We start from the raw sequence: 115343 nt of genomic DNA, 5'->3' as shown, positions 1-115343 counted from the left end.
CGACGAAGAAGAAAACGAAGTACTGCTTACGATTACTGAAGGTAAGTATCACCAAGTAAAACGGATGTTTGCTGCGCTGGGTAACAAGGTTGAACATCTTCACCGTGAGCGTATTGGCGATATCGAGCTTTGTGAATCACTAGAACCAGGTGAATACCGTTACTTAACAGAAGAAGAAGTTGCTTCTATTTGGAAATAATACCTCTCGTAGGAATTAGTTTATTTCCAACTAGGAACTAGTCTTTTAGGCAGATTTGATTGAGGATAGATCGGATCAATAACACCTAAAAAGTGTTTTATTTTCTGTTTGGTTGCAGCACGGAAGCTGCATCTGATACGCAACCGAGTAGGAGAGTTATGTCTGAAAGAATGGTAGAGAATACCAACGCCCCCCAAATCAGTTTCTTATTATTTTTAGTCTTGGGGGCAATCGGTGCCTTAACACCGCTAGCCATTGATATGTATTTGCCAGCAATGCCGACCATCGCCCGAGATTTAGGCGTGGCCGAAGGTGCTGTTCAAATAACACTAACCGCATACACAGCAGGCTTCGCCATTGGTCAGTTGATTCATGGTCCGCTAGCGGATAGCTACGGTCGACGCCCTGTATTGATTCTTGGCGTGCTATTTTTCTGTTTGGCGTCTGTTGTGAGTGCAACGACGACGGGAATTGAAGCGCTAACGTGGGTTCGAACTGCTCAAGGTTTTGCTGGCGCAGCCGCTGCGGTAATCATTCAAGCTGTTGTGCGCGATATGTTTGATCGTGAAGATTTTGCGCGTGCAATGTCATTCGTGACCCTCGTTATGACCATCGCACCATTGATCGCTCCAATGATTGGCGGATATGTTGCAGTATGGTTTGGTTGGCGTGCGATTTTCTGGATTTTAGCGGTGTTTGCTTTAGTCGTAATAGCACTTGTGCTGTGGAAGATTCCTGAAACACTCAGCGAAGAGAACAAGCAGCCACTGCGGATTAGAACAACACTACAAAACTATATGCGTCTGTTTAAAAATCCAGTCGCGATGGGACTGATTTTCTCTGGAGCTTTCTCATTCGGAGGGATGTTTGCATTCCTAACCGCAGGCTCGTTTGTCTATATTGATATTTATGGCGTAAGGCCTGACCAATTTGGTTACTTATTTGCCTTAAACATCGTCGCAATGATCATCATGACCAGTATCAATGGCCGCTTGGTGAAGAAAGTCGGTTCACACGCGATGTTGCGTTTTGGTCTTCTCGTTCAGTTGATTGCTGGTATTGGTCTCTCGGTTACCTGGTTACTTGATGCAGGGCTGTGGGGCACAGTCGTCTTTGTTGTGATGTTTATTGGTACATTGTCGACCATTGGTAGTAACACAATGGGTCTGCTATTAAGCAGTTATCCATCAATGGCGGGTACGGCTTCATCATTGGCAGGCACGCTCCGTTTTGGTACGGGGTCGATTATAGGTGCTGTTGTGGCATTCATGCCGAGCGGCGTAACATGGCCGATGATTTCGGTTATGAGCATCTGTTCGATTGTTTCGGCAGCATGTTATTGGATATTTGGAAGAAAGGCATAATGTCTGAATACACGATAGAAATACAAAAACTGGTTAATAAAGCGTTAGATGAGATTGCTAAAGAGCACGCTTCGGGTAAGTTAACGAATGGCCCGACGGCGAATAACCTTTACTTGGTGCGTTGGATTACAAAAGCGATCAAGTCTCAGCAGTTTCCTCGCATTGTTGCGGACGATTTAATTCGTTGGCAGAAAACGGGGCGCTCAAAAGGGAACAATGCGGGGCTTATGCAGATATTCCAACGCATTTCTAAGTTTTACAGTCAGTTTTTCCCTGAAGGTGCACCAGAGCGTGTGATCAAAGACCATGAAATCAATGCCTTTATTGATATGATGGAAGAGCATAACTGGGAAGTGACAACGTCAGAAGAATTGGTTAATTGCGGTAAAGTGCAGCTCTTCACTGAAGGGCCAAACTCATTGGCTATGTGCACAGAACAATGTGAAAGCTGCTTTGATGGCGAAGATATGATCAAGCCGATGAGCTGGTTTGTACGTGGACATCACGCAGACTTCGTTGAAAAAGCATCTGCCGCTGGATTTATGGTGCACAAAGTGACGGACTATAAATCAAACGTTAAATATCATGGTGAATACATTGTGTTCCCTGCAAACCGTGGTAATCAGTTGGCGGAAATTCCACTTAGTTTGACTGTCTAATTGAACGTTAAAAGAGCTTCCACTACGGAAGCTCTTTTGCTTTTCGAACAATAGCTTTAACCATTCCTTTGAATATAAACAAATGCGCAGGCATCATGGCGAACCAATAAAGCAGGCCTCTAAAGCCTTGTGGGTGCCACCAAGCTGTAACAGTTAGACGCCGTTCGCCCCCTAAATCCTCAATGGCGAATTCTAAACGGCCAAGCCCCGGACCTTTCATCCCAAATAATAATGAGATAAAGCGATTTTCTTCGCAGCGAATGACCTTCCAGGAATCAATAAAGTCACCGACTTGTAATTCTGGCCCCGGTGGTGAGCGACGAATGGGCTTACTCCCACCGAAGAAAATGTCTAGCCATTCTCGCGTACGCCATAAACTGTTGGCAAAGAAATAGCCTTGTTCACGACTTCCTATCTTGCGAACCAGTTTCCATAATTGGCTCGCTTCAAGCGTAGTTGTAATAGAAGCGCCAGTTTGTTTTGGATAATAACCATAGCCAGGTTGCCAACGGGAAAGCGCTGCAGGGTCAAAACCCCACACGTTGCTGCGCACGAAAGTACCTTCACGCTCAATACTCTCAGTCACCATCTGAACAAAGGAGATCATGGCTTGAGGGTATTTCTGTTTAATTTGCTCAGAATCTGCAACAAAGTCGTGCTCGAGACCAGAAAGTAGCGCACTGCCAATACTAGAAGGAACAGAGGTAACAACACCCAGCCACTGCGAAGCCATCTTAGGTGTTAAAAAGCGGGTCGGGAAAATCTTTATCGGCTTGTTTACCGCGCGAGCTATGACATGAAATTGCTCGCGATAGGTTAGAGTTTCTGGGCCGCCAACCTCAAATATATCGTGGTGAGTCGGGGTCTCTTTAGCCACAGAAAGTAAGTAATGATTGAGGTTTTCTAGCGCAATTGGGTTTGCCTTAGAATCTACCCACTTTGGTGTGATCAGCACGGGCATGTTGTAGACAAAGTCGCGCATGATTTCAAACGCGGCAGAGCCTGGACCAATAATGACACCTGCGCGAAGCTCAGTAATCGGTATACCCGATTTTCGAATAATGTCCCCAGTCATACGGCGCGCTTTTAAGTGATTTGAATCACCGGTTTGAGGCTGTATCGCACTTAAGTAAATGACGTGTTTTACCGAGCTACCTGTTAATGCCTGCTTAAAGTGTTCAGCCAAAGAGACTTCGTATTCAAGGAAGTCATGCCCATGAGCCATACCATGCACAAGAAAATAGATCAGTTCGAATTGAGGGATCAGCTCTAACGTCGCTTGCTTATCGGCTAAGTCGAGATAGCACATGGTCAGGTTAGGATGAGGCTCTACTCGGGCGGAAAGATAGTCGAGATGTCTTGATGCAGCGGTGACTTGATAGCCTTGTTCGCACAGCTTATGCAGCAGCTGCGAACCTACGTATCCTGATGCACCTAAAACCAGAACCTTTTTCATCCCGAACCCCTATGGTTTTTATGGTTTCATATTCTGACTGATCATATAATACACAATCTATTTTTTCTCTTATATCATATTGTTGCGGTCAGAGGTGCGTCGTCTCCATGCTTTCTCAAGTTTTACTTCATACTCGAGGTGATTTCATCCGTCGCCTGATCGCGATTGCGATGCCCATTACGCTGCAGAGCATTATGTTCTCTAGCCGAAGTCTAGTCGATGTCCTGATGCTGGGTCAGCTAGGGGAAGCTGAAATTGCGGCTGTCGGTGTTGCTGCTAGAGCCACCTTTGTTACCACGATTATGCTGGTGGGCGTGACCACTGGCGGCTCACTACTTACAGCGCAATATTGGGGGGCAAATAACCGCAAAGGGGTGCGTGAAAGTACTGCTTTAACATGGTTAGTCTGTACTGCTTTTGCCGCGCTAACTGCATTGCTGTTTATTTTATTTCCGAGCCAGATCATGGGGCTCGCGACGAGTGATCCTGAGGTTAACCAGCTAGGTAGTGAATATTTGGTTATCACGTCGGTCACCATGTTTGCGGTTTCTTGCGTTGCCAGTATGTCTGTCGGCTTACGTGCAATGCATAAGCCTGGCTTGAGTACTTTCTTTAGTGGTATTGGGATACTGTCGAACGTCTTCCTCAATTGGGTATTTATCTTTGGTAAGTTTGGTGTTCCACCAATGGGAATCAAAGGTGCGGCGATTGCGACAGTACTCAGTGGGGCAATTGAAGTTGCGACTCTATTTAGTTACCTCTATGCGCGTAAGCACTTATTAGCCTTTGGCATTGAAGATATTCGTCAAGTGATTGAGTGGCAACGTGTCGCTAAGTTTCTTCGATTATCTTTACCGACGACATTTAACTTCCTTGCATGGGCTGGGGGACTCTTTGCCTATCACGCTATTATGGGCCAGTCGGGTGTGCAGGGCTTAGCCGCACTGTCTGTAATGACGCCAGTAGAATCGATTGCACTTGCTCTCTTGATCGGTATGTCAAATGCGGCCGCTGTGCTAGTCGGAAACCAGATTGGTGCCAAGAAATATGAAGCGGTTTACTATCAAGCGATAGGGGTGACTTTGCTGAGTTTACTTGTTGGTATTGTCGTGGCTGGTTTGCTCTATTTTGTGCAAGGCGCTGTATTAGATGCCTTTAGCGCATTGACGAATGAAACCCGATTGCTCGCTGAAAAATTCATGGTGGTCTTGAGTGTCGGGATTGTTCTGCGTTCTATCCCAATGATGGCGATTGTTGGCGTTTTAAGAGCGGGTGGGGATGTGAAATTCTGTCTTTACCAAGATTTGGTCGCGCAGTGGCTGATTGGTATTCCACTAGCTGCGTTTGCTGCCATTGGCTTAGGTTGGTCACCTGAATGGATCTATTTACTCTTTCTAACTGAAGAGTTTATCAAATGGTTTGGCTCTCTCTATCGAATGAGTACACGCAAATGGATCAGGAATTTGATCGAAAATTAGACATTGACCGTCCATGGAGTGCGTTTTGATGCATATCTTGTGATCTAGAATCCAAATAACTTCCTTGAAAGCGTGATTTAGTGTAGATTCACACTCCTATTTTAAAGGTTAACGAGAGAATCGATGTTACAGCTGACAGACCTATGTAAAGGCTATGTAGATGGCGGTGAGTTTCACCCAGTTTTACAAGGTGCTGAGCTAACATTGAAGCAGGGCGAGCAAGTTGCTCTTATGGGCGAAAGTGGTTCAGGTAAGAGTACCTTACTAAACCTTATCGCTGGCCTAGATACTGTTGATTCAGGGGAAGTATTGTTCCCAAACTTTTCGATGCACGACATCGCTGAGACTAAACGAACTGCTTACCGTCGTAATAATATCGGTCTTATTTTTCAACAGTTTAACCTTCTTCCTACGCTAAACGTCGCTGATAACATCCGCTTTTGTCGCCAACTTAAAGGATTGCCTGAAGATCAGGGGCTGTGGCGTCAAATCCTTTCTGCACTCGATCTTATGCCTTTATTAGGGCGTTACCCTGAAGAGGTTTCCGGTGGCCAGCAGCAACGTGCTGCGATTGCGCGAGCGTTATACATGGAGCCGAAAATTCTTTTAGCGGACGAACCAACAGGTAGTCTTGATGAGAGAAATGCCGAAGCGGTGATGCGTCTATTGACGACATTGACCAAGCAACTTGAATGTACCTTATTATTGGTGACTCACAGTGAGCGAGTCGCCGACCATATGGAAGGGAAGGTGAGACTTCAAGGAGGACAACTTCATGTTATGGCCCGTAGTTAAAGCGCTACTTGGCCACTACAGACGTTATCCTTTTCAAATAATTTTAGTCTGGCTGGGCCTAACCTTAGGTGTTTCTCTTCTTGTTGGTGTGACTTCCATCAACACTCATGCTCGTCAAAGTTATGAGCATGGTGAAAAGTTATTCTCGAATCCTCTTCCGTACCGCATTCGTCCTAAACATGTAACGAACAAAATTCCGCAGGGCTTCTATGTCCAATTACGCAGAGACGGGTTCAATCAATGTGCACCGTTTGAAAGCTTGCGCGTGGATACCGCTGACGGAGCAGACTTGATGCTTGTCGGTATTGACCCTGCTGCACTGATTCGTTTTCAGCCGGGAACATTGCTTCAAAACATCTCAACTTTGGCGTTGATGCAGCCACCATACCCAATTTTAGTCAGCGCTGATTTAGCAAAGCATATGAAATGGTCCAATGGGGACTCAATCACACTAGCGGACGGCAGTAAGTTAGGCCCTGTCATTATTGAAGATAAAGGCCAGCTTAACGGCACCAGAATCATCGCTGATATGTCACTACTTCGCATGCTAGAGCGCAGTGCGGGGATTTCAACGATCGCTTGTAGCGAGATGCCACCAGAAAAACTGGCGAAGCTCAAAGCGATGTTACCGAATGGAATGGAACTAAAGCGCAGCTCTCGAGCAGAACTTGAATCATTGACTCAAGCATTCCATATGAACTTGAGTGCAATGGGGATGCTTGCCTTCTTAGTCGGCCTGTTTATCTTCTATCAAGCGATGTCACTATCATTGACTCAACGTCAGCGTTTAGTCGGTATTTTGCGTCAAACCGGTGTTTCGGGTTGGCAGTTGGCCCAAGCGTTGTTGCTTGAGTTAATCGCATTAGTGGTTGTTAGTTGGGTATGTGGTAATGCATTTGGTATGTTACTGGCCAACCAATTGATCCCAACGGTATCAGCAAGCCTTGGTGATCTTTATGATGCCAATGTTGGTTTAGCGATAGAGTGGACATGGCAAAGTAGTCTATACAGTCTGTATCTTTCCGCTGTCGGCGCGATTGTCGCTTGTGCTTGGCCATTAGTTCGTTTACTTCGCTCTCAACCCGTTCGTTTAACGACTCGATTATCTCTTATTCGTTTCACTGGTACAGAGTTTACTATTCAAGCTTTGATTGCCTGTGCGCTTTGTGTTGCTGCTGTCGCTATTTACCAAGCGCCGCAAACCCAAGAGTCAGGTTTTGTCATCATCGCGCTTATGCTCTTGAGTGTGGCACTGTTTACGCCTTATATCGTATGGAAGGTATTCGAAAGCTTCTCCTATACGCTTCGTTGGGTCAAAGTGCGTTGGTTCTTTGCCGATGCCGCAGCAAGCATGAGCTATCGCGGCGTCGCGACAATGGCATTTATGTTGGCGATGTCCGCCAATATTGGTGTAGAAACTATGGTTGGCAGTTTCCGTGACACTACGGATAAATGGCTAAGCCAGCGTTTAGCCGCTGACTTATATATCTACCCGAATAACAGTTCTGCTGCGCGAATGAGCTCTTGGCTATCTAAGCAACCTGAAGTGGATTCAGTCTGGTGGCGTTGGGAGAAAGAAATTTCTACCGCAAGAGGCGCTTTACAAGTCGTCAGTACTGGCCCATCTGAAGGCGAGTTAGATGCGCTGACGGTCAAATTAGGTGTCCCGAACTATTGGTATCACTTGCACCACTCTAAAGGGGTTATGGTGAGTGAGTCGATGGCACTTAAGCTCGGAATTAGACCCGGTGATTATGTCGACTTGTCAGGTAAGTTAGGTCAAGGCTGGCAAGTCGTTGGGGTTTACTATGACTATGGTAATCCGTACAACCAAGTACTGCTTTCTCATCGCAATTGGCTATATGCCTTTGCAGGGAGCGGAAGTGTTGCGTTAGGCACTGTATTAAAAGAGGGCGTCAATCCGGTAGGGTTAAAGCGCCGTCTCGAAGCGGTATTTAGGATTGATTCTGAACGCGTCTTCGATAATAGCCATATTCATAATCAAGCGATGAAAGTGTTCGACCGGACATTTTCCATTGCAGATACGCTTGGCAACATCACCTTGGTGATTGCTGTATTCGGGATCTTTTTCTCTACCGTTGGTGGTGAAGTCTCGCGGCAAAAGCACATTGCGTTGCTCCGGTGCCTCGGGATGTCAGGTAGAGAGTTGGTGCTAATGGGAAGCTTGCAGCTATTTGTGTTCGGCGCCATTTCTTTGCTTATTGCGATGCCACTCGGGCTCGCGTTGGCGCGATTAGTTGTCGACATCATTATTAAGCAATCATTTGGCTGGACGCTCGAACTACAGTTTATTCCTGGTGAATACATGCAAACGGCCACATTGGCGATGCTATCGCTGATGATCGCAGGGGCAATACCTGTAATTAGGATTATTAAAAGTACGCCAATGAAGGCATTAAGGGATTCGCTATAAATGAAGGTTAAGATAAAGAGAACAACCAAGATCTTTCTTGTTGTAGTAATGACAGTTGTTACGCTTGTTGCTCTTTATCTGAACAACTCACCTCAGTCTTTCGTCTCTGGGGAAGAGGATGAGCTCTCTTATGCGCTGCGTGCTCCAAGAGATCAAATCTTTGAGCCCGTACTTCCAGATAGCCCGGTCATTCTGCCGAGAGACTTTGCTTTTCATAATAAATTCCAACATGGTTGGTGGCATTTCTTCGCCAACGTGAAAGATCAAAAGGGCAACGAATACGGTGTCCAGTGGAGCTACTTCCGTGTCGCTAGCAACGATAGTGGTATGTCAGGCTGGCTGAGCCCACAGCTATTTATTTCCCATATCGTTATTTCTAGTAAAGATCAGGTTTGGCGAGAACAGCGCGTTGCACGTGGTGGGATCGGCCAAGCAGGCATGACGGTTAAGCCGTTTAAGCTGTGGATCGACAACTGGTATTGGCGCTCTTTGGGCAAAACGCCATTTCCAGGTTTACTTGACGTGAAGACGGATAACTTTGCTATCAGCCTTAAAACACTCACTAAAGGTCCATTTGTGATTCCGGGTGATCGCGGTTATGTTCCTAAGCATGATTTATTGCCGATTGCTTCTCACAACATTACTTCTCCTTTCCTTGAAGTCAGGGGCGAATTGAAGCTTGCCAACAATAAAGTTGTGTCTGTCTCTGGCCAAGGGTGGATGAGTAAAGAGTGGGGCAGTGGTCTACTCGCTGAAAGTCAGAAAGGTTGGGACTGGTTTGTTGTCCACTTAGATAACGATATGACTATCTCGGTCAGTCGTTCGCGTCATGAAAAGCAGCTGTCATACTCCTTTGGTACGTTGTCATCGAACGACGGCAAAGTAGAGCGCTTGGACGACAGCGATATCACGATTACACCGCTAGATGAGACCGTGTTAAGAAATGGAAAACGTGTACCTTTACAGTGGTCTATCAAGGTGCCTAAGCATGGTATCGATGTAAATACACAGGCACTAAATAATGATATCTGGCTGCCATTTATCATCCCTTATGGTGAAGGGCCGATTAAAACCACGGGTACTCACCAAGCGTTCGGCTTTATGCAGCTTACGGGTTACTAGAACCATAAGTTAGATAAACCTTCTGTTATCTAAGCCACTTCTCAGATGATGAGAAGTGGCTTTTTGGAGTTTGTATGGAAATCTGTGGATATTGCCTATAATTAATTAAGGAAAATAAATGGCAATTTGATGGTTTTATTCGGAAAAATCGAAATGAAAACACTAAACAAGCGATTATTCCTAAGGTATTGAACTCTATAAACTCATTTGTATTCTTTGTTAATCGCTTATTAACATAATAAATATAAGGGCAATTTCATGAGTGATATTATTCGCGATTTTTTCAAAATGGAGTCTGCGGGCGGCATTTTGCTAGTGATTGCAGCTGCAATCGCAATGACAATCGCTAATACAGATCTAAACGATGCATACCAAGGCTTTCTTCATACATATATATTAGGTATGTCAGTTTCTCACTGGATCAACGATGGCCTAATGGCAGTTTTCTTCCTACTTATTGGTTTAGAAGTTAAGCGTGAGCTGCTCGAAGGCGCACTGAAATCTAAAGAAACGGCTATTTTCCCAGCTATCGCAGCTGTCGGGGGGATGCTGGCTCCTGCATTGGTTTATGTCGCATTCAACGCTGGCGATGCTCAAGCCATTCAAGGTTGGGCAATTCCGGCAGCAACAGACATCGCATTTGCCTTAGGTATCATGGCGCTACTGGGTAAGCGTGTGCCAGTGAGCTTAAAGGTGTTCCTACTTGCTCTAGCAATCATTGATGACCTCGGTGTTGTTGTTATTATCGCACTGTTCTACACAGGTGACCTATCAACGACAGCGTTAGCGGTCGGGTTTGCGATGACAGCGGCTCTATTTATGTTGAACGCCAAGAAGGTAACTAAACTGACGCCGTATATGATCGTTGGTGCCATTTTGTGGTTCGCAGTACTTAAGTCTGGTGTCCACGCAACGCTAGCAGGTGTTGTGATTGGTTTTGCTATCCCGCTTAAAGGTAAGAAAGGTGAGCATTCCCCACTTAAACATATGGAGCATGCACTACACCCATATGTAGCATTTGGTATTCTTCCTCTCTTTGCTTTTGCAAACGCAGGTATTTCATTAGAAGGGGTTTCATTATCAAGCTTAGGCTCTGCACTACCTTTGGGTATTGCACTTGGCCTACTAATAGGGAAACCTCTAGGTATATTTACATTCAGTTGGGTCGCGGTGAAGTCGGGTGTTGCCAAACTTCCTAAAGGCGTTAACTTTATGCATATATTTGCCGTGTCCGTGCTGTGTGGTATTGGCTTTACGATGTCAATCTTCATCTCGTCATTGGCGTTTGGAACGGTGAATGTAGAGTTTGATACTTATGCTCGTTTAGGTATTTTGATGGGCTCTACCACAGCGGCTCTGTTAGGCTACTTCCTACTTCACATATCATTGCCAAAGAAGGCTGCAGCAGTAGAGAGTAACGAAGAGCTAAACTCTCATCACTAATCTAACTCTTGTTGAGGATTAGAAAGTAGTCAAATTTAAAGGCCTTGCGAATGAGCAAGGCCTTTTTTATGTTTGGCGAATATCGGTTTATTTCTCAATGATAGTAAAGATGGTCCATTCATCGATAACTTTTTCGGTTAAACCTACCACGGTAGCGGTTACTCGACGATTGAGTGCATGCGATGTTTCATCGTCCCCTTCAGCCTCCAAACGAGACTCACCATAACCGACAATAGTCACGCGTTTAGGATCGACTTCGAAGTAGAGCAGTTCATCTTCTACAGCATGAGCCCGCTTTTTGGATAGTTCCAAATTGTATTCTGGGTCACCGACTTTACTTGCGTAACCCTGGATCTGAATCGAAGCACTTTGATATTTTTCTAAGAATTGAGCCATGGTTTGGATTTGGTCAGAGAAGATAGGGTTGATTTCATAAGAGTCGTTTGCAAACAGGATTCTCAGCTGACGCTGTTCCTCTTCGACAATCGCTGCACCACAACCATCATTATCCACTTGCGCGCCAATCGGGGTCCCGGGGCAGATATCACGCGCATTGACCACGCCATCTTTATCATCATCGGTTAGATCGGAGACCTGATTAGCCACCGGTGGTTCGACATATTCGTATTCGTCTTCTGCCATAGCAACGGTGTTATGAATGGCTACCACAGCTAAAATAGGAATTAAGTATCGGATATTCATATTAGTACTCCACACGCTCAGTCCATTCTTGAGGGGTATCAACTAGCAGTGCATCTAACAGGTTCCCTGTGGCGTTCATGACGCGGTATTTTGCATATTGCTCTGCGTAGTGTGCATCAAGGTAATCTTTTCTCGCTTCAAACAGCTCATTTTCTGTATTGAGAAGGTCGAGTAAGGTTCGTTGACCTATTCGGTATTGCTTCTCATAGGCAATAACCGTTTCCGATGCTGAATCTACGTGGTCGGCGAGGAAGTTCTTTTGCTGAAGCGTAAGATCGAGCGCGCTCCAAGACAGGCGTAACCCTTCTTCTACTTGGCGATATGCGCCATCACGAAGGTCTTTTGCTTGATTGAGTTGATAGGCGGCTCTTTCTGATAGATCACTGTCTGAACCACCATTATAGATGTTGTATCGCATACGGAGCATAGCAAGAGTTTCTTCACCGCGACCTTCATCTCCCCCTGCGTCATCGCGCCATGTTTGGCTTGCTTCGATAGAAAGGGTTGGGAAGTAGGTGCCTTTTGACTGCTTGTATTGGAAACGAGCGGAATCGACATCAACTAATGAGACTTTAATGACGGGGTGCTCATCAAATGCTTGGTCGAGAGCGTCCGACAACGATAGAGGCAACTTTGTCTCATCCGCCCTTGGATAGATCAACCCGAGCGGATCTTGACCGACTAAGCGGCGAAACTGCGTATGTGTGTCGACTAGGTTGTTTTGTGCAGCTAACAAATTACCATGAGCTTTTGCTATACGAGCTTCAACCTGAGAAACGTCGGCTGTTGAACCGATTCCCGAATCGGCGCGACGTTGAATGTCACGGTAGATCTTTTTATGTACAGCTAAGTTACTCTCTGAAAGAGCGAGCACTTCGGTGGCTTTGACTGCATTTAGGTAAATCTGAGTGACTTCTAGCGCTAAGTCAGAAGCATTGGCCAACAATTGCCATCTTAATGATTCAGCTTCGGCAGAAGTACGGTCAATATCGTTAAGAGTTGCATTCCCGTCCCATAGTAGTTGGGTCAGGCTCACCGTCGCTTCTTTTCTCGTAAGGTTAGTATCTGGCCTACCGGTTGACTCAGCAGGGTCGAGGCCTTCATAACCAATACCAGCATCAAGATCTAGGCTTGGTAGGTATGCACCGACAGATGCGTCATTCTGTTTAACCGCACTTTGGAATTCGTGATAGGAACTCTTGAGGTCGGGATTAGTAGCAAGAGTGATTGCTACAGCCTGTTCGAGAGTCTGCCCCTGGACAGAAAAGCTACATACTGTAATGCAGACTGCTAAAAATGACTTTTTCAACTTCAAGGTAACCTCCTCAATTACAGAACAATTAAGGCTTGGATGAATCGGATATCTATTTACCTGATCTAGATCAGCGGTAAATTACAATTAGCTTAGTAGACGATTTCCATAAATGAGACAGTTAGCTTTAAAAAGATTTTCTCTTGTCAAATTATTTAGACTTTCGTTAGCACTTTCTTGCTATTGACTGGTTTATAAATAGCGTGGCGACTAGATTTTAAGTAGTGCAGTGCGTGCGTTGTATCGATTCCTGTTTTTGGGGAAGGGGAGTTGTGCACCGCTAAAAGGGAGATCTGCTTATGAATGCTAAGAGTTTAGCGCCGTTAATGCTAAGTAATACAACCGTAGTAATCGACATCAATGGGGAGATTAGGCAGCTCCTACCCGGGGAAGTTCCAGGACCCGGTGAAGTCATAGTGGTTGTCGGTCAAGGTGCGACAGCGGCGACGGAAGAAGCTCCTGCTGATTTTGGATTCGAAGCACAGCTAGTTGGAGACGGAGGAGATAATTTTTCTCTCGATCTAGACAACGAAATTGCATCAATCATTGAGCAAATTGAAGAAGGTGTCGACCCGACCCAAAATGAAGACTTTGCAACCGCCGCCGGTGGACAGGACGGTTCAAGCCTTACGGGCTCGGGTGATATTGAGCGTACAGGTGCGGAAACTCTAGCAGAAACTGAATTTGATACAGCAGGCCTAGAGTCTCAGGGGCTGTCTGAAACACAAAGTCTCGCCTTGCTTGAGGTAATTGCACAGACCATTTTTGTTGGAGATGACGATCTTCAAGCCTTCGAGACGGACATTCCTCTCATCCTCAATGGCTCTGTAGAAGCGGTTGATACAGATACACCGACATTTGTCGTACAAGATAATGTTGCTGGTGACTATGGCACGTTCTTTCTAAATTCCGACGGTAGCTGGACATATGTAGCTGATAGCGCATATAACGAATTAAATGTTGGCGATTCTTTAGTCGATGTTTTCCCGATCGAATCTGCTGATGGAACGGTGGGTAGTGTCACCGTTACGATAAATGGTACCAATGACTTGCCTCAATTTGTGGCGACAGATGAGTTTGCACAGGGTGATGGAGAGGTATCTAGCTTTGCCTTTGAAGATGGGGTGTACAGCTTTGATTTTGAAGAAAATAGTGCTGCTGGAACAATAGTCGGGCAGGTTGAAGCGACAGACCCAGATAATCAAGTGCTTGTTTTTTCAATCTCCAGCAATGTTGAGAACGAAGGCGGTGAAGCGTTATTTGCTATTGACTCGGAGACAGGTGAAATCTCACTGACGGCTGCGGGAGCAGAGTCGTTTGCCAATGACTTTGAGGCGCTAAGCAATGTTCATAATTTGGTGGTGACTGTCACAGAGGGCGATGGAATAGGAGAACCACAATCGGTTGATGTAGATGTGGTGTTAACAGAGATAAATGTCAATGAACCACCAGTCTTTGAGCCACCAGTAGGCGGTGGTGATGATTATGTCTTTGCCTATCCAGAAAATAGTGAAGTGGGTGCGGTGGTAGGTTCTGTTAGTGCATCAGACCCCGAAGATACCATCGTTAGCTACAGCTTAGACTTTACCAGTGACCCAACATTAGATGGTTTGTTCTCTATTGATTCTGAAGGCACGATTCGTTTGACCGAAGCAGGTGCAGCGACCTTCACCAATGACTTTGAATGGGGGGACGATAATACGCATGGTATTACGGTCATTGCGACAGATGCGACGGGGTTGAGCACTGAAATTGATGTGGTACTTAATGAAGGGGATGTCAACGAAGCGCCTACGTCCAATGAGCCAGACGGCGGCTATGTGTTTGAGTACGCAGAAAACAGCGATACTGGAACCTTGCTGGGCACAGTGTCAGCATCCGATGTGGATGATGGTGATACGCTTACTTACAGCATTACTACCAATGTGGAAGTGGACGGCTTACCACTCTACCGGATTGATGAAAACTCTGGCGAAATCTATCTGACAGACAAAGGGGTCGATGTCTTTACTAACGATTTTGAAACCGATCCTAATTTGCACAACATCGTGGTGACCGCAACGGACAGTGGAGGTTTACCCGCAACCATCAATGTGACGCTACAAGAAACCGACGTCAACGAAGCGCCTACGTCCAATGAGCCAGATGGCGGCTATGTGTTTGAGTACGCAGAAAACAGCGATACTGGAACCTTACTAGGCACAGTGTCAGCATCCGATGTCGATGAAGGTGATACACTTACTTACACGATTACTACCAATGTGGAAGTGGACGGCTTACCACTCTATCGGATTGATGAAAACTCTGGCGAAATCTATCTGACCGACAAAGGGGTTGATGTCTTTACTAATAACTTTGAAGCCGATCCTAATTTGCACAACATCGTGGTGACCGCAACGGACAGTGGAGGTTTACCCGCAACCATCAATGTGACGCTACAAGAAACCGACGTCAACGAAGCGCCTACGTCCAATGAGCCAGATGGCGGCTATGTGTTTGAGTACGCAGAAAACAGCGATACTGGAACCTTACTAGGCACAGTGTCAGCATCCGATGTCGATGAAGGTGATACACTTACTTACACGATTACTACCAATGTGGAAGTGGACGGCTTACCACTCTATCGGATTGATGAAAACTCTGGCGAAATCTATCTGACCGACAAAGGGGTTGATGTCTTTACTAATAACTTTGAAGCCGATCCTAATTTGCACAACATCGTGGTGACCGCAACGGACAGTGGTGGTTTACCCGCAACCATCAATGTGACGCTACAAGAAACCGACGTCAACGAAGCGCCTACGTCCAATGAGCCAGATGGCGGCTATGTGTTTGAGTACGCAGAAAACAGCGATACTGGAACCTTACTAGGCACAGTGTCAGCATCCGATGTCGATGAAGGTGATACACTTACTTACACGATTACTACCAATGTGGAAGTGGACGGCTTACCACTCTATCGGATTGATGAAAACTCTGGCGAAATCTATCTGACCGACAAAGGGGTTGATGTCTTTACTAATAACTTTGAAGCCGATCCTAATTTGCACAACATCGTGGTGACCGCAACGGACAGTGGTGGTTTACCCGCAACCATCAATGTGACGCTACAAGAAACCGACGTCAATGAAGCGCCAACCTCAAATGAGCCTGATGGCGGCTATGTGTTTGAGTACGCGGAAAACAGCGATACTGGAACCTTGCTGGGCACAGTGTCAGCATCTGATGTGGATGATGGCGATACACTTACTTACAGCATTACTACCAATGTGGAAGTGGACGGTTTGCCACTCTATCGAATAGATGAAACCTCTGGTGAAATCTATCTGACAGACAAGGGCGTCGATGTCTTTACTAACGACTTCGAAACTGATCCGAATTTGCACAACATCGTGGTGACCGCAACGGACAGTGGTGGTTTACCCGCAACCATCAATGTGACGCTACAAGAAACCGACGTCAATGAAGTACCAGTGTTTAATGAGCCAGATGGTGGTTATGAATTTAGTTACAACGAGAACTCAACTGACGCACACGTGATTGGAACTGTGAGTGCAACAGATGAAGACGTTGGCGATGTGGTCACGTACAGTATCAGTACAAATATTGCATTTGGAGGGGAAGATTTATTTGAAATAGACAGTGAAAGCGGTGCTATTTCACTCACAACGGCGGGTGTTTCTGCGTTTACCAACAATTTCGAATCTCTTCCTAATGAGCATATCATCACGGTCGCAGCAACAGATGGTGAACTGACCACGTATGTGGACGTGGACCTATCAGAATTGGATGTGAATGAGCTACCCGTTACCGAAGACTTTAATGTTGATGCGGGTGACGCGATTATTGTTCCAATCATCTTCGACTCTGATGATGAATCTTTAGACCATATTTCAGATGAAGATGACGACTTTAATGGCATTGAACTCAACATCATGATTACCTCTTTACCTCAATATGGCACCTTGCTGTATACCGATGACTTTGGGGAAACACGTGTTGTTACTGAAGCTGACTTGCATGTCCTTGGGGAAGAAATCGATCCAAGCAAACTGTTTGATCCTGATAACTTTACCTATGTTCCTGGTGTCGGCGATGAATTTGAAATGGGTCATAGTGGGGATCCTGCCGATATCGTTCTTGGAGAAGATGGGTTCTACAACTGGGGTGAGTACGTCAGTGATACTGAAAGAGTCATTACGTTAGAAAACGGAAATACCATTGGTGTCAGTATTACGGATAACAATGACAAGCCACTTAAACAATACACAGGCGGTCCCGCCCACGTTGGTTGGGGTATTGGTGATACCGACGGTAATGGTATGAACAAGCAAGAGACGTTGCATATCAATCTTAGCAATAACCCGCTTGGTGTGGTTGTGTTTGGCTTAGATGGTATGGGTGGGGCGTTTAATACCAATAGTAACGTCTATGTCGAGGTCACCTATACCTTAGCGGATGGTACAACACATGTTGAGCAGTACCAGAAAGATGAAGGTGATACTGGTAACGATCAGATTCTCTACGAGTTCAGTTATTCATCACCCGACAACCCAATTGTATCGATGGAGCTAACTGGCAGTGGTGGTAACTGGGAGCTGCGCTACCTATCAGGTACCGAAGATATAACTGAGGATGTTACATTTGACTATGTCGCGGTCGATTCAGAATTAGCTATCAGTAACGAGTCAACAGTGACAATCGATGTTGACGAGTCACCTGAATATGAAGTGCTTTCGGCTGAACTAGGTGATTCGCTTGACGCAGATTTGGGCAACCAAATGATGCTAGGCGATGAAAATGCCAATATCTTCACTTGGTTGGACTCTACATTGGATAACGGTACTGATGTGGTTGACAACTTCGAGTTAGGGAACGATCTCATCGACGTACGAGGAATTCTTGAAGAAGATGATAACGTCATTGTTGGTGATTTGATTGATTCAATCTCAGCGGTCGTTGATGGCGACAATGTTGTGATGACGGTAACGGATGAAGGTAGGGAGCAAACGATAATTCTTGAAGGTGTAACTAGTGCATTTGAGGACGCAGGTTTAATTGCTGATAACACCATTACCAACGAGTTAGAGATGTTGACTCAGATACTTAAAACCGACGCCGCATAACATCAACAAGTCGAATATTAGGCCAACCAAACGGTTGGCCTTTTTGATAGTTAAATCACTATTTTCATGGGATTGATGAAAAAATATTGCCAGATGATTTCAAATTATGATAATTTTCGCGGCAATCTCGGAGGAGAGTCGAAGAATCGATATTCTGGGGGATACGCGTAATAAATATTCGGGCTGAGTATTTTTACGTAGGGTAGGTATCAGCAACCTCTTGTTGTTGATAGACGGGATACTAATGTCACTTAGTGACATGTGAATGGGAAACCCAACATTGAACTCATTAAACAAACACACATTAATCAGCTTAGTTCTTCCTCAATGCCCTGTTTTACAAGACAGTTGCATTACTGAACCTTGATTCAATTATTTGATTTGTAATCCATTCTCGTAATGGATCGATTCTGCACACCTGTAATCTGACAATTGTCAGCGATTGGGTGCGGAGTGTATTGCTGTACCTCTCATTTGATAACGAGAGGATATATTACATTTCAAGGGATTAAATCATGAGCACAGCCTTTGAAGTCGATAATTCAGTCGTGATGACTGATATCGCAACTCCATTTTTAACTCAGATTCCGCTAGTGGAAGGTTTGTATGATCTGACTCCGGATCAGATCTTAATCGATCAAGAGCTACATGAATCTGAGGTTCGTTCATATCCACGCCGTTTGCCTATTGCCATCAAACAAGCATATGGTGCTTTGGTTGAAGATACTCGTGGTCAGCTTTTTCTAGACTGTCTTGCTGGTGCAGGAACGCTTGCACTGGGTTATAACCATCCAGAAATCAATCAAGCGTTAAAAACGCAATTGGACTCGGGCCTTCCTTATCAAACACTTGATATACCAACAGAAGCAAAAACAACGTTTATCAAGTCAGTGAAGAACTTTTTACCACAAGAGCTTGCTGCAAATAGTGTTATTCAGTTTTGTGGTCCTTCGGGTGCTGATGCAGTTGAAGCGGCGATTAAGCTGGCAAAACAAACGACAGGGCGCAATACCATGTTTGCCTTCCGTGGTGCTTATCATGGCATGACCAACGGTACTATGGGCATGATGGGTAACCTAGGCACCAAAGCGCGCCGAACGGGCTTGATGTCGGATGTCCACTTTATGCCGTTCCCTTATGATTTGCGTTGCCCGTTTGGCCTAGGTGGCGATGAAGGTGCAAAAGCGGGCATCCGCTATATCGAGCGCTTACTCAATGATGACGAAGCCGGCATCATGAAACCAGCCGCGATGATCGTTGAGCCAGTACAAGGAGAGGGTGGTGTTGTACCGGCTCCTGCTTTTTGGCTACGCGAATTACGTCGTATCTGTGATGAACACGGTATTCTTCTCATTTTTGATGAAATCCAATGTGGCGTTGGTAAATCAGGTTATAACTTTGCATTCGAAGAAGCCGGTATTGTTCCTGATATCTTGTGCCTATCGAAAGCAATTGGCGGTGGCTTGCCGATGTCTCTGTTGGTTATTAATAGAGAGCACGATACATGGAAGCCTGGCGAGCACACGGGGACCTTCCGCGGCAACCAATTAGCAATGATTTCAGGTGCGAAAGCGTTAGAGATCATTGAGCGTGACGACTTGGTTGGTCATGCGAATGTTGCAGGGCAGTACTTACGCCATGGCTTGGAAGCGATTCAAAAGCGCGTCAATTGCATTGCTGATGTACGTGGCAAAGGTTTAATGCTAGGTGTTGAGATCCGTAAACCAGGCAATGAATTAAATAAGTTTGGTGAGCCATTAGCCGATGGGGAGCTAACCCTTAAAATTCAGCGCGCTGCACTAGAGCGTGGGTTGATGGTCGAGAAAGGCGGCCGTGACGGCTCAGTCATTCGTTTCCTACCGCCTCTTATTATCTCATTGGAGCAGATTGACTTTGCACTCCGAGTAATTGAAGAAGCGATTCTTGCGGCCGGCGGTCAGCGAGTAACCCAAGAAGAGTCGAACGAATCTTGGAAGAAACACTTTATTCAAACAGGAGAAGCAGGCAGTGATGAGTTCACGAAAGTGATGAATCACGCCACCGCTGCAATGAAGTCGGTGTTTGAACAAATTGATGCGCCATATTCTGGTTTTGAGCCTAAAGTGCTCGAACAAGCGATTAATTCCGTCGATCTAGATAACAAAAATGCTCCACTTGTGGACGTGATTGGTGATACTGCCGAGCTTGTGGCTAAGAACTCGATCATTGTTCAGCACCCTGATTGTATTGCTCATCTACATACCCCGCCATTGCTACCATCGGTGGTTGCAGAGTCAATGATTGCCGCGTTGAACCAGTCTATGGACTCGTGGGATCAAGCTTCTGCGGCGACGTACGTAGAGCAGAAGGTCATTGATTGGATGTGTGATAAGTACGAGCTTGGATCGCAAGCTGATGGCATCTTTACTAGCGGTGGTACTCAAAGTAACTTGATGGGCTTGCTGTTAGCGCGTGATTGGATAGCTGACAAGTTGGATGCCCATTCAATTCAAAAGCTTGGCCTACCTGAGTACGCGAAAAAACTACGTATCCTATGTTCTGACAAATCTCACTTTACGGTGCAAAAGTCGGCTTCGTTGTTAGGGCTAGGCGAGTCTGCTGTCCGATGTGTTGAGGCTAATGGCAATGGCACAATCAAAGTCGATGCACTGAAATCTGAAATCGATACTCTTAAAGCAGATGGTTTGATTCCATTCTGCGTAGTTGGCACTGCGGGTACGACTGACCATGGTGCAATTGATGATTTAGAGAGCATTGCTGATCTCGCGTCTAGCAACGAATTATGGTTCCACGTAGACAGTGCTTACGGCGGCGCGCTAATTCTAAGTAGTCATAAAGATCGCTTGAAAGGGATTGAACGTGCTGACTCTGTCAGTGTTGATTTTCATAAGCTGTTCTATCAAACAATTAGCTGCGGTGCGGTACTACTCAAAGACAAAGCAAACTTTAAGTATTTGCTTCATCATGCAGACTACCTAAATCGCGAACACGATGAACTGCCGAATTTGGTTGATAAATCAATCGCGACTACCAAGCGTTTTGATGCTCTAAAAGTCTTTATGACGATGCAAAGTGTTGGTCCAAATACACTAGGCGAAATGTACGATCACTTGCTTGAACAAACTCAGCATGTCGCATCTTTAGTCAAGAACCACCAAGGTTTTGAGCTTCTCGCACAGCCCTCACTGTCCACAGTATTGTTCCGTGCAATAAATACTAATGATCTATTAGAAAAGAGCGTCACGGACTTAGACGAACTCAATAAAACTCTAAGACTAGAGGCGTTGACACGCGGCGTTGCTGTACTTGGAGAAACGGTTGTAGACGGTAAGTCTGCACTTAAATTTACTATTTTGAATCCGTGTTTAAAGATTTCAGACTTCGAATCTTTGCTAACTAAAATCCATACACTAGCGGCTGAGCTAGCAAAATAAAGGGAACGAAAACGATGGCAATTCTACAGATTGGTGCAGGCGGCGTTGGTTGGGTAGTTGCACATAAAGCAGCGCAAAACAATGACGTACTAGGTGATATCACAATCGCATCACGTACAGTGAGTAAATGTGAAAAAATCATCGAATCTATTCAGAAGAAAAATAACCTGAAAGATGCATCTAAGAAACTAGAAGCTCGTGCAGTCAATGCAGACGACGTAGAGGCATTGGTTGCGCTTATTAAAGAAGTTCAGCCAGATCTAGTGATCAACGCGGGTCCTCCGTGGGTAAACATGACGATTATGGAAGCATGTTACCAAGCGAAAGTCTCTTACCTAGACACATCAGTAGCGGTAGACCTATGTTCTGAAGGTCAGCAAGTACCACAAGCATACGATTGGCAGTGGGGTTACCGTGAGAAGTTCGCTGAAGCGGGTATCACAGGTATTCTTGGTGCGGGTTTCGATCCTGGCGTAGTATCAGTATTCGCGGCTTACGCAGTTAAGCACCTGTTTGATGAGATCGATACGATTGACGTGATGGACGTTAACGCTGGCGACCACGGTAAGAAGTTTGCAACTAACTTTGACCCAGAAACCAACATGTTGGAGATCCAAGGTGACTCTTTCTACTGGGAAAACGAAGAGTGGAAGCAAGTACCTTGTCACTCACGTATGCTTGAGTTTGATTTCCCGAACTGCGGGTCTCATAAAGTTTACTCTATGGCGCACGATGAAGTCCGCTCAATGAAAGAGTTCATTCCTGCAAAACGTATCGAGTTTTGGATGGGCTTCGGTGACAAGTACTTAAACTACTTCAACTGTATGCGTGATATTGGTTTGCTTAGTCCAGATCCGCTGACACTACATGACGGTACGGTTGTTCAGCCACTTCACGTTCTGAAAGCGCTTCTTCCTGATCCAACGTCACTAGCTCCGGGCTACACTGGCCTTACGTGTATTGGTACTTGGGTTCAAGGTAAGAAAGACGGTAAAGAGCGTAGCGTATTCATTTACAACAACGCTGACCACGAAGTGGCTTACGAAGATGTTGAGCACCAAGCGATCTCTTACACAACGGGTGTACCAGCGATCACGGCAGCGCTTCAGTTCTTCCGTGGCGAGTGGGCGGATAAAGGCGTGTTCAACATGGAGCAGTTAAATCCAGACCCATTCCTAGAAACGATGCCTAGTATTGGTCTAGATTGGCATGTGCAGGAGCTTGAAGCCGGTCAAGGTCTACCGCTGATCCACGAGCTGAATAAATAATCTCTACAATACGCATGAGATTCCCAACTACGGTCCTTCGTCCCTATCGGGAATGACGGGTTAGAGTCGTCATTCCGTACAGTGAGGTACGAGCGTGATACGGAATCTCTAAAAGCGCTTTGAGATTTTTAGTTTATCTACGTTTATCAAGCCGATGTAATAGCGTCGGCTTTGTTCCACTTTATGGTGAATAGATAATGCAAAAGAGCGAACTTAAAACCCCATACTTCATGATCAACGAAGATAAGTTGATTGAGAACCTAGAGAAAGCGAAGCAGCTAAAAGAGATTTCTGGCGTTAAGTTAGTGCTGGCTTTGAAATGTTTCTCGACTTGGGGTGTTTTCGACATCATCAAGCCTTACCTAGATGGCACAACAAGCTCTGGCCCGTTTGAAGTAAAACTAGGTCACGAAACCTTTGGTGGTGAAACTCATGCATACAGTGTGGGTTACAGTGAAGATGACGTACGAGAAGTGGCAGATATCTGTGACAAGATGATCTTTAACTCGCAGTCTCAGTTAGCAGCGTACCGTCACATTGTCGAAGGTAAAGCGTCAATTGGCTTACGCTTAAACCCAGGTGTTAGCTATGCGGGTCAAGACTTAGCGAATCCAGCACGCCAGTTTTCTCGTTTAGGCGTTCAAGCTAATCACATCAAACCAGAAGTATTTGAAGATATAGATGGTGTGATGTTCCACATGAATTGTGAAAACAAAGATGTGGATGCATTTATCGGCTTGCTAGATTCAATTTCAGAGCAGTTTGGTCAATACCTAGATAAATTAGACTGGATCAGCATGGGCGGCGGTGTATTTTTCACGTGGCCGGGTTATGACATTGAAAAGCTAGGTCTCGCGCTTAAAGCATTCTCTGAGAAACACGGTGTTCAAATGTACTTAGAGCCGGGTGAAGCGATCATCACTAAGACGACTGATCTTGTGGTCACTGTAGTGGATATTGTTGAGAACGGTAAGAAAACAGCAATTGTTGACTCAGCAACAGAAGCACACCGACTCGATACGCTTATCTATGATGAGCCAGCCTCTATTCTGGAAGCATCAGACAATGGTGAGCACGAGTACGTAATTGGCTCTTGTTCTTGTCTTGCCGGTGACCAATTCTGCGAAGCAAGCTTTGAACAACCGTTAGAGATCGGACAACGTCTACATATTATGGATAGTGCAGGCTATACCATGGTTAAACTGAACTGGTTTAATGGTTTGCGCATGCCGTCCGTGTACTGCGAACGCTCAAGCGGAGAAATCCAAAAACTGAACGAGTTTGATTATTCAGATTTTAAACGTTCACTGTCACAGTGGTCAGTTGAGTAAGTAATTAACAATGAATAAGAACCTCGCCAAGTGCGAGGTTTTTTATTATTGGTGTTGCTATAGCAAATTTGCGATGTCTTCTTTAGTACTTGTTGTCAAACTATGAACTGAGTCCCTACCGCGACAAAAGCGTGGTCACTCGCCTGTTTATCGCGATCATAGATTGGATTAATCAGGTGCTGATCTTGAACAAGATAGCGGCTCACTTCTGCAATAGAACGCTGTGAGTCAGGCTGAAACTCTTGAGAAAGGATAACGTAATCTAGTACGTTTCCTTTTGAAAAATGGTAATGAGTGGCAGCGCGCGCAGGGGAAATGGCTGCATGTTTATAAACAAGCCAGCTATCTGTTAGAACTAAAGCTTCGCCTTCCTCATCTGCCCGTTGTGTCAGTAACCCTGTGATGTCACTAGTAAGGGGTTGATTCATGTCACCTAACAATGCGGTAGGCCTTGGTGATTTTTGATACTGCTTGTCCATGTAGAGTCGAAGCATCATCGACTCCCAGCCTCTTAGTTGACTTGATAGCCACTGACCAAGGAGCTGACTTTCCTCTCCCTTAAGCGTGGGCTCCGTTGCGCGTTGAGATTTCAAATGACAGACATATACCGCAACTTCGCCAACAGTTGGCACCTTGATAACTGCATGAATAGGTTTGCGACTAAATTCGGGTAATTCAATTTGATACGCCTTAACTGGCTCTTTCAAAGGCTTGACGGCCTCGGCGTGAAGAATAGGATATTTTGATGCTAGGGCAACGACGGGTCGAGAATAAATATAATCACTTTCTGATTTTGGCTTATCTACAGTAACGAAGTAAGGGAAGCCGCATTCGGCGAGAAGCTGTTGTACGGCCTCTATACTAAACACTTCCTGTAGGCCGATGATGTCTGCATCTAGTTTATTGATTTGTGATTTTGTCCATTGGCACTTAGCTTGCCACTCTTCTTGACCATAGATATTAGAGAATTCATAAAAAGCGTCGGGCGGCTTAAGAAAGTTGAACAAGTTGGCTGTGGCGAAGGTGAGTGTTTTGGTTGTGTTCAATACGGCTGCCTTGCAAAGGTTGACTGACGAATAAGAGAGTAGCAACTGTTAAGCTGTAATTGAATAGATAAGAGTAGACAGCCATCAATAGGTTTATCGATGGCTGTTTTTTTGTTTAAGCTTCAACCATAACGCGAGTATCTTCGCTCAATGCTTCTAACTCTTTTGCAACGTCGTCGATGAGCACTTCAGTCGGAAGACGCATGGCGATATTGGCCGTAAATAGACTCGAACTCACACCACCTCCACCCGCGATGAAAACGCGTTGGCAATCCATATCTAAGATACTAATACCTTGACCATCAAGCACGTGCGTAATTTCATTGACGATACCCGCACGGTCATTGGAATCGAGTCGTAGCTGGTAAATCGTGTCCGCACTGTGGCTATACAAATCTGATTCTGTAATCTGTACCAGTAAATCGGGGTGAGAAGAAAACGCATCTTTTACTAATTGAGCGTTATCAGAAGGTAATTCGATTTTAATAACGGCTGCAACCTGATCTTCGATGAAGTTGACTTTGCTTATTAGCCATTTCCCATCATTTTCGTGTGTGATGGCTGCAAGTTGTTTAATGGTTGCTGGGGTTGCTTTACCGACAAAGTTTACAATGAATGTGCTGTTCATATAGGGCCTCCTAGCGCTGAGTAAGGCATGACTATTCAATCTCTACAGCGATGAAAGACGAATCGGTGCCTAAAATCAGTTTAGGAAGCGCAGAGGATTTAGGTTTGAGCTAGGTCAACTTTTAGCCCTAATCTATTGTTGGTATTACGGTTATTTTAACGAGAGCACAAAAAAAGCGACGTATGAACGTCGCTTTTTCAAAAACAGAATTGGCTAGAAGCTTATCTTCATCTCGACGCCGTAGAAGACGTTGTCGTAGCTTGCGCCTGCATCCATAGCAAATTGTGCAGCGTCCTGGTTACCAAACCACGGAGTGCTACTGTATTGGAATTCTGCACTGCCACCCCATGCATCACTTACCCAACCATGAATGTGGCCTACAGGGTTAAGGAAGAACAGAGTGACGTCCCCGACGGTTTCTGAGCCCATCACTTCACCGCCTGATGCGACGATGTCTTGCTCTGCTTCGAACATCATTTCACCTACAACAGCACCGAAGAACGGAGTGATAAAGATATCTTGCCAAGATGGTACTTCAGCAAATGCTTCTACGCCGTATTCCCAGAAGAATGTCGACATAGTGGCAGAGTAAAGGAATGACTCAAACTCATTGAAACCAGCGTGACGCGCTGCGGTATAGTAAACACCACCAAAGTATGGGTGCATGATGTAGTTTAAGAAGTGTTCATCACGGTCCCAAACCGGACCTGAAGTGACGTTGTCCTTCCATTTTGAACCTAAACCACTTAAGTTACGATCTTCCTCATCCCACTTAGTGATTGACTCAGGTAACAAAGTCATTAGACCTACGGTCGCGACACTTAAACCAAGAATGGTGTAAGTCTGACCCATTAAGTAGTCCCAATCTTTTTCACTAGAAGCTGTAAGGTATTTTGGTAAACCTGGGTCTTCTAACTTTAAGTTGTCTTCAGTAAGACTTAATGAATACGGGTCTTGAGAGGTGTACTGATAAGAGTTGTAAGAGAGCGTGTCGAACTCAGCTTGGTCTACAGTGTACGAAAATTCAATATGCTGATTTGAGTCATAGATATTGGCGTTGGCACATGCAGATGCTGACATCAATAAAGCGGCGATGCTTTTTTTAAACACGGAAAACTCCACAGTTATTATTTTTTAATGATCGGGTTCACAATTATCTATTAAAGTCAGAGTAATGGGAACCAGTATTTGTTCTAAATTAGAAACTTAGACGTTTTTTACCGGATTGCCATAGGAATTAACGGTAAACTCATCAAATGTGTGACATTTCCCACTAAGGATAAACGATGTTGAAAATTGCAATGCTAAGCACTGGGGAAGAGGTCCTCCACGGAGATATTGTTGATACGAATGCCGCTTGGCTGTCTCAATGTTTCTTTGAGCAAGGTTACAGTGTGACTAAGCGTTCGACGGTAGGCGATGAGATGTCTTCGCTGGTCGAAGAACTGATGATGCTGAGCTTTAATTGTGATGTCGTTGTCGTCAACGGTGGCTTAGGACCAACGGCAGACGACCTGAGCTCTGAAGCCGCTGCAGTTGCTGCAGAAACGGAACTGACTCTATACCCTGAATGGCAGACTCGTTTGGAGCAATTTTTTGCTGCAAGGGGAATCACTATGCCAGAGAGCAATATTAAACAAGCAATGCTGCCTAAAGGGTCACAATTGCTCGACAACCCAATTGGTACAGCTTGTGGGTTCAAGGTTACCTTTAATGACTGTGACTTCTATTTTACCCCGGGTGTACCAAGTGAATTTAAGTTGATGGTAGAGCAGCAGATTCTGCCAGATATTAAACGCTGTTACCCTGAAATCATTGGTCAGGAGTGTAGCAAACTGTACACTTTTGGTACTTCAGAGTCGGCGCTCTCAGATAAGCTCGATAAAATGCAACTTCCTGATGGGTATAGCTTAGGCTATCGCTCATACCTTCCTTATATCGAGGTTAAGCTGTTTGGTCCAAAAGAAGACCTAGATAGACGAGTAAAGCTGTTACAGATGATCTTTAGCTTAGTGGAAGCCAATGTGGTGAGCATCGATGAGTCTATGCAAGATCACGTCGCCCATTTGATTTTAGATAAGAAGCAATCAATCTCTACTGCAGAACAATCAACCTACGGTGCGTTATCTCAGTGGGTTCAATCCCATGAAGGTGCGGCAGAGTATTGTGGTCATGGTTGGGTTTTGGGTGAAAAAGTGGCATTAGCGGAAGGTAGCGATGATGCGTTAGCTTCGGTATTAGCGCTCGTTGGTGCGACTAAAGAAAAGTGTGCCACTGATATCGCTATTGTGACAGGGAAGGTAGTCAATAAGACGTTTTCGGTGGCATTGGCGACACCTGAAGGAGAGTGGGGACAAACCCTGACATTCAATCGTGATTATTCGCGCAAAGAACGAGCTCTCGTCATTACCACGATTGCTGCGGATATGCTTCGTCGTTACTTGAGTGCGAAGCCGATGTTTGCAAGTTACAGTTCATTAACTCGTGAAAAAGAGATGTTTATTCCACGAAGTGTAATTAGTGCATAACCATTCATTGATCTGACTATTTATATTTGTCAATTCTACGTGGGGTGGCATTCTGTAATAAGCAAATGAATGCACTTGATATTTCATTTTCATCAGTTAAATATTTTTTTATAGCGCATTCATATATAGCTTAACTTAATGATTTTAAATAGAAGCCAAAATTGTCTCACTTTTGGTACTTATTTTTACTGGAGAAGAGGATAAACTGACTACTCGAATTGCTATTTTCACGGAGGGGTTAGTATGTTTAGTCAGTCCAAAATCCTTGTATGGTACCAAGTTGCTAGTCAAAAAGTTATTTTGGGTGAAGCACTTAAGGATGAGCGTCAAGATGTAATCTCTTTGTGGCGACAAGCACCAAAAGAAAAAATTGTAGGGGATAGCTTAGGTTACCACCTTTCGCTTTTTGATGACGATGGTAGAGAAATCGGTGACAAGGCAGTGTCCATGCTGACCGCTGATGCATTTTTGTCGCGTGCGCCTGCTAAATTAAACGCATAAAAGGCAGCGTAAGCCTTGGATTTTCTTTAATTGTATAGTTATTCATTTTTCTATGTTGATTTGAAAGCGCGTTTCTTACTTGTACACCTTATTCTTTATATACAAAAAGCCCTTTAGTGATGAACTAAAGGGCTTTTTTTGATGACTAAAAATGTATTATGCGCGTTTTTCTTTTAGCGCATAATGAACACCTTCAATCTCGATATCAGACTTTGCTTTACAGATGCACGGTAAAATTTCGCGCTCTTCAGTGTAAGCCATAGCAAAACCAACGTATTCCACTTCACCTGAGATTAACTTACAGCGACAAGCGCCACAGTGTCCATCACGGCAATTGTATTCTGGTTCTAACCCTGCGTTTTCCATCGTTTCCAGAATGGTATTCGAAGGGTGAGACTGAATAGGTGTTATCCCGTTGATTTTGATTGTTGGCATTACAGTTCGAAGTCCTTAAAGTCATCCGCACGAACATCACTATCAATCTGACCAACTAGGTAAGATGAGATTTCCGCTTCCTGAGGTGCAACCTGAACGTTATCAGAAGATAACCAAGCGTTGATCCATGGGATTGGGTTCGATGTTGCTTCTGGGTAAGCTGCGCCAAGACCAACAGCTTGCATGCGGATGTTGGTAATGTACTCAACGTACTGACAAAGAATATCTTTGTTCAGACCAATCATTGAACCATCTTTGAATAGGTATTCTGCCCACTCTTTTTCTTGCTCGGCGGCTTCTTTGAATAGGTCGAAACACTCTTGCTTACACTCTTCTGCGATCTGCATGAATGAGAAGTCATCTTGACCGTTACGAAGCAGGTTGATCATGTGCTGTGTACCCGTTAGGTGTAGCGCTTCATCACGAGCAATTAGCTTAATGATTTTCGCATTACCTTCCATCAGCTCACGTTCAGCAAATGCAAATGAACATGCAAAACTTACGTAGAAACGAATAGCTTCTAGTGCGTTCACTGACATTAGACAGATGTACAGCTTTTTCTTCAGGTTATGAAGTGTGATCGTTACTTCTTCACCATTGATTGTGTGTGTACCTTCACCGTAACGGTGGTAGTCGTTAGTCAGTTGGATCAGGTCATCGTAGTAGCCTGAAATATCTTTAGCACGCTTAAGAATGTGTTCATTTTCTACGATGTCATCAAACACAAGACCCGGATCGTTAACGATGTTACGGATGATGTGAGTGTACGAACGTGAGTGAATGGTCTCGGAGAAAGACCAAGTCTCAATCCATGTCTCTACTTCTGGTAGAGAAACCAATGGAAGCAGCGCAACGTTAGGGCTACGACCCTGGATAGAATCCAGTAGCGTTTGGTATTTTAGGTTTGAGATGAAAATGTGTTTTTCGTGGTCTGGTAGCTTGTTGTAGTCGATACGATCGCTCGATACGTCTACTTCTTCTGGACGCCAGAAGAAAGAGAGTTGCTTCTCGATGAGTTTTTCGAAAATTTCAAATTTTTGTTGATCGTAACGTGCAACGTTTACCGATTGACCCAAGAACATCGGTTCTTTTAGTTGGTCGTTTTTAGTTCGGTTAAAAGTACTGTAAGCCATGATGCCTCAATTCCTTTTATGCCCCTCAAACTGAGGGGCCAATAGTTTTGTTAAGCCTTAATAATCCCAATAGGGGGATTATGGATTAAATCTTACAACCGCCGCCCGCGCAATCGTCGTCTTGTGGTTGTACAGCGTCTTTCTGGTCATCGCTCGCACCATCACGAGTGTTATGGTAGTAAAGCGTTTTAACACCATATTTGTACGCTGTTAGAAGATCTTGCAGCAGTTTCTTCATCGGTACTTTACCGCTTTCGAAACGAGTTGGATCATAGTTCGTGTTTGCTGAAATAGCTTGGTCAACGAACTTCTGCATGATGCCAACAAGGTGTAGATAACCATCGTTAGAACCGATGTTCCAAAGCAATTCATAGTTATCTTTGTACTCAGTGAATTCTGGTACAACCTGCTTCAAGATACCATCTTTAGAAGCCTTAACTGATACGTAACCACGTGGTGGTTCAATACCGTTTGTCGCGTTAGAGATCTGCGATGATGTCTCAGAAGGCATTAGTGCAGTCAGTGTGGAGTTACGTAGACCGTGAGTCACGATCTCTTCACGTAAACCATCCCAGTCGTAATGCAACTGCTCATCACATACTAAATCGATATCTTTTTTATATGTATCGATTGGCAGTAGACCTTTCGCGTAGTTTGTTTCGTGGAAAGATGGACACTTGCCTTGTTCTTTCGCTAGTGCAACAGACGCTCTAAGTAGGTAGTATTGAATCGCTTCAAATGTACGGTGAGTTAAGCCGTTTGCACTACCATCAGAGTACTTAACACCATTTTTCGCTAGGTAGTAAGCGTAGTTAATAACACCAACACCCAGTGTACGACGGTTCATAGTTGACTTGTATGCCGCCGGAAGAGGGTAGTCTTGGTAATCAAGTAGTGCATCGAGTGCACGTACTACAAGCTCGGACAGCTCTTCCAAATCATCTAGAGACTTAATTGCACCAAGGTTGAATGCTGACAGTGTACAAAGAGCGATCTCACCAGAGTCATCTTCTACGTTAGTCAGAGGCTTAGTCGGCAGTGCGATCTCAAGACATAGGTTCGATTGACGTACTGGAGCAACCTCTGAGTCAAATGGACTGTGAGTGTTACAGTGGTCAACGTTTTGGATATAGATACGACCTGTAGAAGCACGCTCTTGCATCAAGATAGAGAACATCTCGATCGCTTTAACAGTCTCTTTCTTAACTGAAGGATCGTTCTCGTATTTCACGTATAGACGTTCGAACTCATCTTGGTTCTCGAAGAACGCATCGTATAGGCCAGGTACGTCAGAAGGCGAGAATAGAGTGATGTTACCACCCTCAACCAAGCGTTGGTACATAAGACGGTTCAACTGAACGCCGTAATCCATATGACGTACACGGTTTTCTTCAACACCACGGTTGTTCTTAAGAACCATTAATGCTTGAGATTCACCGTGCCATAGCGGGTAGAATACTGTTGCTGCACCGCCACGAACACCACCTTGAGAACAACATTTAACTGCTGTCTGGAAGTATTTGTAGAAAGGAATACAGCCAGTGTGGAAAGCTTCACCGCCACGGATCTCAGAACCTAACGCACGGATACGACCTGCGTTGATGCCGATACCAGCACGTTGAGAAACGTAACGTACGATAGAGCTTGCTGTTGCGTTGATTGAATCAAGGCTATCACCACACTCGATCAATACACATGAGCTGAACTGACGAGTAGGCGTACGTACGCCAGACATGATCGGCGTAGGTAGAGAAATCTTAAATGTTGATGTCGCATCATAGAAACGTTTGATGTAATCAAGACGTGTCTCTTTCGGATACTTAGCAAACAGACAAGCAGATACTAGGATGTAAAGGAACTGAGCACTTTCGTAGATTTCACCAGACACGCGGTTTTGAACGAAGTACTTACCTTCAAGCTGTTTTACAGCTGCATAAGAGAAGTTTAGATCGCGCTTGTGGTCAAGGTATGCGTCTAGCTCATCTAACTCAGCTTTTGTGTAATCTTCAAGAATGTGCTGATCGTACTTACCCATATCAACCATACGTGCAACGTGATCGTGCAGCGTTGGTGGCTCATACTGGCCATACGCTTTCTTACGTAGGTGGAATACTGCTAGGCGAGCCGCTAGATATTGATAATCTGGCGTCTCTTCAGAGATCAGGTCTGCTGCAGACTTGATGATTGTTTCATGAATATCAGAGGTTGTGATGCCATCGTAGAACTGAATGTGAGCGCGTAGTTCTACTTGTGATACTGAAACGTTATCTAAGCCTTCTGCAGCCCAAGTGATAACGCGATGGATCTTCTCTAGATCAATGCTTTCTTTACGGCCGTTACGTTTAGTAACGGTAAGTTGTTGGTTCATTCTGCTTCATTTCCCTAACAAAACTGATAAAAGCCGTATTTTTGTGTAATTCTTGTAAAACTTGTACCGGCTTTGTGATCAAAATCTATCTATATATTGTAGTAGCAAACACAACATATAGGGGTTTATCTGTTTGCGGGTTACAAGATAGTGCTATCAATTGTATTTTTCAAGGAGCAGATCTGGGATGACTTGTGGATAACTGACAAAATCAAAAAAAACAGTTAGTGGCTACTAACCGATAGCGATAGGGCTAGCAATAATGCATAAAATTACCATCTCCAGTGTGGTTTATAAGTAACCACAAACAAAAAAAAATACCTTGATCTTTGAACAAATTTCGGGAAGAAAAATGAGTCGTTTAATTTGGAATCAAACACGCAAAAATTGATGAAAAAATGATTAAAAAAGGCGATGACATTACGTCATCGCCTGAGAAATAAACACAATATATGGTATGTGAAAGTTGTTAAAACTTTTGAGTGTGGACGATGTAGTTTACATCGACATTGCTACCAAGCTTGTAGGTGTCTGTAAGCGGGTTGTAATGAAGGCCTGTAATACCCGTCTCAGTTAAGTCAGTGTGGTCAATCATTTTGATAAGTTCCGCAGGGCGAATAAATTTATCATGATCGTGAGTGCCTTCTGGTACGATCTTCAGCAGCTTCTCAGCACCAACAATCGCGAATAAATAGGATTTTAGGTTTCGGTTCAGTGTCGAGAAGAAAACGTGACCACCAGGCTTAACTAACGCTGCACATGACTTGATCACTGAGAGTGGGTCAGGAACGTGCTCTAACATTTCCATACAAGTAACCACATCGTACTTACCAGCGTTTTCAACGGCGTGATCTTCAATCGTGCACTGGATGTAGGTGAGCTTAGTTCCGGTTTCTAGTGCATGTAGACGAGCCACTTCAAGCGGTTCTTTACCCATATCTAACCCAGTAACGATAGCGCCTTCTTTCGCCATGCTTTCCGCTAAAATTCCGCCACCACAGCCGACATCGAGAACTGTTTTGCCAAAGAGTCCGCCAGCGTTATCCAATACGTAGTTCAAACGAAGGGGGTTGATTTGGTGAAGAGGTTTAAATTCACCTTCTAGATCCCACCAGCGCGAAGCCATATCTTCAAACTTTTTAATTTCGTTAGGATCGACATTTTGTGTTTGGGTCATAACAACTCTATTTATTAACCTGCTTCCTTGAATTGAACGCATTATACCCTTTCAAGCATAACACTCCATAGAGAGGTTCACTTTTCTCTAAAGGCGAGTAAAATATAACCATTTTTCAGCAAGATAAAATTAGAGTGTGCAAATTCTCGGCACTTGATTCACAACCAAGCTCACAACCTTATAAAAGGAGAGGGAAAGTGATGCCGAACTACTGAATTGTATGTTATATTTTTGCACCTTAAGCGTATTGTACATACGATCTATAAATAGAGGGATAATGGCTCTATGAGCGATCTAGCGAAAGAGATCACGCCCGTAAACATTGAAGATGAGCTTCGAGGTTCATACCTAGACTATGCGATGTCAGTTATCGTTGGTCGTGCTCTTCCAGATGTGCGTGATGGCCTAAAGCCTGTACACCGCCGCGTTTTGTTCGCGATGAATGTACTAGGTAATGATTGGAATAAACCATATAAAAAATCTGCCCGTGTTGTTGGCGACGTAATCGGTAAGTATCACCCACACGGTGATAGCGCTGTGTACGATACAATCGTACGTATGGCTCAACCGTTCTCACTTCGTTACATGCTGGTCGACGGTCAAGGTAACTTCGGTTCGATCGATGGTGACTCAGCGGCGGCAATGCGTTACACCGAAGTTCGCATGGCAAAAATTGCCCACGAACTTTTGGCTGACTTAGATAAAGAAACTGTAGACTACGTACCTAACTACGACGGTACTGAGCAAATCCCTGCAGTTTTACCAACTAAAATTCCTAACCTATTGGTAAACGGTGCGTCTGGTATCGCAGTAGGTATGGCAACCAACATCCCGCCACACAACCTTGGCGAAGTGATCGATGGCTGTCTAGCTTTCATTGATAATGAAGAGATCACTATCGATGAGCTAATGGACTACATTCCTGGTCCTGACTTCCCAACAGCGGCTTTAATCAGCGGTCGTAAAGGCATCGTAGACGCGTACAAAACAGGTCGCGGTAAGATCTACATGCGCTCTAAAGCGGATATCGAAGTAGAGAAGAATGGTAAAGAAACCATTATTGTCACTGAAATCCCTTACCAGGTGAACAAAGCTCGTTTGATTGAGAAGATCGCTGAGCTAGTTAAAGATAAGAAAGTAGAAGGCATCAGTGCACTACGTGATGAGTCTGATAAAGACGGTATGCGTATTGTTATTGAATGTAAGCGTGATGCAGTGGGCGAAGTGGTTCTAAACAACCTATACGCACAAACTCAACTGCAAACGACTTTCGGCATCAACATGGTTGCACTGAACAATGGTCAACCTCAGCTATTCAACCTAAAAGATATGTTGAAGTGCTTCGTTGATCACCGCCGTGAAGTTGTAACACGTCGTACTATCTTCGAACTTAAGAAAGCACGCGATCGCGCACATATCCTTGAAGCACTTGCACTTGCTCTTGCGAACATTGATGAAATCATCGAACTTATTCGTAATGCAGCAACACCTGCTGAAGCAAAAGCTGGCTTAGTTGCTCGTGGCTGGGATCTTGGTAACGTTGCTGCAATGCTTGAAAGCGCAGGTACTGATGCAGCTCGCCCAGATTGGCTAGAAGAGCAATACGGTATCCGTGACGGTCAGTACTACCTGACAGAAACACAAGCACAAGCGATTCTTGATCTACGCCTACACAAACTAACAGGCCTAGAGCACGAGAAGATCCTAGACGAGTACAAAGCACTATTGGACGAAATCAAAGAGCTAATGCATATTCTTGCAAGCACTGAACGTCTGATGGAAGTGATTCGTGAAGAGCTAGAAACTGTCCGTGATGCGTTCGGCGATGTTCGTCGTACAGAAATCACAGCAGCAAGCCACGACATTGACATGGAAGAGCTGATTGCTCGTGAAGATGTTGTTGTGACGCTATCTCACGAAGGCTACGTTAAGTACCAAATCTTAAGCGATTACGAAGCACAACGTCGTGGTGGTAAAGGTAAGAGTGCAACGAAGATGAAAGAAGAGGATTACATCGAGCGCTTGCTTGTTGCGAATACTCACGACAACATCTTATGTTTCTCTACCCGCGGTAAGACTTACCGCCTGAAAGTTTATCAACTGCCGCTAGCAAGTCGTACTGCTCGTGGTAAGCCAATCGTCAATATTCTTCCTCTAGAAGAAGGTGAGCGCATTACTGCTATCCTACCTGTTGATGAGTTCTCAGAAGATAAGTTTATCTTCATGGCAACTGGCGACGGTACTGTTAAGAAGACACCACTGACTCAATTCGCTAACGTACGCGCTAACGGTCTAATCGCGGTTAACCTACGTGATGACGACTCGTTGATTGGTGTTGATATCACTAACGGTGATAGCGACATCATGCTGTTCTCGAAAGCGGGTAAAGTCGTTCGTTTTGCAGAAGATAAAGTACGTGCAATGGGTCGTACAGCGGCTGGTGTTCGCGGTATGAAACTAGCCGAAGATGATCAAGTTGTTTCACTGATTGTGCCTGCAAACGAAGGCGACATTCTAACAGTGACGCAAAATGGTTACGGTAAACGTACTGAGCTTGCAGAATATCCAACCAAAGGTCGTGCGACTCAAGGTGTAGTCTCTATCAAGGTTTCTGATCGTAACGGTCCAGTTGTTGGTGCGGTACAAGTAGAAGAAGGCGACGAGATGATGATGATCACCGACGCTGGTACTCTGGTTCGTACACGTGTCTCTGAAGTAAGCCAAGTGGGTCGTAACACTCAAGGTGTAACGCTAATCCGTACTGCTGAAGATGAGAACGTTGTTGGTCTACAACGCATTGACGAAGTAGAAGAAGTTGAGCTAGTTGAAGGTGAAGAGTCGGAAGAAGCAGTGAATGCGACTGAAGAGTCTGAGGCTCCAACGCAGAGCGACGAAGACTCTCAAGAATAATACTTCTTGCTAATTTATAAATGCCGGACTTTATGTTCGGCATTTTTTTTGACTAAATTTAAGAGAGTAGCTTTAATCCAACGATACTTTTAGTTTGCATAGGTGTAACAGAATAAATGAGACGGCCATCTGGAAAACGAAATTCTGTAATGAGTGGTTTCATATTATCATGGCTTGAACAATGAGTTCGGAGAGCAAGGTATTCAATGCAGAAGAGGAAGGAGAGTGTACTTCAAGTAGGCAATAGTCAAACCATGTTATACGCTTTGACGGGCGTGTACCTAGCTTCTGTCTATTTGATTTCCTATACGCTAATCACCGAGCACCATATAGTAAGCTGGTTTTATCTGCTATTTCCGATTGCTATGCTTGTGGCGTACTTCGTTCAACATTTCCGCATCAAACTTGCAGCATCCATTATTTCTCTTGTTGTTTTGTTCGGCGGCGGAATTATCGAGCCACTCGAACTTGATGCCATTGAAGAAGCATTTATCGTATTACCGCTGTGCTATATCATACTTTTCCCTGGCTCTCTGTGGCCCATCGCGGTAGGGGCCGCTTTGATCCTTAGTTATTTGATCAATTTGCCCGCTGAAGAATTTGATGAATTTATCGAAGATGCTATAGAGGTCGCGTTCATTACGGTGTTCGCAACCATTATGACCTACTTTCAACAGAAGTCTGAAAAACAATCGAACTTATATAAAGAGGCAAGTCTGACCGACTACCTTACTAAACTCCCAAACAGAAAAGCCTTTTTCAATGCGGTTCATGAGCTAAAAGCGTGTGACACCGTTGACTATGCCGCCTTGCAAATTGGTCTCGATAACTTAAAAAAGGTCAATGATGACCTAGGTTATGGTTATGGGGATGCGTTGTTACTCGGTTTCTCTCGCCAAATGAAACGATTATTGGGAGAGAGCAATCAGCTATACCGTTTGGGCGGGGATGACTTAATTGCTTTAATCAAATGTACTGATGGCAACCAAAACGAACTCAATGAATTAATTGAAGGATTACGGGTTAATTACGATAGTGTATGCCAAATCCACAATACCTCTCACCGACTTAGATATTATGCGGGCATTGCTATGCTGAGTGATGCGCAAAATAACATCAAGGTGTGGGGAAAGAACGTCGATGTTGCGTTGGCTAAAAGTAAGCGCAAGGGCGATGGCGTGATCCAATGGTATGACGATGAGCTCATGAACGAGACAATTCGTGAGCACCAAATTGAAATTGAACTCAAAGGTGCAATTGATAATGAGCAAATGTTTTTGGTATACCAACCAAAAGTGGATGTGAAGAGTCAGGAGATAATCGGCGCAGAAGCATTGCTACGATGGGAACACCCTGACTTAGGCTTTGTACCTCCATGCGATTTCATTGGTGTGGCAGAAAAAACGGCACAGATTATTCCAATTGGTCGCTGGGTTATAGAACAAGCGATTAAGCAATCGAGTGAGTGGCGTAAACAGGGCTATGAGATATGCATTTCAGTCAATGTTTCGAGTGTCCAATTTGCTCATGATGATATTTATCCATATATCTCTGAAATGTTGAAAAGACATCAACTTCCCTCTAAATTGTTGCAAATTGAAATCACCGAAACAGCAATGATGGACAAATACTCACACGTCGCTGATACCTGTCAGCTGCTACAAGACGCTGGAGTGTCTATTGCTATTGATGACTTTGGTGTCGAGTACTCATCATTAAACTACCTCAAGCAGCTGCCAATCGATACGGTTAAGATTGATAAGTCTTTTATTGACGACTGTGTGGAAGATATCACTGGTCATATGATCGTAAGAACGATTATTCAGATGGCACATAATCTTGGCAAAACAGTCATTGCGGAAGGGGTGGAGCACACTGATCAACTAGAACTGCTTAACCGCGAAAACTGCCATCAATTTCAAGGTTACCTTTTCTCTAAACCGATATTACCATCCGAATTCATGCAGCTACTGAAACAATAATTATCCTAAATTCATTGCTACTTATTCCGGGTAGTGATGAATTGGTTCGTTGTATTTGTCAGGCTCTTGACGCCATAAAAATGCCACAAATACAAACACCTATCAATTTTACGAAAAACAGTCGATATTTCGTGCGTAAGTCTTTTCTTACTTGTAAACTCACCGCTCCCTAACTGTTCCCAAACCTTTTATTGACACTATGAAACTTTCTTTAAAACAGAAACTGATTGGCGCAAGCTTATTAGCGGTGGTGCTAATGGCAAGCGCACTCACATGGCTATCTGCTGACCAACTTTTCCAACAAACCCGTAACGGCGTTTACTCACGTGCGGAGAGCTTAGCGACTGCTGCATCAGAAGGTATTTCTGACTGGATTGATATCCGTAAAGATATCGCAACTGCGTTTAATGATTACAGTGAAGAAATGGATGTCGTACCGTTCCTTCAACAAGCTCGCAAAGCGGGTGGATTTGATGACATCTTCCTTGGTACTCCAGAAGGTGGCATGTACCGCTCACACCCTGAGCGTAATCGTGCGGATTATGATCCACGTTTACGTCCTTGGTATATCGATGCGAATAAAGCTGGCCAGCAAATCGTAACGACGGCATATAAAGATGCCATCACTAATGCATTGCTAGTTACCATCGCAGAGCCAGTTCGTCGCAATGGCCAATTTATTGGTGTTGTCGGTGCTGACGTATTGATCGATCAGCTTATCAACGATGTGATCAATCTTGATGCGGGTGAGAACGCCTACGCAATGCTGATTGATTCACAGGATGGGACCTTCTTAGCGCACCCAGACAAGGCGCTGTCGCTCAAACCAGTGACAACGTTGTCGAAGAAGTTGAACCTGAATGCGATTGAACAAGCAGCGAACACGGGTTCGATTGAGATCATCGAACGTGGCGGTAAAGAAAAACTCTATTTCTTTAGCAAAATCGAAGGTACTGACTGGATTTTCGCGATTGAAATGGACCGCGCGACTGAAGAAGCCGCACATACTGAGTTACTACAAAGTCTTATCATTACCGCTATCGTGATTACTCTGATCGTAATTGCTGTTGTTTCTTGGTTAGTTAACTTCTTGTTCCGTGACTTAGTTCGAGTGTCTGATGCTTTAGAAGAGATTGCATCGGGTGAAGGCGATCTAACTCAGCGTTTAGAACCGCGTAGTGATGATGAAGTGGGCCAGTTGGCGACAAACTTCAATACCTTTGTCGGCAATATGCACCAAATGGTAACCAAGTTGAGTGTGGTTTCTGCCTCTCTATCTGAACAATCAAAGCAAACCGCACAACAAGCGGAAGAGCGTAGCGCGCGTATTCGTCTACAGCAAGATGAAATCAACATGGTTGCGACAGCAATCAATGAGATGGCTGCGGCAACTCAGGAAATCGCTGGTAATGCCGACAATACGGCTCAGAACTCTACGGAAGCGGTTACGGCGTGTGTGCATGGCGGTGAGCAAGTGGTGCAAACTCAAAGTTCTATCCAAAACCTAGCGACAGAAGTTCAAGTTGCTACGGAAGTGATTCAAGAGCTCGAAGTTCACGGAAACAGCATTAATACAATCCTGTCGACGATCCAAGATATTGCAGAGCAAACGAACTTACTGGCACTTAACGCGGCTATCGAAGCGGCTCGTGCTGGTGAACAAGGTCGTGGTTTCGCTGTAGTTGCAGACGAAGTTCGTGTGTTAAGTCAACGTACTCATGCGTCTACGAAAGAAATTCAGCAGATGATTGAAACCTTGCAAGGTACGACGGGTAAAGCGGTAAGTATTATGGGTGACAGCCGTCAGTTGGCTGATACTAGCGTTTCGGATGCGGATTCCGCAGCAGTGAGCCTAACTCAAATCCAAACTGCTGTTGAGCGTATCAGTGACATGGCAACACAAATTGCTTCTGCGGCTGAAGAGCAAGCGTCAGTCACATCTGAAATCACTCGCAATACGGTTGGTATTCGTGATGTGTCAAACGAGTTGGCAGATGAAGCGCACGATGCAGCAGATCAAGCGGCTCAACTGTCTGAGCTTTCTCATGAACTTGAGCAAGAGATTCAACGCTTTAAGCTATAATTAGCATTAACTTGAATAATAAGCCTCGAATTATCGAGGCTTTTTCTTATTTGCACATTTCCAAAATGGAAATCATAACTGAACATAATTTCAATCGTGGACATGGCCGGCATTAGCTAAAATCCTTAAAAACAATAAGGAAAACCACATGTCTGACAGCCACACTGCTTTTCAACAGCGCGTATCGAAAATTGTTACGGATGCGACTTTATCACCTAAACAGAAAAACCAGTTTTTAGCATTAGAGGCAGAAGCGAGTTTACCCTACATGCCGGTTTCGACAGATGTTGCGCAAGCAATGGAAGAGGGCGTGTTATGCGACATGTTTGAAGGGCATGCTCCCTTTAAGCCTCGTTATGTATTGCCAGATTACGCCAAGTTCCTAAAACAAGGCTCGGTTTACCTTGAACTTGATGCGGCAACCGATTTTGATGATGCGTTAAATCTACTTACTATCATCTATCACCATGTTCCTTCAGTGACGAATATTCCCGTCTATTTAGGCCAGCTCGACGATGTTCTCTTGCCCTATGTTGGTGATCTTGATGAACAGCAAATTTATACCAAGCTGAAGCGATTCTGGTTAATGCTTGATCGCACGTTACCAGATGCGTTCATGCACGTGAATATTGGTCCAACTGACAACATTATTTGCCGCACTATCTTACGCGTTGATGCCGAGCTTAAACAGATCGCGCCAAACTTAACTTTTATGTATGACCCTGAAGTTACGCCGGATGATCTACTAAGACAGGCCACGAGTAATATTTGTGAGTGTAGTAAGCCTCACATAGCTAACTACCCGATGCATGCGATGGCGTATGGTGAGAAGCAGTTTGGAATTGTCAGTTGCTATAACTCGCTACCGCTGGCTGGTGGGTCTAACACGCTTGTGCGCATGAACCTTAAAAAGGTCGCTGCCCATGCCAAGAATAGTACTCATTTCCTCGACCACATTTTGCCGAAATACAGTCAACTCATGGCAGAATTAATGGATGCACGCAGCACCCATTTACACGAAGAGTCTAACTTCTTTAAAGGTTTCTTAACCACAGAAGGACTGATTGAAGAAAGTCGATTTGCACCTATGTTTGGTATCTATGGCATGGCAGAAGCGGTCAACGCTTTGTTAGAAATAGAAGGTAAACAGGGTCAGTATGGACACTGTGAAGAAGCAAACCGCCTTGCGCTAGCTATTTCAGAAAAGCTCGCCCACTTGGTTGATACAACCCCAGTGAAATACGGCCTAGATGGTAAAGCGCTCCTCCATGCACAAGGCGGTATCAGCCTTGATGAGGGTGTGACGCCAGGTATACGCATACCTTATGGAACAGAACCGGATCCAGTGAGTTACGTGCAAGCTACCGCACAACAGCATAAGTACTACACCTCGGGAATTAGCGATATTCTCACTATCGATGAAACGGTGAAATCAAATTCTGAAGCGATGTTTAACTTGTGTAAAGGTGCGATCAATTTAGGCTATCGTGAGTTTACCGCTAACGTTGCGTCGAACGACTTAGTTCGCGTTACGGGTTATATGATTAAGCTTTCGGATATCAATAAGTTTGAACAAGAGGGCTCGCGCAAGAACACGACTTTCTTAGGCGCTGAAGCGGCGAAGAATACAGGGATATTAGATCGAACTCCGCGAGTGGTGAGCATGGAATCGTCACCAGTTTATGAATAAAACTCAATGACAATATCGCCAGAAAAGCAGGCTAAAGTGAGTCGAATTCTCAATTTTTCCTGTGTCGATGGGCCAGGCAATCGTCTGGTCATCTTCCTACAAGGGTGCAATTTTAACTGCTTAAATTGCCACAACCCTCATACGATCAACCACTGCAATCATTGCGGTGATTGTGTCGAACCGTGCCCAAGTGAGGCGTTGAGTTTTAATGATAAGGGCAAGGTAATATGGGATAAATCTGCCTGTACGAATTGCGATAAATGCATCGAAGTCTGCCGTTATAATTCTAGTCCTAAGATAAGTCTCTATACGGTTTCTGAAATGGTGGATGTGATAAAGCGAAACAGCATGTTTATCAGTGGTATAACGGTTTCTGGTGGGGAAGCAACACTGCAATTACCATTTATTATTCAGTTGTTTGAGTCTATTAAATCGGATCAAAGCCTTAAGCACCTGACTTGCTTTATCGATAGCAACGGCGACTTGTCCTCTACAGTGTGGGAGCGCGTAAATCACGTGCTTGATGGTGTCATGGTCGACCTTAAGTCTTGGCAGAAAGAAACCCATCAATGGTTGGTGGGGAAAGGTAACCACCGAGTTATTGAATCGGTAAAGAGTTTAGCTAAGCTAGGCAAATTATACGAACTGCGCTTACTGCATATTCCGGGTAAGAGCGATCTCGATACTGAGGTTGCCAGTATCATTGCGCTTGTACAGTCGTTGCCAAAAGAGGTGCTAATTCGCTTGAACGCATTCCAACATCACGGCGTTGTCGGTGAAGCTCTTGACTGGAATAAGTGCTCGGAAAAAGAGATCAACAGATTCCATGCGTTATTGGCAAAAGACGTAGAGCAAAAGATTCAACTGCCCGGCATCTACACTTAATCCACCCATTGTTGGTATAACCAATGTAAAGCGGGATCGTTTAAGCTCGCTTGATTCCACACCAAGCTATAACCGACTTTTCCATACTCAAAAGGGAGTGGTTTACGTACCAGTCCCTTTGCTTGAAGTGATTGCTCTGCCCACTTCTTAGAACAAGTCAGAAGGTAGTCGCTTTGGTGGCACATAACTGCAGCTGCACCGAAGTCGGCAACAGAAATGACCACGTTGCGTGAGCCATGTTGTTGGGTGAGGTTTTGCTCAAAATAGGGTTCTGAAAGATCTTTATCCAAAATCCCGATATGTCGGCAGGAAAGGTAATCATCGATTCTGAGCGGGTTATTGGCTAATGGGTGCTCTTGATTCATTAAGCAGACCATCTCATCAGCTAAAATCTGTTTCCACATGAGATCCCGACTGCGAGTTGGAGGTTGACTAATGTCGTGTGGGAGCACCATAAAGTCGACTTGCCCCCTAATTAATGTCTCAAAACTAGCCTGCTCTTTAGCGTAAACCTTAATACCACGTGAACCACTGAGCTGTTGAGATATGTCGGCAATCTTACCTGCGAATAATTCAAAAGTACTTTCTCTCATTGAAAGAGAAATCTCGCCCGAGAAATCACTGGGTTGGAATTCACCTTGGTGAAGAATGCCATTCATGCTTGAGAGTATTTTGTGTACTTCGGCCCCGATGCTAAGCGCGAAAGCTGTCGGGACTAGTTGTCCACCGTCGCGATAGAACAGTTCATCACCCATTTGCCCACGTAACTGCCCAAGCGTTTTACTAATGCTTGAAGGCGTCACGCACAATATGCTGGCGGTGGTTGTCACGCTATGGGTACTGAGAAGGACGTGGAATGCAGTTAAATGCTTCAAACTAATACGTGAAAGGGCAAGGTAATCCATAGACGTTACAGGTTAGGGGGAACCTTCTCATTTATAACCTTATCGAGCTTGGATTGGTAGGAGTTTGTCACTGCCAATGTGATGAATTCAGTGAGCTACACTATTAATGTGGATAGGAGGAGTTGTAATGAACAGATTAATGATTCTCTTCGTCGCAGGCCTTGCGATGATTACAGTGCATAGCTACGCGGAAGAAGAAGTTGACGACGAGAATAACCGAACCAAAACACCGCCGAGTATTGAGGAAATGGATACTGATGGAGATGGACTTGTATCAGCTGAAGAGTTTGATTTGTTCCGTTCAGGTGTTGAAGGTGAGCTTGATGAAGACGATGAGGAAGGCAGCGAGGAGAGTGAAACTGAAAACGACAGTGGCCTGAGTGCGTTTGCATCGTTTGACAAAGATAAAGATGGGTTTGTGAGTGAAGAAGAGCTTGCTGCACATGCGAAATATTCGAACCCTGGCAACGGTAGCGGGGAGTTGAAAACAAGTAAGCAGGAAGCTCGTGAAGCCAAAGCAGCAAGTCGCAATGAAAGTAGTAGCTCTAGCAGCCAAAGTAGCAGTAAAGGGAATAATGGAAACAAAGGAAACAGTGGCGGAGGCAATAGCAGCGGAAACAATACAGGTGGCAAAGATAAATAATCTAAGCAACAAAAACGCGCTCCGGTTTGATGGGAGCGCGTTGCTTGTATAGCATCAGATTAATCAATCAGTCCATATTCTTTACTTAGAATATCGACAATTTCTTGCTTTGGATTGTCGCTCAATTTGATTGGTTGGCCGGTGATTTTCTCTGCAATACCGATGTAGGTACGCGAGATATCTTGCAGGGCCTCAAGAGGCAGGGCATTGTCTCGTGCTAACGCTTCACGTTCATCCATACGCTCCTTGTTCAGTAGGATATCGGGATCAGGGAAGTGATTAAGTAGGAACTGACGGAAGCCTTCTTTTGAGTTTTCGACGATATTGCCAGCGTCGTATTCTTTTTCATCCCATATACGAGATGAGTCAGGCGTACCGACCTCATCCATATAAATTAGCTTTTCATTGCCTGCCGCATCGTGGACGTAACCAAACTCAAACTTAGTGTCGACGAAGATTTGCTCGATCTCTGCGAGTGCATTGCTGATAACCACAAAGCCTTCTCGAAGCAGTTTCTCGTACTGAGCGATATCTTCCGCCTTAGAGAAATTAAAGGCGGCGAAGTTATCTTCGATGTTTTGGCGTGTAATATTGACGTCGTCAGCTTCAGGCACGCCCGGGATACCCTTTAAGATACCTTTTGTTGATGGCGTCATCAGTAGTTCTGGTAGCGCTTTGTCTTTTTCTAGACCTTCAGGTAGTTGGATACCACAAAACTCACGTTCACCTTTCTCGTATGCTCGCCACATTGAGCCAGTGATGTATTGGCGACAGATCGCTTCGATCATGATGGGTTTGGCTTTTTGGACAATCCAAATGAACGGGTGAGGGATGTCTAGAATGTGGCTATCAGCAAGGCCACTATCTTTAAAGAGTTTAAACCAGTGATTAGAGATAGCGTTTAATGCTGCACCTTTACCCGGTACGCCTTTTAAGCCTCCCTCAGCATGCCAAATACAATCGAATGCTGAGATGCGATCACTGATAACCATGATAGCAAGTGGTGCATCTGGTGCTACGTCGTAGCCTTTTTCTTTAATAAGGCGTTTGCTGTCTTCTTCGGTTAACCAATACACAGAGCGAACTTTGCCACTGTGAACGGGTTTATCAGTACGAATTGGAAGATCATCATTTACGGCAAGAACTTGGTCAGCGAGACTCATCTAGACATTCCTATCTTAAAGCAACGTGGAAATTATCATTAGAGATAATGGATTTGAGTCGCATGATACCAGAACTATTTGTGGCTACCAGAGAAAAAGCAAACGTTTGCTTAATTTTTTACTTATCGCCTAAAGTTCGTTTGTTGATCTGTTGAAAAAAGAAAACCCCCTCATAGGAGGGGGCGAAAGGCAGTGACGATCGTTGAGCTTGTTAGTGGTACTGGTTAACTCTGCCCTCAACGAAGAAGACTTCACACTGAAATTGTTCAGCTAAACTGCGCAGCAAGCTTTGTTCAACAGCAGCAATATTGGTTGATGCGACAACAGCACTCGCATTACCTGATTGAATGGCTTTTTTAACAATCTCAAACTCACTTTGAGTGTGAGAAGGTTTCATCTGAATGATCTTTTGGCAGCTAATATGAGAAGCAGCAAACTGGTCATAATTAGGGCGAGGGCACTCAGAGGTAAATAAAATCCACTGGCTCTGACCTGACAGTCCAGCGAGACGATGTAACGTAGAATGGTCAATGTTCATTGGCTGAGTCGGTTGAGCAAGAACATTAAACTTGGAGAATGCGCGAGCTGTATGTTGTGCCTGAATCATAATAACTGTTCCTTTGTACATGCTGTATGTCTATACAGTAGTTATTTTTAGTTTTATGATCAAGTGTTTTTGTGCGATTTTTCAGCGTTAAAAGGCGAGAGTTAACATGGAATTTAATTTAAGTAATTGAAAGGTATTGTGATTTTATTAATTATGTAGTGAGCGGGGAAATGTGTAAAACACAAGAAATGTGATTAAGCGCACGCGATTTTATACAGTGTTATACAGTAGTGCTGTATAACACTGTATAGAGAAGGTGAGTAATGTGTTTAAAGAAAACGCTCAGGATAATCGCTAAAGATAGCGTCTAATTCTTCGATATGTCGCAGGGAATTAGGGTTATTGACGGTATAACACCATACTTGATATCCGCTTTGCTTCAACTGGTCGATCTGTTTTCTTGTCACCCATTTATAATAAAGATTGCAGCTAAATGCAGAGACTTCTTTTAACAAGTGCTTTTCTGCAGACTTTAGGCGTTCACAGAGTACCCCGAGTCGGATATTCGGCAGCATCATATGTAGATGTCTAATCACATCATGATTAAAACTGGATAGAAGGACGTGGTTGCTATCAATTGGATGTGCTTCAAGTGCTTGTTGAACTAACTGACATACTGACTTGGCACAGTGTCTATCGATTTTAATCTCGATGTTTAATTTTAATTGATTACTTATGGCAAACTGCAAAAGTTCGTCGAGGGTTAAGAGTGTCTGGTGTCCGCCGTCGTATTTGAAGCGGGCGGCAAAATTAAGCTGCTTGAGTTGCTCTAGAGTAAGTTCATCAACTCTGCCTGAGCCATTACTGCAACGATCGACCGTATGGTCATGGCATACCACTAAGTGGTCATCCAAAGTCGGTTGAACGTCGACTTCAACCCAATCTAAACCAAGTGCCGCAGCCTCTTGAATACTGGCCAAAGTGTTTTCGGGAAAGCGTCCCGCCACGCCGCGGTGTCCAACAATAATCATAGTGAAATTCGATAGAATAGTCGTGCTACATAGAGTACCCCTAAATGAGAATTTTGAGTAGAGAAGTCGTAGCTATTCGTTGATGAATCTGACACTATCGGCTCATAAATTATAAAATAATTACAATAAAGAGACTCGACTTTGAACGCTGAAAATAAAGCTGCTTGGATACTTGTCGCAACGACTGCATTGGCAGGGCTTGGGTGGATTTTCTCAAAAGAAACCATTCAAGGGTTACCGCCTTTTGGCTTCGTCGGGCTGCGCTTTTTAGTGGCCTCAATCTGCTTACTTCCTCTCTGTTTTAAGCAAGTTCGTCTACTGACGACTCAACTACTATCGCAAGCAGTCGGAGGAGGGATGATCCTTGCATTTGCATTGCTTAGCTGGGTGCATGCGATTTCTATAAGTGAAACCTTAGGTGAAGGGGCGTTTATTGTCAGCTTATCGATGATCATCGTGCCAATCATTGCTTGGGTGCTTTATAAAGAAAGACCTAAACGCGCATTTTGGATTTCTATGCCTATCGCGGTTAGTGGTTTGGCTATGCTCTCTTTAACTGATGGCTGGAATAGTTCAACGGGTCAAATATGGTTTTTGGCTAATGCCTGTATGCTTGCGCTGCACTTTAATGTGAACAGTAAACTGGCCCAAAAGATCCCGGTGCTCTTGCTAACCGCGATTCAGCTAGGTGTTACAGGCGTTATTGCCTTAATCGCTTCAGCGTTATTCGAGACAATACCGACGCATGTGGAAACATCAATCTGGGGGTGGTTTGCTTTAAGCGCTTTGTTGGCAACCAGTTTAAGGTATGTGATGCAAACGTTAGGGCAGAAAGGGTGTAACCCAGGTAATGCCGCTCTTATCATGTTGCTTGAACCTATTTGGACCGTTATTTTAAGTATCCTTTGGTATGGTGAGCAGCTTTCGAGAAATAAACTAATGGGCTGTAGCTTGATCTTACTGGCGCTCATTTTTTACCGCACTGATGGTAAGCTACTGAAATTCGTTAAACGTGCGTCATAGCTGCCAACCGTGCTCACAGATTAGAGTGATTGCTCTTTCCTAAGCTGCGGCCCCTTGTTATCGTTTTTATGTAAATTAAATGTTAACAAGGTGAGCTGTGAAACTTCATGCCATTGACGGATATATCCAAACCATCTATTTAGCGGAGTATTCCGACAAGTTAATGCTTCTCGATGGCGCTTCCCGAGCAGACATTTCATATATCAAACAATTTATTACCCATGAGCTACAGCGGCCGTTTTCTGATCTGGCTGTTGTGGTTGTCACACACATGCATCCAGACCATGCCGGTGCGGCTCACAAGCTCAGAAAATTAACTGGTTGCAAGATTGTATCGGCGAAACGAGATTCTCATTGGTACGGGGGAATAGACGGCTTTGTTATGCATTTAACGGATATTGCACTTGCGCGTTGGGTTGCCAATCGAAAGAGAAAGCCTAAGCGGAATTTGTGGTATTCACGTAAGCTACGTCCAGATATTCAGTTGTCAGATGGGCAATGTATCCCAGACTTTGAAGACTGGAAGGTGTTAGAAACACCGGGGCATACCGACCGTGATCTCTCACTTCATCATGAAAAACAAAGTATCCTTTACGTCGCTGATTTGATGGTCGAGGTTAAAAACCAACTGATTTCACCATTCCCAGTGTTCCATCCAAATCAATATAAAGTGTCGATTAAACGCGTTTATAACCTTGACCCTGAAGTGTTGTTGCTTGCCCATGGCGGAAAAGTACAGCTAACGGGTGAGGTGTTTCATCATTTATTAAGTACAGCGCCGCGTACGCCAACAACCCATTGGCGGGCGACCAAGGTGAAATTGCGTGGTCTTGCTGGTGCAATACTGCCTAAGTAAACAGTAACGTACAAATAACAGACGATTGAGTGTTGGATTGACCGTATATTGATTGTGCTTTTGATTAAGCATGATTAGAATGCGAACTCTTATCAATTATACTGTTATTCTCATGTCTAGAGTGCTCGTTGTCGATGACGACATTGAATTATGTGGACTGCTCACTGATGTATTGCAAGCGGAAGGCTATCAAGTTGATAGTGTCCATTGCGGTGAGAGTGCACTTCAGTTTATAGAGAAAACCTCAGTTGACTTAGTGTTGCTCGATGTGATGCTACCAAAACTAAACGGCATGCAAGTGGCGCGTAAGATATGTCAACGGTTTGCGACGCCAATTCTTATGCTAACTGCGCTAAATGATGAGGCATCAATATTAGATGGCTATCAGTCTGGCGCGGATCAATATATCGCTAAGCCGTTTAAAGTGCCTGAGCTGCTTACTCGAATCAAGGCGATTTTTCGCCGTGTTGGTTTAGAAAAGCAAAGGCATTCCTATCAACTTGATAAAAATGGCATTGCGTCGCAAATCCCTAACTTGCCCCTTACAGGCACAGAATCAGATTTACTTAGTTACTTAGTCAGTCGTGAAAACCTCGTTATATCCAAAGCCGAGTTGCAGATTGAGGTGTTAAAGAAAGAACTGAGTCCATTTGACCGTAACTTGGATATGCATATCAGCAATTTACGCCGTAAGTTCATCGAGGCGGGACTATCAAAACAGCATATTAAAACGGTGCGTGGGAAAGGCTATAGTTTTGTCGGAAATGTAGGGCATTAATGTATGTTCCAGTTCGCTATTCCATCTAGTATTGCCAAGAGGAAAGACTCTCTTTTCTTTCAACTGTTTAGCTACATGTCTGCGGTCATTATTAGTATTGTGCTTTTGCAGGCACTTGCTGAGCAAGCGTTGGTTTCGGCAGTATTGAAGGTGCCGCCGCGAGTGAAACAGAACATTGAAAATCTGGCACAGCAAGCCAATGTGTTGATTGAAGAAGGGGATATGGATGAGTTGGCTGATTGGGGGAACGCGCAACCCTATTACTTGTTTGTCCTCAATGCTCATAGCCAACCGATCACTCATCGACAGATGCACCCCCATTTTGAATTTAAGCTGCGCTTTCTTCGTGAACTTAATGGCCCATTGAATGACCGCGTAAGTAAGCCATTGATTGGTGTTAGGCTTGTAAAGGGGAATACCCTGGTTGTTCAACTTCCTAGCGAGCTACATCCGGCTCATCGTTTTATCGTCTATTTTGCGATTAGCAAAGCGATCATCGTTATTGCAATGTTGGCGTTATTTTCATTGATACTCGCACGAAAGTTACAAAAGCCACTTGATCGACTGCGTGAAGCGAGCCGCCGTCTGGCTTCGGGGGATTTTGCTGTCAATGTTGTCTCGGAGTTAAATTCCAAAACCACAGAATTTAATGACCTAGCGCGTGACTTTGACAATATGACCCAAGAAATCCATGCGCTCGCAGAGCGTCAGAAGCAACTGATTAGAGATGTTTCACATGAGTTAAGAACGCCACTCGCTAGGCAGAATTTAGCGCTTCATTTATTGCGCAGTAAAGCGTCTGATATCAGCTTGCCCTTGGTTGAACGGCTAGAAAAAGAAGTCGATGAAATGGATGGTTTGGTTGGGGAGATTCTTGAATTTAGTCGTATCGAGAATGCACGCTATGAATCAAACCTGCGTCCTACGTGCCTTGAGGGAGTGGTGACGAACCAAATCGAGCAGAGCAAGTTACAGTTAACAGCAACTCAGAAAATCGTTGTTAATATGAGCGATAGCGTGCCAATGGTGATCACGGATGAACGGCTTGTGATGCGCTGTTTAACCAACCTAATTTCAAATGCGATCAAGTATGCCGGGCCAGAAGCTATTATTGAGGTGTCCTTATATCTATTGGCGGTTGAACTTGAGCAAAAAGTCGTGATTGAAGTTGTCGATAATGGTCCGGGCATTCCCCCTAACCAGTTGAGTGAGATTTTCAGACCATTTACGCGGTTAGAGTCTGCACGTGATAAACAGAGCGGGGGCTACGGGCTTGGCCTTGCAATTGTCAAAGAATCCATGAAGTTAGTTGGTGGCGAAGTGAAGGCGTCAAACTGTACTAACGGTGGGCTAAGAATTGAACTGCAATTTCCATGTGACAAGCCTAGAAAAAACGGAACCAAGATCTAGTTATCAATTTAGTCAGTACTGGTAGATTGAACTATAGTTTATCTAGTGTTAGTGGCTTATTCGTTGGAACTAATAGTTGCGAGTTGACTCACTCGTATTTTCTGGTGAATGACACTGTAGGGAAATCGTGAATTTGGCTGAAACCTTGGCCAAGGGGGCAATGGACATGCGTCAGTACCCAAACCGACTACGTAATCAGAAAGGTTTGACCTTGGTGGTCATGACGATGAGCATGGTTGCGTTTATAACGATCGCCGCGCTTTCAATAGATGTTTCACATTTTGTGGTTAACAAGACGCGTTTGCAAAATGCGGTCGATACGATTGCTCTTGCTGGTGCTACCGTAGCCAATCGAACGAATGAAAAAGGTGATACAGACACCGCTATCATCGAATCTTACAAAAAGGTGATTGAATCCCCCGGCAATGATGAAATCGAGTTAACTGCCACTGACGATGGTAATGGCCTCAATTTGCTGTCGATCGAATACTCCGACTCTCCTAATAGTGGTTTTTCTACCACATTTCCAAGCTCGCCAGATATGGTCTATGTAAGAGTTGAAGTTTCCGAAATCGGACTCAACGAATTTTTTCTTGATCTCTTTGGTATCGAGAAGACTGTATCAGCAAGTGCGGTTGCGGGGCCGGTGTTTGTTGATGGAACGTCCAATATTCTTCCAATTGGTATGTGTGAGGGAAGTGAGCTTGGCCCTTCTGGGTATGAAATAGCAAAAGCTTACGAAATTAAATCAGGCAGTCAGTCAGATGATCCAGATGGTCTTGGGGCAGGTAATTACCATTTGCTTGATATTGGTAGCGGTAAGTCTGCGGTGAGTGATGCACTGGTCGGGAAAAATACGGTAGTTGTGACAGTAGAAGATAAAATTGATTCTGAAACGGGTAATGCAGTTGGTGCGACAGAAGATATTGATAGCCGTTTTGAAGGAGTAACACTCGATGGAGTTTATTACCCACCAGATCTTGTGATTACCGAGCCAAGTACCGCAATTACTACCGATAATATTGCCGATCATAATGACTCTACTGCACCTGATAAATGGACTTATGAAGAATATGTTGAACAGACCAAAGCTTGTTTAAACGACGCCAATTGCAATACTGCGGGTGGAGCGGCGTGGCGCCGTGTGCTCCCTGTTCCTATTTTAGATTGTGATTCCGCCTCTAAGTCGGGGGGTAAGATTGAATTTACGGTGACAAGTATTGGCTGTTTCTTCATGTTGCAACGTTACGATTCTTCCCAAGAGTCAGGAAAAACGGGTCAACAAAGTATATTTGGTGAATTTATTGAGCAGTGCTCGGTTATTGAAGGTGGGGTGTCCGATACTGATACCGGTGTAACTCGAATTGTGCTTTATAAAGATCCCTCCTCAGTTGGCGGGGGGTCATAATGGTTCGTAAACAGAAAGGGCTGGCGGCGGTAGAGCTGATTATTGGTTTACCCATTTTACTTTTGTTATTGGTTGCGGTCGTGGAAGTAGCAAGAGTCTTTGTTGAGATGAACACGCTCAACAAAGCGGTCAGAGTAGGGGCTAGGTATGCTTCAAGCTTAAGTCAAATGTCTGGCTGTGGGCCGGTGATGAATGCACAACAAGATGTAAAACAGTTCGTTGTGTATGGCACATTGAACACAGGAACTTCGGCGCTTATTGACAACCTTTCGACGACCGACGTTACCGTTGCCTGTGAAAATAATCAATTTGTTACTGTATCTGCAAATTACACATTTGAACCTCTGTTCTCGGCGAAAATCCCCAATACAGAGTTTTCACTAGCGGTTCCTATTAATGCAGCAACAGTGGCGAGGCTTGACCAATGAGAAAAGTAAAAGGGATTACTATCATTGAGTTCACCCTAATGTCGTCATTTCTTATGATGATCATGTTGGCCATCGCTTCAATAGGGTATTTCATGTTCTCTATGCAGGCTGTGAGTGAATCTGTGCGTACAGCAGCTCGAATGGCTTCTGTTTGCCAACTCAATGACAGTGGTATAAAAACCTATGTTGTTGATAACAGCTATATTTCTTCAGTGACCACCAGTAAAATTGCTATTGATTATCTAGATGAGGCGAGTAATGTGCTGGCTTCACCCAATTCAGAAGATGTGCGTTTTGTTCGAGCCAGAGCGGTCGACATGAATTACCGCTTTGTCGCTTTGTTATCATTTCTTGGCGAGAGCGGTGTGATCGAAATGCCAAGCTTTGAAACGACCATCCCTAGTGAGAGTTTAGGCCTCGTACCTAACGACACCGATACCGATTGTTAACTCCTTTCCTAACGTCTTTTAGATACATAAATAGCTACCAAAGTAAATTTTGTAAATTTAATGCAAATGATATTGGTTATCACTTATATTTCGTTTCGTTATAAATGATTAAGCAAAGCGAGAAGCTTTGTATATGAAGAAACGGAGAAATTTATGTTCACTAAGAGTCAGTTAGCGCTCGTTATTGGTGCTGTATTAGCGACTCCTGCAGTGGTTGCGGAAACGGTTAAAACAGATGAGCACATGGTCGTAGAGGGGCGAGATTACGGCTACAAAGCTGATACAAACGCTACAGCTATGAGAATGGAGGCGACTCAACTTGAAACTCCGGGACAAATTGCAGTTATCGATGAACAGATCATTGATGAGCAACGCGCAAGTACTCTTGGTGATGTGTTAAAAAATGATGCGAGTGTAAGTGCCGGTGGTACAAGCCGTAACCGTGAGCGTTTCTCACTACGTGGCTTTGAAGTACAAAGCTCATCAGGTTTCCTACGCGATGGACACCAACATTGGTCTCACTACCGTCAACCGGTAGAGCTTTTAGAGCGTGTCGAAGTTGTCAAGGGGCCATCAGGTCTGCTTTACGGTGTATCTGCACCAGGTGGCCTCATCAATATGGTCACCAAAAAACCAACTTATGAAACTCAAGTTAATGTTAGCCAAGATGTGGGTTCTAACGATCACTCACGTACTATGGTTGATGTGAGTGGCGCGCTAAACGACGATGAAACGCTACGTGCTCGCACTATTATTTCGAAAGAAAGCTACAGCTCATGGCGCAGCTATGGTGATGGCTCGAAGCCACAGACAGAGCGCTTAGTGGCTGGACTTTTTGTTGACTATGATGTGAACGACAATGTGACGCTATCGGTTCATTACGACAAAACTAATGATCAGGGTAGTGTCGACTCAGGTGCGCTATATACGTTAGATGGTCAGCTAGTAGGCAACAAAGAACATATCTGGGATGCACAGTGGTCAGAAATTGAAAACGATGTTGAAAACGTTGGATTCAACGTTAATGCGAATCTTAGCGACGTCTGGTCATTAAACACCGGTTTCAACTACCAAGATTTTGAACGCAACGATATTGAAAGTTTCCCAGGTTTTGCAAATGTGAACCCGGATGGAACGGGAGAGGTGTCTCATGGTGGCAGTAATCGTAATGACAAATGGCGCTTTAGAACAGCATACCTCGATCTAGTTGCTGATACAGAACTCGCTGGCTTAGAGCACAAATTCTTAATCGGTACTAACTGGTTAGGTTACAGCTATGATCGTTTTGAGCGCAGTTTTACTGGTCAAGATGTGGCAGCGGGTAACACAGTCGGTGTACCAGAGTTTGATTCATCGAAAGATCCTCGTGTTTCTTCTAGCAGTTATGATACTTGGGGCTTTTACGCTCAAGATTTAATGACAATCAACGAGCAGTGGCAGCTTTTAGCAGGTCTTCGCTTTGACCGTAAGGTTCAAGATGGTGTCGCTGAAGAAAACGTAGCACCTAAATTGGGCGTAATCTTCCACCCTGCCGACAATGGTAGTATCTACGCATCATACTCAGAGAGCTTTGAGCCACAAGGGCAAGTCGCAAGCAGCAGCAAGCGTACCTATACTAATGATGGTCAATTGTTAGATGCTGCAATTGGTAAAGCTTATGAAGTAGGGACCAAGTGGGAGTTACTTGATAATCGATTGTTTGTTTCTGGTGCAGTGTTTGATATTAGCCAAGAAAACATTGAGTTGGATGTAGAAGATGTCGCTACAGGTAACTACACTACAACTCAAGGTGGTAAGCAGCAGCATCGCGGAGCTGAACTTGCGGCTCAAGGCTACGTGACGGACAAGCTATCGCTGTCGGGATCAGCTATGTATCTTGATGCAGAAATTACCAACCATGAAACCTATGCGGGTAATCGCCCTGTTGATGTTCCTGAGTTCGCAGCGAGTGTATGGTCAACATACGCGGCGACAAACGAAGTGGATGTAAACTTAGGTGTAATTTACGAAGGTTCACGTTACGGTGATCAAGCGAACACGTTCAAGAAAGATGCGTACACACGTGTGGATATGGGTCTAGCTTATACTTACAAGTATGATGCAGATTTAGACATGGTTGCACGTCTAACCGTTGAAAACCTCTTTGATACCGATTACCTAGCGGGTGGTGGTTCTACATCAAGCAAACATGCTTATGCGGAAGATGTAGTCGTTGGCGAAGGCCGCAACTATATGGCGACACTGCAGATCAAATACTAAAGAGCGTGTTAATGTTCTAGAAACAGAAAAGGGAAAGACTTAGTCTTTCTCTTTTTTTGTATAATTTGTAAGTATGATTGCAATTTCTCGGAATCCGCTTATATTGTGCGATTAGAAATGAGATTGGTTCTCACTTGTATTTAGTAAGTAAATAATATCCAATATGAATATATTAAAATCCAGCATAGCATTGCTTGTTGCTACATACTCTTCAGGGGTATTAGCGACAAACTTAGATACGGCACAACGCATTCAAAGCAAGACTAATTCGGCTTCTGCCTCTAGCCAGCAGCGTATCGATCAGAGTGCTGAAACTTCTCTGACGCTGAAAGCTGAGATTGAGCAACTTCAAGAAGAAGTGAAAAATCTTGAAGTATATAAGAACCACTTATCTGCCTTGGTCTCCAGCCAAGAGCAAGAGATGACGAGTTTCCGTGGACAGATTGAAGAGATCAAACGAACACGTCAGGGCGTTGTACCGCTGATGTATCAAATGATAGATGGATTGAAGGCGATCGTAGCCGAAGATGCGCCAATTCGACTCATTCAACGTCAAGAACGAATTGCAAAGCTAGACAAGATGATGGTTCGCGCAGACATCAGTGATGCAGAAAAATATCGTCGTATTCTAGAAGCCTACCAGATCGAGCTGGATTACGGCACCAAGCTTGGTTTATACCAAGGTCAAATTGACGTTGCTGGTGAATATCTAGAAACGGACATTTTGTACTTGGGTCGTTTGTCTTTAGTTGCACGTAGCTTAAATGGTTCAACATTTTGGTCTTGGGACAAAGAACAGAACCAATGGGTGAGTGTTGACCCGTCAATGAAGTCAGAACTCGACAAAGCATTCAGCATCGCTGCGAAACAGGCCGCGCCTAGTCTCATTACCTTACCTGTTTCACTGACTGTTACGGAGGCGAAATAATGAAACGCACATTTATTGCCTCACTTATCGTACTTGCAGCGACCTCCTTTAATCTTTCTGCCAATGAAATGGCGGTTAATGCTCAAGCTGATTCGAAGGTGCAAGCGCAGCACAATCAGCTACGTGAATCTGGCTTTAAGCAGACGGAACAGCAGCTAGCGACACTTAAAGCGGAGCTAGTGAAACAACGCCAAGCGCTTCAAACTGCTAATGACAAGTTAGCGGCACAATTTAGCACCAATGAAGATGAGCTTGCTCGTTTAGAAGAAAGCCTTAGATTAGAAACAGGCAGCTTAGGAGAAGTGTTTGGTGTAGTACGTCAAAATGCTAAAGAGCTAGAGTCAGAACTGAAACATTCAGTGACAGGTGCTGGCGACCAAGCTTATACGCAAGTCGTCGAAGAGATCGTGGCTGCGACTAAGCTACCATCTATGCCTCAGCTAACTGGTTTATGGAAAGCACTTGCAGAGCAAATTAAAGCTTCAGGTGAATTAGCTCAGACGCAAATCCAACTTGTTGATGGTGATGGCAAGCAACGCGAGGAATCTGTAGTACGACTCGGCTCATTTGGCTTAATCGGTGAACAAGGCTACTTGAACTGGAATGGCGCGAAACAGACAGCAACGGCTTATCAAAAACAGCCAGAACAAGGACCATCAGTTACGGGACTTGATGAGTTACGTTCGGGCTTAATTCAAAATATGGTTGTCGATCCTTCACGCGGTGTGATGCTTGAGCAATTGGCTCTTGAACCAACGTTAATGGATAGACTGCAAGCTGGTGGTGTTGTCGGTAAAATTATCCTTGTATTACTGCTGATTGGTCTAATTATCGCGGTTGTACGTGGTGTTAGCTTATCCATCGCTCGTCAAAAGATACGTCGCCAACTTAAAATTCCGACTCAGCCAGGGGACAACCCTCTTGGTCGAGTGCTAGCTGTGTACAGTAAAGAGAAGAAACAAAGTGTTGAAGCATTAGAGTTAAGGTTACTTGAGGCCGTGGTTGATGAACAAACGGGTCTTGAGAAAGGCTTATCAATGCTCAAACTTTTAGCCGCTCTTGCGCCAATGCTAGGTTTGTTAGGTACCGTTACGGGTATGATTGAAACCTTCCAAGTGATCACCCAGTTTGGTAATGGTGATCCTAAAGTGATGGCGGGTGGTATCTCTATGGCCTTGGTGACAACCGTTCTTGGTCTTATTGCCGCGATGCCGCTTCTTTTAGCTCATAACATTCTAAGCTCTCAAGCTGAATCAATTCGCCATATTCTTGAAAAGCAGGGGATTGGACTGGTCGCTGAACAAGCTGAAAAAGAGATGGATGCAAAAGTGGCAACTTTAGGGAATGCGGCGTAATGGACGCAATATTCACGCTGCTTCCCGAAATGGTAGCGTCAATGCCTTGGGTGCTGTCTCTTCAAGCTTTTATGCAGCAGGGGGGACAGGTGCTATGGTGGCTATTATTGGTTGTTTGTCTCTGCTGGGCGTTAATCCTTGAACGGGTGGTTTATCTGTGGGTTCAGTTTCCCAAACAGCGCAAGCAGTGGGTGGATGCATGGCTTAGTCGCTCTGACCACAATACCTGGCATGCTCGTTCGATCAGAGAAGGTTGGCTATCTCAAGCCCATTTGTCGTTAACTCAGAACCTAAACATCATTAAGGTGCTGGTGGCCATTTGCCCAATGCTCGGCCTGCTAGGTACTGTAACCGGTATGATCTCTGTGTTTGATGTGATGGCCAGCCAAGGTAGTAGTAATCCGAAATTAATGGCGTCAGGCATCTCTTTGGCGACCTTGCCAACAATGGCTGGGATGGTCGCAGCATTAACCGGGATGTTTTTCCATGCACGCTTGGTCAAAGTGTGTCACAGACAAGAAATCAAACTAGAAAAATCATTAAGGAGTCAACGATGAGACTCGGTCGAAGCCAATCAAAACAAGAAGAAGCGCAAATTGACCTGACTTCAATGCTTGATATCGTCTTTATCATGCTGATTTTCTTTATTGTCACCAGTTCATTTGTTCGAGAGTCGGGTGTTGAAGTCAATCGACCTACTGCGTCTAATGTTGTTAGTCAAAAAGAAGCAGGGATCTTTGTCGCGGTGACATCAGCGAACGATATTTACATTGATAAGCGTATGGTGGACGTAGAACGCGTTCAGGCAACCTTAGAACATTTGTTACTTGATAAGCCTGATGCATCATTAGTAATTCAAGCTGATGAGCACGCGTATAGCGGTACTGTGGTTAAAGTTATGGATGCGGCAAAGGGAGCAGGGGTTAAAAATATTGCCCTAGCTGCGGAGAAAATCTAGTGAAGCGATTGCTAATTGTTCTCCCCTTAGCATTTGTCTGTGCGATATCGATATTTACGTTCATGGCCTGGATGGTTGATGGTGGTCATCAAAGAGCACCGCAATCGAGTGAGTCACTCAGCTTCAATATGGTGATGGTTGAAAATGAGCAGGATGTTCAAAGACGCCAGCGCACAGTGCCAGAGCAGCCAAAAGCGCCAGAAGTACCAGAACAAATACCAACTTCACAGACAGAAACTAGACTCACAGAAGTGTCACCAATGTCTCAGCCTTCCCTTGGGTTGAATACGGCCATTGATGGTTTAGCGATTAGTGCACCTACGTTTGGTGACTTTGGTGTGAATCAGCAAGCGATGCCTCTTTATCGTGTTGAGCCTCGCTATCCAGCTAAGGCATTGAAACGCGGTGCGGAAGGGTATGTGATTATGCGTTTTACAATCGACCCAACGGGAAGACCTACCAGTATTGAAGTGATTGAAGCAAAGCCAAAGCGCATGTTTGAGCGAGAAGCGATGCGGGCGCTCAAAAAATGGAAATATCAGCCGAAAGTCATTGATGGTGGGGCGATAGCCCAAGTTGGACAAACGGTAAAACTGGAGTTTAAGTTAGCCCAATGATTAAAAGAGTAATCACATTATCCTGCTTACTTGTTTCTGTTTCCTCAATAGGGCAAGAGCTGAGTCAGTATACCGCAGTGCGAGTACAGAAGGCTCATGAGCTCGCACAGGATGACAAAGTCAAACAGGCTATCGCTTCATTGAAAGAGATAGAGACAAATCGTCAGTATGATAGCGCTTTTGTCGCCCGAATGTTGGGGGTGTTTTATTGGCAAGAGGGTCAAATAAAACCGGCTATCACCCAGCTTAAAATAGCGGTATCGAGCGGCTTATTACAAGATGAGCAGGCGTGGGTAACCGAGCGTATGCTGGCAGATCTTTATCTAAATGATCAGCAGTTTAAGCCTGCACTTGAGCACTATTATACCTTGATAAAGTCGGTACCAGAGACGCAAGAAGCGGATGATTTGTGGCTGAGAATCGCCCAATCCCATTATCAACTTGAGCAATGGAGTAAGGTGATTCCTGCGACGAATCGCTATCTTAAAACCGATCCTAAGGAACGTTTGCAGCCCTTGTCTTTGAAGCTGGGATCTCAACTGCAATTAGAGCAGTGGAAACATGCGATTCCTACCATAGAACAACTTATCGTGTTGCAACCAGATAAGCTTAACTGGTGGCGTCAGCTTGTTGGACTACAGCTTCGAGTTGGTAGAGACCAAGATGCGCTAGATACTTTATCTTTGGCAAAGTTAAACGGATTAACGCTTAGCCAAAAGGATCTCCACTTGCTTGCACAGTTGTATGCGAAACGAGGGATTCCGGAGCGAGCCGCGATTCAAGTTAGTGAGCTAGAAGATGCAGCAACGGATATTCGGTTGTTGTCAGAGCAAGCGCAATACTGGCAAGTCGCGAAAGAGTGGGATAAAGCGATCACAGTGTGGAAAGCAGCCTCTAAGATTAATGCGAAGTACCATTGGAACGTTGCTCAACTTATGGTCCAGCAAGGCTACTATCAAGACTCCTTACGAGTGCTAGATAAAGTTAAGGGCAAAGAGGCGGACGTAGCGTTGGCGAAAACACGAGCCTTGTATAAGTTAAACCAGTTGGAAGAGGCGCTTATTGAGGCTAAAAAGGCCAACAATGCGGAACCTTCTACTCAGGCAGAGAGTTGGATTACGTACCTGACACAACTTCGTCAATCTGAAGGTGTGACGGGGTAACAAAAAAGAGGGAAGCAAAATGCTTCCCTCTTTGATTTATCGCTGTTGTCACTTTAAATCACAGCATATAAATTCAGCCCGCCATAACAGCTTTTGAGAAGATTTCATGCTCGTAAGTAGCTCTTGCCCCGACATTTGGGGAAAAGCGTGCAGTACTGTGATTTCTTCACTTTCAGCCTGTTTTTGATAAGCCCTGACGTGTGTAAATGTGCTAGATAAATTGTTAGATAGCATAGACTTAGATAAGCAAATGCCAAATACGTCCCGTTTCATCGCCTTTCCCTTTCAATATTGGCGAGCACTTATATAGTCATTATTGTGAAATGCTTACGCCAGTTTTTCCGTAAAACGATCTGCTTAATACGCTTAATAATTATACAAAACAAACGACAAGATCGCGCAAAAAATAACCTAAAATTCATGTGATCTAAATCAACTATTCCACTGGTTTTATATTTGATTTTCTCTATCAACCTAAATCGATGCATGCGGTGAGACGCAGAGAATTGATTATTGATACTGAGAATGATTTATTTTTGTCGTCATCACAGTTTCAATCATGATAATTCATAGAAATGTAAGCCAAGTGTTATCTTATCGGCTTATCAAGGAGTTGTTATGAAATGGAGTCGTATCAGCTTTCGTAAACGAATGCTGATTATCATGACACTGTCAGGCCTAATAGAGCTATTGCTATTGGTTGCTGCCGGATTCGTCTACATCAAATATGCCCAAGAAGATGAAATGGGCCATAAAGCACTTGGCGTCGCATCCTTCCTTGCCAAGTCACCCTATGTGATCGAGATGATTGAACGCGGCGTTACTGAAGAGAGTCAACAGCGTTACCGTAACCTGACAACACTGATTGGTGCAGCGTTTATCGTGATCGGCGATCATGAAGGGATAAGGCTTGTTCACCCACTTGATGAGCGCATAGGTAAACCAATGAAGGGCGGCGATAATCGCCGTGCTTTAATCAACGGTGAAGCTTACATTTCTATAGCTAAGGGCTCTTTAGGATATTCTGTACGAGGAAAATCTGCAGTATTCAATGAACAAGGTGAGATCATTGGAGTGGTCTCGGTTGGTTACTTGATTGATCGCCTTCAGGATAGAATCGAACCCTTTTTAACATTTTTGATTGCAATGGCGTTACTCGTGGTTGCCGCAAATGCCATTGTTTCTAGTTATGCTTCCCGGAAATTCCAACGCGCTATCTTAGGCTTCGAGCCAGAAGAGATTGGTCGTCTATATGTTGAATTAGACGTTACCTTAGAAACACTAAAAGAAGGCATTATTACTATTGATGATAAAGGTAAGCTTCGAGCTATCAATAAGAGTGCTTGCCAAATTCTCGGTTTAGTAAAAGCAGATTGTATCGATAGACCTCTGAGTGAAATCCTTCCTGACAGCGATTTACAATCGGTACTCCAAACAGCGCGTACGGATCATGACATCAATTTGTATTTGAATAAGAAGCGCCTAATTGCCAACCGAAGCCCCATCATTGTTGAGGATAAAGTCGTTGGGGCGGTATCAAGTTTCCGACTTAGAGATGATCTCACTGAACTGACAGAACAATTAGCGAAAACCAAAGAGTATGCAGAGATGCTTCGCTCACAAACTCATGAGCATCGAAATAAGCTCAATACCATTAGCGGTATGGTGCAAATGGGTGAACTCGAAGCGGTGCAATATTTGATAGGTCAGGAAACGGCGCACTACCAAGCGTTGATTGAATTTTTACGCGAAACGATCAAAGAGCCTCTTATCGCGGGTATGCTACTAGGTAAAACTGAGCGTGCCAGAGAATTAGGGCTCAATTTGGTGGTAGAAGAGGGCGCCAGATTGGAACCTTTACCAAGCCGTATAAACCCTGAGGACATGGTGACGATTCTAGGAAACCTCATCGATAATGCATTTGATTCAACTCGCGAGGCTTTAACTAAAGAGCCGTTACTCGCTCCTCACCGTCGTACGATTGAGGTCTCCATTAGTGATTTTGGTAATGAAGTGATTTTAGAAGTCATCGATCAAGGTAGCGGTTTGCCTGATGATATTAGTGCAGAATCACTGGTAAGGCGAGGCGTATCAAGCAAAGACTCTGACACAAGAGGTGTCGGGCTATATTTAATTAATGAACTCGCAATTCGTTATCATGGTGAGTTAGAAATGGTAAATAACAAAGAGCATGGGGCAAGGATGACAGTATATCTACCTAAGGAAGAGCTAAGATGAGTGCCGTTACTCGAGTCATGATTATTGAAGATGATCTCGCGATTGCTCAACTGCATCAGCGCTATTTAGAGCAAGTTGGTGGTTATGAAGTTATTGGTATCGCAACGACTAAATTAGAAGCAAAGCTTCAACTCGAAGTGCTCAGCCCTGACTTACTGTTACTGGATGTGTATTTGCCCGATGGTACAGGTATCGAAATTCTTCATGAACTTCGTACAGAGCACCTGAGCTGTGACGTTATTTTGATTACCGCTGCAAGAGATGTGGAAACATTACAGCAGGCTATGCGTGGTGGCGTGGTTGACTATCTGTTAAAACCCGTTGTCTTTCCTCGCTTAGAAGCGGCGCTGAAAAAATATGTATTGCAGAAGCAGCAACTCACTCATGCAGATGGTTTAGACCAAAACATCGTCGATAAAATGCTTCAGGCTTCCACTGTCAACGAAACCCAGAAGAACCGGCTGCCGAAAGGGATAGATGCAGTGACTTTGGATAAGATCAAAGCATTATTTGATGACAGCGTTTTGATGACAGCTGATGAGGCGGGTGAGTTGATTGGGGCCAGTCGAACCACAGCACGACGCTATCTAGAATATTTAATCAGTACTGGGGAGCTTGAAGCGGATCTTAACTACGGTACGGTTGGGCGGCCTGAACGAACGTACAAGAAATCTTATTAGAACCTCATGCTTTAGTGCTAGTTCCTAGACGTAAATGCAAACGACCTCTACATTATAAATAGGATCACAAGAGATTTTATAGAGGTCGTTTATGCGACTCGTTATCTACATATTGTTAAGTTTTTTCGTCACGATAAGCTCAGCTCGAAGTTCGCAGATAAATGAGCTTACCTATCTGACTGAGCAGTACCCACCTTATAATTTTGAGCAAAATGGCGCCCTTCAAGGTATTGCTGTTGACCTGTTACAGGCTGTTGGAAAACAATCCCAAAGTCCAATTGAACTCTCACAAATCAACTTGCAACCTTGGCCTAGAGCTTATCGAACGGCACTTATCAAACCTGACACGGTGTTGTTTTCTACCACGCGTACGCAGTTACGTGAGCATATCTTCCAATGGGCGGGACCAATCAGCCCCACAAGAATCGTCGTGCTAGCAAAACGCTCAAGGAACATAGAGATAAGCCACTCGATGGTACTCGCAAAGTATCGAATTGGTGTTATTCGAGATGATGTTGGAGAGCAGTTATTGTTAGAGCTGGGTGTTCCTCGCGATTCTATGGTTGAGAGCTCTGTGCCGGATACACTGGCCGAACAACTGACTAAAGAGCGTATCGACCTATGGGCTTATGAAGAAAATGTCGCCAAGTGGTGGATCAAAAAAAGTGGTTACGATACTGATGAGTATGAAGTCGTCTATGTTTTAAGAGAAGGCGAGCTCTACTTTGCCTTTAATCTGGAGGTCGACAGCACCATGATATTGCATTTTCAGCAAGCTCTTAATGATCTCAAGCGTTCGCCTGAAACTGGAATCAGTATCTATCAGCAAATTCTCAATAAATACCGTTAAGGCATGTGTATGAAACTATGGGTGTTCACCGTTGCTGCTTTATCTCTATCCATGCAGTCTTTCGCAAAGGAATCATTAACGTTAACTCTGGCCTCTCAAATAGATGGGGGGCATCAGTTTTACCATGAGTTGTTATATGAGGCGTTAACAAAAGCTGGATACGAAGTACGTATTGATTTACCCAGTGAGCATATTCCACAAAAGCGTGTCATAAAGATGGTGGAAAGTGACAAGTTGAGTATGACTTGGCTATTAAGCACGCCGGACAGAGATCACCGTTACGTTGCGGTCGATGTGCCTTTGACAAATGGCTTAATTGGTAAAAGGGTATTGTTGATTCCGCCCGAGTTACAACCTAGGTTTGATGCCATAGAAACTATCGAAGAGTTGAGGGACTCAAGATTGATTGCAGGTATGGGGGTGAATTGGTTCGATGTTGATGTATGGCGCAATAATCAGCTCAGCGTATACCTAGAAGATGGTGAATGGCGCACTTTGTACAGCAAACTGAGTGCTGATGGTGAGGTTAACTACTTCCCAAGAGGAATTAACGAGATAGGTGCTGAGGCTGCGATGAATCGACACTTGGCAATCGAACAGCGCCTCCTATTGGTTTATGAAAAAGACTTTAAGTTCTACTTGTCACCAAGTATGGCTCAATACAAAACGGAAATTGAGTCAGCTTTAAGACAAGCTAAGCGTGATGGGCTTATCGATCAACTGGTTGATAAGTATTGGGGAGCAAGCTATAAGACCCTCAACCCGACTGAGCGTGTTGTAATAAAATTGGCGTTACCGAACTTAGAATCTCAAAAACACTAACATTATGTTGCTCTTCGCGTATAAACTCTAATAATCAGTATATGAGCTTGCTAAAGGGTTGATTTTACACAGATGGAAAGTGTTTTTATTGTCGTAGTGATTTTAGTGGTCTTCTTTGTTGTCGTACAGAAGCGCTATTTGAAACAAGATGAGCTGAAAGATAGTAGTTTTAAAAAGAAAGGGCCATTGCTCAATGCCCAAGAGTCAGCGTTTTACAATGCACTAACGGCGGCTGTAGGTCAGCATGGCATTGTTATGACTAAGGTCAACTTAACCAGTGTACTCACTCCTCTTGCGACGGATAAGAAGCAGTGGTTTATTGCTAACAATCGCATTGCGAAAAGCTACTTTGACTATGTTGTTTGCGACCCTAGAACACTAGAAGTGCGGGTTGCAATTGAATTAGACAATGGTAAGGAACTGAGTAAAGGAAAGGTTGATCGTCAAAAACTGCTTATTCATGTCTGTCAGTCAGCAGGTATACCGTTAATTGGCACCAACATTAAACACAGCTATCAAGTCAGCCGTCTACGCAGGTTACTTGCGGCTCATATCGACTTAATCGAGCCAGATAAAGAAGTACGTTTTTGTAAACGTTGTGGAAGTCCAATGAGCATAAAAGTGGCTAGCCAGGGTGAGCATAAAGGGCGCCGGTTCTTTACCTGTAGTCGCCAACCACATTGTACTTATACAGAAAACTATAATGTCGTATTTGAGGAAGAGGGCTAAGGCCCTCTTTTGCTATCGGGCCATACTGCTAACTATCCGCAAGTTGAGCATTCGGTTTGATTACACACCATCACTTGGTTTCGACCGTTACTCTTCGCTTTGTACAGTTCTTTATCTGCTTCACGCAATACATCTTCTAAACACTTATAGTGATCGCATTGATAGATGCCGATACTTGCAGTTAGTCTGATCGGATTTTCTTTATCATTAAACGTATAGTGTTCAATGCCAGTTCGAATTTGCTCAGCCTTGTACATAGCAGACTTTACTTCCGTATTATGTAAAGCAATACAAAACTCTTCACCACCAATTCGATAGACTAAATGTTCATCACAAAAGCTATCGATCAGCGCAGCTGTCTGTACCAGTACTCTATCGCCAGCATCGTGACCATACTTGTCATTGACATTTTTGAAATAATCTAAGTCCAGAATCAGCAGAGAGAGTGGGACTTTGGCACTTTCATTTCGGTAACGCTCAAAGTTATGGATCAGTGCGTGTCTGTTGTAGACCCCAGTCAGAGCATCGCGAGAGGCGAGTTGTCCTAATGAGGTCACAGATGTTTTTCTTTTTACTTCTAGAATATGGGAAGAAAGCCAAATACAGAGGTAGGCCAAAGAGAAATTGACCGATAACTCTGCGAAGTTTAAGCCGCCGTTGTAGTAGGTCTTGTGCATTACGAGCATGACTATGATAGTGAAGCCAACACCTGAAGCGATAACGCCATATCTTCGTCCTAGTATTAGGTAAAACAATACAGGGAATAACAGGCTCCAGATGAAACTGCCATGTTCTATAGGGTGAACATAAGTTGCAAGAGTAACGACCCCGATTAAGATATAGACAAAACTATTGGCGACCCAAAGTGAAGTGTCACCTTTGTAACTGGTATATGCAACATATAGAGAGAATAGGCAAGAAACAAGTTGTATTGCCGCGAGTAAATAATACCCGCCATAGAAGGTGTTTAGATAAGCGATGAGCACTGCCAAAAATGCTAAAGCAATACTCAGCCAAAACAAAACAGTTCTACGCAATTGCCGAGTAGGGTTGAATATGTCTAGCTCCATGACGAGACCTTACATGCATATGCCTGAGTATGAATATCCGACTATAGTATTACGTTTAGGCGCAGAATCAAGGCAATACCTGTACCAAGATCACACAATTAGAACCTGTAATGTACGTAAATGAGAATTGCGACTTGCTTATCAAAAAGAAAACGTTTACGTCGTTTGGTTGGGGTTTTGTCCTTATTTAATATAGGGATAAATGAATATGATACGGAGTTGGTACATGGCCAACTCCGTCATTTTATTATTCGTAATCAGAAGCGTATGTTTCTTCGTAAGAGTGTGAATAGAATTCAAATAAGTTGCCAAATGGGTCTTCTAGGTAAACCATTTGTGCTTGCTTTAGTTCATCTTCAGGGTGGTAACGCATGATGTCCATACGAACCTTACCGCCATACTCTTCAACACGTTTGATTGCGGTTTCAAATTGCTCTTTTGATACCTGCAGACAGAAGTGGAAGATACCTAAGCGAGAAAAGTCGACGTCATGGCGTTCTTGGCGCTCTTTCATCTCGAACAGTTCAACACCGATACCATCTGCAGTAACAAGGTGAGCGATATTAAAGCCTTTGAAGCCTTCACCAAATACGGCGATACACATGCGGCCAATCGCCGTTTCACGCTCTTCTATCACTTTGGTGTTGTTCATTACGATGCGAAGGCCAAGCGCTTTAGTGTAAAACTCAACGGCTTTGTCCATATCGCCAACCATAATGCCTACGTGATTCATTTTCATAATTTATTCCTCTGGTTCGAATATTTCGGACTGTTTAATTTGATGAAGAGGATCTTAATTTATGCTCAAATGAAATAAAAATTATCGATAATTAGCATTATGATAATAAAACGTTATATCAAAGAAGAGAACGGAGAGTTTTGAACAAAAGAGGGAGCTAAAAAGTAGGAATTATCGCAAAAGGTTTCAAACTATTTATAGAAGAATTTGAATTGTGTCGTAAATTTGAATGCGTTCACTCATCAATGTAATCCAGTTACAGAAATTAAGCGGTTATTTTGTGTTCATACCCCTTTAGGGTAGTTTAATTCTGTAATTGATTTACATCATGTATTAATTTTCTTTCATAATTAACAATTGGATCAGATAAAAAACCTAACCCTTAGGAAGTACTATGAGCAAGTTGAAGCTGGTTGTTATCGGTAACGGTATGGTAGGTCACCGTTACATTGAAGACCTAGTTGAGAAGACGGACGCTTCTCAATATGAGATCACTGTTTTCTGTGAAGAACCTCGTGTCGCTTATGACCGAGTCCACCTTTCCTCTTACTTTTCTCATCACACTGCTGATGAACTTTCTTTAGTTAAAGAAGGCTTCTACGAGAAACACGGCATCAACATGTTGATCGGCGAACGTGCAATTAACGTTAACCGTGACAAACACATCGTTTACTCAAGCTCTGGTCGCGAAATCAAATATGACAAATTGATCATGGCGACAGGTTCTTTCCCATTCGTTCCACCAATCCAAGGCCGTGAAAGCAAAGACTGTTTCGTCTACCGCACTATCGAAGATCTAAAAGCAATTGAAGCGTGCGCGAAGAAGAGCAAAGTGGGTGTGGTAATTGGTGGTGGTCTACTTGGCCTTGAAGCGGCTGGTGCACTGAAAGCTCTCGGTGTAGAAACGCACGTGATTGAATTTGCACCAAAGCTCATGGCTGAGCAGTTAGACCAAGCTGGCGGTAATCAACTGCGCCAAAAAATCGAGAGCATGGGCGTAAGAGTTCATACTAGCAAAAACACGCTAGAAATTGCTCCTGAGGGTAAAGATGCACGTAACGTTATGCGCTTTGCTGACGGTACAGAACTAGAAACTGACTTTATCGTTTTCTCTGCGGGCATTCGACCTCAAGACAAGCTTGCGCGTGACATGAAATTGGACGTAGCACCGCGTGGTGGTATCGCAATCAACGATTTCTGTCAGACTTCAGATGAGAACATCTACGCAATCGGTGAGTGTGCATCGTGGAATGAAACGTTTTACGGCCTAGTGGCACCAGGTTACAAAATGGCGACAGTGGCTGTAGACCACATCGTTGGTAACGACAGCAAGTTTGAAGGCGCTGATATGTCTGCGAAGTTGAAGCTTCTAGGCGTGAAAGTGGGTTCAATCGGTGATGCTAACGGCCGCACTCTGGGTTGTAAGAGCTACGTTTACCAAAACGAAGAGCAAGAAGTTTACAAACGCCTAATCGTTTCTGAAGACAACAAGAAGCTTCTTGGCGCGGTAATGGTGGGTGACACTTCTGACTATGGTGATCTTCTACAGCTTATGCTGAATGAAATTGACCTACCAGAACACCCTGATGCGCTTATCTTACCTGCGCACGCTGGTGGCGAAAAACCAACACTTGGCGCTGACTCGCTACCTGAGTCTGCGGTTATCTGTTCATGTTTCGATGTGACTAAAGGCAAAATCGCAGAAGCGGTTGCACAAGGTCATCACACAATTGGTGATATCAAAGCAGTGACAGGTGCGGGCACAGGTTGTGGTGGTTGTATTCCTCTTGTGACTTCAGTTCTTAACGCTGAGCTTGCAAAAGCAGGCGTTGAAGTGAAGAACGACGTATGTGAGCACTTTGCTTACTCTCGTCAAGAGCTATTCCACCTCGTACGTATCGGTGAAATCAAATCGTTCGAAGAGCTACTAGAGAAACACGGCACTGGCTACGGTTGTGAAGTATGTAAGCCTCTAGCAGGTTCTATTCTTGCTTCATGCTGGGGTGACCACATCCTTAAACCATCACTAGTTAAACTGCACGATACCAACGATAACTTCCTAGGTAACATGCAAAAAGATGGTACTTACTCAGTTATCCCTCGTATGGCAGGTGGTGAAGTAACGCCTCAGGCACTATCTGTTCTTGCTGACGTTGCGGCTGAATACAACCTTTACACTAAGATCACTGGTGCGCAGCGTATCGGTCTATTTGGTGCGCAAAAAGACGATCTTCCAGCAATTTGGAAGAAGCTAATTGCGGCAGGTTATGAAACGGGCCAAGCGTACGCAAAAGCGCTACGTATGGCTAAGACTTGTGTAGGTTCGACTTGGTGTCGCTACGGCGTTCAAGATTCTGTTGGCTTAGGCGTCATGATTGAGAACCGCTACAAGGGTATTCGTACTCCTCATAAGATGAAGTTTGGTGTGTCTGGTTGTACTCGTGAATGTGCTGAAGCGCAGGGTAAAGATCTGGGTATTATCGCCACAGACGCTGGTTGGAACATGTACGTGTGTGGTAACGGTGGTATGAAGCCACGTCACGCTGACCTACTTGCAGGTGACCTAGACCAAGAGACACTACTGAAATACATCGACCGTTTCATGATGTTCTACATCCGTACAGCAGCGCCACTACAACGTACTTCTGTATGGTTTGAAAACCTTGAAGGTGGCATCGACTACCTACGCGAAGTGATTATTGAAGACAAGCTTGGCATCAATGATCAGCTAGAATCAGACGTTGCGAAGCTAGTCGAAGAGTACCGCTGTGAGTGGACTGATACGGTTAACGACGAAACTCAGCTTAAGCGTTTTGCCCACTTCGTTAACTCTGACGAGCGTGATGATAATGTCATGTTTGTTACTGATGGACGTGAGCAGCATCGCCCAGCGACATTTACTGAAAAACATCCTGAAGCGAAAGGCGACATCCTTCACGTAGAAGTCGTGTAAGGGGAGAAGAGATTATGGCATTTACAAAAGTTTGTAACATTGAAGACATCATCCCAGGCACAGGTGTAGTGGCTTTGGTAGACGGTGAGCAAGTAGCAATTTTCCGCCCACGAGCGACAGAAGAAGTGTTTGCGATTAACAACATGGACCCTTTCTTCCAATCAAACGTGCTATCTCGCGGCCTGATCGTTGAGCACGATGAGCAGCTGTGGGTTGCAAGCCCGCTTAAGAAGCAGCGCTTTAACCTGAAAACCGGGGCGTGCATGGAAAATGAACAATTCAACGTGAAAGCGTATAAAGCACGAGTGACCAAAGGATCGGTAGAAATCGCGGCTTAATAGTCCGTTATAAGAGATTCAATAGCTTAAAGGCTCGTCATTTCTTGGCGAAAAACAGAGAAATTCGCGAGCCTTTCACTATTCAATTTTAACTTTTTAACCTTCAATTTTTTGAATAAGGACACATTCATGTCTACAGACTTTAAACCCGCTGAATTCGTACAAACAATGATTAACGTTGGCGAAGCTAAAACAAAGACAAGTTCTCGTGACTTGCTTTTGCGCGGCACCATGGCAGGTATCATCTTATCTCTAGCGGTAGTAGTAGCGATTACGACAATCGTTCAAACAGGCATGGGCATTGTGGGCGCACTTGTCTTCCCAGTAGGTTTTGTGATTCTAAGTGTTATGGGTTATGACCTAGTAACTGGTGTATTTGGTCTTGCTCCACTAGCAAAATTTGACGGTCGCCCTGGTATTACTTGGAACCGTATCTTCCGTTGTTGGGGCCTTGTTGGTCTTGGTAACCTTATCGGTTCTTTGATTGTTGCTTACCTAGTAGCAGTATCACTGACGGGTAACTTCTCTCTAGAGCTAAACGCGGTTGCTAAGAAGTTCATCGCCGTTTCTACTGCCCGCAGCCTAGGTTTTGAAAACATGGGTATGGACGGGTGGATTACCTGTTTCGTACGCGGCATTTTCTGTAACTTAATGGTTTGTCTTGGCGTTATTGGTAACATGACTGCGCGCACTGTCGCTGGCCGTGTAGCAATGATGTGGTTCCCAATCTTCATCTTCTTCGCGCTAGTATTTGAGCACACAGTGGTAAACATGTTCCTATTCCCACTTGGCATGATTTTAGGTGCTGACTTCGGTATCGCGACGTGGTTGAACTTCAACCTAATTCCAACAATCCTAGGTAACATCGTGGGTGGTCTAATCATGACTTGTATCCCGCTATACCTAACTCACGCAAAAACAGCACCTTCTCTATCTGATGAGGATACTGTAGAAGCGAAACCAGCACTGGCAAAGTAAGTTAAGTTTCACTAGCAGAGTCTGATAGTGAACAAGTCGGGATTCTCTACGATATTAAGCTTAGAGATTCCCGACTAGGCTCCTTCATTGCTGCTGGGAATGCCTCAAGGACCAATAGGTAAACCTCGTCATTCCATAGATGGTAAAATGACAGAGTAGGGAATCTCTTTCCCATTTATGGATTAGTGATTTGGCTATAAACAGAGTTTCTTCAAAAAGAGTCTCTTTTTATATCTAAATTTATTCGAAAGGCGTAGTTATGACTGCTTCTCATCTCTCTTCGTTAAATAGCGGTTTTGTTTCTCTTGTGGGCGCAGGTCCCGGCGACCCCGATTTATTGACAGTGAAAGGCTACCGAGTAATTCAGCAAGCTGAAGTCGTGGTGTATGACCGACTGGTTTCGCCAGAGATCCTTGCGCTCGCGGCCGAGTCAGCAGAAATGATTTACGTTGGTAAAAAGCTTGATTACCATTGTGTGCCCCAAGAGCAGATCAATCAGCTATTGGTCGACAAAGCGAAAGAAGGCAAACGTGTGGTTCGCTTGAAAGGCGGAGATTCATTTATCTTCGGCCGCGGTGGAGAAGAGCTGGAAGAGTTAGCGCAGCACGGTATTAGATTTGAAGTAGTACCAGGGATTACAGCGGCTGCGGGCGCTACTGCCTATGCGGGGATCCCGTTGACCCATCGTGATCATGCGCAGAGTGTCCAGTTCATTACCGGCCATGTACAGAAAGACGGTCGTGAAATTGAATGGCACTCTTTAGCACAATCAAACAATACACTGGTGTTTTACATGGGTCTTAAACAGTGTGAGTACATTGCGACTAAGCTACTTGAAAATGGGATTGATGCAGAGATGTCATGTGCCATTATCGAAAACGGCACACGCCGAGAGCAACGCGTATTTACGGGCAATTTAAGTGAATTGGCGAGTATGGCCAAAGAGGCGGTCAGCCCTGCACTGATTGTTGTAGGCAGTGTGACTTCACTGCATGACAAGTTGAAGTGGTTTAATTAATTATAATAGCAGCGGCAAAAGCCGCTGTTTTTGTATCTAGAGTTTATCAATCTTGAGGGCTTAATGTGACGATGCCACTGAATGGTGGTTTGCTAAAAACAAAGCTGTAATGTTTGTGTGGTTTTGTTAAAGTCAGCGCTCAACAGCAAAAAGTAGGCGAACAATGGAAACCGTTGCGATATTTGTGGATGTGCAAAACATCTATTACACCACGCGAGATAAATACCGAGCAAATTTTGACTATAACCAATTTTGGTATATTGCGACTGAAGGAAAGCAAATTGAACAAGCGAACGCCTACGCGATTTCCTCACACGACCCTAAGCAGCGTCAGTTTCATCATATCCTGCGTGGTATTGGATTTAACGTCAATCTAAAGCCGTTTATTCAGCGCATGGACGGCAGTGCAAAAGGGGATTGGGACGTCGGGATCGCCTTGGATGTATTCGAGGCTGCGGAAAAAGTAGATAGAGTGATTTTACTTTCCGGTGATGGTGATTTTGAAATACTGGTTCAGCGTATTCAAGAAAAATTTAACACAAAAGTTGACGTTTACGGAGTGCCAGGGCTGACCGCTCAATCATTGATTGATGCAAGCGATCGTTTTATCCCAATCGATGAAAACCTACTCATCACGCGAAACTGACATTTTAATAAGCGAGTTCATTCATAATGCATATTGTTTCAAACTGTTAGATATTTAACTCTACTAACTGTTCGAAAATTGCACTAGCTATGGTAAAGTTCCCTCGTTAGGGAAGATAGCTTATTCGTTGTTTTAGTTAGGTTTTGTTGTATGTTAAATCGTGCTGATCAAGTCAAAATCAGTGTTTCAGAACAAAAAATCGAAACGTTGGATACGTTGTTAAAAACCATTGATACAGATATGGCAGTATCAATGTCTTTTATTCGACGAGCTCAAGGTATGTCGTTTCATGACTTGGAGCAACGCACTACCGGCATCAATGGCTCGACCCTAAAGCGTTACATGCAGCAAAGCTATCATTCGATTAGGCCAATCCACATGGTAGCGGCGATGTCGTGGGTCATGATGGTGCCTATGACAAGCTTCTATTTTGCCCTCAAAATGAAAGAACACTATCGTGGAATGGATGACAAGGCGATAGAGGCTTTATATTGTATTGGCCGGCTACCGAGCGAGCAGTTTGAACTCTACCTCGACCTTGTGAGCAATATGATGAGTGAAGAGAGCAAGGCTAACTTCAGTGCTTTTCGTGCTGAAATTGAGTCACAGATCGATCCCGCTATTGTTTACAATGAACTGCTTCCTCCGCCTGTCCTCGATATCAATGCTTTTGCCATTGATTACTACCGTTCAGTCGCTATTACAGTAAAACGCTTTCGTTTAGAACATCAGATCCCAGTTGATGTTATCGCACGCGTATTGGGGCTATCAGAATATCAATATCTTCAACTTGAAGACGTCAACAAAGTCAGAGATTTTTCAGTGGCTATCGGTTTCAGGGTTAAGTTAGGCTTTGAGCTTAATTCCCATGTGAACTTCACCAGTGAAATGCGCTTGTTTCCCCAATTCCACCAGCTACGCCAAATCCAGCATCTTAGAGATGCATTGATTGTTGAAGCATTGCGTAATCTTAACGGTGAGTGCAAGACGCGAGCGGTAGAAATACTGACCACTCTATCAAAGATCTACATAAAAAACGTGATCTGAATTCATTGAGTGGAAATAATCAACTCAAATTACACATAGCCTTGAGTTGATTATATCTCACTAAAAAATAACAATATTAATCGTTTATTTAGGTTAGTGCTAACAGAGTCTCGTTAAGCGCCAACGCTGCATTGGCTTGAGCTAGCATAATGGCGGCTACCTTATCGGGATACTGTAAATGCACCAAATGGTCGGCATTTTTTATCACTACAAAACGTCCATTTTTGAGCTGACTTGCAAAAGCTTGAGCAGTTTCTCTGGTGACATACGGATCAAATTCGCCGACACAGATAGTACAAGGTACTGAGATATTGGCGATGTTAGATGGTGTATGAACCAATAGTCTGATCGAGTTTTCAAAAAACACGGCGATTCGCTCTTGTGACATGTTGGTTATATTACGTACCGTTGCTTTGATGATAGCTTTGTTTCTTGGAATATCGCTATTGTTCACTGTGAGCGACTCAGTAAATGATTTGGCAAAGCTAATTGGACTGTCCATCGCTGCTGCGATCATTTTCTTGGTAGCTAGACGCCCAGAAGAGGGGATGCCAGGTACTCCGCCACAGATGGACATAGACAGAATATGCGGCCAAATGTCACACAACTCGACGGCGACAGCAGTAGCGTAAGAGAAGCCAATAACATGGGCATTTCTTACTCCTAAATATTCAATAAAATCGCGCAACATAATCGCTTGAGAACGAATACTTACTGTCGATTCAAGGTTTTCTGTATGACCCGTTCCCGGAACTTCAATGGTTATACAGTTCAATTTAGTCGCAAAATAGGTAGAAAAGCTATGGACACTTTCAATGTCCTGTAGTGCACCTAATAAAAATATAGCGTACTGACTTGAGCCTTCGCAGTGGTGAAAGGAATAGCGGTAGTGATTGCCATTTAAGATCGTTTTTATAGTTTCCATTGTAATGCCCTTAGTTGAATAAGGGCTTAACTATAAACGATTGATTGATAACGTTATGGCTAGGAAATTATGAACAATCACACACTTGAACAGCACTTGGCAGAAGCTGAGCAACCCGTAAAAGATTTTATGGCGGACTTGTTGGAAACGTTAGGTAAGAAGATGACTGACAACCAAGACCCCAAGCTGGCTTTACGCTATTTTGGCGCTCAGTTAGAGATCAAACTGGTCGACTTTGAAGGCAGCTCCAGTCAGCGAATTTAATATAGAATTAGAAAAGCCAGTCAGGGTAACTTGACTGGCTTTTTTGTAACTGGAAGTTAATCTAGGTTTTCTTCTTCGTTTGTCACTGACTGTTGTTCAATCGGCGACTCTTGATTGCTAGAGCTTGCTTCTTCTGCTTCAAGCTTTGCTCGCTCTGCTTTAGAAATGTAGCGAGGCTTATTGCTTTTGTGCAGCTTAGCGTTCATCTTTTTCTGTTTAGCTTTTAAGATACTATTGATCTTCTTTTTACGGTTCATGATATCGCTCAGTGCTAAATTGGCCGCAAATCCTATCAAAAAAAAATGCACAACGCACGTAGATCCTAGCTGAATAAGCTTTGGTGAATGAAAAAACGCCAGCATTTTGCTGGAGCTTCTTGACGCATTTCGCTAGACGGATTTAGCGACCGTGATGATTTAAAGTGTAAACTGCAATCCGACGGTAAATGCTGTTTCTGATTTCTTTCTCTTTGCGTATTCCAATCCTGCAGTAAATCCGAATACAGAACCAAACTGGAAAACATTGTTTAGACGATAAGTGTCTTTGGCGACATCAAGAAAAGCGTGTTGATAAGAAGCGTCGATTAGCCAATGTTTTGCGACTTGAGCTCTTGCTCCGCCTTTACAGTACAAGGCGTTCTCAGAGTATGAAGGCGAGTAGTCGCTATCTGCACGATAATTGATGATTCCACATGATAAAGGGAGTGCAACTAAAGGTGAGACAGGAACATTGAACCCACCGCCTGCTTGCCACGTATCAATTTCAGAGCTAAAGCGTGTCACAAAGCTCGCATTTCCTTCCAAGAATAAAGTTTCGGTCATGCTCAATCCGAGGTCTACATATAAACCCCCGTATGTTTTGTCTACATCGTTGCTGTATTTGCCGTTCAAGTATGGTTCTGCTGCACCTGGGTCAAGGCTAGCATGTTTGTAGCCGAAGCCAATGTGAGACATTTCATAGACAATATTGCTATCAGCGATTGCTGCAGCTGACGCTAATGAGAGAAGAGGGAGTAAACAGATAGATTTCTTGAACATAGCGAACTTCTTATATCGATTGTAAACACGGCAACTTTAAACGCATAGGTGAGCAGAATCGATGGAAGTTTTGTAAGCCTGCGTAAGGGGAGGGTGTGGCGTTGAAAACGAGAGAACCAAAAACAACAAAGCCCGCTAAAAAGCGGGCTTTGTTGTTTGTTCACAAGGAACTAAATTTGGTGGGTCCGGGCGAACTCGAATCGCCGACCCCCGCCATGTCAAGGCGGTACTCTAACCAACTGAGCTACGGACCCAAATTTAATGTTCTGCATACTTTGGTTTTAGTATGACTTTAAGGGATGGTGGGTCCGGGCGAACTCGAATCGCCGACCCCCGCCATGTCAAGGCGGTACTCTAACCAACTGAGCTACGGACCCATTCCTTAAGAACGAGATGGATGTTACCGAGAGTTTTTCAATCGTGCAAGGCCATTTTTAATGATTTGAAGCCGTTTGCTTTATAACTAATCGAATTGTTGTTGTTTTATCCGTATCGCGTTTAAAAATGTGCGTTAAATCACGCACATAGTATCAGTGATTTTACTGTCCTCGTCCGTCGAACATGACAACGATGGTACGAGTAATAATCGACAAGTCCATGCTAAGCCATGACTTCAGCGAACATAGTGACAGGGCGTAACTGTGGTCATAACCGACTTTACGGCGTACGTCATCAATACATGTGTCGTAACCTTGGTTAACCTGAGCAAGGCCTGTGATTCCTGGCATCACTCCGTAGGTACGGTCAGCGAAGTAGGGGATCGCATTCTCAAGCTTTTGATAAAAACTCGGGCGTTCAGGGCGAGGACCAATCAAGGACATATCCCCAAGTACCACATTGAAAAGCTGAGGGATTTCATCAAGGCGAGTTTTGCGTAAGAAGCGTCCAACGGGTGTAATACGGGGATCATTTTCGGTTGCCCATACAGCACCGGTACGTTGCTCCGCATCTTGGTACATGGTACGGAACTTGATGATTTCAAAGAAGACCATTTTCTCTGGTGTTGATTTGCCTACTCTTAACTGTTTGTAGAATACAGGACCGGGTGACGACGCTTTGATCGCAATGGCGATAATAGGAATGAAGGGTGACAAAAGGAGTAACCCAAATAGTGCACCAAATAGGTCAAAAAGTCGTTTGGCCAACCAGATAGACATATGATTTGAAACATTGCTCATAATTAACTCCTTATTGGTCTACACGAGACCATTTTCCTGATTCAAGTCCGAATAAATAACGTAAGCCGCCTATAAAGTTGGCATAGTGACCTGCAACGATATAAAGGATGACCTTGCAGGTTTTGTGGCAGAAAATGTAGGGCATGTAATAGCTTAAAACTGCAACGGAATAGAGTGCCACTTGAGCAGCCACTGCAGCAGAAAAGAGGGGATGCTCTATCAACCAGATGGATGAGATGAAGCAAGCGATAAGTAAGTAAGGAATGAGCAAGCGAAGCCCTTTACCTGAAAGAAACGCAAAGGCAATGCCACGATATCTGGGCATGAACATGTCAGCCAATCGTATCGCTTGCTGCATATTGCCCGCGGAAATTCGTAATCTACGTCGAAAATCATTTTCTTGGTTGGTGGGCTCAAGCTCTAATGCGACCATATTCGGCTCATAGATAGCGGTATAGCCTTTTCTCACAATTGTCATTGGAATCATGAAGTCATCATTAATTGTGTTGGCTTCCATATCTTCAAACAAGTGAGTTCTAAACAGGTAGAAGGCACCATGAGCACCTAATGTCGAGCCTAAGGTTGCTTCATTCATTTTGACCTTGCTTTGATACTGCCAATAGCGGTTTTCGCCTTCATTTTGGCTGTTAAAAAGCTGATAGTGTCCATTGACGACCCCGACTTGCGAGTCCTCAAAATGTTTGTTGGCAATCCAAAGGGCGTCAATTGAAATCAGTGCTGATACATCACTGAGTGCAACAATATCGCTAGAGATTGTTTTGAGTTGTTGATTAACTAGCGCGATCTTGCCTTGGTTTTGGCTAAATGCACGAATCTCAAAATGGGTATCGGCGCAGATCGCTTCTTGAATGGTTTGCTCAGCAATCGTGACGGTATTATCGCTACAACCATCACAGGCGATGATGACCTTAAGTTTATTTCTTGGGTAATCGAGAGAAGCAATATTGCGAATCTTATCGGCTATCCATTGCTCTTCGTTGTACGCTGGGATCAAAATAGTGACAGAAAGGCAGCGTCGGTCACTTTTCATCGCTCGGTAACCCCGTACTTTGTGTTTAATTGACTTTAGTGGGTGATGACGGGAGTACCAATTTAAGAAAATTGGGTAGCCAACATGGTGGTAGATGACCAACAGGCTGCACATTATGAACACGCTGGAAATAATCAAATCGATCATGCGCTTTTCTCCTCTGCCAAAGAATGGTAAGCCTTAATCATGGTTTTGATATCGTTATGCTCGAGCACAAACTCTCGTGGTGAAACATCGTTGTTGCCATACATCTCGCGCAGAATGCCACTAGCCAGTGCAAGTGGATTTTCACTAGCGACTAACGTTCCTGTCTCTGGGCATAACGTTTCGGCTGTCGCCCCCACGTCTGTCGCGATAGCTGGTATGCCGCATGATTGTGCTTCGAGTGTTGACAGAGGAAAGCCCTCACTTCTTGAAGGTAGGCAAAACAGATCTAAGCTTTGATAAAATTGCGGCATGTCATCGACTAAACCTAAAAATGTAATGCGATTCTCTAGCCCTAATTGATTGACTAACGTCTTGAGTCTGTTGCGCTCACTGCCATCGCCCGCAATAGCCAAATGGACATTTTTCGGTAATGAACATAGGGCCTGGATAAGCACATCTTGGCCTTTTACTGGCTCTAATCGACCAGCCGTTCCGACCAGTACTTGATCAATAGGTAAACTAAGTGCTTGTCGTGCAGCTTCTTTCGAGCCGGGAGTGAACGTGGAACAGTCGATACCATTCTTTATGACAGTCACGCTATTTACATTAAGTTGCTTTCTTATTTGGTCGCGGACCAGCGCAGCATCGGCGACTAATTTTGGTTTGGCAATCTTAATTGCCAAACTCTGCAGAGAGCGATGTTTACGACTTGATAGATGCCATGCGTCGTGTTCTGTGTGGATTCTGACTTTGACACCTGATAAACGTGCGGCAATAGCTCCGTAGATAACCGGACCGATATGATGAGTGTGGACAACACGTGGTTTCAAGGTTCGAAACACTTTATACAGTTGACGAAGGGTTTTAAGGCTATAGCCACTCGGTTTTTCCAAAAAAAGTAACTGATCTTGAACTTGAGCCAAGCGAGGCCATTTTTTGATCGCTGCTTCTTTGGTTCCTTCTAAGCTGATGATTAACACGTCGTCGCTATTAGGAGAGTAACTAAGCATATTTAGCGCCAACGCCTCCAGTCCGCCCGGGGCGAGGTGTTGAACGACATGGATGGTTGTTGAACCTTTCATCATAATAACTCCTCAAAACGCTTGAATTATCGACCTCATTTTCTGACAACTTGTATCGGTACTTATCATCAAATGTTGGTAATACAAAGAGAGGAGCATTAATTGTGCCAAATTGTTAGTTGTTATTTATCAATGAGTTATAGGTTGTTGTCCTGAGTTGAATGTACTCATATCAATTTGAATTGCGTTATGAGTGATAGGGTTTAATTTTGGGAATCTGTGTGAGCAATGGAGCATTGGTGATCTGCTCTATTTCTTCTTTTCTTCGTACTGAGGAATCAAATAACTCAATAAGGATGGCAATACCGCTACCTAAACCGATGCCAGCAACAAGTCCTGCAATCACAAATACAATGATAGGCAAATTCGCAGGGCGGCTTGGTGTATAGGGTAAATCAATGATTTTGACTCGTTTATTTTGCTCAAATATACCAAGTGAGCCAGTAAGTTGAGCCATCTCGTACCTTTGAATCAGCTCATCGTAGAGTTGGCGCTTAATTTCAGCATTGCGTGATAATCGGTGCATGGACTTGGCGTTGTCACCAAAGCTATTCGCTTCACGCTCAAGGTCCTTAATCATTGTTTGTAAGCTTTTCGTTTCTTCAGTGAGGGATTCGTAGCGTCCGCGGACTAACTGTAAACTGTGCAACTGAGTGACAAGAAGAGGTTGCACATCGCCGACTTCACGTATTTTGGCACTGCTCGCGATATCCCATAGTTGTTCACTGCTTATGTAAGGTTGTTCGTTCTGTATCAGAAGCTTTCTTTCGTTTTCAAGCCTGCGCAGCTCTCTCTCTTTCCCTTGTACCGCACTGTGGCTATCGGTGTACTTCGCTTTGAGCAACGTAAGTTGACTCCTAATATCAATGATCTGATCTTCGATTTTCCCAACAACAGGGTTGGTTTTTGATAGTTGTTGATCGAGTGAGCCTAAGCTTCTCTCGACACCAGCCAGTTCAGCTTTTTTCTCAGCATAGCTTTGCTTTAGAGCCGCGAGTCTACCCAAAGCTTGGCTTTGCATTTCCGGGGTGACCGAGGCATAGCGATTTTTAAATTCAGCCAGTTCATTTTCCGCTTCTTCCAATGCGAGACGTCTTTTCTCAATGTGAATTGCCAAGAATTCTGATGAATCTTTAATTGAGGAACGTTCAGGCGCGAGTAGTTGCTCGATGAAATGCTCACTGACTGATTCGAGCATCTCTTTCATACCCGTTGGAGAGGGGGCGGTAAGCGAAATCTTGAGAAAGTCTTTGCCCGGCTGCGTAACCGTTAAACTGCTTGAGAGAACGCTAATAACATAGTCTTTTTCCGCTGGTTTCATTCCGTCATTGATCAGCCCGTGTTCCTTGGCGACTGCTGTCAGTACATGGCGACTTTTGAGCAAGGTACTTAATGCATTGAGCCGTTCCTTGAGCATGGTTGAGACGGCGATATCTTCAAGGAAGGGATTCATTTTTGCGGTCTCTTGGATCAGCATCGATGTATGAGAGACATAATTGGTTGGGGCCGTCTTGCCGATAAAGTAGCCAATGAAAGGCAAGATAAGTATTGGCACAACGATGATGTAACGTTGGCGCCACGCTCCATTTAGGATGATGATTAACCTGACTTTGAGTTCGTTCATAGTGACTCCAACATCTTGTGGACTAACAGGCTTCGGGAATCCCAGCTATTGTCATCAATATCGGTGGGAACGATCTGAGGCGGCGCGGTTGTGACAGCGCGAAGAGCGTCAGAGAATGATTGAGCATTGGAGACAACATCAATGAAGTCAGCATAAGGCGCGAGTGCCGGAAACGGTGTACTAATGACTCGGCTGCCAGCAGCAAGATATTCGAGTAGTTTCAATGGGCTACATGACGCAATTTGATCGTTAGCCACAAAGGGTAACAAGCTGACATCCCAGTGTTGGCTGTAGCGTGGTAATTCTTGATGAGCTTTAGGGCCAAGATAATGAACATTGCCAAGCTTAGGCAGGGGATTGTCAGGTAGCTCAATCGGACCGATGAAGACAAATTCCCAACCGGGATTATCCAGGCAGACTTGATGAAGTAGATCGTAGTCTAGCCAGTTGGACAGACTGCCGTAAAATCCGGCGATTTTCTTACTTGAGCAAGGCAGGTCATCGGCTCTTGGTGCAAGTTGACTGAAGAGTTCAGTATCAACACCGTGTGGTACGTAATGCGCTTTGTTCTGGGGAAACTTAGTCAGTAATTTAGCGCTTGCAGCAAAAATTAGGTCAGCGCGTTCGATTAGCTTTGATTCATGCCTTGCAACAACGCTGTGGTCCACGCCAGCTAGCGAGGAAAAATCATCACCGCAGTAATAAACGACGGAAGACTCACCTAAGCAGCCACATATGTCGGCGGCAGTCGGGAGTGAGCTCCATAGTACAGGTTGGTGCAAGTTAAGTTGTTTCACCATTGGGCGAAGCTGGGCACATATCATCGCTTTTGCGACTAAGCGAGCAAGTGTAGAACTAGGAGCAGGAATCGTACGTAGATTGACGACAGTAATATTGTTAGGTGTTGATTGCGACACACTGTAGCCACACTTTCCTTTACCAAGCAGTTTATAGATTGCTCGCTGAACATCGCGATGGTTCAACTTGGGCTGACGCAGGCCGATTGAGTTAACCCAAAGTACTTTACGTTGTTTCGCTAAGCGCGTGATGAGATGTTGTGTGCTCGAAGGGAGTCCACCAAAGTCTTCACCGAATACAATTAAATCACGCATGGCGACCTCCATTTCCATTAAGTTGCTTAACGATTTTGGCCGGATTACCAACCGCTACGACAAAGGGAGGAAGGCTTTTAGTCACGACGCTTCCGGTCCCTACAATGGTTCCTTCACCAATGGTGACGTTAGGACAAACCGTTACGTTGGTACCCAACCAGACATCTTTTTCCAATATGATATCGCCAACATCGACGTCGAGGTCAGCTTGTCCCTCTGCTCTAAGTACCGGATCCAGTGAATGGCCGGAATAACCAAACAGAAAGGCTCTACCAGCGATACGAACGTTATCACCAATGAGGATTTTGTGTCCGACAGCGATGGTGGATTGCCAGCCAATGTCGACATTACTGCCAACAATGAGCTGCGGATGAACACTTTGGGGACGAGCGCTAAAAGTGGTTTGCCCTGAAACTCTACAATCATTTCCTAAGGTGATAGAGAGAGGACCAGATACGAAGGGAACGCCACCAAATAGGTAAAGCCCGCGTCCATAGCCATCGAGTTTTCCTTTGAAGGCAGGGGTATGGATAAGAACCCGAGTGACATTAGACACCAAACTTGATGTGACACCATAGAGTGCGCCGATAAACTTATTAAGTATCTTCGGTGTGGGCAAGTCGCAAGCTCGCACCGCTTTGAGAAGACGAAACAGTCGGCGAAGTGAAGGGTTGTTATGGTGTTTCAACCAATCTTTAACCCCGTGGGCTTGTTGTACCAACATAACGTGCTCCTTTTTTCTAATTGAATAGAAGCTATATCATGTTGCATGCCAAAATAAAAAATGAATTAAAACAGTGGTTTATTGGTTTTGATTTATGGCGTTAGCTTGGTTTCTCATTTTGAGAATACTTTTGCGTAATCCTTGATAGCGCGATACATAGCGCTGCAAGTATATAAATGGGCCATGTAAATCCTTGGGTTAGGAATGTTCCCGACACTATGGTCCCTATGACACCTGCGTAAACCGCGAGCGCAGTGGCGGTTAAGTATGGCGAGGCGCTTTGTCCAACTTGGTCGAGTAAGGAGAGTGTTTGGCGGCTTGTTTTAATTAATGAAACGATAATACCAATAAACACCACTAGGCCAAGGAACCCGGTCTCAGCCAATACGCCAAACCATGTACTGTGTACTGCGTGATTCAAGCCATCCCAATGGGGACTATAGAAAAAGTAGTTAGCATAAAAGTTATTGAGTCCCACACCGGTCAGTGGGTTGTCTAGTGCCATCTTAAATGCGGCTTCCCATGCGTATAATCGCCCCATTGCGGAGGCATCAATCCCTTCTTCAGCTGCACCGCCAGATTGTCTATCGGAAATTCCGGCCATCGCGAACAAAACAAAAAGCCCAATAACGGCGATAAACAGCAGTAACGTTTTTGACTTAATTAAGCGCAAACCAAAGATGCCAAATACGGCGATCGAGCCAAGCAAGCCGCCACGACTTTGAGTCGCGATGACCGCCGCCATAGCTAAAATCAAGCAGGTGAAGCCGATAAACCGCGAAAACCCAATCCCTTTGGTGGCGGCGAAACTAATCGCAAACGCGAGTGGAAACATTAACACCAGTGATAAATCATTGGGGTCGCCCAGTACAGAGCCTAAATGACGCCCTATGGTGACACGCGAGCCCTCGACAATACCAATACCATTGATTGAGTTAAACAAAGCGACACAAGCAGTGAGTATCCCGGCCAAAATAATGAGGGTAGATATTTTTTTTACCGAGTCTTCACTGTTTACCAACCAGGCAATGGCGAGTGTCATCACAATGATTTTCCAATAGATGTTTTTGAAGTAGGTGATTGCCAGTCCAGGGTTTGACGAGAGCACTGCACCAATGACGACTAACAACCAAAAAATGGTAAGCCAGGTAAAGCTGGGGTGCCAGTAAGTGGTCAATTTACGACTGATCAAACTATGCCATAGCAAGGCGGAGAGTGCGCCCAAAGAGAGTAATAACGGGATCTTCAATGAATATAGGGCAGGGAGAGACTCGTGAATACGAAAGAATGAGAACAGTACAAATAAACTGACGAACCAAAATGTTTGGTTGAGTACAAACAGCACCCCAAGTGGAGCAAAGCACAGAACAACCACGATTAATGGATTAGGAACAAGCAGCCAAACTCCAGCGAGCAAGAAACAGATAGCCGTCATGCATAGGGATGCTTTGGTGCGTTCACTATAAGTCATTGCGCTTTACCGATGTAGGTCTGAAATGCGCTATACGCTGTTCGAAATGTCGATAGATCGAGCAATTTAGTGCGCAAGGCATAGGCCACAAGCGCGAGTGGTTGAAGACATAGCATCAAGAGAGATAATTCTACGTGTTGTTGATAGCGACTAGTGACTAAAAATAGCGTGGTGAGAACAACCAAACCAAATATTGCAGAGGCTTGATAGTGAATTGGGGCGAGTTTTTGGCTACGCCAGTAGGTGGCAACGAATCGACTTAGCTGACCGAAAATCAAAGCGAGTAAAATGGCGTCAATCCCTAAACCTATCGTGAGGTAACAAATAAAAAAAGCCGAGAGCGTCGAAGCAATATTGATGATCAATAGTTGCGTGGTTTGCTTCTTATAGAGGATACCTAAGTTAGTAAACTCCACGAGCTCCTTAAATAGCATCATACAGATCGTTAGGCTGACATAAGAGGCGGCGAGATGGTAAGCGTCAGGCAGCGCGACCCAAATGAACACCTGACTTGACCATGATACGATCACCGCCACCATACACAGCAACATGATGCCTTGCTGGGTAACTTTTGCGGTATATTGCGTGCCGTGCTGCTCTAGGGCGGCAAACCTTTTAGGCATCCACCACATGTGGAATGGTTGCACTAAAATCCCGACGCCTAAAGCAAATTTGGCAGCGATTGCGTACATGCCTAACGTTTGCAAGTCAGTGGTGCCCGCGATGACCCAGCGTTCAGCACCGCTTAGGCCAAAAGCGACAACTCCAGACAGCATCAAAGGGATAGAGTAGCGAATATACCCTTTGAATATTGAATAGTCGGGCAAAGATAGCTTGAAACCTAGCTTGTAATGAAGAAATAAGAACTGTCCGAAAGTACATAACACGTTCAAAGCGAAAATGACGATGACACTCGGTGCTAGATTAAGCACCACAATTAACAAACCGACTTGTAGCGCAACAGTGGTAACGCAGACCTTGAAAAACAAAGTGGCTTCATTTTTGAGTCTTAACCACGCTAGGCATATTGCGAGTGGCGCTTCATAACACAGCACTAAGGCGATCAAGCCCACAGCCTTATCCGGAATCGCAGCAACATTGATGGGTAACAACCAGTATGCGGCGGTGAGAAGAGCCGTTAAAAATATCGAAAGACAAAGTGTCGCACTATAGAGCTGAGCTGCTTTTTGTTTTTGTTCATCACTATCCTTCACGACGCCAATAAATCGGTAAAGGTTCTCATGCATCGCGATACCGATCACCAGACTAAAGAACATGGTCGTTACACCCATTAATTCAAGTTGACCAATTTGAGAAGGACTTAAGTAATAAGCCATCAAAGGAAGGGTAATGAGTGATATACCTTTCATTAACACGACACTTGACGCATAGAGGCTGATACTTTTTATCTGGCTGTGGCTCATCTGCTTTACTCCGAAAAGACTATCAATCACAAATGCGGATTATAGGAGTGACGGTGTCACCATTTATGTGCTGCGCCAGTCTTAAATAACGGTATTCGGCTCGATACTGCTGAGCGGTGAGCAGGGCATTAGTTTGGCATTTCTTTAAGACACTGGCGTCGTTAGATGCATATAGCATGGCATTGATTAAAGACTGAGCATCATTGGGATGGTACTTGATGCAATTGTGATTGTGCGTAAGGTTCTGGTCCCAAAACGCGCCATCTTGGGGAATGATCACGCACATACCAGCGGCAAGCGCTTCCAGAATTGACAGCCCAAAGGGTTCATTGTGGCTGGTTGAAACAAAGACACTTGATTGGCGGCGAATCGAATCAAGGTCGCTTGGATCATCATACCAATTGGTGTATCTGATGTTGATTGGCGCTTCTGAAATCGGTAAACAAGTATCTTTGGGACGGATAAAGCAAATATTGGTCGAGAGCGGTTTAAATGCCGAACATTCTTTAAGCGCTTGAACAAGAAGATCTAAACCTTTCCACTTGAGTAATGATGCTGCCCAGAAGTAGATAGGCAGGTCTTGTTGAGCCAGCGTTGGCCAACGTGATTTTGGTAAACCATTGATGAAAACTTGGTAAGTGGGTGATCTGAGGTAGCATTGTGCGATGACTTCACTGTCAGACACTCCTGTTTCTTTTGCTACGTAGGTTTGGATCGCGTCCAAGAGGCTTTGTCGAGTCGAAGGGAGGTAAAAGACAGCGTCGGCTTTTGTCAAACAGTAACCAATTGATCGAGATAAACCGACATTGCCATGGACAAGTTGCGTGATTTGGTAAGAAAATAAGCGCTGAGCAAGGTAGATGGGCATATCAATACCAGGTCCAGATGCGCCAACGACTTGTTGGATACGGTTAAAGCGAAGCAGTGCAAAGAATAACTGTATTAGAAGTAAACATTGGTTGAGCCAATATAAATAACCGTGATGATGCTTCATCAGCCAAGCAAGGTGCCAAAGCTTTGCGACTTTAACCGTGTGCTGAGCGCAAAGTTCCGTTGCCTGCCAATACTCTGGATCAACGGTCAGAATGATAAAATGGCAGCTTTCGCGATCACACAGATTCAAAGCGTCACTTGTTGCTATCTTTGAGCCTCCTTTAAATGGGATAGGATCGAAGACTAAGGTTGCGTTGTGGCTATCCATGCTGTTCTCCTAATGCTAAGCGGTTCGCTACAAACGTTTTTAGTGGTGAAAAGGTATGCAGGAATGAACGCACTTGTCCTTGAGGTTGCGACAGCAGCTGGCGATACAGAGCTTCAATTTTTCGGCAAGAGTTATTCAGCGAATGATTTAGAGAAATGTATTGATACGCTTGTAAACCGAGTCTTTTACAAAGGTTTGGATTTGCAACAGCTATTCTCATCGCATTTGCTAGAGGAGCGATCTTGCTATTTGGATAAAGAATCCCAGTTTTTCCGTGGCGGATGAATTCGGGAATTCCCCCTTCGAATGGTGCGACGATTGGCAACTTCGCCAGTGCTGCTTCTGCGACGACTAAACCAAACGCTTCACTTCTCGCGCCACTGACGAATCCATTACACCCTTTAAGCCAACCTACAACATTGTTTTGTTCGCCGACAAAATGCACGTTTGCTGACAAGTGAAGGTAGTCCGCTTGTTGTTCCAACTCTTTGCGTAGCGGACCATCGCCAATAACGGCGAGGTGTACATGTGGATACTCTAGGGTGACGTGTCTAAGTGCCGTAAGGATTCTGTCAACACCTTTACGTTTAATAAGCGAACCAACGGTTGCAAAAACAAAGCTGTTTTCAGGTAGTAATAGTTCACGCTTAACATCGACGGTTGACTGAGCTTCAAGCGTTTTAACATCGATACCGTTATGGATAATGGATAACTTATCTTCAGGGTAACCATCTTGAAGTAATGATTTCGCAACATAGCGACTGACTGAAATGATGTGTGGAGATAAATGTAAACCGGTCGTTAGGCGCTCTCGAGCTGGGTATGGGCTATGCAGCTGTGTAACCAAAGGTACCTTTTTTGCGCGAGCGGCGGCGAGCATCCATTGGCATGGTGCAGCGCTGTTGACATGGATCAGGTCAATCTTTTTGTTTTCGATGATGTCGCACGCTTTTTTGAACAGACGGTACCACTCACTAACATCATATTTTGGTGCTTTCCAGCCTAGAAGAAGAGGGAAATCTGAAGTTTCGCCAGGGATAAAGTCAGTGTCTAATGCGGTTAACAATGCTTCGTTGTTCGTCCATACATAAGGACGGTACTGACGATTATCTAAATAGTGGATTAGGTCGAGTAAGCATTTCTCGCTGCCACGAATCCAATTATCACCGTAATGTACAAAAAGTATCTTCTTAGCCATAACCCGTTCCTTAAATTCAAAATAGCATCGATGCTGTTGTCGACTCTAATGAATAAGGCAAGGGGAGTGCCAATAAATCAATTTATATAAGCTATTGATTATAAGGAGTTAAATTCAATGGATGTAATCTGGCTCTGTTATTTCTCAATTTGAAAGTCAGATTGATAGCGGGATGGGAAGTAGAGCTGAAGCAGTTGCGGGATAACTGCTTTGGAAGAAAAGGAATGTTTTATTGTCTTTATTGCCGATGTTTGCATAGCGAGTAACTGCTCATTGTTGAGGGTTGTAAACTCAGTTAACGCTTCATTCAGTTGAGCCATTGAGTCAGCGAGAAAGCCATTGTCGTGGTTGACTATCAACCGAGAAAGATTACCGACATTGAGAGCAAGAACTGGAATTCCTCTTCCCATCGCTTCTAATGCGGTCATTGGCAAACCTTCATAACGTGAGCAGATAATGAGTAATCCGATATTACTCCATATTGCATTCATGTTCGTTTGATGACCATGAAAAGTCACATTAGTCAGTGCAGCGTTTTGAAGCTGCTCGGCCATAGGGCCACTGCCATATATCTCAAAGTTTAACGCACTGTTAAGCTGAGCCAGTTCAAGAATACGATCGGGGGCTTTCTCTTCGCTTAAACGTCCAACGAAGGCGATAGCGGTACCGCGACTCGGTTCTAGATTTCGGTCATCAATAAAGTTATTAAAACAGGTAGATTGAACGGGTAACTTTGTGGCAATTTTCTCGCTAACAGCAATAGAATAAGACGAAATAAAGGCGCTATATCTATCGATGAAATCATACAGCCAGACTCTGCCACTAGGCGTCTCCCCGGCATGATAGGTCGATATTTGTCGGATGCCTGTCAATACGCGCGCCAGTTTACACACCAGACTGGCTTTATAGCCGTGAGCATGTATAAGCGCAGGAGATTGGGATTTGATTTGCTCAAGTAGGTAAGGGATATAGTGTTTGTCAGTTTGATCAAGGTACTCGACGTTAATTTCAGCTTGATTAAGTTTGGTTGCGAGTTGGGAGTCTGATTCGTAATGACGAATCAGCCAGACCTTTACTTCAACTTGATGTTGCTTGAGCCCATTTGCGAGCTCAAGCAGGTGCGTTTCGATGCCACCAAAGGTGAAACTATCGATAATGAGCCAGACCTGATTAGACGGTTTGGTGTTCATCCTCGGCTTCCCAAGCTTGTTTTTTGCGATAAACCGTTGAAGGACTCAGCTCTAACAAAACTGCGGCATTCAAGACGTTACCATCACAATAATCAATGGCTTGCTGTATGGTCTCTCGCTCTATCTGCCACATCGGGCGAATGGTCACAGGGCGCTCTGGTACGTCAGTAGGAGAGGCCTCAGAAGCTGGTGGCGCAAAGCTAGTATGAGTAGGGTCTGGTGCCGTTTGGGGGGAGGTAATCGTTTGAGTCGTAACGGTTTTTGCTTTTTGATTCCTGGTAAGTTGCTCTGGTAAATGGGACAGGCGTAGGTGCGTGTCATCATTGAGTACCACAATATTGCGAATGATGTTTTGTAGTTGTCGGACATTACCCGGCCAGTTATAACGCTTCAATGTGGACTCGGCGTCACGATGAATGGCAGCAAATTTTTTGCCGTCTTCCTTGGCGTACATTTTTAAAAAGTGCGTAGCGAGGGTCAGGATGTCATTTCCGCGTTCTCGCAGTGGTGGCATGTCAACTGGAACGACATGAACGCGATAGTATAGGTCCTCTCGAAAACGTCCTTCTTCAACTTCAAGTAGAGGATCTCGATTTGTCGCGCAGATGATCCGCACATCCACTTTCATTTCTTTTGTCGCACCGAGCGGAGTAAACGTACCGGTTTGAAGGAAACGTAGCAGTTTTTTCTGCATTTCCAGTTCCATTTCACACAGCTCATCTAAGAAAAGCGTCCCACCACTTGCCATGGATGCGGCTCCTTTGCGATCAGCCGTCGCTCCGGTAAACGCTCCTTTAACATGGCCAAAGATTTCACTTTCCATCAAATCTTTAGGTATCGCACCGCAGTTTATTGCGATGAATGCTTTATCTTTACGCTTACTTTCTTGGTGGATGGCTTCCGCGCAGACTTCTTTACCCGTGCCGCTTTCGCCAATCACAAAAACACTCGCGCTAGTGGGCGCGACAGAATCAATGATCTTATATACCCCTTGCATGGGTAAGCTCGAACCAATGAAACCATGAAAGCGAGTTCGATCAAATTTGTTCTCAATATCCTCAACAAGGTTGGTAAGTTTGACTTGCTGCAAGTGCAGGGCAATAGACGTTTTTAATCGATCTGCATTAATGGGTTTTTCTAAGAAGTCTTTAGCTCCTTTTTGAACCAAGTTAACCGCTAAATCGACCGAGCCATGAGCGGTTGCCACGACAACCGAGGTCGGAATTTGACGCTCATTTATCCAGTCGAGTATTTCTTCGCCGTGCATGTCAGGCAGTTTAAGATCGAGAATGACCAATTGGGGAATATTGCGTTCAATGAAGGCAATGGCTTCCTTACCCGTTTCGACATGAAAAAGATCATAGGGCTCTTCTTTCACATATTGCTGATACAAAATCGCCAAAGAGGTGGAATCTTCTATTAATAATACTTTTGGTTTCATTCGTGATGTCCTATCTATAAAGCCTTATAACTCAGTCGGCTCACTAAATCCTTGTTGTTTACGAACCTCAAGTGCCGCAAGCGAAGATTTAGCGATATTTTGTAATTCTTCTTTTAATTGGAAGGCATCATTTTGCTTATTATCGAGGCAAAGATGCTCAATTTTTCGCGCTAAGTTGGATAGAGTGCGATTACCCAAAGCCAGAGCCGAGCTGCCTAAAGTGTGTGCTTCAAACTCCAATACTTCCTTATCAGATTCATCGATTGCTTGGTAGATTTTGCTGAGTCTATCTTGTGACTCCTCAATGTAATGGTCGATGAGTATAGGAATGACATCAGCAGAAGTATCTTCAATCATTTGTTTGATCACTTGTTCATCTACGAGTTCCAATTGCTCTGTATCCTCATATTTTTCGTCTACAGGTATCATTTTAGTTTCATATGTGACTTTTTGCTTATTCGGTGTGGTTGTCGGTAATTTTTGTTCTACCTCTTTTTCTGGAGTCTCATCTAAGAATAGATTAATTTTATCAACTAGTTGTGAGAGTCTTAACGGTTTAGATAGATAGTCATCCATTCCTGATGCTAGAAACTTTTCTTTATCTCCTGCGAGTGAATGTGCAGTTAGGGCGATGATTGGTATGGTTGCTGTTGCTTCGTCTTCTAGGGCACGTATAGCGCGGCAAGCGGTCATGCCATCCATTTTAGGCATTGAAATATCCATAAAGATGAGGTCGTATTGATATTGCTGTGCCATTTCAAGCGCTTCTAGACCATTCTCAGCAATATCAATTTGGCTACCAACACGCTTGAACATCTCACGAATAACCAGTTGATTTGCTCGATTATCTTCCGCAACGAGAATACGTGCGTCTTTGTTAATCAATTCACGTCGAGAGCTTGTTACTGGAGAAGTTATTAGTTCGTCAGTAACTTCTAAGCAAACGTCGAAAACAAAAGTACTACCAATGTCAGGTTCACTGATAACACTGACTTCTCCGTCCATTAAATTACATAGGCGTCGACAAATGGCTAGGCCAAGACCAGACCCTTCTTTACTCCGAGAGTAGCTTTGATCGACCATGGTAAATTCGTCAAATAGGTAATCAATCGCATTTTGACTAATGCCAATCCCGGTATCTTGAATCTCAAAGGTAATTTTGGCTTTGCCATTATCAAGCGGAGTAGCACAAACTTTAATTGTGACACTGCCTTCGTGAGTAAACTTAATCGCATTACCAATTAGATTGAGTAAAATTTGTTTGACACGATTCTCATCGCCGTTGACTTTGCTCGGCACACTACCTTCAATGTAGCAATGTAAGATTAGGTTTTGGTTAGTGGCCGCGGGAGAAAAGGTATCGACGACGCTCTCGACACAGTGGCGGAAATCAAACGGTTTATGTTCCAATATTAGTGTATTCGATTCCATTCGCGTGAAGTCTAGGATGTCATTGATGACAGACAACAAGAAATGACCCGATTCGGTTGCAGTGCTCACCAGTTTCTTTTGTTCATTTGTTAGATTGGTTTCTTCAAGAATATTCAAAATACCTAACACCCCATTCATTGGTGTTCGAATCTCATGGGACATTGAGGCTAGAAAACGGCTTTTAGAGTCGCAAGCTTGCTCTGCGCCTTCACGTGCAGCGGTTAAGGTTTGGTAATCTTTTTCGAGTTTAGCGGACATATCATCGAATGCTTTGGTCACTTCCCCTAATTCATCTTTTGAGTGTTCTTGTAGCTGGAATCCAGGACCTCGTTGGCCAACGGTATTGACCGCACTGGCTAGGCGCGTTAATCCACGAGTTAGGTAAGTCCCTAGCACGAAAGAGACTAGGGCAACGAGAATAACTTCAACGGTGGCGATACCAATGATCGCTTTTTGAGCTTGAGCTAGCATGGCGTTGATTGGACCTGTTTCGAAGCCAATATCAACATAAGCGTATGGAACACCACCATTAGTGATCGGAGTGCGTAAATCGAAGATCCCGTCATCTACACTATTTAACGAACTATCATTCGACATTGCTCTGGCAAGCAGGTCTTTATCGCCAGCACACGCCATATCTTTGTCATTGCGTAGCACGCGAACGTAAGCGACATCTTCAAGGGTCATGAACTCATTGACGAGATCATCAAGTGTCGCGAGATCCGTTGAAAGTACCGCGTCTTTTGCTGCATGTGCAAACATGGTCGCACTAGAGTTAGCACGCTGAATTAACTGTTTCTCATTCGACTCGGATAAGAATCGCATCGCACTAAATACTAGGACCATTAAGACAACGATCTCGATAAACGCGATACCTAATACAGTTTTAGAACGTAAGGTCATGGTCAGGTCCTCTTAATCAAGTAAGGTTATATCGAGCGCTCTGACGTCGTCCCAGTCGCTATCATTTGCATCAACGAAACCTTTAATATTGAGCTTTTTAAGCTGAGTCTGACCTGAGGCGTTATTTTCTAGGTTTGTTAATGCTTGACGAATGACCTTCGCTTGTGAAGCCGATAAGCGCGGGTGATAGGCGATAGCGTGTGGTGTATATGGCTTAGTTATCCACAAAGGCTTGAGTTGTTCACGGAGTTCACTAGGGATGGAGTTAAATGTGCGCATCACACCTCCACCAGCGGGGTAGAAGCCTTTAGCAACAGACAGATAAACCGAGTCATGTGATGAGACATAGTCAGCTTCGAAATCGACTCCGGCTTGGTTTAAGTCACTTTGAGTTAGGATGGTGGCAGCGAATGCCGCAGGTGATGGAAATGCGAGTTTCTGGCTGTCGAGCTGTTGGAGCGACTCGATGTTTTGATCCTTTCGGACGACGAGAATTCCTTTAATGCGTTTGTCTTTTGCTTTAGCCATTGCCTGGTAACCAGGTTTGGCACTAAATACGGTGTAATGGTAAGGGTTCATATAGGCGATATCATACTCACCATTGGCTAGACGCTTCTCGAAGGTCGGTATATCTGCGGCGGTACTGAATTCGATCTTTTGACCGGTCTGCTCAGATAAATAGTCCATGACTGGCCCCCATTGCTCGACCAAGCGGCTCGCTGATTGCTGAGGCACGACACCAAACGTTAAAGTGTCTGCGGCAAAAGAGCTGCATGACGCACAAATACTTAGGATTAGAGTGAGCTTTTTCATAATGATTACCTATGCAGATTGAGCCAAAAATTCATTGTTGAGGACTTTTTGCGCTAAGTAATTGCGCCATCTTTGCGGCATTATTTTAATGCGGTCAATTTCTCTGACTATTTCTTGCGCGAGCGTTGGTTGGTCTTTCATATTGAGTACAGTGCCCAATATCTCGACGGAGTCGCTATCAAGTAATGACACTGCTTTTGTCAGTTGGCTGGTGGAGGTCTTGCCGCCCAACACAACAAGGGCAGTTTGGTCGCAAGCACTGGCGACCACTTGAGCTGGAATGTTACCGCGGTTGACATGAAGTAGTGGTGAGGTATCGAATACCACCCGATCAAAATGTATTAGCCACTTATCAACCGTTCTTGATAAGCAAGAAGGGTCTTTATATTCCAGTAACGCCGCTTGCGTGGTTGGGATAGTCAATCCAGTGAACAACTGATGCGTATCTGAGTGAGAAATGAGAGAACCGATTTGTTGCTCAGAAAGTGTTTGAGAAAAATCGACACCTTCAAAAGCTGGGTGGTAGGTATTCAAGTCAACAACCAGAGTTTTAAGGCCAGCGAACAAGTAACGCTCAGCCAGTGCTGTGACGATTGATGTGACGCCGTCACCTGATTGGCAAGCTGTCACACACAGCGAGCGACACCCGCGCATTTCTGCGGCTAGATAAATCTGTTCAATTTCAGAGTGAGTTGCAGGGATAATCATTACAGCGCTCCTATTAATACAATGGTGGTGGTAAGGCGAAGAATATCTTCTAAACCCACGCGTGCTTTTTCTAGGAAGCTTTCATTTCGATCCGGTACATAGATAGTGTCTCCAGCTCTTAACACCGGCAGCTTGTACATATTGGCTGTTTTACTGAAATCGATGAGGTCAAATATTCTTGCCTGTCCTTGGCAGCAAGACATGTTGACGATCGATATTTTTTCTAAGTAGGCACGCTCTGAAGGGCCCCCAGCTTCTGCAAGTAGGTCAAGAACAGTCATATTGTCATCAAACACGTATCGGCCTGGGTTGTTGACTGCACCAAGAACGCGGACCGTTGACTCTTTAGAACGATCGAGCCAGATTTTGTCTTTCTCTGGGATATAAATGGTGTCGCCCATAGTGACTAGTGGGAGTAAGCTTTCGTCACCAGTCTCAAAGTAAAGCGATAGGTTCAGCTTGCTGACTTTCGAGTAGCTTTTGTCACGATGAGTGATGCGAATGTTATGAATGTCGGCGTCTTTTGTCGGACCATCTGCCGCAGACAGAATGTCTAAGAAATGCATGTCTTTGGTAAATCGGTAACGTCCGGGGGCGTTGACTTGGCCAAACACATAGATCGACGCATCTGAACTTTGACGTACCCACTGCGATTTGTTGTCGGAAGGATCTTGCGGAAGATCATGGATACGAATAATAGAACCCGCGCTGATATTTGGCAGTTCGCTACTTTGAGCACCACTGAGAATAAATGCGTCCAAATCAAAAATGTGTAACTTGTTACCTTGGGTGACGACTTCAATCTTCGATGTGTCGGCTCTTAATGTCGGACCGCCAACATGAGCGAGAAGGTCCATAAGATCCATTTCATCTGACCATTCGACGCGACCAGGGCGAACGACTTCACCAATGACACTTACGGCGCGGTTAGGGGCGATCTTTAGCCAAGACTTTTCGTTCATATCGGTTTTCTCAGGAACGAAAATAGCATCCCCTGGGCCGATCGAAGGTGGATTACTACGAGTTAAACCTTCCGTGAATGCGGTTAAGTCAAATTTAACCACACGACCATTGGCTTTAATGACACGAATTTGGCGAGACTCTGCATAACGTGTTGGGCCGCCAGCGTTGGCTAAGATATCCATAAATGAAGCGTTGTTCTTACCCTCATAGGCACCGGGGTGCGCCACTTCGCCCATGATGTAAACGACATTTGCTCCGGCTTTAATCTCATCTTCTTGTTTTGGAACAAAGATAGTTGTGCCTGGGGTAAGGGTTGGAAGTAAAGAAATATCCCCGCTGTCTAAATAGGCTTTCAGGTTAAAAAGCTTAGGGGCGTTATTGGAGATAACGCGAATCTGCTCTACAGAGGCGTAACGGGTCACACCGCCGGCGCGCATAATCACATCCACAAGGTCGGTATTGTCTTTGAAACTAAACGAGCCGGGAGCGTTAACTTCACCAAATACCTTTATTGCCGTACGAGCGTCACCGCTATCACCTGCATTGGCAAGTTTATTGGCATCGAACTCTTGTTCAATATTACCAACCAACGGCGAAGCAGGGACGAAGATCGTATCGAGAGACTTAAGCGCTGGTAATAGCGTTTCGTTACCCGTATCCAGAAACGATTTGTAGTTAAAGGTGACTTTTTCCGCGCCACGTTTGATAAATAGATTATTAAGCTGAGCGCCGGCTCGAAGGCCTCCTGCAGCGTGAAGGGCCATCTGAATATCAGCACTTTTTGTAAGAGTGTATTCACCTGGTGAGTTCACATAACCTTGCACTGAGACAAGAATTTGCTGTTCAGCGATATACACGGTTGCAGAAGAAAGATCGCGATAGACTTTCTCTAAGGCTTCTTTAACCGCGACATCCAGTTGTTGCTCACTGTAACCAGCAACATACAGAGCGCCTACCTCAGGAAGTGTAATTCGGCCACGTTTATCAACTTGAAAGCCTTTATTGAGAGTTGACTCGCCAGGTAGATTTACTTGGATTAAATCACCAATTTGCACACGCTCTTCGTTAGCGTAAGCATAAGTTAGCGTAACGGATAGTAATGCCGCGACGATATAGTTAGTCCACTTCATGATAGCCTCCTTGCATGCGCATCGCTGTTTTCTCTTCGGTATCGATGACTTCAATACTGACTCGGCGGTTGGTTAAGCGAACACCATCGGAATCGCCTTCGTACAAAGGAAGAGTGTCACCAACCGACTTGGTTTGAATACGGCTTGGTGAAAGGCCAAATATAGTGAGGTAGCGCTTAACTTGTTGTGCTCTGCCCATTGCAAGTTCTTGGTTGTAGCTGACATCACCTACGGAATCGGCATGGCCTGTCACGGCTAAGTGAAACTGTGGGTGCTGTTTAAGAATGTTTGATGCTTCGGCTAAGTGGCCCATATATTTAGGGTTGATTTCAGTCGAGTTGAACGCAAACTGATTGTCGACGTTAAGCAAATTGTATAGCTCGTCGATAGTCGCTAGGCGTCGTTGGAATAAATGCTCATTGGTAGGTGGTAAACATTTTGATTGCGATGTGACGTAGTCTAGTTGGAGCTCTAATTCATTCAGTCTGTTGCGTTGAATAACGAGATCGTTGGCTGCATCCAACAGTAATCCGCCTTCAAGTTCACGCGCGATCCGGTTTTGCTTTTCTAGCGCTTGCACGACGGCTGCTGGAAAGCACCAACGTGCACCTTCACGAATTAAAGTGTCCAACTGAAGCTTCGCTAGTTGCCAGTCAAAGCGTAAACCATGCTCTGGCCCTAATGGCTCATCAGGCATTACCGGAGTGAAGGAGGACTGAATATAGTTCTCAGCAATGCCTCCTCTTCCTTCTTCCGGATAGCTACTACAACCAATAAGGCTCAAAGTGGTCGCAATTAGGGCTATGTAGTGTGTGTATGTGTTCATGCCAACGTCCTTTGTTAGTGCTTTAGTGGTCTAAAGCTTTATTGTTTTTAATGAGTGTGAGAGTTGACCGGTATCGCTTGGTCGATACGCAGCAGGTTGATGATTTCAAGAGGCTGCCCTGAGACATTTTCAATACGCATGTTGCGCTGACGTTCTACAAGACGTTTGTACAGGTAAACAATTGCGCCAACACCAGATGAATCAAGAAACTGAACTTGGCTAAAGTCGATTTCAATATCACGTTGTGTATTGTCTGCAATGATCTCATCGATATGAGGTTGAGCGAAACGGCTCCCGTCTGCGTCTAGGTTACCGTTGATGATTAAAGTAGTAATCGTGTCATTTGCTTCGATTTTACGTAGTTCCATTGTGCTATCTCCGTATTGGTTTGAAGTAGATAGAGCAGATAGCGTGCCAAATTTATTTGATATAAAAATCAAAGGTTTATTTTGTTGATCTGAGAAATTGTCAGAATGAGAAAACCATTTTCTCATTCTGACAATCAATCTTGATCAATGGAAAGCAAGCCAAAAGATGCTATGTAACTCTTAGATCTATCACTAGAGAGTAAGCAAGATATGTATCGGATGATGAAGGCTGTAGGATTGCTAATAGGCCAAAAAAGGGATGAGAATGAGTTATCGAAATCACTTAGGAAGAGCAAATGGAATTACGGCTTTCCGCTGTTGCAGTCGGACTTATGCTTTCCGCGATGGCAAACGCAACGACACATAATGACTCGACATCCTTCATGCCTGTCATGTTAGCGACCAGCTATCACAGCGACATTATTGTCGATGAATATTGGCAGAGTGAGAAGCTCGATGGCATTAGGGCGATATGGGATGGAAAACAGCTAAAGACACGGAATGGTCATCCTATTCATGCCCCGCATTGGTTTACTGAACCCTTGCCACATCATGCCTTGGAAGGGGAGTTGTGGGCGGGTAGAGGTAATTTCTCGCTAGTACAGCAAACCGTCCTCGACAAAACGCCAAGCGATAGCGCGTGGAAACGTATTGAGTACATGCTGTTTGATATCCCTTATTCTGCGGGAGACTATCAAAAGCGGTACTTTGGCTTGGTTCACTTAGTTAACTCGTTAAATGTTGATCACCTAAAATATGTAGAACATACGCCCATTGCCTCACAAGAAGAGTTAATTAGTTATTTAGACAGCGTCGACAGCTCGAAAGGTGAAGGGGTAATGCTACGTAAGATAACCAGTCGATATCAGGCAGGAAGAAGCAGTGATTTACTTAAATTGAAAAAGCACCAAGATGCGGAAGCGCTAGTGATTGGCTATAAGGTCGGAAATGGCAAATACAAGGGAATGATGGGTGCCTTGTTAGTTCAAATAGACAGTGGGCTTCAATTCTATATCGGCAGCGGATTTTCTGACGAGTTACGTAAAAACCCTCCCGCTATCGGGACTAAGGTGAATTATCGCTACAATGGCTATACGAGTAATGGTGTGCCTAAGTTTGCGCGCTATGTTCGTGAAAGAACTCAATAACCAGAAATAAAAAAGGGTCGAACGAGTCGACCCTTGTTGTTTATTTAGAAGCCAGAGCCAACTGGTCCTGATCACTGAGTTTATGCATCCAATGTAGACGCAGCCCCAACATAATTGCAGCTGACGATAGACCAATAATGAAACCAAGCCAGAAACCTTGGGCCCCCATTGGTTCAACGATCCAATCTGTCATCGCGAGAATATAGCCAATCGGCAGACCGAGTACCCAATAGGCAATAAATGTACGATTGAATATTGCGGCCATATCTTTGTAGCCACGTAGTGCACCAGCGGCAACGACTTGAATGGCATCCGTGATTTGATAGATGGCAGCGAATAAAAGAAGATGCAATGCCAACTCAATAACAGCGCGGTTATCAGTATACAGCAGTGCAACTTGCTCTCTGAATGCAATAGTCAGCAATGCCGTCATTGAAGCAAGAACGACAGAGACAATAACACCAACATGTGAAGCAATTCTTGCTCCCTCAACATTCTCTTCCCCAAGGCGGTGGCCTACGCGAATGCTGGTTGCAGCGCCAATACTCATTGGTAACATGAACACCAGTGAAGAGAAGTTAATCGCCACTTGGTGAGCGGCTACGACAAGCGACCCGAGTGGCGCTACAAGTAACGCAACCACCGCAAAAAGAGTCACTTCGAAGAACATAGCAGCTGCGACAGGAAAGCCAAGTTTTAGCAATCTAAGTAGTGCAGCCGTATCGGGTTTATGGAAGGTACTAAATACCTCAATTTTTGCCAAACGATTAGACGTCAGTACGTACAAAAGTAATAACGCAAACATTATCCAATAAACGATAGCGGTCGCAACACCACAACCAACGCCGCCGAGTGCAGGAGCGCCGAATTTTCCGTAGACGAATATCCAGTTAAGTGGGATGTTGATAAGTAAGCCGATAAATCCAATCACCATTGCTGGCTTGGTTAATGACATACCATCAGTCAAACTACGAAGCGCTTGGAATAACAAGAAAGCAGGAACTGCGTAAATCACCGCATGCATATAGCCAATAGTTTTATCAGCCATAAGCTGCTCAACGTCCATCAGCCCCAATATAAATTTCGTTTGTAGCAAAACCAAGGAAATTGGCACAGAAATCAGCAGAGCCATTGCAATGCCTTGTTGGATCTCAAAAGAGATCTTTTTTTGGCGGCCTGAGCCATTAAGCTGTGCGACGACCGGGACCAGTGCCATTAGCAAACCAACACCAAACAAAATAGAAGGTAGCCAGATACTAGCAGCGATCGAAACCGCGGCCATATCGGTTGCACTCACGCCACCTGCCATTACGGTATCGACAAAGCCCATGCCCGTCTGAGCAACAGATGCGATTAGCACTGGTGTCGCGAGTTTGACCAAGGTATTTGCTTCAGCTTTATAACGATGCAAAAGAGAACTCCAAACTAGGTAATCGAGAACAAGGCTAGGGGAAAGAGACGGAAAGCCTTACTCTCATCAAAGAGAAAATGATTGTGTGCGATGATAAAGAAATGTCACACTAAGCGCTAATAAAAACTAACGGAAACTGACAATGTTTACTGGAATTGTACAAGGAATGGCAGAAGTCATTGCCATCAAAAAGAAAGATAAATTTCAAACCCATACAGTCAAGTTAACTGGTGAAATGCGTCAAGGCTTAGCCATTGGTGCTTCCGTTGCTCATAATGGTTGTTGTTTAACCGTGACCCGTATAGAAGGTGATTTAATCGACTTCGACTTAATGCAAGCAACTCTAGCCTTGACTAACCTTGGTGCTCTTGCCGAAGGGGATTCGGTCAATATTGAGAGGGCGGCCAAATTTGGTGATGAAATTGGTGGTCATTCAATGTCTGGACACATTAGTTTAGTTGCTGAAGTCGTTGACGTGATTGACTCACCAAACAACCGTACAATCTGGTTTTCTATCGCTGAAGACAAAATTAAATACGTACTTGCGAAAGGCTACATTGGCTTGGACGGCTGTTCATTAACGATTGGTGAAGTCGAGCAAGACCGTTTCTCGGTTCATCTAATCCCTGAGACGTTAGATCGTACTCTCTTTGGCACGCGCCAAGTAGGCGATAAGATTAACGTTGAATTTGACCCGCAAACCCAAGCGATAGTGGATACAGTTGAGCGCGTTTTAGCAACTAAAAACTTAGGGTAATGATGAAACAAAAATAGGTAGCTGTCTATGAGGGCTACCTATTCGCTATGGCTTATTAACTAAGTAAATGAGAACGCGATAATAGTGCGTAATTGACGGACAATACTAAAGTCGCTAGTTAGAAAATCTGTTCGTCATCGGCATCAATGAGAAGGTCGATCTGATCCATTTGTTCATTGACGGTCATTGTTAAGTGAATGGCATTACAACACGCTGGGCAATCGTCGTAGAAATTTTGATTACCATTGGACGCATCTAACGTGATACTTATCGTGTGTCCGCAATGAGGGCAAGAAACCATTTTTTCTGTGTAATTACGCATAACTCTATTCCTTACATCTTTATTCCATCTCTAGAGAAACCAGCTTTGAGAAACTCCCTGTCGACATAGTAATAATATGCTGAGAAGTTAGTGTTAGACATGAATTAAGTACAAAAGTTGATAGAGCTATAGAAATCTAATTTTGGCCCTTATTAAGCTCACCAAAGAGCGCGGACCAGTTTGACAATTACATGATTCTAAACATCTAACTTATTGTAAGGTAATAAGTATTTACAATTAATATAAAAGTATCTGCTTTATCAGTTTCTGTGATTGATCAAGATAGTGACCACCGAACTGATTGTAATGATTAAGCAAGTGGTAGAGGTTATAGATCTCTTTGCGCTCGCTGTAACCTAACTCGAGCGGAGCAACACTTTCATAGCCTTGGTAGAAGTCAGCTTGAAACCCTTCAAACAGTTCTGTCATGGCGATATCACACTCACAATCGCCCCAATAACAGGCAGGATCATAGCAAATAGCACCAAATACAGAGTTCGCGACGTTGCCATGCCATAAGTCTCCGTGGAGCAGGGAGGGTTTTGGTTGATGGTTTGCTAAGCGGTTTTGGACGATTTGGGTAAACTCATTGATATCGACGAGGTCTATCCCTTTTTCACGTAGCAGTTGAAGCTGCCACCCGATACGTTGTTCGGCGAAGAAGCGCGCCCACTTTCGATCCCACTTATTAGGTTGTAACGTAGCGCCTATATAATTATCTTGATCAAGCCCATACTCTTTTTGTTCTCCCCATTGGTGAAGGCGAGCGAGCTGCTGACCAAAGGAAAAACTATTCTTACTGTCATCGAGCGGTTTGGTAGGTAGGTAGTTTAGTACGATGAATGAGTGATCTTTCGATGTCCCGGTGAGGACAAGTTCAGGGACAAACACGGTCCGAGTATCATGCAATAGACGGATGTTTTCTGCTTCAATTTCAAACTTAGGTAAGAAGTCGCGTCTATTTACCTTAACGAAATAACGCTGTTCACCGTCCGAGATCATATAGCAATCATTGATATCTCCCCCATGGACTTTCGTTTTTTCCTTAATTTCAAAAGAAAATAATAAAACCTCAGATAACTGTTTAGAGATGGCTTGCCACATAACATATCCTGCGTCCGGTTCGATATAACTACAGTGTAGAATATGCTGATAGTGAATTCTGATTCATAGTGCAAAAAATTCAATCATTTACCTAATTTGCACAGCGCATTAATGAAAGTGTGATTTATGTCAGGACATAACCTTGTATCGTTATTTATTGTTGCCTGACAGGTTTGTATTCTTACCATCCTCAATTCACTATTTAAACTGATGTTCGGTATATTGAATTGGGTGGAGGAATTATCAGCAACTGATTCGGCGTAAGTTGTGTATTCTTATTGATATGTCTTACTATTACTAGGATGGAACTCGCCGAGTTCGCAATTTTGGAGAGAGACAGTGGTTGTAGAAACCGATGGTTACTTAGCTCTTATCGAGCACTTAGCTTTTAATCTAGACGTATTTGCTTCTGATGATGGCGATACGGGCTCAGAAAGTGTAGAAGATGTTGTAACCGACATGGTCGCAAGTAATATCATGGCCATATTCGAACAAAACCCAGAACTCCATTCGAGTGTACGTTTCCAATTATTAAAAGAAGCGGACTCAGTTGTAGAAGATCTTGGAGAAGTGCTAGCGGGTGTTTGGACAAAGCCTGCGACTAATGAGCAAATAGGGTTTCTTGATGAATATATCGCCCTGTTGAAAAATTTATTTGATTCTGCCGTAGCTAAGTACGATTAACATCACGCTGACTTAGTTTGCTTGTGGTGAATAAGTGACGCGTCGAACATGCCAATATTTAGAAGCCCAGTAAGGGTTGTCTAATCTTGAAATGATCACACCTTTTGAGGTTGAGGCGTGCATAAATTGTTTATTCCCTAGATAAACACCCACATGACGGGTTTTGGGGGCCGTTTTGAAAAAGACGAGGTCCCCGATCTCTGCGTTTTCATACTCTATCTTCTGTCCTACTTCAACTTGTGCAAGCGTTGTTCGGGGAATCTTGAGCCCCAACGCATTTTCATATGCCGTTTGAACGAATGCGGAACAATCAACACCATTTAGAGTTGTGCCTCCTAGTCGATAGGGAGCGCCTTGCCACACCTTATAAACATCCAAAAATGAATTCTTTACGTTAGCTTGCTCAACTGTAATGGGCTTTGTTTCTACGGCTGCACTCTCGAAGTCTGGGCTGCTTGAACACCCCCCTAAAAGTAAAGACGTAAGGAGTAGTTTGCCGACTGGTACAAATCGGAGTCTGTTCTTAACACGCCATTCTGTGCAATTAAATCGTAACAAACTAGTCATAGTATCCCTTGTATCAAATCTTCGTATTAGGACTTTCTTCGACATGGGAGCGTTGAAAAAAGGTAAGCTGTCGTTAGTGCAAACGATAAGCGCGGTGTTCATAGCCATTACAATAATGGTCATTTTGCTTGCTGTCACCAGTATTAAAGGCATTGACAGGATTGAACGAGAGTTTTCTCGTTTGTCAGACCAAGCATTACCACTCGCGATGAAAAATGCATACTTGACGCAAACGATACTTGAGCAAGCAAAGCAGCTTAGCTATAGCACTCAAGCAAATACGTCTCAGCAACTTGATCGCTTAATACCCAAGATTGAGCGTTTGCAGGAGAAAAATATCCAGTCATCGAATCAAGTGCTGCAATTATCATCACAATTCGGTGAAGCGATTTCGTCCACTGAGTTGCAACTACTTTCTGAGCAAGTGGCTTCATTAAACCAATTAACGCGCTCAGTGATCAATACTCAGCGAGATATTTTATTACTTAAGCAGGATATAGACTCAGAACTAGAGGCTTTCCGATATGGGCTCGGGTCTTCAGGGCCAGAAATGAGTCGTATCAGTACTTTTTTAGTCGGTGACAACCCAGAGTCAGCGGATGCGGCGAATCGATTCATCGCCAATGTTAGTGCGATGGAAAGTGGTTTTACTCAGTTGTTGATGGAAGACGATCCTGAACAAGCGCTAAGAGAGTACAAACAACTTAAAAACAGACTCGCAGGCGTAGAGCTCGCGTATGATGATTTTAAGCAGTGGCACCCTGAGGTGACTGAGTTCAGTAGCTTAACCGCCGCATATGAGATGGTAAATTCGGGATTTGAACCAAATGCCATTGTTGAGCGGATTCTACAAAAGCTAAACATCGTGCAGAAGCAGAGAGAGCAGGTTGATCAAGTGGTGCTCGTCGCGGATACGACAATTGAACGACTTAACGCGATATCTGCCAGTGCTCAAGTTCTGATGGATAAGGGGAAAGGCGTTGTTACGACAACGATAGAGCGTATCACAAAGACGCTAATCGTGAGTGGAGGTATGATGGTATTGTTGGTACTGGTCGTTGGCGTTACTTTGCGCGTTTGGATCAATCGTAGCCTGACTAATATCCTAGCGAGTGTCACAAGCATGACAGAGCATGACCTTACCACCACCGCGAAATTGATTGGGCCTCGTGAGTTACGGGATGTCTCGCAAAAACTAAACAGCTTAGCGACATCCACTCAAGATTCGATATCCCGAGTTACCAGTAACTGTGAAACGCTATATCAAGCAGCGGAGGTGAGTCACTGCGCTGCTTCTGAATCGAATAACAGTCTTTCATTACAGAATGAATCTTTAGCTACTATGGGGCACGCGGTCAATCAATTGGATACTTCCATTCGTCAAATCGCTCAAGTTACGAATGAGTCATACCAAGACTCCCAATATGCATCTCAACATTCTGAGAAGGGTGTTAAGGCCATTGAAAAAAACCAGATAAGGCTTAAAGCTTTGGCGGAATCTCTTAATGCTAACGAAGCATCAATGTTACAACTCGATAAGCGCGTCAATCAAATTAGTGAGATGGTCGATTTGATATCTGGTATTGCGGAAAATACTAATTTGCTTGCACTTAACGCTGCGATTGAGGCGGCGAGGGCGGGAGAGCAGGGAAGAGGATTCGCAGTGGTCGCGGATGAAGTAAGAAAGCTTGCCAGTGACACGTCCGCCCAAACAACGAACATTCGAGCGAGGATGGACCAACTGGTCGTCGCTGCTCAAGCCTCGAAACAGGCTGTTGAAGAATCGCGTTTAGAAATGACCAATGCGTTAACATCAAGTGAGATGGTTAAAGAGACTTTCGCCCACATTGAATCGTCAGTCGGGCACATTCGCTCTCGAGTGGAGCAGGTTTCGATCGCAACTCAAGAGCAGCAGAAAGCAACCTCCAATGTAACTGAAGCGATTGGTCTGGTCACTAAACAAGGCAAGCAAACCCAACAACAGCTAGAGTCGATGGTTGAAAGTTCTCAGCAGGTAGCCAGTATTGCTGAACAGCAGCAAGCAATGCTCCATAAATACGTGATCTAGTCGTTTCGAAATGGCTGAGTAAGCATTTTATCAATTCGCTGCTCCTGACGATGTTGGAACAGCGGTATACCAATCACTACGTTATCGTGCCCGGCGACTGGCTGAGCACGATAAGTATTAAACCATCTATCCCACACTGATAAACAGAAACCAAAATTAGAATGGGTTTCCTTAGTGACCACTGAATGATGAACTCGGTGCATATCGGGGGTGACGATCCATTTTCTTAATATTCGGTCGAGCTTTAACGGTAGGTAGGCGTTGCTGTGATTGAACATAGCACTCGCATTTAGCACGACTTCAAAGATGATCACGGCAAGTGGTGGGACACCTAACACGAGGATCAAACCAATTTTAATCCACATTGATAGTAAGATTTCGATGGGATGAAAACGGCTCCCAGTGGTGACATCAATATCCTGATCGGCATGATGCATACGATGTAAGCGCCATAAGAAAGGGACCCGATGAAAAACAATGTGCTGGATGTAAATAGCGAGATCCATCAATACGACCGTTGTAAGTACGATTATGGTGTAGGGAATAACATCGATCAGATAGAAGAGTCCTAACTGATGCTGTTGCGCATAAACTGCGGATTCGTAAGCGAGAATCGGCATCAGTAAGGTTAAACAGACAGAATTAAAAACAACTAACCCTAGGTTATTCAGCCATCGATAAAGTTTGCTTTGCGTAAGTGTTTTTCTCGGAACCGCCCATTCCCATATGGCGCACAAGCAGAGTACGCCAATAAAAATACTTAAACGAATCAATTCTGGGTCCTGCATTCTCACTAATCCTTGCAACTGTAAAATGGGAGGGTAAACTTGCTCCCCCTGTTCATTATCTACGATACGCCATGAGAATCCACGCCTTTCATCACCTGTATCAGCAGCGATTAGCTCGTTCAACTAAACCATTCAATGCGCGAGGCAGCAAAGTCGTTCGCTGCCAATACTGCCAAGTCTCGTTAAAAGATTGCCTCTGTCAGCATCAGCCAGATATTGACAGTGATATCGCTGTGATGCTGCTAATGTCAGAAAATGAAGTGTTTAAACCGAGTAATACTGGTCGGTTGATTCTAGACACGGTCAAAGAAGGTTACGCATACCAGTGGAGTCGTACAGAGCCTGAACAAGAGATGCTAAAACTGCTCGAAAACCCTGACTACCAACCCATCGTTGTCTTTCCCGAAGAGTATGTAGAACAGAAGAGTCGGCTGCTATTTAGCGAGCGACAACCACTAGAGGCGAGCAAGAAACCGCTACTTATTTTTCTTGATGGTAGTTGGCGTGAAGCAAGGCGAATTTTCAAAAAGTCACCTTACCTTGACTCATTACCAGTGCTTTCCATCAGCCCAACCGAAGTTTCAAAGTATATGATGAGGCGATCTGATAATGAACAGCACCTTGCAACTGCAGAAGTGGCGATTCTTGTGTTCAAAGAACTGGGTCACCAGAATGTCTCTGACATACTATCAAGTTGGTTTAATGTATTTAGAGAGTCATACATGAACAGCAAGACTCGAAACAAGCCCGATGATTCCCGTCCTGCCTTGAAACAATTCTTAGCCCAATTCGGAAACGAGAAATCACTCTAATATTTAGGTTTTGGTTGGATAGAGATTGGGCAGTTGATTCTATCTCCCAGCTAAACTGGTTCTAAGTCACAGTTTGTAGGCGTAGCTATATGGATAATGACGAAATTAGTTATTTTATGAATATTGTCTGGGAGAGATAACATGTACTACGGCTTTGACGTTGGTGGCACTAAGATTGAGTTTGGTGCGTTTAACGATAAGTTGGAAAGAGTCGCCACTGAGCGCACTCCAACACCAACCGAAGACTATGAGCAATTAGTGGAAACCATCGCTGGCTTGGTCAACAAGTATGATCAAGAGTTCGACTGCGAGGGTAAAATTGGCTTAGGTCTGCCAGGAATGGAAGATGCTGATGATGGTACTGTTTTAACGGTTAATGTTCCGGCCGCAAAAGGTAAGCCACTGCGCGCTGACCTTGAAGCGAAGATTGGTCGCAGCGTCAAAGTTGAAAATGATGCTAACTGTTTTGCCTTATCCGAAGCTTGGGATGATGAGTTGAAAGATGAGCCTTCTGTAATGGGGCTTATTCTTGGTACGGGCTTTGGTGGTGGTTTGATCTATGACGGCGCTGTTTTTTCAGGGCGTAACCACGTCGCAGGAGAGCTTGGCCATATGCGTTTGCCTCTGGATGCCTGGTTCCATCTAGGTGAGAACGCGCCTCTATTAGGTTGTGGTTGTGGCAAGAAAGGTTGTCTCGATAGCTACTTATCAGGACGTGGCTTTGAACTCATCTACTCCCACTATTTTGGTGAAGAGAAGAAAGCGATTGAGATTATCACTGCGTATGAAGCTGGTGAATCGCAAGCGGTAGAGCATGTTGAGCGCTTTATGGAACTGTTGGCGATTTGCTTTGCTAACATCTTTACTGCTAATGACCCACATGTGGTTGCACTTGGCGGTGGCTTATCTAACTTCGAACTTATTTACGAAGAAATGCCAAAGCGTGTACCTAAGTACCTATTATCTGTAGCTAAATGTCCGAAGATCATCAAAGCTAAACACGGTGATTCAGGTGGTGTCCGCGGCGCAGCATTCTTGAATATCAAGTAACTTACATAAAAAAGAGCCTGGATTAACAGGCTCTTTTTTTATGCTTGATAAAGCGAAGGTTAGCTACTGTGTTCGCTGTATTTTTCTAAAAGTGTCATTGCTTTATCGAAAGGGACTGGTTTACTAATGTAATAACCTTGGATATATCGGCAACCCATTGATTGGAGCAATTCAAGTTGTTGCTTAGTCTCAACCCCTTCAGCAATTACCTCTAATCCAAGCTGGCTTGCCAACATGTTAACCGACTCCACAAGCACTGCGTTGTTTTTGTCGCTCTCAATATCCCGAATAAATGATCGATCAATTTTCAACAAGTCGACAGTATTCTTCATTAAATTGGAAAATGAAGCGAAACCAGTACCAAAGTCATCAAGCGCTAATTTAAGTCCACGCTTTCTTAAGCAATCCAATAAATCCTGCACTTGAGGTTTATCTTCAAGCGGTATCGATTCAGTGATTTCAATAATAACGTCTCGGGTAGATAGCCCAGACTCTTCGAGTTGTGAAAGGATAGAGCAGTTATCTATCTCCTCATTCAGCAGTTCTTCAATTGAGCGATTAACGGATATTACAATCTCGTCAAACCCTAGCGCTTTCATGGAGAGAATATCTTTACACACTTTTTTAAGGATCAAGTTACCCAGTTGAGAGATGTAACCCAGTTCCTCTGCAATTGGAATAAACTCAAATGGCGAAATACTTTGGTTTCCTTCGACCCAGCGAGCGAGAGCCTCAAACTTAACAATAGTTCGGGTTTGTAAGTCATAAATCGGCTGATATTCAACATGTAAGCGTTCTTCATCTAATGCTTGTTTAAGCATGGCGCCTAGTTGATGCTTACGTTCGGCGCGTTGCTCTAAATAGTCAGAATACCGAATTGTCCCAGGTGTGAGTTGGGACTTCGCCTCTTCAAGTGCGTAGTACGCCTTAGTTAAAGGGTGCGTTTCGCTGGTGGATTCAATTGGTAAAGAATAGCCCATGTTGACCGCTAGGTTCATGGTTGTACCATCGATAGAAAATGCCTCTTCAACCGTTGCTCTAATCGTCGAAACGAGCTGTTCCACACCGGAAACGTTTGCTAAATTCCACGCGAGCGCAAACTGGTCAGCGCCATAGCGACAGATATTCAGTTTTTCTGCGCTGTAATTGGCATACAGAATTTGCCCGACATAGCTAAGCACCTTGTTGCCAAACTCTTCACCATATAGGTTATTAATTTCAGAGAAACGACTAATATCAACTAAAAGCACGGCAAACTCAGGGTTGTCTTCTAACATCTGAATAAACTTAGTACGTGTCATCAAGCCAGTGAAGTCTTGCTTGTTCCGATATTTTAATAGCTCGTTTTCAATCGACTTTTTATAACTGAGGTCATCAAAAATCGCGATGTAGTTTTGAATATCGCCTTTACGTCCTCTTACAACATGAATGGAGAGTTGCTCTGGGTAAATCGCACCAGATTTGGTCTTATTCCAAACTTCTCCAGACCAACAATCACTGAGTTCTATTGATTGCCACATGGTTTTATAGAACTTACGGTCATGTATATCAGAACTGAAGGTAGAGGGGGGCAGGCCATACATCTCATCGAGGCGATATCCAGTAATATCTTCAGCTTTGGAGTTCATATTTAAGATAAGATTATTAGCATCGGTCAGAATAACACCGCTACTAGACAGCTCGATGACGCGCTGAGCGATAAGATGATCATTTACGAGTTCGGATAGGTCAGAAATATTACGAACGTTGCCTTCAATGCGAGTTAGTGCCCCGTTTGGCCCGAAGTGCTTGCTGTAGGTGATTTCTAAATCAATGTGACACTTAGATTCTTCACTATGGATAATCGTTGTGACAACTTGTTCGTGCGCGCACTCTGACGTTAACAACTGTTTGTATTGTTCGTGTGACTTAAACACATACTGATTGAAGAACTCATAAAATGATAATTTCACGTCTGTGTTCAGGTCAAACATCACCCCTAAATTATTTGAGTATTTGAACTTATCTTTCTCCACATCCCAACGCCATGAACAAGATTGAGTGATTTGTTCGGAGCGTTGTAACTGCCTAAGCAGGGTATTCTTCTGACGAGTTAATCGATGCTGAAGGATAGATTTACCAACCAAAAAGCCAATAGTTAAAAGCCAATCATTATCGATAGGTTCACTAGTTAGGCGATCGTCAAACAACAATGCTAATACGCCAACGATTGCGCCATCGCTAGATTGAAGTGGTATTCCAACATAGCTTTCTGCATTTAGGTGCTGCAATGCAATGTCTTCAGGGAAGCGCTGTTGAATCTGGGAGGGGTATGCACAAATGCGTTTATCGTTAAGTACCTGTTCGCATGGGCTTCCGACCAAGCTATAGGAAATACTATCAGCCGATACACCATTTATTAAGTAATGGAGCGTATTAGCGACGTTAGTATACAGGTCGTATTCGGCGATGAAACAATGATTGGGTTGGTAACGTGAGTAGATGTCTTGAAGGCAGCGGGCGTAAAGCTCGTCTTCGTTTTGAGCAAAAATAACTTCCTTGATGAGTGATTCCATCGAAAGCCAGTGTCCTATTGTTAGTTATTGTAGTTGAGATATGAATCTTTATTAATAGGATATCAGTTTGCCGTATTGTTTAAGTTGATCGTAGTAACAATAATGAGATGAGAAATGTAAGCAGTAGTTACAGTTGAGTAACATTTGTACAAAAAGGCTAGTGTGTTGTCACTAGCCTAAATTTTGTTATTTGTTTTTCTTACCTACACCTAGGTTTTCTTTTTGAGCAAGGGTGATTTTGCCGAAACCTAGTTTCTGAAAGTGGTTATCACGATAGTTGCGAACAGATTTTGTGTCCGATATCGCTTCAATTTGTTGCTCCATCTTTAGATATCCTGAAATATCAATACCTTCCGCTTCAGCCACCGCTTCGTGAATATTGCGATGTTGTTGGTATGAAAACGTAAGCGTTTTATCTTCGTTTTTGTAGGTATAAAGAATTGTACGAGCCATAAGTGATTCCAAGTAAGTAAAACAAAAGGCCAGAAAACTGGCCTTATACTTTGATGGTTAGATTCTGCCTTGAAGTGGGATGATTGTCACGCTTTCTCCGACTTTTACAGTGTCGATGGCTGGAGAGATTTCAATCAAGCAGTTAGCTTCACTCATTGAACGCAAAATGCCCGAACCTTGTTTTCCTGTAGTTCTTACGGTTAGCTGACCACGTGAGTCGAGTTCGTATACTCCACGACTAAATTCAGTACGTCCTTGGCGAGAGCGTAGGTCCTCTGTCGCAACAGCATTCACTTTAAGTGGTTGCCAATTAACTTCGCCTTGCATTTTACGTAACGCTGGCTCAACGAAGTTGATAAATGACACCATCACAGCGACAGGGTTACCCGGCAGACCAAAGAAAGGTTTATTATTAATTTGGCCAAAAGCGAGTGGGCGACCTGGTCGCATATTGATACGCCAAAAGTCGATTTGCCCAAGCTTGTCTAATGCCAGTTTAATATAGTCCGCATCACCGACAGAAACGCCGCCGGAAGTCATCACTACATCAGCATTTTGAGAGGCTTCTTCGAGCGCTTGAATCATTAGCTCTTCGTTATCTTCGATAATGCCGTAATCGAGAATCTCACAGCCAAGCGCTTGTAACATACCCATGATGGTAAAGCGGTTTGAATCGTAGATAGAGTTTTCTTTTTGTTCGGTGCCCGGCGCTTGAACTTCATCGCCTGTTGAAAATACTGCGACTTTCAACTTTCGGAAAACCGTGCACTCACCAAAACCCAGCGATGCTAACATACCCATTTCAGGTGAAGCGAGGCGCTGACCTTGGTTAAAGACCGGCGCACCGAGCGCTAAGTCTTCTCCAGCTTGTCGGACATTTTGTCCCACTTTGATATCGGCTTCAAACGTGACCTTGTCACTATGTTGTGACGATTGTTCACGCATCACAACCGTATCTGCGCCAGCAGGGGTAGGAGCACCGGTCATGATTTTAACCGCTTGCCCAGAGAGTAGCGGCGCATTATAGGCGTAACCCGCCATCACTTCGCCAACGACTTGATACTCAGTAAGACCGATATCTTCGCCGCGGATAGCATATCCATCCATAGCAGAGTTGGTGTACTGGGGCACGTTAACTGGTGAGATAACATCATCCGAGAGCACTCGACCTGACGCTTCGACCATCGTACATGCTTCTGTTCCTTCGACACGGTGTACCATCGAAAGGATCTTTTCTTGACCTTGTGTTACCGACAGAAATGCAGGAGATAAGGTATCGCAGCAAGCGCCTTCAGATTTAGCCTCAATAGGGTTTGCATGTTGAGCGACGTAATCAACAACGAAGGCACTAATAGCATCGAGATCATTAATGTTCATTTGTGGTAGTGCTGAATCTGTTACCTCAGTATCAGCGGCAATAGCAATGATGTTGTCATCGCTAGGGTAGAGCCAAGGTTTACCCACGATTTCCCGGTGCAACTCAATTTTCGGAAAGGCAATGTTCTTGCAGCCTTCAACAAGAATGACGTCAAGCTTGTCTGTATCAAACCTTGTTAAAAGGTATTCAAATTCCGATTCCGCCTCTGGTGTTTCTGTCATCAATGCATGGCGGTTGCGTGATGAAATCAGCATTTGTGACGCGCCAGCTTTCCTTAAGCGGTAGCTATCTTTACCTTCTTTATCCACATCAAAATTGTGGTGGGCATGCTTGAGCATACCAATGCGCAAGCCTGCTTGAGTAAGCTTTGGCAGTAACGCTTCTAAAAGGGTTGTTTTCCCAGTACCTGAATACGCGGCAAAACCTAAAATTGGGATAGGTAATTGAAAATTCATTAATTAATCGTACCAAATTGCGCCAATTCTTCTGGCGTATTTAAGTTTACAAAGCATTGAGG

98 protein-coding genes, 2 tRNA genes and 1 pseudogene (2 of these 101 cut by a window edge) are annotated in these 115343 nt (G+C 44.3%); 52 read left to right on the top strand and 49 right to left on the bottom strand.

Going from position 1 to position 115343, the window contains the following annotated elements; all coding sequences use genetic code 11:
- From rsuA to VIA_RS16015, 3 genes are all read left to right on the top strand, one after another.
- Positions 1-199: the 3' portion of a 16S rRNA pseudouridine(516) synthase RsuA gene (rsuA, locus tag VIA_RS16025; RefSeq protein ID WP_004414239.1), read on the top strand. 503 nt of this gene lie to the left of the window's left edge; only the last 199 of its 702 coding nucleotides appear in the window; its start codon lies beyond the left edge, outside the window; it ends in the stop codon at positions 197-199.
- Positions 200-357: 158 nt separating this feature from the next.
- Entirely contained in the window at positions 358-1563 is a 1206-nt protein-coding gene (locus VIA_RS16020) for a Bcr/CflA family multidrug efflux MFS transporter (protein WP_004414238.1), read from the top strand.
- Positions 1563-2222, top strand: a complete 660-nt coding sequence (locus VIA_RS16015; RefSeq protein ID WP_004414237.1) for a DUF2913 family protein — start codon at positions 1563-1565, stop codon at positions 2220-2222. The genes VIA_RS16020 and VIA_RS16015 overlap by 1 nt, the downstream gene beginning before the upstream one ends.
- Before the next feature lie 22 nt (positions 2223-2244).
- On the opposite strand, the gene VIA_RS16010 is transcribed toward VIA_RS16015, so the two are convergent.
- Positions 2245-3678, bottom strand: coding sequence for a DUF2867 domain-containing protein (locus tag VIA_RS16010; RefSeq protein ID WP_004414236.1), 1434 nt, complete (start codon positions 3676-3678; stop codon positions 2245-2247).
- Between the two features lie 107 nt (positions 3679-3785).
- Here VIA_RS16010 and VIA_RS16005 point away from each other — a divergent pair, with 107 nt between their 5' ends.
- From VIA_RS16005 to nhaA, 5 genes are all read left to right on the top strand, one after another.
- A complete protein-coding gene (locus VIA_RS16005; RefSeq protein WP_004414235.1) occupies positions 3786-5156 on the top strand; it encodes an MATE family efflux transporter in 1371 nt (456 codons plus the stop codon).
- A gap of 123 nt (positions 5157-5279) precedes the next feature.
- Positions 5280-5951, top strand: a complete 672-nt coding sequence (locus VIA_RS16000; RefSeq protein ID WP_004414234.1) for an ABC transporter ATP-binding protein — start codon at positions 5280-5282, stop codon at positions 5949-5951.
- Positions 5932-8385, top strand: coding sequence for an ABC transporter permease (locus tag VIA_RS15995; protein ID WP_004414233.1), 2454 nt, complete (start codon positions 5932-5934; stop codon positions 8383-8385). The genes VIA_RS16000 and VIA_RS15995 overlap by 20 nt, the downstream gene beginning before the upstream one ends.
- A complete protein-coding gene (locus VIA_RS15990; RefSeq protein ID WP_004414232.1) occupies positions 8386-9507 on the top strand; it encodes a lipocalin-like domain-containing protein in 1122 nt (373 codons plus the stop codon).
- A gap of 258 nt (positions 9508-9765) precedes the next feature.
- Complete coding sequence (nhaA, locus tag VIA_RS15985; protein ID WP_004414231.1) at positions 9766-10950, top strand: Na+/H+ antiporter NhaA; 1185 nt, start codon at positions 9766-9768, stop codon at positions 10948-10950.
- Positions 10951-11037: 87 nt separating this feature from the next.
- Here nhaA and VIA_RS15980 read toward each other — a convergent pair whose 3' ends face one another.
- Together VIA_RS15980 and VIA_RS15975 are read right to left on the bottom strand one after the other, a co-directional pair.
- Positions 11038-11652, bottom strand: a complete 615-nt coding sequence (locus VIA_RS15980) for an OmpA family protein (RefSeq protein WP_004414230.1) — start codon at positions 11650-11652, stop codon at positions 11038-11040.
- Between the two features lies 1 nt (position 11653).
- Positions 11654-12967, bottom strand: a complete 1314-nt coding sequence (locus VIA_RS15975) for a TolC family outer membrane protein (protein ID WP_004414229.1) — start codon at positions 12965-12967, stop codon at positions 11654-11656.
- A 296-nt stretch (positions 12968-13263) separates the two neighbouring features.
- On the opposite strand from VIA_RS15975, the gene VIA_RS21565 reads away from it, so the two are divergent.
- The 4 genes from VIA_RS21565 (at position 13264) to nspC (ending at position 24123) form a co-directional block, all read left to right on the top strand.
- The gene (locus VIA_RS21565) at positions 13264-18090 is read left to right on the top strand and encodes a cadherin domain-containing protein (protein WP_004414228.1); all 4827 of its coding nucleotides are present in this window, start codon (positions 13264-13266) and stop codon (positions 18088-18090) included.
- Between the two features lie 515 nt (positions 18091-18605).
- Positions 18606-21524 carry a pyridoxal phosphate-dependent class III aminotransferase gene (locus tag VIA_RS15960; protein WP_004414227.1) on the top strand — a complete coding sequence of 973 codons (2919 nt, stop codon included), beginning with the start codon at positions 18606-18608 and terminating at the stop codon, positions 21522-21524.
- Between the two features lie 14 nt (positions 21525-21538).
- Positions 21539-22792 (top strand): carboxynorspermidine synthase, encoded by a 1254-nt coding sequence (locus VIA_RS15955; protein WP_004414226.1) that lies wholly within the window; start codon positions 21539-21541, stop codon positions 22790-22792.
- A 197-nt stretch (positions 22793-22989) separates the two neighbouring features.
- Positions 22990-24123 carry a carboxynorspermidine decarboxylase gene (gene nspC / locus VIA_RS15950; protein WP_004414225.1) on the top strand — a complete coding sequence of 378 codons (1134 nt, stop codon included), beginning with the start codon at positions 22990-22992 and terminating at the stop codon, positions 24121-24123.
- A 95-nt stretch (positions 24124-24218) separates the two neighbouring features.
- Here the strand turns inward: nspC and VIA_RS15945 are convergent, their stop codons facing one another.
- The 3 genes from VIA_RS15945 to VIA_RS15935 form a co-directional block, all read right to left on the bottom strand.
- Positions 24219-25169, bottom strand: a complete 951-nt coding sequence (locus tag VIA_RS15945) for an endonuclease/exonuclease/phosphatase family protein (RefSeq protein WP_004414224.1) — start codon at positions 25167-25169, stop codon at positions 24219-24221.
- A gap of 115 nt (positions 25170-25284) precedes the next feature.
- Complete coding sequence (locus VIA_RS15940) at positions 25285-25797, bottom strand: glycine cleavage system transcriptional repressor (protein WP_004414223.1); 513 nt, start codon at positions 25795-25797, stop codon at positions 25285-25287.
- Between the two features lie 213 nt (positions 25798-26010).
- Positions 26011-26907: a DUF3943 domain-containing protein gene (locus VIA_RS15935; RefSeq protein WP_004414222.1), complete on the bottom strand. Its 897-nt coding sequence runs from the start codon at positions 26905-26907 to the stop codon at positions 26011-26013.
- 176 nt (positions 26908-27083) lie between these two features.
- Between VIA_RS15935 and VIA_RS15930 the strand changes: the two genes are divergently transcribed.
- Positions 27084-28325, top strand: a complete 1242-nt coding sequence (locus VIA_RS15930; RefSeq protein WP_004414220.1) for a CinA family nicotinamide mononucleotide deamidase-related protein — start codon at positions 27084-27086, stop codon at positions 28323-28325.
- Positions 28326-28568: 243 nt separating this feature from the next.
- Positions 28569-28826 carry a hypothetical protein gene (locus tag VIA_RS15925; protein ID WP_004414218.1) on the top strand — a complete coding sequence of 86 codons (258 nt, stop codon included), beginning with the start codon at positions 28569-28571 and terminating at the stop codon, positions 28824-28826.
- A gap of 156 nt (positions 28827-28982) precedes the next feature.
- Here the strand turns inward: VIA_RS15925 and yfaE are convergent, their stop codons facing one another.
- The 4 genes from yfaE to ubiG form a co-directional block, all read right to left on the bottom strand.
- On the bottom strand, positions 28983-29261 hold the full coding sequence (yfaE, locus tag VIA_RS15920) for a class I ribonucleotide reductase maintenance protein YfaE (RefSeq protein ID WP_004414216.1): 279 nt from the start codon (positions 29259-29261) through the stop codon (positions 28983-28985).
- Positions 29261-30394 (bottom strand): class Ia ribonucleoside-diphosphate reductase subunit beta, encoded by a 1134-nt coding sequence (nrdB, locus tag VIA_RS15915; protein WP_004414213.1) that lies wholly within the window; start codon positions 30392-30394, stop codon positions 29261-29263. Before nrdB ends, yfaE begins: the two co-directional genes overlap by 1 nt.
- An 85-nt stretch (positions 30395-30479) precedes the next feature.
- A complete protein-coding gene (gene nrdA / locus VIA_RS15910; RefSeq protein ID WP_004414212.1) occupies positions 30480-32762 on the bottom strand; it encodes a class 1a ribonucleoside-diphosphate reductase subunit alpha in 2283 nt (760 codons plus the stop codon).
- Between the two features lie 469 nt (positions 32763-33231).
- Positions 33232-33939, bottom strand: coding sequence for a bifunctional 2-polyprenyl-6-hydroxyphenol methylase/3-demethylubiquinol 3-O-methyltransferase UbiG (gene ubiG, locus VIA_RS15905; protein ID WP_004414210.1), 708 nt, complete (start codon positions 33937-33939; stop codon positions 33232-33234).
- A gap of 285 nt (positions 33940-34224) precedes the next feature.
- On the opposite strand from ubiG, the gene gyrA reads away from it, so the two are divergent.
- From gyrA to VIA_RS15880, 5 genes are all read left to right on the top strand, one after another.
- Complete coding sequence (gene gyrA / locus VIA_RS15900) at positions 34225-36849, top strand: DNA topoisomerase (ATP-hydrolyzing) subunit A (RefSeq protein ID WP_004414208.1); 2625 nt, start codon at positions 34225-34227, stop codon at positions 36847-36849.
- A gap of 206 nt (positions 36850-37055) precedes the next feature.
- Positions 37056-38831, top strand: a complete 1776-nt coding sequence (locus VIA_RS15895; RefSeq protein WP_004414206.1) for a putative bifunctional diguanylate cyclase/phosphodiesterase — start codon at positions 37056-37058, stop codon at positions 38829-38831.
- A gap of 199 nt (positions 38832-39030) precedes the next feature.
- The gene (locus VIA_RS15890; RefSeq protein ID WP_004414205.1) at positions 39031-40914 is read left to right on the top strand and encodes a methyl-accepting chemotaxis protein; all 1884 of its coding nucleotides are present in this window, start codon (positions 39031-39033) and stop codon (positions 40912-40914) included.
- 148 nt (positions 40915-41062) lie between these two features.
- Entirely contained in the window at positions 41063-42604 is a 1542-nt protein-coding gene (locus VIA_RS15885; RefSeq protein WP_004414204.1) for a YjjI family glycine radical enzyme, read from the top strand.
- Positions 42605-42610: 6 nt separating this feature from the next.
- Complete coding sequence (locus tag VIA_RS15880; protein ID WP_004414203.1) at positions 42611-43489, top strand: YjjW family glycine radical enzyme activase; 879 nt, start codon at positions 42611-42613, stop codon at positions 43487-43489.
- Here VIA_RS15880 and VIA_RS15875 read toward each other — a convergent pair.
- Positions 43486-44394, bottom strand: coding sequence for a LysR family transcriptional regulator (locus VIA_RS15875; RefSeq protein WP_038211221.1), 909 nt, complete (start codon positions 44392-44394; stop codon positions 43486-43488). The two genes, VIA_RS15880 and VIA_RS15875, sit on opposite strands and share 4 nt — an antisense overlap.
- Positions 44395-44521: 127 nt before the next feature.
- Here VIA_RS15875 and VIA_RS15870 point away from each other — a divergent pair, with 127 nt between their 5' ends.
- Entirely contained in the window at positions 44522-45037 is a 516-nt protein-coding gene (locus VIA_RS15870; protein ID WP_004417521.1) for an EF-hand domain-containing protein, read from the top strand.
- 59 nt (positions 45038-45096) lie between these two features.
- Here VIA_RS15870 and VIA_RS15865 read toward each other — a convergent pair whose 3' ends face one another.
- From VIA_RS15865 to VIA_RS15855, 3 genes are all read right to left on the bottom strand, one after another.
- Positions 45097-46200, bottom strand: a complete 1104-nt coding sequence (locus tag VIA_RS15865) for a phosphoribosylaminoimidazolesuccinocarboxamide synthase (RefSeq protein WP_004414200.1) — start codon at positions 46198-46200, stop codon at positions 45097-45099.
- A gap of 211 nt (positions 46201-46411) precedes the next feature.
- Positions 46412-46807 (bottom strand): SulA-like leucine-rich domain-containing protein, encoded by a 396-nt coding sequence (locus tag VIA_RS15860; RefSeq protein WP_004414199.1) that lies wholly within the window; start codon positions 46805-46807, stop codon positions 46412-46414.
- Between the two features lie 269 nt (positions 46808-47076).
- Positions 47077-47778 carry a glycerophosphodiester phosphodiesterase gene (locus VIA_RS15855; protein ID WP_004414198.1) on the bottom strand — a complete coding sequence of 234 codons (702 nt, stop codon included), beginning with the start codon at positions 47776-47778 and terminating at the stop codon, positions 47077-47079.
- A gap of 141 nt (positions 47779-47919) precedes the next feature.
- Between VIA_RS15855 and VIA_RS15850 the strand changes: the two genes are divergently transcribed.
- The 14 genes from VIA_RS15850 (at position 47920) to VIA_RS15785 (ending at position 61410) form a co-directional block, all read left to right on the top strand.
- Positions 47920-48801, top strand: coding sequence for a DMT family transporter (locus VIA_RS15850; RefSeq protein WP_004414197.1), 882 nt, complete (start codon positions 47920-47922; stop codon positions 48799-48801).
- Between the two features lie 97 nt (positions 48802-48898).
- The gene (locus tag VIA_RS15845; protein WP_004414196.1) at positions 48899-49657 is read left to right on the top strand and encodes an MBL fold metallo-hydrolase; all 759 of its coding nucleotides are present in this window, start codon (positions 48899-48901) and stop codon (positions 49655-49657) included.
- Between the two features lie 112 nt (positions 49658-49769).
- On the top strand, positions 49770-50435 hold the full coding sequence (locus VIA_RS15840) for a response regulator transcription factor (RefSeq protein WP_004414195.1): 666 nt from the start codon (positions 49770-49772) through the stop codon (positions 50433-50435).
- A gap of 3 nt (positions 50436-50438) precedes the next feature.
- Positions 50439-51845, top strand: a complete 1407-nt coding sequence (locus VIA_RS15835) for an ATP-binding protein (protein WP_004414194.1) — start codon at positions 50439-50441, stop codon at positions 51843-51845.
- Positions 51846-51978: 133 nt separating this feature from the next.
- Positions 51979-53253 carry a TadE/TadG family type IV pilus assembly protein gene (locus tag VIA_RS15830; protein WP_004414193.1) on the top strand — a complete coding sequence of 425 codons (1275 nt, stop codon included), beginning with the start codon at positions 51979-51981 and terminating at the stop codon, positions 53251-53253.
- Positions 53253-53681: a TadE/TadG family type IV pilus assembly protein gene (locus VIA_RS15825; protein ID WP_004414192.1), complete on the top strand. Its 429-nt coding sequence runs from the start codon at positions 53253-53255 to the stop codon at positions 53679-53681. Before VIA_RS15830 ends, VIA_RS15825 begins: the two co-directional genes overlap by 1 nt.
- Positions 53678-54130: a TadE/TadG family type IV pilus assembly protein gene (locus VIA_RS15820; RefSeq protein WP_004414191.1), complete on the top strand. Its 453-nt coding sequence runs from the start codon at positions 53678-53680 to the stop codon at positions 54128-54130. Before VIA_RS15825 ends, VIA_RS15820 begins: the two co-directional genes overlap by 4 nt.
- A gap of 153 nt (positions 54131-54283) precedes the next feature.
- Positions 54284-56389, top strand: a complete 2106-nt coding sequence (locus VIA_RS15815) for a TonB-dependent siderophore receptor (RefSeq protein ID WP_004414190.1) — start codon at positions 54284-54286, stop codon at positions 56387-56389.
- A 163-nt stretch (positions 56390-56552) separates the two neighbouring features.
- Positions 56553-57317, top strand: a complete 765-nt coding sequence (locus VIA_RS15810) for a DUF3450 domain-containing protein (protein ID WP_004417515.1) — start codon at positions 56553-56555, stop codon at positions 57315-57317.
- Entirely contained in the window at positions 57317-58672 is a 1356-nt protein-coding gene (locus tag VIA_RS15805; protein ID WP_004414188.1) for a MotA/TolQ/ExbB proton channel family protein, read from the top strand. The genes VIA_RS15810 and VIA_RS15805 overlap by 1 nt, the downstream gene beginning before the upstream one ends.
- Complete coding sequence (locus tag VIA_RS15800) at positions 58672-59229, top strand: MotA/TolQ/ExbB proton channel family protein (RefSeq protein WP_004417514.1); 558 nt, start codon at positions 58672-58674, stop codon at positions 59227-59229. The genes VIA_RS15805 and VIA_RS15800 overlap by 1 nt, the downstream gene beginning before the upstream one ends.
- Complete coding sequence (locus tag VIA_RS15795; RefSeq protein ID WP_004414186.1) at positions 59226-59630, top strand: ExbD/TolR family protein; 405 nt, start codon at positions 59226-59228, stop codon at positions 59628-59630. Before VIA_RS15800 ends, VIA_RS15795 begins: the two co-directional genes overlap by 4 nt.
- The gene (locus tag VIA_RS15790) at positions 59630-60247 is read left to right on the top strand and encodes an energy transducer TonB (protein ID WP_004417512.1); all 618 of its coding nucleotides are present in this window, start codon (positions 59630-59632) and stop codon (positions 60245-60247) included. Before VIA_RS15795 ends, VIA_RS15790 begins: the two co-directional genes overlap by 1 nt.
- Positions 60244-61410 carry a tetratricopeptide repeat protein gene (locus VIA_RS15785; protein WP_004414184.1) on the top strand — a complete coding sequence of 389 codons (1167 nt, stop codon included), beginning with the start codon at positions 60244-60246 and terminating at the stop codon, positions 61408-61410. Before VIA_RS15790 ends, VIA_RS15785 begins: the two co-directional genes overlap by 4 nt.
- A gap of 48 nt (positions 61411-61458) precedes the next feature.
- On the opposite strand, the gene VIA_RS22545 is transcribed toward VIA_RS15785, so the two are convergent.
- Positions 61459-61683 carry a hypothetical protein gene (locus VIA_RS22545; RefSeq protein WP_004417509.1) on the bottom strand — a complete coding sequence of 75 codons (225 nt, stop codon included), beginning with the start codon at positions 61681-61683 and terminating at the stop codon, positions 61459-61461.
- A 345-nt stretch (positions 61684-62028) separates the two neighbouring features.
- Between VIA_RS22545 and VIA_RS15775 the strand changes: the two genes are divergently transcribed.
- The 5 genes from VIA_RS15775 to VIA_RS15755 all read left to right on the top strand — a co-directional run bounded on the left by VIA_RS15775 (position 62029) and on the right by VIA_RS15755 (position 66729).
- Positions 62029-63648 carry an ATP-binding protein gene (locus VIA_RS15775; RefSeq protein WP_004414183.1) on the top strand — a complete coding sequence of 540 codons (1620 nt, stop codon included), beginning with the start codon at positions 62029-62031 and terminating at the stop codon, positions 63646-63648.
- Positions 63645-64328, top strand: coding sequence for a response regulator (locus VIA_RS15770; RefSeq protein ID WP_004414182.1), 684 nt, complete (start codon positions 63645-63647; stop codon positions 64326-64328). The genes VIA_RS15775 and VIA_RS15770 overlap by 4 nt, the downstream gene beginning before the upstream one ends.
- A 91-nt stretch (positions 64329-64419) precedes the next feature.
- Entirely contained in the window at positions 64420-65178 is a 759-nt protein-coding gene (locus VIA_RS15765; protein WP_004414181.1) for a substrate-binding periplasmic protein, read from the top strand.
- Positions 65179-65187: 9 nt separating this feature from the next.
- Positions 65188-66000 (top strand): hypothetical protein, encoded by an 813-nt coding sequence (locus tag VIA_RS15760; protein WP_004414180.1) that lies wholly within the window; start codon positions 65188-65190, stop codon positions 65998-66000.
- Between the two features lie 72 nt (positions 66001-66072).
- Positions 66073-66729, top strand: coding sequence for a DUF2726 domain-containing protein (locus VIA_RS15755; protein ID WP_004414179.1), 657 nt, complete (start codon positions 66073-66075; stop codon positions 66727-66729).
- Positions 66730-66761: 32 nt separating this feature from the next.
- Here VIA_RS15755 and VIA_RS15750 read toward each other — a convergent pair whose 3' ends face one another.
- Together VIA_RS15750 and VIA_RS15745 are read right to left on the bottom strand one after the other, a co-directional pair.
- The gene (locus VIA_RS15750) at positions 66762-67799 is read right to left on the bottom strand and encodes a GGDEF domain-containing protein (protein ID WP_004414178.1); all 1038 of its coding nucleotides are present in this window, start codon (positions 67797-67799) and stop codon (positions 66762-66764) included.
- 247 nt (positions 67800-68046) lie between these two features.
- A complete protein-coding gene (locus VIA_RS15745) occupies positions 68047-68538 on the bottom strand; it encodes a VOC family protein (RefSeq protein WP_004414177.1) in 492 nt (163 codons plus the stop codon).
- Between the two features lie 394 nt (positions 68539-68932).
- Between VIA_RS15745 and nirB the strand changes: the two genes are divergently transcribed.
- From nirB to VIA_RS15715, 6 genes are all read left to right on the top strand, one after another.
- Positions 68933-71491 (top strand): nitrite reductase large subunit NirB, encoded by a 2559-nt coding sequence (gene nirB, locus VIA_RS15740; protein WP_004414176.1) that lies wholly within the window; start codon positions 68933-68935, stop codon positions 71489-71491.
- 14 nt (positions 71492-71505) lie between these two features.
- A complete protein-coding gene (gene nirD, locus VIA_RS15735) occupies positions 71506-71829 on the top strand; it encodes a nitrite reductase small subunit NirD (protein ID WP_004414174.1) in 324 nt (107 codons plus the stop codon).
- A gap of 129 nt (positions 71830-71958) precedes the next feature.
- Complete coding sequence (locus VIA_RS15730; RefSeq protein ID WP_004414171.1) at positions 71959-72807, top strand: formate/nitrite transporter family protein; 849 nt, start codon at positions 71959-71961, stop codon at positions 72805-72807.
- 259 nt (positions 72808-73066) lie between these two features.
- Entirely contained in the window at positions 73067-73825 is a 759-nt protein-coding gene (cobA, locus tag VIA_RS15725) for a uroporphyrinogen-III C-methyltransferase (protein WP_004414169.1), read from the top strand.
- A 163-nt stretch (positions 73826-73988) separates the two neighbouring features.
- Positions 73989-74471 (top strand): LabA-like NYN domain-containing protein, encoded by a 483-nt coding sequence (locus tag VIA_RS15720; RefSeq protein WP_004414167.1) that lies wholly within the window; start codon positions 73989-73991, stop codon positions 74469-74471.
- A 150-nt stretch (positions 74472-74621) separates the two neighbouring features.
- The gene (locus VIA_RS15715) at positions 74622-75518 is read left to right on the top strand and encodes a hypothetical protein (RefSeq protein ID WP_004414164.1); all 897 of its coding nucleotides are present in this window, start codon (positions 74622-74624) and stop codon (positions 75516-75518) included.
- Between the two features lie 88 nt (positions 75519-75606).
- On the opposite strand, the gene VIA_RS15710 is transcribed toward VIA_RS15715, so the two are convergent.
- On the bottom strand, positions 75607-76443 hold the full coding sequence (locus VIA_RS15710) for an alpha/beta fold hydrolase (RefSeq protein ID WP_004414163.1): 837 nt from the start codon (positions 76441-76443) through the stop codon (positions 75607-75609).
- 69 nt (positions 76444-76512) lie between these two features.
- Here VIA_RS15710 and VIA_RS15705 point away from each other — a divergent pair, with 69 nt between their 5' ends.
- Entirely contained in the window at positions 76513-76707 is a 195-nt protein-coding gene (locus VIA_RS15705; RefSeq protein WP_004414161.1) for a hypothetical protein, read from the top strand.
- 56 nt (positions 76708-76763) lie between these two features.
- On the opposite strand, the gene VIA_RS15700 is transcribed toward VIA_RS15705, so the two are convergent.
- From VIA_RS15700 to VIA_RS15595, 22 genes are all read right to left on the bottom strand, one after another.
- Positions 76764-76964, bottom strand: a complete 201-nt coding sequence (locus VIA_RS15700; protein WP_004414159.1) for a DUF2986 domain-containing protein — start codon at positions 76962-76964, stop codon at positions 76764-76766.
- Between the two features lie 159 nt (positions 76965-77123).
- Complete coding sequence (locus VIA_RS15695) at positions 77124-77744, bottom strand: outer membrane beta-barrel protein (protein ID WP_004414158.1); 621 nt, start codon at positions 77742-77744, stop codon at positions 77124-77126.
- Positions 77745-77921: 177 nt separating this feature from the next.
- Positions 77922-77998: transfer RNA gene (locus VIA_RS15690), tRNA-Val, on the bottom strand.
- 46 nt (positions 77999-78044) lie between these two features.
- A tRNA-Val gene (locus VIA_RS15685) sits at positions 78045-78121 on the bottom strand.
- A gap of 162 nt (positions 78122-78283) precedes the next feature.
- Entirely contained in the window at positions 78284-78922 is a 639-nt protein-coding gene (locus VIA_RS15680; RefSeq protein WP_004414156.1) for a sugar transferase, read from the bottom strand.
- Between the two features lie 10 nt (positions 78923-78932).
- Positions 78933-80120, bottom strand: coding sequence for a glycosyltransferase family 2 protein (locus tag VIA_RS15675; protein ID WP_004414154.1), 1188 nt, complete (start codon positions 80118-80120; stop codon positions 78933-78935).
- Positions 80117-81205, bottom strand: coding sequence for a glycosyltransferase (locus tag VIA_RS15670; RefSeq protein ID WP_004414152.1), 1089 nt, complete (start codon positions 81203-81205; stop codon positions 80117-80119). The genes VIA_RS15675 and VIA_RS15670 overlap by 4 nt, the downstream gene beginning before the upstream one ends.
- 184 nt (positions 81206-81389) lie before the next feature.
- Positions 81390-82826 (bottom strand): GumC family protein, encoded by a 1437-nt coding sequence (locus VIA_RS15665; protein WP_004414151.1) that lies wholly within the window; start codon positions 82824-82826, stop codon positions 81390-81392.
- Positions 82823-83938 carry a glycosyltransferase family protein gene (locus tag VIA_RS15660; RefSeq protein ID WP_004414150.1) on the bottom strand — a complete coding sequence of 372 codons (1116 nt, stop codon included), beginning with the start codon at positions 83936-83938 and terminating at the stop codon, positions 82823-82825. The genes VIA_RS15665 and VIA_RS15660 overlap by 4 nt, the downstream gene beginning before the upstream one ends.
- Positions 83931-84662, bottom strand: a complete 732-nt coding sequence (locus VIA_RS15655; RefSeq protein WP_004414149.1) for an acyltransferase — start codon at positions 84660-84662, stop codon at positions 83931-83933. The genes VIA_RS15660 and VIA_RS15655 overlap by 8 nt, the downstream gene beginning before the upstream one ends.
- Before the next feature lie 100 nt (positions 84663-84762).
- Positions 84763-86133, bottom strand: a complete 1371-nt coding sequence (locus VIA_RS15650) for an O-antigen ligase family protein (RefSeq protein WP_004414147.1) — start codon at positions 86131-86133, stop codon at positions 84763-84765.
- Positions 86130-87557 (bottom strand): lipopolysaccharide biosynthesis protein, encoded by a 1428-nt coding sequence (locus tag VIA_RS15645; RefSeq protein ID WP_004414146.1) that lies wholly within the window; start codon positions 87555-87557, stop codon positions 86130-86132. Before VIA_RS15645 ends, VIA_RS15650 begins: the two co-directional genes overlap by 4 nt.
- Before the next feature lie 22 nt (positions 87558-87579).
- Positions 87580-88758 (bottom strand): glycosyltransferase family 4 protein, encoded by a 1179-nt coding sequence (locus VIA_RS15640; protein ID WP_004414145.1) that lies wholly within the window; start codon positions 88756-88758, stop codon positions 87580-87582.
- On the bottom strand, positions 88751-89956 hold the full coding sequence (locus tag VIA_RS15635) for a glycosyltransferase (protein ID WP_004414144.1): 1206 nt from the start codon (positions 89954-89956) through the stop codon (positions 88751-88753). The genes VIA_RS15640 and VIA_RS15635 overlap by 8 nt, the downstream gene beginning before the upstream one ends.
- Before the next feature lie 137 nt (positions 89957-90093).
- Positions 90094-91146, bottom strand: coding sequence for a glycosyltransferase family 4 protein (locus VIA_RS15630; RefSeq protein WP_004414142.1), 1053 nt, complete (start codon positions 91144-91146; stop codon positions 90094-90096).
- On the bottom strand, positions 91127-92587 hold the full coding sequence (locus VIA_RS15625; protein ID WP_004414140.1) for a sigma-54-dependent transcriptional regulator: 1461 nt from the start codon (positions 92585-92587) through the stop codon (positions 91127-91129). The genes VIA_RS15630 and VIA_RS15625 overlap by 20 nt, the downstream gene beginning before the upstream one ends.
- 24 nt (positions 92588-92611) lie before the next feature.
- Positions 92612-94921, bottom strand: a complete 2310-nt coding sequence (locus tag VIA_RS15620; RefSeq protein WP_004414138.1) for an ATP-binding protein — start codon at positions 94919-94921, stop codon at positions 92612-92614.
- Positions 94922-94933: 12 nt separating this feature from the next.
- Positions 94934-95734 (bottom strand): phosphate/phosphite/phosphonate ABC transporter substrate-binding protein, encoded by an 801-nt coding sequence (locus tag VIA_RS15615; protein ID WP_004414136.1) that lies wholly within the window; start codon positions 95732-95734, stop codon positions 94934-94936.
- A gap of 9 nt (positions 95735-95743) precedes the next feature.
- Positions 95744-96442, bottom strand: coding sequence for a P-loop NTPase family protein (locus tag VIA_RS15610; protein ID WP_004414135.1), 699 nt, complete (start codon positions 96440-96442; stop codon positions 95744-95746).
- Complete coding sequence (locus tag VIA_RS15605; RefSeq protein ID WP_004414133.1) at positions 96442-98535, bottom strand: SLBB domain-containing protein; 2094 nt, start codon at positions 98533-98535, stop codon at positions 96442-96444. The genes VIA_RS15610 and VIA_RS15605 overlap by 1 nt, the downstream gene beginning before the upstream one ends.
- Positions 98522-99361, bottom strand: coding sequence for an OmpA family protein (locus VIA_RS15600; RefSeq protein ID WP_004414131.1), 840 nt, complete (start codon positions 99359-99361; stop codon positions 98522-98524). Before VIA_RS15600 ends, VIA_RS15605 begins: the two co-directional genes overlap by 14 nt.
- Before the next feature lie 47 nt (positions 99362-99408).
- The gene (locus VIA_RS15595) at positions 99409-99729 is read right to left on the bottom strand and encodes an STAS domain-containing protein (RefSeq protein ID WP_004414129.1); all 321 of its coding nucleotides are present in this window, start codon (positions 99727-99729) and stop codon (positions 99409-99411) included.
- A 296-nt stretch (positions 99730-100025) separates the two neighbouring features.
- On the opposite strand from VIA_RS15595, the gene VIA_RS15590 reads away from it, so the two are divergent.
- Positions 100026-100877: a DNA ligase gene (locus VIA_RS15590; protein WP_004414127.1), complete on the top strand. Its 852-nt coding sequence runs from the start codon at positions 100026-100028 to the stop codon at positions 100875-100877.
- 40 nt (positions 100878-100917) lie between these two features.
- Here the strand turns inward: VIA_RS15590 and VIA_RS15585 are convergent.
- Positions 100918-102291, bottom strand: a pseudogene (locus VIA_RS15585) (MATE family efflux transporter); the annotation flags it as partial.
- A 139-nt stretch (positions 102292-102430) separates the two neighbouring features.
- Between VIA_RS15585 and VIA_RS15580 the strand changes: the two are divergent.
- Complete coding sequence (locus VIA_RS15580; RefSeq protein ID WP_004414122.1) at positions 102431-103045, top strand: riboflavin synthase; 615 nt, start codon at positions 102431-102433, stop codon at positions 103043-103045.
- Between the two features lie 118 nt (positions 103046-103163).
- On the opposite strand, the gene VIA_RS15575 is transcribed toward VIA_RS15580, so the two are convergent.
- Entirely contained in the window at positions 103164-103367 is a 204-nt protein-coding gene (locus VIA_RS15575) for a CPXCG motif-containing cysteine-rich protein (RefSeq protein ID WP_004414121.1), read from the bottom strand.
- Between the two features lie 237 nt (positions 103368-103604).
- Positions 103605-104471, bottom strand: a complete 867-nt coding sequence (locus tag VIA_RS15570; protein WP_004414120.1) for a fructosamine kinase family protein — start codon at positions 104469-104471, stop codon at positions 103605-103607.
- Positions 104472-104810: 339 nt separating this feature from the next.
- Here VIA_RS15570 and VIA_RS15565 point away from each other — a divergent pair, with 339 nt between their 5' ends.
- Positions 104811-105155 (top strand): DUF3802 family protein, encoded by a 345-nt coding sequence (locus VIA_RS15565; protein ID WP_004414118.1) that lies wholly within the window; start codon positions 104811-104813, stop codon positions 105153-105155.
- A 12-nt stretch (positions 105156-105167) separates the two neighbouring features.
- Here the strand turns inward: VIA_RS15565 and VIA_RS15560 are convergent, their stop codons facing one another.
- On the bottom strand, positions 105168-105722 hold the full coding sequence (locus tag VIA_RS15560; RefSeq protein ID WP_004414117.1) for an NlpC/P60 family protein: 555 nt from the start codon (positions 105720-105722) through the stop codon (positions 105168-105170).
- Between the two features lie 43 nt (positions 105723-105765).
- Between VIA_RS15560 and VIA_RS15555 the strand changes: the two genes are divergently transcribed.
- Positions 105766-107790, top strand: a complete 2025-nt coding sequence (locus VIA_RS15555) for a methyl-accepting chemotaxis protein (protein ID WP_004414115.1) — start codon at positions 105766-105768, stop codon at positions 107788-107790.
- Here VIA_RS15555 and VIA_RS15550 read toward each other — a convergent pair.
- Positions 107787-108578, bottom strand: a complete 792-nt coding sequence (locus VIA_RS15550; RefSeq protein WP_004414113.1) for a sterol desaturase family protein — start codon at positions 108576-108578, stop codon at positions 107787-107789. The genes VIA_RS15555 and VIA_RS15550 overlap by 4 nt on opposite strands.
- Positions 108579-108649: 71 nt before the next feature.
- Here VIA_RS15550 and VIA_RS15545 point away from each other — a divergent pair, with 71 nt between their 5' ends.
- Positions 108650-109390, top strand: coding sequence for a tRNA-uridine aminocarboxypropyltransferase (locus VIA_RS15545; protein ID WP_004414112.1), 741 nt, complete (start codon positions 108650-108652; stop codon positions 109388-109390).
- A gap of 141 nt (positions 109391-109531) precedes the next feature.
- Complete coding sequence (gene nagK / locus VIA_RS15540; RefSeq protein WP_004414111.1) at positions 109532-110440, top strand: N-acetylglucosamine kinase; 909 nt, start codon at positions 109532-109534, stop codon at positions 110438-110440.
- Positions 110441-110499: 59 nt separating this feature from the next.
- On the opposite strand, the gene VIA_RS15535 is transcribed toward nagK, so the two are convergent.
- From VIA_RS15535 to mobA, 4 genes are all read right to left on the bottom strand, one after another.
- Complete coding sequence (locus tag VIA_RS15535) at positions 110500-112995, bottom strand: bifunctional diguanylate cyclase/phosphodiesterase (protein ID WP_004414108.1); 2496 nt, start codon at positions 112993-112995, stop codon at positions 110500-110502.
- 186 nt (positions 112996-113181) lie between these two features.
- On the bottom strand, positions 113182-113448 hold the full coding sequence (locus tag VIA_RS15530; RefSeq protein ID WP_004414106.1) for a DUF2960 domain-containing protein: 267 nt from the start codon (positions 113446-113448) through the stop codon (positions 113182-113184).
- A gap of 57 nt (positions 113449-113505) precedes the next feature.
- Entirely contained in the window at positions 113506-115281 is a 1776-nt protein-coding gene (locus VIA_RS15525) for a bifunctional molybdopterin-guanine dinucleotide biosynthesis adaptor protein MobB/molybdopterin molybdotransferase MoeA (RefSeq protein WP_004414104.1), read from the bottom strand.
- A protein-coding gene (mobA, locus tag VIA_RS15520; RefSeq protein ID WP_004414103.1) for a molybdenum cofactor guanylyltransferase MobA crosses the window boundary here: on the bottom strand, positions 115281-115343 show its 3' portion. It continues 522 nt past the right edge of the window; only the last 63 of its 585 coding nucleotides appear in the window; its start codon lies beyond the right edge, outside the window; the stop codon is at positions 115281-115283. Before mobA ends, VIA_RS15525 begins: the two co-directional genes overlap by 1 nt.

This window comes from Vibrio orientalis CIP 102891 = ATCC 33934 (assembly GCF_000176235.1).
GTDB classification, from domain to species: Bacteria; Pseudomonadota; Gammaproteobacteria; order Enterobacterales; family Vibrionaceae; genus Vibrio; species Vibrio orientalis.
This window is presented reverse-complemented; position numbering and strand designations above follow the sequence as displayed.

Coding starts and splice junctions, on each gene's coding strand:
- VIA_RS16020 (WP_004414238.1), top strand. CDS start 358: ATGTCTGAAAGAATGGTAGAGAATACCAACGCCCCCCAAATCAGTTTC.
- VIA_RS16015 (WP_004414237.1), top strand. CDS start 1,563: ATGTCTGAATACACGATAGAAATACAAAAACTGGTTAATAAAGCGTTA.
- VIA_RS16010 (WP_004414236.1), bottom strand. CDS start 3,678: ATGAAAAAGGTTCTGGTTTTAGGTGCATCAGGATACGTAGGTTCGCAG.
- VIA_RS16005 (WP_004414235.1), top strand. CDS start 3,786: ATGCTTTCTCAAGTTTTACTTCATACTCGAGGTGATTTCATCCGTCGC.
- VIA_RS16000 (WP_004414234.1), top strand. CDS start 5,280: ATGTTACAGCTGACAGACCTATGTAAAGGCTATGTAGATGGCGGTGAG.
- VIA_RS15995 (WP_004414233.1), top strand. CDS start 5,932: ATGTTATGGCCCGTAGTTAAAGCGCTACTTGGCCACTACAGACGTTAT.
- VIA_RS15990 (WP_004414232.1), top strand. CDS start 8,386: ATGAAGGTTAAGATAAAGAGAACAACCAAGATCTTTCTTGTTGTAGTA.
- nhaA (WP_004414231.1), top strand. CDS start 9,766: ATGAGTGATATTATTCGCGATTTTTTCAAAATGGAGTCTGCGGGCGGC.
- VIA_RS15980 (WP_004414230.1), bottom strand. CDS start 11,652: ATGAATATCCGATACTTAATTCCTATTTTAGCTGTGGTAGCCATTCAT.
- VIA_RS21565 (WP_004414228.1), top strand. CDS start 13,264: ATGAATGCTAAGAGTTTAGCGCCGTTAATGCTAAGTAATACAACCGTA.
- VIA_RS15960 (WP_004414227.1), top strand. CDS start 18,606: ATGAGCACAGCCTTTGAAGTCGATAATTCAGTCGTGATGACTGATATC.
- VIA_RS15955 (WP_004414226.1), top strand. CDS start 21,539: ATGGCAATTCTACAGATTGGTGCAGGCGGCGTTGGTTGGGTAGTTGCA.
- nspC (WP_004414225.1), top strand. CDS start 22,990: ATGCAAAAGAGCGAACTTAAAACCCCATACTTCATGATCAACGAAGAT.
- VIA_RS15940 (WP_004414223.1), bottom strand. CDS start 25,797: ATGAACAGCACATTCATTGTAAACTTTGTCGGTAAAGCAACCCCAGCA.
- VIA_RS15930 (WP_004414220.1), top strand. CDS start 27,084: ATGTTGAAAATTGCAATGCTAAGCACTGGGGAAGAGGTCCTCCACGGA.
- VIA_RS15925 (WP_004414218.1), top strand. CDS start 28,569: ATGTTTAGTCAGTCCAAAATCCTTGTATGGTACCAAGTTGCTAGTCAA.
- yfaE (WP_004414216.1), bottom strand. CDS start 29,261: ATGCCAACAATCAAAATCAACGGGATAACACCTATTCAGTCTCACCCT.
- nrdB (WP_004414213.1), bottom strand. CDS start 30,394: ATGGCTTACAGTACTTTTAACCGAACTAAAAACGACCAACTAAAAGAA.
- nrdA (WP_004414212.1), bottom strand. CDS start 32,762: ATGAACCAACAACTTACCGTTACTAAACGTAACGGCCGTAAAGAAAGC.
- ubiG (WP_004414210.1), bottom strand. CDS start 33,939: ATGACCCAAACACAAAATGTCGATCCTAACGAAATTAAAAAGTTTGAA.
- gyrA (WP_004414208.1), top strand. CDS start 34,225: ATGAGCGATCTAGCGAAAGAGATCACGCCCGTAAACATTGAAGATGAG.
- VIA_RS15895 (WP_004414206.1), top strand. CDS start 37,056: ATGCAGAAGAGGAAGGAGAGTGTACTTCAAGTAGGCAATAGTCAAACC.
- VIA_RS15890 (WP_004414205.1), top strand. CDS start 39,031: ATGAAACTTTCTTTAAAACAGAAACTGATTGGCGCAAGCTTATTAGCG.
- VIA_RS15885 (WP_004414204.1), top strand. CDS start 41,063: ATGTCTGACAGCCACACTGCTTTTCAACAGCGCGTATCGAAAATTGTT.
- VIA_RS15880 (WP_004414203.1), top strand. CDS start 42,611: ATGACAATATCGCCAGAAAAGCAGGCTAAAGTGAGTCGAATTCTCAAT.
- VIA_RS15875 (WP_038211221.1), bottom strand. CDS start 44,394: ATGGATTACCTTGCCCTTTCACGTATTAGTTTGAAGCATTTAACTGCA.
- VIA_RS15870 (WP_004417521.1), top strand. CDS start 44,522: ATGAACAGATTAATGATTCTCTTCGTCGCAGGCCTTGCGATGATTACA.
- VIA_RS15865 (WP_004414200.1), bottom strand. CDS start 46,200: ATGAGTCTCGCTGACCAAGTTCTTGCCGTAAATGATGATCTTCCAATT.
- VIA_RS15860 (WP_004414199.1), bottom strand. CDS start 46,807: ATGATTCAGGCACAACATACAGCTCGCGCATTCTCCAAGTTTAATGTT.
- VIA_RS15855 (WP_004414198.1), bottom strand. CDS start 47,778: ATGATTATTGTTGGACACCGCGGCGTGGCGGGACGCTTTCCCGAAAAC.
- VIA_RS15840 (WP_004414195.1), top strand. CDS start 49,770: ATGTCTAGAGTGCTCGTTGTCGATGACGACATTGAATTATGTGGACTG.
- VIA_RS15835 (WP_004414194.1), top strand. CDS start 50,439: ATGTTCCAGTTCGCTATTCCATCTAGTATTGCCAAGAGGAAAGACTCT.
- VIA_RS15825 (WP_004414192.1), top strand. CDS start 53,253: ATGGTTCGTAAACAGAAAGGGCTGGCGGCGGTAGAGCTGATTATTGGT.
- VIA_RS15820 (WP_004414191.1), top strand. CDS start 53,678: ATGAGAAAAGTAAAAGGGATTACTATCATTGAGTTCACCCTAATGTCG.
- VIA_RS15815 (WP_004414190.1), top strand. CDS start 54,284: ATGTTCACTAAGAGTCAGTTAGCGCTCGTTATTGGTGCTGTATTAGCG.
- VIA_RS15810 (WP_004417515.1), top strand. CDS start 56,553: ATGAATATATTAAAATCCAGCATAGCATTGCTTGTTGCTACATACTCT.
- VIA_RS15805 (WP_004414188.1), top strand. CDS start 57,317: ATGAAACGCACATTTATTGCCTCACTTATCGTACTTGCAGCGACCTCC.
- VIA_RS15800 (WP_004417514.1), top strand. CDS start 58,672: ATGGACGCAATATTCACGCTGCTTCCCGAAATGGTAGCGTCAATGCCT.
- VIA_RS15795 (WP_004414186.1), top strand. CDS start 59,226: ATGAGACTCGGTCGAAGCCAATCAAAACAAGAAGAAGCGCAAATTGAC.
- VIA_RS15785 (WP_004414184.1), top strand. CDS start 60,244: ATGATTAAAAGAGTAATCACATTATCCTGCTTACTTGTTTCTGTTTCC.
- VIA_RS22545 (WP_004417509.1), bottom strand. CDS start 61,683: ATGAAACGGGACGTATTTGGCATTTGCTTATCTAAGTCTATGCTATCT.
- VIA_RS15775 (WP_004414183.1), top strand. CDS start 62,029: ATGAAATGGAGTCGTATCAGCTTTCGTAAACGAATGCTGATTATCATG.
- VIA_RS15770 (WP_004414182.1), top strand. CDS start 63,645: ATGAGTGCCGTTACTCGAGTCATGATTATTGAAGATGATCTCGCGATT.
- VIA_RS15765 (WP_004414181.1), top strand. CDS start 64,420: ATGCGACTCGTTATCTACATATTGTTAAGTTTTTTCGTCACGATAAGC.
- VIA_RS15760 (WP_004414180.1), top strand. CDS start 65,188: ATGAAACTATGGGTGTTCACCGTTGCTGCTTTATCTCTATCCATGCAG.
- VIA_RS15755 (WP_004414179.1), top strand. CDS start 66,073: ATGGAAAGTGTTTTTATTGTCGTAGTGATTTTAGTGGTCTTCTTTGTT.
- VIA_RS15750 (WP_004414178.1), bottom strand. CDS start 67,799: ATGGAGCTAGACATATTCAACCCTACTCGGCAATTGCGTAGAACTGTT.
- VIA_RS15745 (WP_004414177.1), bottom strand. CDS start 68,538: ATGAAAATGAATCACGTAGGCATTATGGTTGGCGATATGGACAAAGCC.
- nirB (WP_004414176.1), top strand. CDS start 68,933: ATGAGCAAGTTGAAGCTGGTTGTTATCGGTAACGGTATGGTAGGTCAC.
- nirD (WP_004414174.1), top strand. CDS start 71,506: ATGGCATTTACAAAAGTTTGTAACATTGAAGACATCATCCCAGGCACA.
- VIA_RS15730 (WP_004414171.1), top strand. CDS start 71,959: ATGTCTACAGACTTTAAACCCGCTGAATTCGTACAAACAATGATTAAC.
- cobA (WP_004414169.1), top strand. CDS start 73,067: ATGACTGCTTCTCATCTCTCTTCGTTAAATAGCGGTTTTGTTTCTCTT.
- VIA_RS15720 (WP_004414167.1), top strand. CDS start 73,989: ATGGAAACCGTTGCGATATTTGTGGATGTGCAAAACATCTATTACACC.
- VIA_RS15715 (WP_004414164.1), top strand. CDS start 74,622: ATGTTAAATCGTGCTGATCAAGTCAAAATCAGTGTTTCAGAACAAAAA.
- VIA_RS15710 (WP_004414163.1), bottom strand. CDS start 76,443: ATGGAAACTATAAAAACGATCTTAAATGGCAATCACTACCGCTATTCC.
- VIA_RS15705 (WP_004414161.1), top strand. CDS start 76,513: ATGAACAATCACACACTTGAACAGCACTTGGCAGAAGCTGAGCAACCC.
- VIA_RS15700 (WP_004414159.1), bottom strand. CDS start 76,964: ATGAACCGTAAAAAGAAGATCAATAGTATCTTAAAAGCTAAACAGAAA.
- VIA_RS15695 (WP_004414158.1), bottom strand. CDS start 77,744: ATGTTCAAGAAATCTATCTGTTTACTCCCTCTTCTCTCATTAGCGTCA.
- VIA_RS15680 (WP_004414156.1), bottom strand. CDS start 78,922: ATGAGCAATGTTTCAAATCATATGTCTATCTGGTTGGCCAAACGACTT.
- VIA_RS15675 (WP_004414154.1), bottom strand. CDS start 80,120: ATGATCGATTTGATTATTTCCAGCGTGTTCATAATGTGCAGCCTGTTG.
- VIA_RS15670 (WP_004414152.1), bottom strand. CDS start 81,205: ATGATGAAAGGTTCAACAACCATCCATGTCGTTCAACACCTCGCCCCG.
- VIA_RS15665 (WP_004414151.1), bottom strand. CDS start 82,826: ATGAACGAACTCAAAGTCAGGTTAATCATCATCCTAAATGGAGCGTGG.
- VIA_RS15660 (WP_004414150.1), bottom strand. CDS start 83,938: ATGCGTGATTTAATTGTATTCGGTGAAGACTTTGGTGGACTCCCTTCG.
- VIA_RS15655 (WP_004414149.1), bottom strand. CDS start 84,662: ATGTTGGTACAACAAGCCCACGGGGTTAAAGATTGGTTGAAACACCAT.
- VIA_RS15650 (WP_004414147.1), bottom strand. CDS start 86,133: ATGACTTATAGTGAACGCACCAAAGCATCCCTATGCATGACGGCTATC.
- VIA_RS15645 (WP_004414146.1), bottom strand. CDS start 87,557: ATGAGCCACAGCCAGATAAAAAGTATCAGCCTCTATGCGTCAAGTGTC.
- VIA_RS15640 (WP_004414145.1), bottom strand. CDS start 88,758: ATGGATAGCCACAACGCAACCTTAGTCTTCGATCCTATCCCATTTAAA.
- VIA_RS15635 (WP_004414144.1), bottom strand. CDS start 89,956: ATGGCTAAGAAGATACTTTTTGTACATTACGGTGATAATTGGATTCGT.
- VIA_RS15630 (WP_004414142.1), bottom strand. CDS start 91,146: ATGAACACCAAACCGTCTAATCAGGTCTGGCTCATTATCGATAGTTTC.
- VIA_RS15625 (WP_004414140.1), bottom strand. CDS start 92,587: ATGAAACCAAAAGTATTATTAATAGAAGATTCCACCTCTTTGGCGATT.
- VIA_RS15620 (WP_004414138.1), bottom strand. CDS start 94,921: ATGACCTTACGTTCTAAAACTGTATTAGGTATCGCGTTTATCGAGATC.
- VIA_RS15615 (WP_004414136.1), bottom strand. CDS start 95,734: ATGAAAAAGCTCACTCTAATCCTAAGTATTTGTGCGTCATGCAGCTCT.
- VIA_RS15610 (WP_004414135.1), bottom strand. CDS start 96,442: ATGATTATCCCTGCAACTCACTCTGAAATTGAACAGATTTATCTAGCC.
- VIA_RS15605 (WP_004414133.1), bottom strand. CDS start 98,535: ATGAAGTGGACTAACTATATCGTCGCGGCATTACTATCCGTTACGCTA.
- VIA_RS15600 (WP_004414131.1), bottom strand. CDS start 99,361: ATGAACACATACACACACTACATAGCCCTAATTGCGACCACTTTGAGC.
- VIA_RS15595 (WP_004414129.1), bottom strand. CDS start 99,729: ATGGAACTACGTAAAATCGAAGCAAATGACACGATTACTACTTTAATC.
- VIA_RS15590 (WP_004414127.1), top strand. CDS start 100,026: ATGGAATTACGGCTTTCCGCTGTTGCAGTCGGACTTATGCTTTCCGCG.
- VIA_RS15580 (WP_004414122.1), top strand. CDS start 102,431: ATGTTTACTGGAATTGTACAAGGAATGGCAGAAGTCATTGCCATCAAA.
- VIA_RS15575 (WP_004414121.1), bottom strand. CDS start 103,367: ATGCGTAATTACACAGAAAAAATGGTTTCTTGCCCTCATTGCGGACAC.
- VIA_RS15570 (WP_004414120.1), bottom strand. CDS start 104,471: ATGTGGCAAGCCATCTCTAAACAGTTATCTGAGGTTTTATTATTTTCT.
- VIA_RS15560 (WP_004414117.1), bottom strand. CDS start 105,722: ATGACTAGTTTGTTACGATTTAATTGCACAGAATGGCGTGTTAAGAAC.
- VIA_RS15555 (WP_004414115.1), top strand. CDS start 105,766: ATGGGAGCGTTGAAAAAAGGTAAGCTGTCGTTAGTGCAAACGATAAGC.
- VIA_RS15550 (WP_004414113.1), bottom strand. CDS start 108,578: ATGCAGGACCCAGAATTGATTCGTTTAAGTATTTTTATTGGCGTACTC.
- VIA_RS15545 (WP_004414112.1), top strand. CDS start 108,650: ATGAGAATCCACGCCTTTCATCACCTGTATCAGCAGCGATTAGCTCGT.
- nagK (WP_004414111.1), top strand. CDS start 109,532: ATGTACTACGGCTTTGACGTTGGTGGCACTAAGATTGAGTTTGGTGCG.
- VIA_RS15535 (WP_004414108.1), bottom strand. CDS start 112,995: ATGGAATCACTCATCAAGGAAGTTATTTTTGCTCAAAACGAAGACGAG.
- VIA_RS15530 (WP_004414106.1), bottom strand. CDS start 113,448: ATGGCTCGTACAATTCTTTATACCTACAAAAACGAAGATAAAACGCTT.
- VIA_RS15525 (WP_004414104.1), bottom strand. CDS start 115,281: ATGAATTTTCAATTACCTATCCCAATTTTAGGTTTTGCCGCGTATTCA.